Below are 115,343 nucleotides of genomic sequence, written 5' to 3' on the forward strand. Positions count from 1 at the left end.
TGCGGCCGAGGTATAGACGAAGACCGCATCGTCGCGGCCATCGCCATTGACGTCGGCCATGAATTTGTTGCGCCAGCCATTGCCGCTGTAACGCCCCGTGGTGGTCAACGTGTGCGAGACGAGGCTGTCGGCGACATAGGTGGCGCCGCCGATCGTCGTGGTGGGGCGTGCGAGCACGACATGCACCTTCGCGCCGGCGGCGGCACTGGATCCCCACATGAACACGACATCGGTCAGGCCGTCGCCGTTGACGTCGGCGCTGTGCGGCTTGTAGTTGGCGCCGCGGAACGTGCCCGTCGCCGCCACTTTCGCGATCTGCAGCGCGCCGTAGTTGCCGCCGCCCGACGCATGCGCCCAGCGCAGGTTGGCGCCGTCATTGAGCGTGCTGCCGCCGATCAGCAGCAGATCCGAGCGATTGTCGCCGTTGAGGTCCGCGAACACGCGCGTGAGCACCGACTTTCCGTACGAACCGGCCGTCTGCGGATTGGTGTTGACCGCCGTCGTCGGCCCAAGCACTTCGCCCGCCCAGCTGAAGGTGCGCGCAGGCAGCGCGGTGCCGCCCGTGATCTGGCCCCCGGCGTCGAACGCCGCATCGCGCCCGTACTGGCGCACCGAGACGAGTTGCGAGCGCTTCGAATGCAAGGAGGTCGAGTATGCGAGCTGATAGGCACGCAGACGCTGCCAAACGCCCGAGGGCGCCTGCACGTCGATCACGATCGAGCCCAGGCGCCGCACCATCGTGGCGATGCCCTTGCCGGTGGCGCGCTGCATCCGGTGATCGGGTGTGGTCGCCGGGTCCTGATGGTAGAAACGGATGCTGGTCCGGTTGTAACCGATGGAATACGGATACATCCAGTTGTTGGCGGCATCGACCGTGTAGGCGAAGGTCACGGTATTGCCGCGCGTGTCCACGATCCGTTCCAGCCAGTACTGGAACACTTCCCCGCCCACGGTGTGCCTGGCGGAATAGATGTACTGCGTGCCGTTCTGGTCGGTGATCACCCAACGCGCGCCGGACGGGGATGTGGGCTCGAAACGGATGCGCTGGTAGTTTTCGATCCGTGTGGAATGCGTGCCTCTCGACACCACGCTGCCCAACACGCAACTCGGGCTCAGGCTGCCGGTCGCGCAGGGAATCAGCTCCTGGCCGTCGAGCAGCCAGATATCGCCTACGGTCGCGCCATAGCGCGGAGCACCGCGCCCGGGGCTTGCGCGCTCGATCACGCTGAAACCGCTCAACGACCATCCCATGCCGAGATAACCGTTGCGTCCGGACGAGTTGTAGCTCAGGCCGAGCTTGGGCTCGAGCCCACGGAACGCGGGAACTTCGATCGACACGTTCTCGGTGTAGGCGCCATAGAAAGCATCGACTTTGCCTGGATCCAGGGGTTCGATCGCGACGCTGTCGGCCAGATCGACATCCTCGCCTTCCTGCGCGGAAGCGGTGGTGGAGGCGAAGCCGAGACAGGCGATCAAGGCCAGCCATACGGCGAATCCCCGTGCCCGTACCGACCTGCCGTTGCCGTTTGCTTGCGAAGCGTTGGTTCGCGATGCGTTCGCGTGCTGCATATCCATTGCTGTTCCCTTTATGTTTTTTCGTCCGTTGCCGGGATTCCGCACTGCGGATCCACCGTGCCACTGCTGTGCCCGTATCGAGTCGCGCTGCGGACGCGTGTCGCTGCGCAGACCGACGATGCGGCGCTTTCCGATCCGGAAACGACTCAGACAGGCGATCGCGCCCATCGAGCCGGTATCTCCCCTGTGGGACACGGTATTCAATGCGGATGGATGCGCGCCTCATCCTAAAGAATGAATTTGCGTCCTTTCCCGATAATCCGCGTGCGATGCGCGCGGAAAATGTGAAGCGCGTCAACCTGCGGCGGTTTCGCGGTTCTGGCATCTTCGACGCTATCCTGGCGTTCGACGCGGTCGTGACTTTCGATGCGATCGTTACCTTCGGTGTGCCGTGCATGTGCGGCGCGACCGCCGATTTGCCGTGGAATCGGCAACCAGAGCCTGGCCAACCGGAAGGCTGGCCAACAAAAAAGGCCACCCGCTGGGGTGGCCTTGTACATGTCCGCAATGCGCCCGCGACGCGGTCACCCCAGCGAAGCCCTCGGCGTGAACGGTGTCGGCAACGCGAGCGGATCCTTGCCGGGGTCCCGGTTCGCCGGTTTGCGCAGCACCACCCAGAGACACAGCGACACGGCGATGACCTGGCTGATCCCGGAGACCACGAAGCGGTCCAGGCCGTTGTCCAGCGGCGTGCCGCCGAAAGGCACGACCGCCGCCAACGCGACCCACATCAGGACGAACAGCAGCGTGCGTCCACCGCCGGCGACGCTGCCGGCGGCGAGCAGACTCCAGATCCACAGCGGCGCGAACAGGCCGGTGTGGTCGGGCAGGAACGGGCTGCGGAACGAAGCCAGTGCGAGCAGGGCGAGCCAGTTCGCCGCCAGCTCGGTCCGCGACAGCTTCGGCGCGCGGAGCGCCGACAGCACGGTCAGCACCACCACGAGCAGCGTCCATGCCCACGACACCTGCTGTACCAGTGCGCGCGTTTCGACCGGCACATCCAGTGCGTTGAGTTTGTAGACAAGACCGGGAATCGAATCGTTGATCGCTGCCACGAAGCCGAGATCCTTCAATTCGAGGAACGACCACGCCTCGCCGCTCGCCATGCGCGGCAGTTGATAGTCCAGCAGCGCGCGGAACGGCGCATCTCCGATCCACACGAAGGCGATGATGGTGTAGAGCAGCGAGAAACCGAGGGTCCAGCCCAAGGCTTTCCAGCGTCGGGTGGCGATGAGGTAGATGCCCAGGATGCCCGGAAACACCTTGAACACCGCGAAGCCGAACAGCGCGCCGCCGAGCACCGGACGATCGCGCCAGAACAGCGCCATCGCCGCTGCCGACAGCGATACCGCCGTCAGTTGGAAGTTGCCCAACTGCAGCGTCAGCAGCACCGGCGACGCGATCCACACCGCCGGAATCAGCAGCGCGGCGCGGCGGCCGGCCTGACCGCCGATCCAGGCGGTCAGCGCGATCATGCACGCCAGCAGCGTGCCGCCTTCGAGCGTGAACCACAGTCCGCGCAACTCGTGGAAATCGCCGCCGAACGCAACGCCCAGCATCGGCAGCAGCAGGAACTGCGGCAGATACATGAATTCGTCGAAATAGAAGATGCCGATGTGCTTGCCCTGGTATTGCTGCACGTCGTACAGATTCGGGACGCCGTCCAGCGCGAGCTTGGCGGCCTGCCAGTAACCGGAATAACAGCTGTGGCCGGTGTAGAACGCGTCGAAACCGTAGGTCGATGCTGCCACCTGCGAGGGATCGGCCATGAACAGCGCCACGCCGGCGGTACGCAACAGCGTGAGGACCGCCAACAGCAGCCACAGCGTGGACAACACCGGCCGGCGGCGGCGGATACCGTCCCATTCGTGCGGCAGGCGCTTCGCCGCCCACGGCGTGAGCAGCGCGAACACGAGCAGTGCGACGATGGCCGTGACCGCGAGGGGAGCATGCAGTGCGGCGACACTCGTGGCAGCGAGCGTCGCCGAGAGCAGCGACAGCAGGCCGGCGACGATCCAGCGATCGGCGGAAGGAGGCGTGGCGGCGATCATGATGGCTGTACTCCTGTAGCGCAGCCCCGAAGGGCGGTGGTGACGTGGTTCGAGATGTGTGATGGAGCGCGATGCGATGCGGCTCTTCGCGGCTCAGGCCGCGTTGAGCCCTTCGACCTGTCCGGAGAAGAAGAAACGATCCAGCGCCTGGAAGTCGTCGAAGACCACGTCGGCATCGGCCGCGGCGCGCTCCTCGACGGTCGCGCGATCCACCCGCAGCAGCGTGGTCATGCCGAATTCGCGCGCGCCGTCGACATCGCAGCGGCGACTGTCGCCGACCATCCAGATGTTTTCCGGCGGCACGTCGAGTTTGGCGATCGCCAGCCGGAACGGCGCCGGATCGGGTTTGTCCGCACCGGCTTCCTCCGAGGTGACCACGTAATCGAAACAGTCGTCCAGCCCGAAGTAGATGATCTTGCGGAACTGGATCTGCGAGGTGAGGTCGGTGATGATCGCGGTGGCGATATCGCGGTTGCGCAGGTTCACCAGCAGGTCGCGCACGCCCGGAAACAGTTCGCAGTGCGACAGGAACGTGCGCCAGTAGGTCTGCTCCAGATCCAGCGTGATCAGCAGCTGGGTCTTGCGTCCGAGGATCTCGATGCCGCGCTGGAAATACAGCAGGCGGCTGTGCGAACTGGCGGTCGCGCCGAGCTGTTGCTTGACCTCTTCCCGCGCCTGCGCGAACGCGCGACGCACGCTTTCGGGATCGGCGCCGAGCAGGCGCACGGCCTTGGCCTCGGTGGCGGCGGTCGCCTTCGCATGCGGGGCGTCGTAAGCGTAGAGCGTATTGTCGGTGTCGAAGATGATCGCGGCGGGCGCGCGGAACACCTTCTTCGGGTGCGTGACCACCATGTCAGCGGATCCTGTTCTTGAGGGATTCTTCGATCTGCAGCAACACCATCAGCTGCATGATGCCGGTCATGCCATCCTCCCACTGCGGGCGGATGTCGAGCATTTCCTGCAGGTTCGGCGCCAGCGTGCCGGCCGCGAGCGCGATGTCCTCGGACGAGACTTCGCCTTCGATGGTCATCTCGACCTCGTCCGAATCCTCGGCGAGTTCGATGTCCAGGTGCAGGCCGCAGATGCCGATCAGCATCCGCGCCAAACGCTCGTGGTAGGTGCCGTTGCGGATCAGCGCGGTGAGCTTCAGGGCCAGATCCTTCGGCGAACTGACGTTCTCCATCTGGCGCATGTTGACCGGGCGCAGCTTCAGCACCAGGTCGGCCTTCGGCTTCTGCGGATGGATGTAGCGCTGCGCGTCGATCGCGCGGCGTTCGATCGAACGCAGGACGTTCTCCATCGGGTGGCCGCGCTCGCCGACATCGCGGTGGATCTTCCACGCCCGCCGCAGTTCTTCGTCGATATCGAGGAAGACCGAAACGTCGAAGCGCTGGCTGAGCCTCGACATGCGCAGGGCGTGCAGGCCGGAAACGATGATCACATCGTTGCGATGCAGCGTCGCCGGTGCGAGGAATCTCCCGGCGGAGTGATCGTAATGGCGGTTGTCGACCGGTTTGCCGTCCATCAGCGCCAGCGCATCGTTGTTGAAGCGCTGCAGATCGTTGGCGCGCGGATCGAGATGGGTGAGGCCTTTCCACATCGGCGCGTAGCGGTCCCAGACGTGATAGTCGTCGCCGGACAGATGCACGACGGTGTGCTGGCCGAAGATGTCGGTCATCGCCCGCGCGAGCGTGTCCTTGCCCGCGCCGGAGTCCCCGGCGATGCCCAGCGTCACCGGCTTCTGCGCGATCCGGAAGTAATCGTTGCGGCTCACGCGTTCGCGCAGCATCTGCGCGATCAGGACCAGCCCGGTCGAGACCACCATCGTCATCCACAGCGACATGACCCGCGGGTCGATGGTCGCGGCGAGATTCGCGATCGCCGGCTGCGGATGCCAGCCGAATGCGGGGATGCCGGCGCCGGGCGAAATCAGCAGATGCATCGCGATCAACAGCAGCGACAGCAGCCCGGTCAGCAGCATCGCGCTGCGGTCGCCCTGCAGTTGATGCGCGACGAGGAACGGCACCAGCCACAGATACCAGCCGGGCGGCGCCGGCGTGGTCAGCACCACGAGGAAGAACGACAGCCCGGTGACCGCGACCAGCAGATCGAAACTGATCCGGCGTAGTCGCCACACGCCGTAGGCGGCGAGCAGATACAGCGTCGGGGTGAGGTACAGCATCAGCGATTCGCCGAGCGGCAGCGCGAAATCGAAGATGCGCGCGGATTCGTGGGTGCCCAGCACCATCGCGCGGAAGCCGGGCGATGCGAGGCACAGCAATTGCGGCGCGAAGCCGAGAGCCAGGCCGATCGCGAACGGCTGCAGCAGCGTCCGCAGCCGCTTGTTGCGCCACAGATAGATCGCCACGAACGGTATCGCCAGCAGCATGCTGAATTTCGCCGCCAGCGCCAGCCCCAGCGCCACGCCGCTGGGCAGCGCGCGATAGCCCTGCAGCAGCGCCAGCGACAGCAGCAGCAGCGCGACCGGCACGATGTCGGTCTGGCCGGTCCAATAGGTCACGAACAGCAGGATCGGCGACCACCAGTACAGCCACAGCAGTTTGCGCGGCTGCTGCGGGTAGATGCGGAACAGCAGCACCAGGCCGGCGAGATCGGCGAACAGCAGGCTCAGGCGGAAACCGATCGCGGTGAATGCAGCGTGGCCGCTGAGGGTCGCGACCAGCCAGCCCGGCAGCGCGCCGGCCAGATGCACCAGCAGCATCACCGGGCCGTAGGGATACGCGAGCGGATTGCCGCCGTCGCCGAGGAAGTTCGACCACGGGTCGAGCGAGGGTCGCGAGATCGCATGATCGAGGAACGGCACGAACCATTCCGACTGGATCTGCGGCGCCAGCAGCGCGATCAATGCCAGGCGCAGCAGCAACCCGGACTTGAACACCGGGTCGCGCCACAGCGGCCGGGGAACGATGCCCGACACGGCGTTGGCGAAGCTCAGCGCCACAGTGCGGGCTCCTTGCTGCAGACCGCGTCGGCGACGATGCCTTCGCTTGCGAGCAGCGCGCGCAGCGCGGGGATTCCGGTGACGGCATCGCGCCCCTGCAGTTCGGGCGAGACCAGACAGAGCCTGAAACCCGCGCCGTGCAGACGCGCGGCCTGCGCGCCGTCGAGCGGGAAGCGGGTGAAGCAATCGACCCAGATCCACTGCACCTTGCCGGCGAGGGTCATCGCGGTGTCGATCGATTCGAATTCCGACACCCGCACCGCGCAGCGCGATTCACCGAGGCGGGCGGTGCGCACGAGGAAGGGAAACGATTGATCGAGAAAGAACCAGTCCTCGATGCCATGCGCGCGCATCAGCGCGATCAGCCGGTCCTCGAGACCTTCTTCCTTCACGTTGAGGATCAGCAGGCGATGGCGATAACCGTCGAGCCAGGTCTCGAAATCCTCGCCGTCCACGAAGGCATCGTGATGGATGATCAGCCGCTCGCCATGACTGCGGATATCGACCTCCACCCCGAATTCCGGGGCGGTGTCGCGCAGTTGCGCGAGGGTGTTGCGTCGGTGCGAGACGATGATCATGGGCTGCGTGCCAGGTCCTTGCGCAGGCGCAGACTGAAGTCGACGGTCCTGCGGATGAAGCGGGCTTTCGCCTGCCAGTTGACGTTCCAGTGCGATGAGCCATGCGCGCGTTCGCCGAAGCGCACCGGGAACCGGCGCACGCGCAGGCCGCGGTGCAAAGCCTGGTAGTACGCGTACAGATCGAGCGAAAAGTCGTGCGGCGCATCGCGCCATGCGGCGAAGAACGCGCGCGGGAACAGCGTCGGCTGCGCGTTGATGTCCCACATCCGCCGGCGCATGAGCAGGGTCTCGAACACCGACATGCCGACAGTGAACACGATATCGGCCGCGGGCCGGCCATGCCGGCTGCCCTTCACGAACAGCGTTTCCGGCGACGCATCGCTTTCGAACAGCGCGAGCCCGCGCAGCGCGTCGGCGGGGTCGGTCTGCATGTCGGCATGGGTCCAGCCGATGACATCGCCATCGGCGGCGGCAAGCCCGGAAAGAATGCCGAAGCCGTAGCCCTGGTTCTTCTCCACCCGCACCGTGCGGATGCGCGGGCGCTCGCGCAGACGCTCTTCGCGCAGAAGCTCGACGAGGACTGCGGGCGAATCGTCGGTGGAGCCGTTGTCGACCAGGATCGCCTCGACATCGTCGCGCGCGAAGGTTTCGCGCAGGCGCGCGACCAGCAGCGGCAGATTGCGCGCTTCGTTGTAGCAGGGGATGACGAGGCTCAATCGCATGATGCGGTCAATCGCCCCCGATCTTGCGCAGCACCACCGAGCGCCCCATCGCGAACACCGATGGCATCAGCTTGACCAGCGCACCGTCGAGTGCATCGATTGCGCGCAGCGCGAAGCGCGGCAGTTCCAGCGTCTTCGCGCGCACCACCACGCCGCCCGAGGCGAGGAATACGAAGCATTCGTTCAGCGCGTTCTTTTCGATGCGGAAGCCGGGGATGCGGCGCTCGAAAGCGCTCTCGTCGGTGAACAGCAGTTCCGGAATCGCGCAGTTCGCCGACCACGGGTCGCGCGGATCGTTGGCGACGACCTCCGGATCGAACACATCGATGTCGTACGACCAGCCCTCGTGGCGCATCGCGCGCAGCGCGGCCTTCAGCGCGAAGCAGGTGTTGAGTTCCTGGATCAGCACCAGGCCGTTCGGCGCGAGCATGCGATGCACGCTGGCGAAGAATGTCGCCGGGTTGGGAAGGTGATGGATCATGTGGCTGAAGATCGCGACGTCGATCGAGCCGGGAGGAAAGGGCGGGTCCATCGCGTCGGCGACCGCATCGGTCCACGGGCGCGGTTCGACATCGGTGATCTGGAACCCGTCGTGGCGGATGAATTCCTTGCTCAGCCCCGAACCGGCGCCGAATTCGACCACCCGCTGTCCCGGGCGCAGATGCGCGTTCATCCAGTCGTAGCGCTTGAACAGCAGGTATTCCAGGTTGCGCGGACGATGGGTCAGGAAGAACTCGCGCGCACGCGCGACATCGCCTTCGTGCGTGAAGCGGTTTTCCTCGTGGGTCGGGAAATAGGTGCTCGGCAGGAACAACGTGTTGGGGCGGATCTGCGGCCCGGCAGCGCTGCGACCATCTTCTTCCATGCTGCGACGGAGGCGCGGGCGCCTGCGCGCGGTGTCGCGCACGAGCGATGGTGAGCGGTCGCCGCTGCGCGTGGTTCGTGCGGCTTCGCCGATGCTCTCGGCATCCGGTGCGATGGCGACTGCGGGCGCGGCGATCGTTGCGCAGGCGAGACCGAACGACAGCAGAAGAGCGGTGGAGAGCGAAGCCATGCTTGGCGTATTCATGTCGTTTCCCTTTCGGACATACGGGTGGTGGGTGCGCCGGCATGCGTCGCGACGCGGTTGTCGCGTTCCAGGCGGTAGGGGTGCGAGGGCCAGCGGTGGAAACAGCGCTGCCAGTATTCGAAGGTGCGCAGGTCGGTGGGCGTGCCCCAGCACAGATAATGTTCGATCTCGAATACGCGGCAGCGCAATCCAAGCGCGATCGCATCCTGGATGCAACTGTCGACGTAGAACTCGCCGTTCACGCGGCCGTCGCGGGCGATCATCGCTTCGGCGGCCATCGAGAAATCGCGCGCGCGCTTGAAGGTGAAAGTGCCGACGACGATCGGATCGCGCGCCGGGTCGTCCAGCGGCACTTTGACCGATACGCTGCGGATGGCGCCGCCGTCCTCATCGACCCAGCCGTAGTGCGTGGGCCGGCGCAGCGCGCCCGGGTAGCCGCGCGCGACCCAGACCAGCACATCGGTCTGCGCGTCGTCGAGCGCGGCGCGCAGTGCGTCCGCGTCGTAGACCGCACCGTTGTCGCAGGCGCCGATGGTGAGCGGCGCATCGGGCTCCACGGCGTCGAGGCCGAGCAGGCAGGTGCGCGCCTGGCCATCGGTGACTTCCGCCAGTTCGACCGCGATGCTGCCGGGAAACCGCGCCTGCAGGGTTGTTTCGATCTCGCCCAGGCCGGGCAGATCCTTGCGCAGCACGAACACATGGCGCTCGGCCGCAGGCAGATCGAGCGTGGCCTGCACCACCATCGGTTCGCCGGAAACCGGAATCAGCGGCTTCGGCAGGGTGTGGCCTTCCTGCGCGAAGCGCGAGCCGAGACCGGCCATCGGCACCATCGTCGCGCCGCGCTGCGACACCGGCCGGCGCGCGCGCGCCGGATCGACCAGCGCACGGAACGCCGACGACCATGCGCGGTATTCGGCCAGATCGTCCGGGGTGCCCCACTGCATGAAGTGATCGAGTTCGAACACCGCCACGCGACGGCCGTCGTCCAGCAACGGGCGGTAGGCGAGGCTGACGTAATACTCGTCGTTCAAGGCAAGATCCGGCCGCGCCATGCAGCGCTCGAAGCTCTCGCGCATCAGCGCGCCCGAGGCGAAGTAATAGGTGCCGCTGGAGGCGTACTCGCGCATCGGCTGGTCGGTGTAGGGCTTCTTCTCCTGGATCTCCAGCACGCGCTCGCCTTCGGTGCGCACGTACGCATAGTTGGTCGAGCCCATCATGTGCGGGTGGAAGCCGGTGTAGCAGGGAATCGCGCCGTCCCATGCGCCATCGGCGACCATCCGCTTGAACCGCGGGTAGTCCCATACGCAGGTGAAGTCGCAGTAATTGACGATGGTCGGTTTCGCGGGATCGACCAGGTCGATCGCCTGCAGCACCGCGTTCACCGGGCCGAGCTTGTGCGGCGCGATCCCTGCGATCCGTCCGGTGGGGCAGTAGCGCTGCAATTGTTCGGCCATCGCGAACGCGGGATCGTCGAGATGGTCCTGGTTGCAGACGAAGATGAAATCGGTTTCACCGGGGAACAGATCGATCACGTGGGCGATGATCGGTTTGCCATCGACCTCGATCAATGGCTTCGGCACACGGTAGCCGGCGCGACGGAAGCGCTCCCCGAATCCCGACATTGGCACGACGATCTGCATCGTTAGGTCTTCCTTGGAGCAGTGGGTCTCGAAACAAAACGCCCGACTGAAGCGGGCTCAGGATGAGGAGCGTCCGGGGACGGTGTCGCGTGCGCGGCGATAGGCCTCGGCTTCCCATCCCAGCAGTTCGGCGGCATCGCTGTCGTCCAGATAACGCAGCGGCGTGCCCTGGGTGGTCCGCAGTCCCACATCGGCCAGGCAACCGAGCATCGCGCGGCCACCCGCCGAGAGATCGGGCGAGAGCAGAACTCCGGCGCCCGCCACCACGGCATACGGTGGCGGCGCGATACCGGCGCTGCGGGCGTCGGCCAGCGCTTGGCTGAGCGGATGATGTTCGTCGACGATCACTGCTTTTTCCCCGAGAAACACCACGTGATCCGGATACAGCGCGCCGGTGGTGGCGATCTCGCGACAAACCGGATCGGTGCCCACGGCATCCAGCAGCGGCATGTCGCTCGGCAGCCATCCGAGATCGTTGGCGGCCTGCAGTGCGCCGGGATCGCCTGGCGCAGGTGTGCGCACCGGCAGCGCCAGGCGATCTTCCACCGTCTGCAGCAGGGCCTCGGCAGCGGCGCAGTCCGCGCCGCCGACGACCAGGCCGTGGTTGCCGAGCACCAGGATGTCCGGTGGTGCGGCGGCGGCGTCGAGCGTTTCGCGGATCGCGGTGGTCAGCGGCAGCCCCGGCCGGCGGTACGGCACCCAGGCCCAGGCCAGTCCTGCCAGCGCCTCGCCCAGCGCGGCCTGCGCGTCTTCGCGGGCGGCCCAGGCGATGGTGTTCACCGAATGCACGTGCAGTACCGCCGCATGCGGCAGCAGGGCGTGCAGGGAGGTCTCGATCGAGGGGCGCAGCCCCCCGGCGGGGGCAAGCGCGGCGATTCCGGCCTCGATGTCCGGTCCTGACATCGTTTTACGAACTACCGCCAGCGACAGGCGCACGAAGATGTCTCGCGTCTCAGCTTCTGCGAGCCATGTCCCGGATGCTTTCACCCAGAAATCGTCATCACGCTTGAAGGAGGTATTGCCGCCCCCCCCCTGGACCAGATGCGCGTTGGCGCCGATTTTCGCGGATATACGGACGAGTTCCGCGGGCGCCGCAGAGGCGCTGTCCGCCCGAAGGGAATGGTCTGCTGCCGATGCGATCCGCTGAATCATGATGACGTGCGCCTGTCCTTGACATGTATGCGACTCACTCGCGGAAACATTCCGATGTGCGTTGTTGCAGGACGGAATCTGGCGCGATATGGCGGGCATGGGGGAAATGTGAGCATACGGGGAGGAATGCGAATGTGGCCAACAATCACGTTTTGTGATCGCGGCTTGCAGAATAAGCGGGATGTGATACGTTTGGAAGTGATTTTGCGTTTGCGATAAGTCGGTGGATCGCGGCGCGTTGAGTTCTTCGCCGCAAGGAAAAGTCGAGCCCGATGAATGATCTAGAACAGCGCCTCGCCCATCTGTCTCCCGAGCGGCGCGAGCTGTTACGAAGAGCAGCCCGGCAGGATAGAGCAGCACGCGGTCGCATCCGTCCGCAGCCACGTCCCGAACGCATTCCGTTGACCTTCGGGCAGCGTCGGCTCTGGCTGCTCGATCAGTTCGCGCCGGGTCTCGTCGCCTACAACTCGCCGTTGGGGAAATGGCTGCATGGCGAGCTTGATGTCGACGCCATGCGTGCCGCGATCCAGACGCTGGTCGACCGTCACGAAGTCCTCAGGACGGTATATCCGGCCCCGGGCGGCCAGCCCTACCAAAGAATCCTGCCGCGATGCGAGTTGCCATGGCGATCGGCGATCGCCAATGGCGATGGCGTCGACGCGCGTCGTGCCGATGCGCTGCGCATCGCGCGCGAGGAAGTTGTCCGTCCCTTCGCGCTGGCGACCGAGCCGCCGATCCGCGCGGTGTTGATCCGGGTTTCGGACGATTTGCATTTGCTGACGATCGTTTTCCATCACATCGCGATCGACGGCTGGTCGATTTCGACCATGGAACGCGAGTTCGTCGCCGCCTACAACCGTTTGCGCGAGGGCGCAACACTCGATAACGCAGCCCCGGAATTGCAGATCGCCGATGTCGCACTCTGGCAGCAACAGACATTCGGTGGAGAAGGTCTTCAGCAACAGCTCGATTTCTGGAGCCGTCATCTCGCCGATGCACCGGCGGTGCTGGATCTGCCGACCGATCGCGCCCGACCCGCGATGCAGAGCTTCGAGGGCGGCATCTGTTCCGCGCAGATTCCGGCAGCGCTGTACGAGCGCTTGCAGACGTTTGCACGGGATCAGCAGGTGACGCTGTCGATCCTCGTATTCGCCGTTTTCCAGGTGCTGTTGTCCCGCTATTCGGGACAGGACCGGGTGGTCGCGGCCATGGGTGTCGCCGGTCGTGCCCGGCTCGAGCTGGAACCGGTCGTCGGTTTCTTCATCAACATGCTGCCGCTGCAGGCGGACGTCTCCGACGATCCCGAATTCCTCACGTTCCTCTCGCGGATGCGCGGCATCGTGCTCGAAGCGATGGAAAACGCGGACACGCCGCTCGACCGGATACTGGAAACGCTGCGGTTGCCGCGTTCCACCAGCTACACGCCGTTCGCGCAGGTCATGTATTTCTTCCAGAGTTATCCCGAGCATGCGCTGGCGATGTCGGGCCTTCGCCTCGACGACGTGCACATCTCCGAATTGCGGCCACCGACGGCGCAGGGCGATCTGTCGCTGTTCGTCAATCAGTATGGCCCCGGCGATCTGATGTTCGAGTACAGCACCGAGCTGTACGACGAAGCGACGATCGTGCGCATGGCCGGGCACCTGGTGACGCTGCTCGGCGCGATCGTTGCGGCGCCGCGCACTGCGCTTTCGCGGCTGCCGATGCTGTCGGAGGATGAGATCGAACAGCTGGCGCGCTGGAACGACACCCGTCGCGCATTGCCGGAAAATCCCACGATCGCGGCGCTGATCGCCGAGCGGACCGCGCGCGCTCCCGATGCGGTCGCGGTGGTGTTCGCTGGCCGCGAATTGAGTTATCGCGAGCTCGATCGCCGAGCCAACATGGTTGCGCATGCGCTGCGCGCGGAAGGCGTGGAGCCGGGCATGCTGGTCGGCCTTTACGTCGATCGTTCGCTTGAAATGATCATCGGCCTGCTCGGCATTCTCAAGGCCGGCGGCGCCTATGTTCCGCTGGATCCGAGCTATCCGGTCGACCGTCTCGCCTACATGGTCGAATTGTCCGCCTCGCGCGTGATCGTGACCCAGCCCGCGCTGCGCGACACGCTGCCGTCGCCGGTGCCGTCGGTGGTGGTGGTCGATGCCGATTCGCCCTTGGACGCTTCGGCGGATGCGCCGCCGTCAGGGGGCGCCGGGCCCGAGGATCCCGCGTATGTGATTTTCACTTCCGGATCGACCGGCAAGCCGAAAGGTGTCGAGATACGGCAGCGTTCGGCGGTGAATCTGATCCGTTCGATCGCGCGCGAACCGGGTCTCACCGACGCCGACACGATCTGCGCGATCAGTACGCTGTCGTTCGATATCGCGCTGACCGAACTGGTGGTGCCGCTGACGGTGGGCGCCCGGATTCTGCTGGTCGACCGCGACACCGTGCGCGACGGTCTGCGCCTGCGCAAGCTCGTCGACACCGCGCCGCTGACGATCATGCAGGCGACGCCCGCGACCTGGCGCATGCTGCTGGATGTGGGCTGGGGCGGCAGACGCGACATGCGGATCATCTCCACGGGCGAGGCGTTGCCGCGGGAGCTCGCCGACCGCCTGATGCCGATGGCGCGCGAACTGTGGAATCTCTACGGCCCGACCGAAACCACCGTGTACTCGGCGCTGTGCCGCGTACAGCCGGGCGAGGGCCCGATCATCGTCGGCCGGCCGGTCGACAACACCCGGATCCATATCGTCGATCGCCACATGCAGTTGCAGCCGGTGGGCGTTCCGGGCGAATTGCTGATCGGCGGCGACGGGCTTGCGTCCGGCTATCGCGCGCGCCCCGATCTCACCGCCGAGAAGTTCATTCCCGATCCGTTCGCCGCCGATCCGCAGGCGCGTCTCTACCGTACCGGCGATCTCGCGTTCTGGCGCACCGACGGGACCGTGCAGGTCATCGGCCGGATCGACCATCAGGTCAAGTTGCGCGGGTTCCGCATCGAACTGGGCGAGATCGAAACGGTGCTCGCGCAGTATCCGGGCATGACCCAGGTGGTCGTGCATTGCCGGGAGGATCGCCCCGGCGATCAACGGCTCGTCGCCTATTTCACGCAGGACGGCATCCGTGCCTCCGATGCCGAGCTGCGCACGCATCTGAAGCTGGCATTGCCCGATTACATGGTGCCGAGCGCGTTCGTCGGCCTCGACGGTTTCCCGCTCACGCCCAACGGCAAGGTCGATCGGCGTGCGCTGCCTGCGCCGGAAGCGGCAGCCGGCGCGTCGGACGACCTGATCGCGCCGAGGACCCCCGAAGAAGAAGCGTTGGCGGCGCTGTGGGGGGAATTGCTGAATCTGCCGGCGGTGGATGTGCGCGCGAATTTCTTCGATCTGGGCGGACACTCCGTGCTCGGCACCCAGATGCTGTCGCGCATCGAATACGAATACGGCATCGAACTGTCGCTGCGCGTGTTGTTCGAGGCGCCGACGCTGGAGCAGATGGCCGCGCGTGTCGTCGAAGCCTGCGCGATCGCGGATCAGAGCGATATGGATGCGTTGTTGCGGAAGCTCGAACATCTCAGCGACGAAGAAATCTCACAACAGTTGGTTGGTGGTCAGAAGGAACGGAGCGACGTATGAGTGAACTGGATCAACGGCTGGCGACACTGTCGCCGGACAAGCGCGCATTGTTGATGCAACAGTTGGCGCGCAAGGCGGCGGCCACGCCGCAGAACGAGATCGGTCGACGTGCCCGTCCGGAGCGCTTGCCGCTCTCGTCCGCGCAACAGCGGTTGTGGATCCTGGATCAGATCGATCCGGGCAACAGCGTCTACAACGTCACCTCGCTGATGCGATTCCGCGGCCATCTGGACATCGATGCGCTGGAACGCACGCTGTCCGAAATCATGCGTCGGCACGAAAGCCTGCGTACGGTCTTCGTCAAGGACGAGGAAGGGCCACGGCAGGTGATCCTGCCGGCCGAGCCGCTGCGCCTGGTGCAGCATGATGTATCGAACGAGCAGGACGAGGCGCGCGAAAAAGCGGCCATGGCGCTTGCGACCGCGGATGCTTCGGCGCCTTTCGATCTGGCCAAGGGCCCGGTGTTGCGCGCGACCCTGATCCGGGTGGCCGCGGACGAAGCGCTGCTGTTGCTCAGCGCGCATCACATCGCGGTGGACGGCTGGTCGTTCGGCGTCGTCTACGGCGAGCTGACCCAGCTGTATGCGGCGTTTCTCGCCGACCGGCCCTCGCCGTTGCCCGAACTTGCGATCCAGTACGCCGACTACACCCTGTGGCAGCTCGAAGAAGCGCAGGGCGATTCCGCGCAGGCCCAACTCGAATACTGGAAGCAGCGTTTCGCGACGCCGCCGCCGGTGCTGGAGCTTCCCGGCGATCGCCCGCGTCCGCCGATACAGAGCTATCGCGGCAATGTGCTGGGCCATGTGATTCCCACGGCGTTGTACGACGAGGTCAAGCGTTTCAGCAGGCAGGAAGGCGCGACCGCGTTCATGACGTTCCTGGCCGCGTTCCATGCGCTGCTTTCGCGCTATTCCGGACAGGACGACATCGTCGTCGGCGTCGGCAACGCCAACCGCCCTCGCCGGGAAATCGAAGCGCTTGTCGGCTTCTTCATCAACACGCTGCCGCTGCGCGTGGACATGTCCGGCAACCCGACCTTCCGCGAGCTGCTCGCGCAGGTCAAGACATCGACGATCGACAGTTACGCCAACCAGGATGTGCCGGTCGAGCGCCTGATCGAGTCGCTGAACATCGAGCGCAGTCTCAGCCATTCGCCGCTGTTCCAGACGATGGTGTTCTACCAGAACTTCCCCGAGCAGACCGTGGAACTGCCGGGTTTGACGCTGTTGCCGGTGCGGTTGGACAGCGCCCACTCCGGTACAGCGCGCGCGGATATCTCGATCTTCGCCAACGAGAGTCCCGATGGCCTGATGTTGCTGGTCGAATACGCCTCCGATCTGTTCGATCACGATTACATCGAAGCGTTCGCCGGCCACCTCGAACAACTGATGCGCTCGGTCGTGGCGGACCCGGGTCGACGCCTGAGCGAGCTGGAGATCCTGTCGGCGGAGGAACGCAAGCGACTGCGCGTGGATCTGAACGCGACCGCACGGCCGATGCCCGCTGAAGCCACGATCCACGCCATGTTCGAAGCGCAGGTCCTGCGTTCGCCGCAAGCGGTCGCGGTGGTGCAGGGCGGAACGCGGTTGACCTACGCCGAGCTCGATGCACAGGCTGCGGCGGTCGCGGCGCAGCTGCGCGCGCATGGCTGCGGACCGGGCACGATGGTCGGTCTGTTCCTCGACCGCACGCCGCGGATGCTTGCGGCCTTGCTCGGAACCCTGAAATCCGGCGCCGCCTACGTGCCGCTGGATCCGAGCTATCCGGCCGATCGCATCGGTTTCATGCTCGAGGATTCCTCCGCGCCGGTGGTGATCACCGAGGATGCGCTCGCCGGGCAACTGCCCGCCGGTGCGCATGCGCTGCTTCGCATCGAGGATGCGCTCGCCGCGCCGGCGCCGGCCGCACCGATGCCGTCTCCGGCCGGTGCGGAAGACACGGCTTACGTGATCTTCACCTCCGGTTCGACCGGACGTCCGAAAGGCGTGTGCATCCCGCACCGGGCGGCGGTGAATTTCCTCGCGTCGATGGCGCGCGAACCCGGGCTTGCCGCCGACGATACGCTGTGCGCGATCACGACGCTTTCGTTCGACATCGCATTGCTCGAATTGATGCTGCCGCTGACGGTCGGCGCGCGCGTGGCGCTGGCCGACCGCGCCACCGCCAGCGACGGCGAGGCCCTTGCGGCCATGCTGGAAAACGTCGGCGCCAGTGTGATGCAGGCGACGCCTGCGACGTGGCGGATGCTCCTCGACGCCGGTTGGGGCGGGCGCCCGCAGATGCGGATGTTCTGCGGTGGCGAAGCCTTGCCGCGCGAACTCGCCGATCGGCTGTTGGGTTGCGGGCGGGAATTGTGGAATGTCTATGGCCCGACCGAAACCACGGTGTGGTCCACGGTCGAACGGGTACAGCCGGGCCAGGCGGCGATCGCCATCGGTCGACCGATCGACAACACCGAGGTCTACATCGTCGACAAGCATCTGCAACTGGTGCCCGCCGGTATTCCGGGCGAACTGCTGATCGGCGGTCTCGGCGTGGCGAAGGGTTACCTGGACCGTCCCGAACTCACCGCCGAAAAATTCATCGCGGACACGCTGGGGCAGCGCGCCAATGGTCGGCTGTACCGTACCGGCGATCTTGCGCGCTGGCGTCGCGATGGTCGGCTGGAAGCGATCGGGCGCATCGACCACCAGGTCAAATTGCGCGGCTTCCGCATCGAGCTGGGCGAAATCGAATCGGTGCTGGCGGCGCACGATGCTGTCGCGCAGGCGGTCGTGATCTGCCGTGAGGATCGTCCCGGCGACAAGCGGCTGGTCGCGTATCTGATCCCCAGCGAAGGCGACATCGATATCGCCGCGCTGCGTGCCGCCGCCCGCGAACGGTTGCCGGAATACATGATGCCGTCGGCATTCATGACCATGGATCGGCTGCCGCTCACGCCGAACGGCAAAGTCGACCGACGCGCATTGCCTGCGCCGGATGCAGAGGCGTTCACGGTCGCGGAATACACCCCGCCGCGCAATGCAGAAGAGGAGACGCTGACCGCGCTCTGGGCCGAAGTACTGGGCAGGCCGCAGGTCGGCATCCACGATAATTTCTTCGATCTGGGTGGGCATTCGCTGCTCGCCACGCAGTTGGTTACCCGCATGCAGAAAGCGCTCGGCGGAGATATCGGCCTGCGGATGATGTTCGAGGCGCCGACCGTTGCCCAATTCGCCGAGCTGCTGCTGAACAACCGGATGAAGAACATCGACGAGGACGCGCTGACCGCCATGCTGCAACAGCTCGAAGGCCTGTCCGAAGACGACATCCAAGCCATGTTGGCCGGTTGATCCGATCGGTTTTGAACATGGAAGTATCCAGGAGATTTTCCAGCGCATGACATCATCGACAGAAAAGCCCGCAGACGCTGGAGGCTCTTCGCTGGCCGATCGGTTGGCCAAATTGAGTCCGCAACAGCGCGAATTGCTGCTCCGCAATCTCGGCCAGCGTGGCGCCGGGGTCGCGACGGACAGCGAGCCGACCGCGCGCGCGGTCGTCGGGCAGCCGTTGCCGTTGACGCCCGCGCAGCAGCAGATGTGGGTATTCGAACGGCTGCAGCCGGGCACCAGCGCGTACCTGATCTACAACCATCTGCTGCTCGAAGGCCCGCTCGATATCGCGGTACTGGAAGCGGCATGCGCTGTGGTGATCCAACGCCACGACATGTTGCGGACCAGCTATTCCGAGCGTGCCGGCGAGCCCGTGCAGACGGTCGCCGAGCGCGTGGAATTCTCGATCCCGGTCATCGATCTGTCGACTCTGCCGGAAGCGGAGCGCGGCGTCGCCATGCAGCGCGAGGTCGACAGGGAATCGGCGCGGCCGTTCGATCTGTCGCGCGCACCCTTGATGCGGTCGGTGATCCTCCGGTTGGCGCCCGATCGGCATGTCTGGTTGCTGAGTACCCATCACATCATGTCCGACGCATGGTCGGTGGGCATGGTCGAGAACGAAGTCACCCATTGCTACAACGCCATGCTCGCCGGGGAGTCGCCACGATTGGCGCATAAAGCGCTGCAGTTCGCCGACGTGGTCCTTTGGCAGGCCGAACCCGTGCAGCAGCAGCGGATAAGCCGCCAGATCGAATTCTGGAGAGAGGCGCTTTCGGGGACATCGGGCTTGCTGGATCTGCCCACCGACCACCCTCGCGCGGCGGTGCTTTCTCCGCGCGGCGCTCGCCATGAGTTCGCCATGAGCGTCGAATTCCGCGACCGCGTGTCGGGACTCGCGCGCGCCGAAAACACGACCATTTTCGTGGTGTTGCTCTCCGCGTTCCAGGCGCTGCTCGCGCGCTATTCCGGGGATACCGATATCGTGGTGGGCACGCCGGTGGCCAATCGACGGGTGGCTGACCTCGAGCCGTTGGTGGGACTGTTCGTCAACACCACCGCCTTGCGTGGAGATCTCTCCGGAGACCCCTCGTTCCGCGAACTGTTCGCGCGCAACCGCAACCACGTCCTGTCCGCGCTCGAAAATGCCGATGCGCCGCTGGAGCGCGTGCTCGACCACCTCAATATCGAACGCGCGCCGGGCCGGACGCCGTTGTTCCAGACCATGTTCGTACTGCAGAACACGGCGGACAGCGAATCGTTTCCGATGAAAGGCATCAAGAAGACATGGGTCGACAACGCGATCGAAACCGCGCGCTTCGAGCTGACGCTGTCGCTGATGGAGTGCAAGCGTGGGCTGCTGTGCCTGATCGACTACAGCTCCGATCTGTTCCTCGAGTCCACGATCGTGCGCATGGCCGGGCATTTCGAAGCGCTGTTGCGCGGCATGGTCGAGCAGCCCGGGCTGCCGATCTCGCATCCGTCGCTGATCACCGATGACGAGCGTGCCGAACTGCTGTCGCTCGGCGATGGCGGGCCTGCGCTGGCTGGCGAGGGCGACACGCTGCACGACCTGTTCGCGCTGCAGGCCGCGCGCACGCCCGATGCGATCGCGCTGGTGGAACCGGGGCCGGACGGTAGCGTGCGCGAATGGACCTATGCGCAAGCGCTTTCCCGCGTCAACGGCATCGGATCGGCGCTGCAGGCGAAGGGCGTGGGCCCCGGCGAGTTCGTGGCGATCCTGACCGATCGTTCCGCCGAAGCGACACTGGCGGTGCTGGGCGTGTTGGCGTCTGGCGCCGCTTATCTTCCGCTCGATCCGTCGAATCCCGACGAGCGACTGGGTTTCCTGCTCGATGATGCAGGCGCACGCGCGCTGCTGGTGCCGACGCAGCTCCGCGCGCGTGCCGACGAACTGGTTTCGGCGACGCCAGCCTTGCGCGCGCATGTGCTGCACACCGATGAAATCGCTGCCGCGGACGCCGCACCCGTAGTCGAACGCCGCGGCGACGATGTCGCTTACCTGATCTACACCTCGGGTTCCACCGGCATGCCGAAAGGCGTCGTGGTGGAGCATCGCGGCGCGGTGAACCTGGTCCGGGGTTTCCTGGCGCGGCATCGTTTCGAGGGCCAGCGACTGTTGATGATCCCGCCGCTGATTTTCGACGCCTCGGTCGGCGATGTGTTCCCGGTATTGGCCTGCGGTGCTGCGCTGGTGCTGCATCCGTCGCCCACCGAACTCGGGCCGTCGGAACTCGAGCGCTTCTGCCGCGAGTTCCATGTCACCGCCATCGATGCGCCGACGGCGCTGTGGCGGCGTTGGAGCGAAGGCTGGTCGCTGCGCACCCGCAGCGAACCGCCGTTGCCCGGTTTGAACCTGATGATGGTCGGGGGCGAAAGCGTCCCGGTCGAACAGGTGCGCCGCTTCGCCGGGACCACCGGACGCAAGGCGACGCTCTGCAACCATTACGGCCCGACCGAGGCATCGGTGTGCGCGACGCTCTATTCGACGACCGATGGCGCCGAGATCGCATCGCTCGATCTGCCGATCGGACGGCCGCTGCCCGGTGTCCGCATCTACCTGTTGGATTCGCATCGGCAACCGGTGCCTCGCGGTGTGGTCGGCGAGCTTTACATCGGCGGGCATGGGGTGGCGCGCGGTTACCTTGGCGCGCCCGAATTGACGGCGGAACGTTTCGTCGACGACGCGTTCAGCACGGAACAGGGCGCGCGGATGTATCGCACCGGCGATCTCGCGCGCTGGAACAGGGACGGCACGCTGCAGTTCGTCGGTCGACGGGACCACCAGATCAAACTGCGCGGCGTGCGTATCGAGCTGGGCGAGATCGACAACGCGCTCGCGGCGCTTCCCGGTGTACAGACCGCGGTGACGCTGCTGCGCGAGGATCGCCCCGGCGACCGCCGCCTGGTCGCTTATGTCGTGGTCGATCGGCAGGACATCGACGCCGCGGCGCTGCGCGCCGGACTCGCGCGCCGTCTGCCCGAAGCGATGCTGCCGTCGGCGTTCGTGTTCCTGCCGGCGATGCCGTTGACCGCCAATGGCAAGATCGATCGCCGTGCCTTGCCTGCACCGAGCGCGGAGACGCCGGCGGAACGCGCGATACGCGCGCCGCGGACGCCGACCGAGCATGCGGTGCTCGCGGTCTGGCGCGAGGTCATCGGCCGCGAGGACCTGAGCACCGACGACGATTTCTTCGCGAGTGGCGGCGATTCGCTGTCGACCTTGCCGCTGGTGTTCAAGCTGCAGGCGGCGTTGGGCGTGGAAGTGCCGCTGTCTGCGGTGTTCTCGACGCCGACGATCTCCGGCCTGTCGGAGAGCATCGACCGCCTGCTCGGCGGCGGCGAACTCGATCGCATCGACCTCGCTTCGCGGGTGGTATTGCCCGAGGAGATCGATGGTCGTCTTGTCGCGGCGGCGATCGCGCCCCGAGAAACGCCGCGCTCGGTGCTGTTGACCGGCGCGACCGGCTTTCTCGGCGCCTATGTCCTGCGCGATCTGATCGACCTGACGGCTGCCGAAGTGGTATGCCTGGTGCGCGCCGACAACGCGCAGGAAGGCGTGCAGCGGATCCGCAACAACCTCGAACAATACGGACTCTGGCGCGATGGCGACGAAGCGCGTCTGCATCCGTTGGTCGGTGACTTGTCCAGTCCTCGCTTCGGGCTGAGCGAAGAGGCATACGCGGATGCGGCGGATCGCATCGACGCGATCATCCACAACGGCGGCATGGTCAATTTCCTGGCGCCGTACAGTCGGCATGAGGCTGCGAACGTCGGTGGCACGCGCGAAGTCCTGCGCCTGGCGACGACTTCACATTTGAAACCCGTGCAACTGGTCTCGACGCTCGGCGTTTGCCTGACCGAGAGCAATTACGGTCGAACCGTTCGCGAATCCGATCCGCCGCCGCACCACGAAAGCCAGCACGATGGTTACAACCAGAGCAAATGGGTCAGCGAGCAACTGGGCATCGTCGCGCGTTCGCGTGGCGTGCCGGTCGCGATCCACCGGCCGGCGCGAGTCACCGGCGATGCCCGCACCGGCGTGGGAAACCCCGGCGATTATTTCAACGCATGGTTGACCGGCTGCATCCAGATGGGCCTGGGGCCGATCTGGCCCGATGATTACCTGGACATGACCCCGGTCGATTATGTCGCGCGCGCGATCGTGCAGATCATGCTCGGTGCGGGCGATCCCTGCGGCAATTACCACTATTTCAATCCGCACACCCTGTCCACGCACGATGCCGTCCTTGCGATGCGGGAGGCCGGTTTCCCGGTTCGCGAAGTGGAATACACGCAATGGCGAGGTGCGATGTTGACGGCGCTGTCGAACGGCACGGGCAATGCGCTTGAACCCTTCGCCGGACTGTTTCCCGAACTCTGGCCGTCCACGCCGGATCCGACGATCTTCGACTGCAGCGCCACCGAGGCGACGGTCGCTCCGCTCGGTACGTTCTGTCCACCTGCGGACCGGGCCTTGCTGATCCGTTATCTGAGATTCCTGCAACTGCGCGGGTTCCTTCCGGCGACGGCCTCGTCATGAACAAGCCGGACAACATCGTTTCCGAGTTTCGCGATTTCCTGCAGATATGGTTCGGGCAGCTGGTTTCGGGCGTGGGCTCGCAGCTCACCAGTTTCGCGCTGGGTTTGTGGGTCTACCAGACCACCGGTTCGATCACGCGATTCGCGCTGGTGTTCGTGTCGATGGCGGTGCCGACACTGGTGCTGCTGCCTTTCGCCGGCGCACTGGTCGATCGCTGGGATCGACGGCGCACGATGATCGTCTGCGAGAGCGTGTCCGCGATCGTGATCGGTTCGATGGCGCTGCAGGCGGCGATCGGGCAACTGAGCATGTGGCAGATCTACGTCGGTATCGGCATGACCGCGATGTCGAATGCATTGCTGCAGACCGCTTACGCGGCCAGCGTTCCGCTATTGGCGGATCGCGAGCGCCTGACCCGCGTCAACGGCCTGATCCAGACCGGGCAGGGCCTGGCGCTGGTGGGTGGGCCGGCGTTGGCCGGTATCCTGGTGAGCGTCATGGGCATCCCCGGTGTACTGGCGGTGGATGCGTTGACCTTCGTCGTCGGCGCGATCTGCGTCTCATTGGCGCGCATTCCGCGGCCGTTGCGCGATGACACCCAGAAGACCGACCTGCTTCGCGAGGCGCATGAGGGTTGGCGCTATGTCGCCGAGCGTCCGGGCCTGCTCGGCCTGCTCGGTCTCAGTGCCATCGGCAGTTTCCTGTACGCCATCGCCAGCATCACGATCACGCCGCTGGTCTTGATCACGACCCAGCAGGACGAGCGCATGCTCGGGCTGCAGATGTCGTTGAGCTGCAGCGGCCTGCTGGTCGGCGGGTTGCTGATCACGCTTTGGGGCGGGCCGCGACAGAAGATCCATGGCCTGCTCGGCTTCAGCGTGCTCAGCGGGTTCGCGATCGCCATCCATGGCCTGGCGCCGTCGCTGGCCCTGCTGATCGTCGCGGGCTTCATGATGTTCCTCACCATCCCGCCCGCGCAGTCGGCGAGCATGGCGCTGTGGCAGACCAAGGTCCCGTCGCACCTGCTGGGACGCACGATGGCGATACTGCGAATGACCAGCGAGGCGACGCTGCCGATCGGTTTCCTGCTCGCGGGTCCGTTGGCCGAGTTCGTGTTCGAGCCGGTGATGATGCCGGGCGGCGCGCTCGCCGGTACGGTCGGGTCGGTCATCGGCATCGGCCCGGGACGCGGGCTCGCGCTGCTGTTCATCGTGCTGGGCGTGTTGATGATGATCGTGGCTGCTGCAGGCTATGGAATACGTTCAATTCGAAGGATCGAAGTCGAGATTCCCGACGCGCCGCTGCCCGCGATCGCGACTTGAATGCGACAGGATCGAACCACCATGGAGACAACGACGGATATGGAGCGTGACTCGCGGCGATATATCGAGGTGCATTCTCACCCCGCGGGTATGTCGAGCAATGCGGTTGTCCGGGCCGAGGATCCGGTCATGTGGGAAGGACATCGGAACGTGCTGGGCCTCGCGTGCAGGTCGCGCCAAAGACCGCGAGCGATATTCGCGGTTTCCGCGACACATGCGCAACGCAGATCATTCATGGGAAGAATTCAATGAGCGCTAACAATCAGACCACGGCGACCCGGCCCAACCCGGAGGGATCCGCAGTCTCCGCAAGCGGCGACGCTGTGAAACATCCGCTGCAGCTTCGACGCGCGTCGGAAGTGGATGCCGGCAACGACGCCGAATCGCCCCTGGGTGCCACCATCGCCTGGGCCCGCAGGTTCCTGGCACGGCCGCATCCTGACCTTGGACGCGCCGGCCCGGTGTGTCCGTTCACGCCGATGGCGCTGGAGCTCGACACCATCTGGTTGATCGAGATCGCCGAATCGAAGCCGGATCCGCTGTGGATGCAGGAGACCATCGAACAATGCCGGCAGGTGTTCATGGAAACCGAGCCGCGCGAAGGGCCGCTCTCCATCAACAAGGTGATCATGGTGGTGTTCTCCGGCATGAGCGCCGACGACGCTCCGTGGATCGACGCGTTGCAGGCGAAGTTGAAACCCAACTTCGTCGATGTCGGTCTGATGCTCGGCGAGTTCCACTCCAAGAACGACACGCCCGGCCTGCGCAACGAGAACTTCCGCCCGCTGCGCAGTCCCATTCCGATGCTGGTGATCCGGCACATGGTCGAATCCGACCTGCCGTTCCTCAAGCGCGAATGCGATCAGCCGGAGGTGCGCATTTCCTATCTGCGCTCTTACCTGCGCCGTCTCGGCGCGAACATACGCCGGAACTATTTCGACCAGGCCGTCGATGCGCTGGTGGACGCCGAAATCGAACTGCGCGCGAATGCGCGCGCGGGGGGGCTGTCATGAGCGGATCGTCTTCAGGCATGCAACGCGTCGCGATCGTCGGCGGTGGCCTCGCCGGCTCCCTGCTCGCGCTGGCGCTGTCGGAGCGTGGCTACGAAGTCGATGTGTTCGAACGTCGCGGCGACCCCCGCGCCGCCGGTGCCGAAAGCGGTCGTTCGATCAACCTCGGCCTGTCCAAGCGCGGTATCCAGGCATTGACCGAGGTCGGCCTGATCGACATGGTGATGCCGATGACCGTGGTGATGCGCGGTCGCGTGATCCATGCGCCCGACGGCACCACCCGCTTCCAGCCCTACGGCAAGAACGGCGGAGAAGTGCTGTATTCGATCGACCGCAGCGAACTGATCCGGCTGCTGCTCGATCGCGCCGAGCGCCAGCCCGGCGTCAAGCTGCATTTCGAACACCGCTTCGTTTCGGCGGACAAGGAACGCCGCGAACTCGAAATCGAATCCGAAGGCGCGGTCCGCCGTGTCGCCGCCGACTGGGTGATCTGCGCCGACGGCGCGTTCTCGCGCTGTCGCCCTGAGATGCAGCATGGCCTGCGCGCCGATTACCACCGTGAATATCTGGAGTGGGGTTACAAGGAGCTCTCGCTTGCAGCCGGGCCCGATGGGCAGTCGGTGATCGACCTCACCGCGTTGCACGTGTGGCCGCGCGCGCATTGTCTGTTCGTCTCCCATCCCAACCGAGACGGTTCGCATACGCTGACCCTGTTCCTGCCGCACGAAGGACCGGACAGTTTCGAGACGGCGAAAACGCCGGACGACATCCGCACGCTGTTCCAGAAGTATTTCCCGGACCTGCTGCCGATGCTGCCCGGGCTGGTCGAGCAATGGACCAGTCGTCCGACCGGCGCGCTGCTCACCACCAAGACCGCACCGTGGCGTTTCGAGGACTGGATGGTACTGGTCGGCGATTCCGCGCACGCGGTGTATCCGTTCTACGGCCAGGGCATGAACTCGGCGTTCGAGGACTGCTCGGCGCTGCTGTCGGCGCTGAAAACGCACGCCAGCGATCGCAAGCGCGCATTCACCGCCTACGAACAATCGAGGCGCCCGCAGACCGACGTGCTGATGGAGTTGTCGAAAGCCAACTTCGTGGAATTGCGGCAGAAAGTCAGTTCGCCGTGGTTCGTCGCCCGCAAGCGCCTGGATGTCGCCCTCAGCCGGTTGATGCCGAATGTGTGGCTGCCGATCTACACGATGGTCTCGCACACCACCATGCCTTACTCGGATGCACTGGCGCGTGCGCGCAAGCAGGACCGCATCCTCGGCGTGTCCGTGGCCATGTGCGCGCTGGCGATCGGCACGGGCGCCTGGTGGATGCTGGGCCCGCTGAGACCAGGTGGGCGGACAACGATATGTCGCTGTTCCGCCCCTTGCTGCCGGACGACGTCCTGATCGCCGAAATGGCGCCGGCCGATGCCGACCCTTCGGCGCTGCCGTTGCCTGAGCGCGGCCTGATCGAACGCGCCGTGGTGCACCGGCAGCAGGAATTCGCGGCCGGCCGGATCTTGGCGCGCGGTCTGCTGCGTCATGCCGGCGCGGACACCGATGCACTGCTTCGCGACGCCGACCGCGTGCCGACCTGGCCGCAGACGATCGTCGGTTCGATCACCCACTGCCGATCGCTGTGCGCGGTGGCGGTCGTGCCGCGAGCGATCAGCGCCGGGATCGGTATCGATGTCGAGCCGGCCAGGCCGATCGGCGAAGATCTGCACGCGATGATTCTTCGCGACGCAGAGCGCAGCCGCATCGACGCGCTGCCTCCGGCGCTCCGTCCGTTGGGCGCGATCCTGGTGTTTTCGATCAAGGAAGCGGTGTACAAGGCGATCTATCCCGAACGCCGGTACTTCCTCGATTTCCAGCAGGTCGAGATCATGTTCACCGGCGACGATGGCTTCGTCGCCGAGGTGCTGGTGCCGGAGGCGAGCTTTCCGGGGTTGTCGTACATTTCCGGGCGCTACCGCGTCGCCGATGGCCATATCGCCAGTGCGGTGCTGTTGCCGCCGATGACGTGATCGGCGGTCAATCGCCAGGAAACTTTCAGGAAACCGTCATCCGGTATCCGTGCAGGCGCTCGTAGATCGGCCGGCAGATGTCCGCCGTCGCAAGCGCGTCGCCTGTCAGCGTTTCTTCGCGTGGCCGCCATGGTTCGAAGCCGGTCGAGCGCCAGACCGCGTCGTACCAGTAGGGCGCCCACACGCCGTCGCTGTCGCGCGGGCCTGCGGGCCACGACAGCATGCGTGGCGTGAACGCGATGCCGAGCCGGTCGCACAGCGCGCGCAGGTGCGCTTCCGGCGCGCGCAGGAAACCGCCGGCATCGATGACGATGGGCGCTTCGCCGAGCGCATCGCAGAGCAGATCGAACAAGCGGCCCTGCTGCGGCAGGCCGATGTCGTCCGGGGTCACCGTCGCGCGCGATTTGATGTACGAGGCGACGACTTCCGCCGGATCGCGGATCAGCAGCACGTTGCGCAGCTTCAATACCCAGTCGGTCTCCATGTCCGCCAGCAGATGATGGTTCATGTGCTTCTGGTACCAGATCGCCTTTCCGCCCGGCACCGGGCCGAGCAGCGCATCGGCGACACGCCGCCAGTCGGTGTCGCCGGCGGCGATCACCTCGTCGCGGCCCGGGTGGTCGATGCCCGTCGTCGCCAGATAGGCCGCATACAGCGGTTCGTCGCTGACCGCGCAATCCTCGCGGTTTTCCCAGGCGCGCATCATCGCCGTGGAGATGTTGCGCGGGCCGCTCCACATCGCGATGCGCAGTGGATTTCCGGCGATGCTCATGCGAGGCGCACGCCCGCGCGCATCGCGATGTCGCGGGCGATCAGATCGCGATACAGCGCTCGCAGGCGCGTCACCATCGGTCCCGGAAGCGCGGGATCGCCCTCGCCGATGATCCTGCCATCGATGCTGCGCACCGGCGCCAGTCCCGCGAACGTGCCGGTCGTGAACGCTTCGTCTGCGGAGTACACCTGGGTCAGGCTGAAGTTCTTCTCGAAGCACGGGATGCCGGCTTCGCGACACGCGCGCAGCACGTTCGCGCGGGTGATGCCGCCGAGACAGTAATCGCCGGTCGACGTCCAGACTTCGTCGCGACGCACGATGAAGAAATGCGTCGAGTTGCAGGTCGCGACGAAGCCGTGCGGATCCAGCATCAACGCTTCGTCGGCGCCGGCTTCGGTCGCCTGGATGCAGGCGGTGATGCAATTGAGCTTGCTGTGGCTGTTGAGCTTCGGGTCCTGCACGTCGGGATAGCCACGACGCACGTGCACGGTGAACAGGCGCAGTCCCTTCGCGAGCGTTTCGGGCTTCGCGACCTTGAATTCCGGGATGATCACCACCGTCGCCGGGCCCACGGTCACGCGCGGGTCCTGGTAGGGCGTGCGCTTCACGCCGCGCGTCACCATCAGCCGCATGTGCACGCCGTCGCGCATGCCGTTGGCGTCCAGCGTGGCGTAGAGCGCGCGCGTCAGCTGCACGCGATCCAGGCCGATATCGAGCGCGATCGCTTTCGCGCCTTCGAACAAGCGGTCGAGATGTTCGTCGAGAAAGACCGGATGTCCATCGATCACCCGCAGGCCTTCCCACACGCCGTCGCCGAGTACGAAACCGCTGTCGAACACCGAGACCGTGGCCTCCGCGCGCGGTTTCAACGCCCCGTTGATCCAGATCCGGATCTCCGCGTTGCGCGGGTCGTCGTGGAAATCGTGGATGCTCTGCGCCATTGCCGGCCTCGTCTGCCCGTGCTTGCCGGGGGAAGGTCGAGTGTAGAGCCAGTCATGCGCCTGCGGGAGGCGATGGCCGCGATCGGGTTGCGGCACCGCCGGAAAGGCTTGTATTCGTTGACTTTCGGCGGCGTGGAGCCTAACTTTGCCGGATCAGCGATTGAACAAGGTGGCCCCGGGCAACCGGCGCCGAGCGTGCGACATGAGCACTACCACCGACCCCTGATCACGACGCCCAAGGCCCGCGACCACGCGAAGCGCCTTCGGGGCGCTTTTTTCTTGTCTTCCGTTCGCTTCCAGACTTCATTCGATACGACACCCCATGATCGCCATCACGCTCCCCGACGGCAGCCGCCGTGAATTCGAAACCTCGCCCACGGTCGGCGAAGTCGCCGCCTCGATCGGCGCCGGCCTGGCCAAGGCCGCGCTCGCCGGCAAGGTCGACGGCCAACTCGTCGACACCAGCTATCGCATCGAGCGCGATGCCGGGCTCGAAATCGTCACCGACAAGCATCCCGACGCGCTGGACATCCTGCGCCACTCCACCGCGCATCTGCTGGCGCAGGCCGTGCAGCGACTGTTCCCGGGCGCGCAGGTCACCATCGGTCCGGTGATCGACAACGGCTTCTACTACGACTTCGCCTACGAGCGCCCGTTCACGCCGGAAGATCTGCCGGCGATCGAGGCCGAGATGCAGAAGATCGTCAAGGAAGCGCACCCGGTCGCGCGCAGCGTGAAGACGCGCGACGCCGCGGTCGCGTTCTTCAAGGGCATCGGCGAGGCCTACAAGGCCGAGATCATCGAAAGCATCCCGGCCGATCAGGACCTGTCCCTGTATTCGCAGGGCGAGTTCACCGACCTCTGCCGCGGCCCGCACGTGCCCGGCACCGACAAGCTGCGCGCCTTCAAGCTGATGAAGGTCGCGGGCGCCTACTGGCGCGGCGACAGCAACAACCAGATGCTCAGCCGCATCTACGGCACCGCATGGTTGAACGACAAGGATCTGAAGGCGTATCTCACCCAGATCGAGGAAGCCGAGAAGCGCGACCATCGCAAGATCGCCAAGCAGCAGGACCTGTTCCATCTGCAGGAAGAAGGCCCGGGCCTGATCTTCTGGCACCCGAAGGGCTGGGCGATCTGGCAGGTGGTCGAGCAGTACATGCGTCGGGTCTATCGCGACAGCGGCTACCAGGAAGTGCGCTGTCCGCAGATCCTCGACGTGACCCTGTGGCAGAAATCCGGTCACTGGGACAACTACAAGGACAACATGTTCTTCACCGAATCGGAGAAGCGCACCTATGCGCTGAAGCCGATGAACTGCCCGGGCCATGTGCAGGTGTTCAACCAGGGCCTGCACAGCTACCGCGACCTCCCGATCCGCTACGGCGAATTCGGTGCCTGCCACCGCAACGAGCCCTCTGGCGCGCTGCACGGCATTCTCCGCGTGCGCGGCTTCACCCAGGACGACGGCCACGTCTTCTGCACCGAGAGCCAGATCGAGGACGAAGTCCGCGCATTCCATCGGCAGGCGCTGGCGGTCTACAGCCACTTCGGCTTCAGTGAGATCCAGATCAAGATCGCCCTGCGCCCGGAGTCCCGGCTCGGCGACGACGCCACCTGGGACAAGGCCGAAGATGCCCTGCGTTCGGCCCTGCGCTCGGCCGGCGTGGAATGGGAGGAGCTGCCCGGCGAGGGCGCCTTCTACGGCCCGAAGATCGAATACCACCTCAAGGACGCCATCGGCCGGACCTGGCAGCTCGGCACGATGCAGGTCGATTTCATGATGCCCGGCCGCCTCGGCGCCGAATACGTGGACGAGCACAGCCAGCGCCGCCACCCGGTCATGCTGCACCGCGCCATCGTCGGTTCCATGGAGCGTTTCATCGGTATCCTGATCGAGCACCATGCCGGTCAATTCCCGGCCTGGCTGGCCCCGATCCAGGCAGTCGTGATGAATATCACGGATGCGCAGGCCGATTATGTGGATGAAATTCGGAAAACCCTTATGAATCAAGGCTTCCGGATTGCGGCTGATTTGCGGAACGAGAAAATCGGCTATAAGATTCGCGAGCACACGCTGCAGCGGGTGCCGTACCTGCTCGTGGTCGGGGACCGCGAGAAGGAAAACGGGCTTGTCGCAGTGCGCACGCGGGCCGGGGAGGATCTGGGTTCCATGTCCATCGCCGATTTTCTTGCGCACGTCGCCAACGAACACGCTGCCGCTTGATGTGAATGCCGTTCGGCGTATTGCCGGACGGTCCGATACCCCTTGGAGATCCAGATATCAGTACCCCCCAGGATAAGCAGAACCGCAAGAACAACGAGATCCGCGTTCCGCGCGTTCGCGTCATCGGCAGCGACGGCGAAATGGTCGGCGTGCTTTCGCGCGACGAAGCGCTGGCGAAAGCCGAGGAAGAAGGTCTCGATCTTGTCGAAATCCAGCCGAATGCGGACCCGCCGGTTTGTCGCATCATGGACTTCGGCAAGTTCAAGTTCGAAACGCAGAAAAAAGCGGCTGCTGCGAAAAAGAAGCAGAAAGTCGTCGAGATCAAGGAAGTCAAGTTCCGTCCGGTCACGGACGAGGGCGACTACCAGATCAAGCTGCGCAAGATGCGCGAGTTCCTGGAAGAGGGCGACAAGATCAAGGTCAACATCCGGTTCCGTGGGCGCGAAATGAGCCACATGGAACTGGGCCGCGAAATGGCCAACCGGATCGAGACCGACCTCGGCGAGGACATCGTCATCGAATCGCGACCGCGCCTCGAAGGGCGGCAGATGGTCATGATGATCGCTCCGAAAAAGAAGTAGGTCTGCCGGCTTCCAAGGTGGACGAAAGACCGGAGGGCGCCACAAGGCGCCCTTCTTTGCGATCGGTCCTGTCCACCCCTGTATCGGGGTCGGGTGTAGGATCGAATGTGCCGTCGATGCCTTCCGCTTATCACCCCGAGCCGGTTTCGCGCAGGAGTCCCATGCCCAGCACCCGATCCCGTCTATCCGTTGTCCTCGTTTCGCTTATGATTGCCGCTTGTGCGATCTGTTCAGCTTGCGCCAGGGAGAAGCACGCAATGCCAACCGATGCTGTAGATGCCCGTATCGTCTTCGCCGACCCGAATGTGGTCGCGTTGGCCGAAGCGGTTGCCGATGGCGACGCCGCCAGCGTTCGTACCCTGGCCCCCGGAGTGGATCTGTCCACCCGTGGGGACAAGAACGTCACCTTGCTGCAGTGGGCGGTGCTCAACCAGAGCCTTGCTGGAATGAAGGCGCTGCTCGATGCGGGCGCCGATCCGGCCCAGGCCGGCATGGACAACGATACGGTCGTCCATATGGCCGCGATGGCGAACGATACCGCCTACCTGTCCGAACTACTGTCGCGAGGCGTCGATCCGAACGTCCGCAACGCCGAGTCGGGCGCCGGGCCGCTGCGCGCGGCGCTCATGGGCGAACGCGACGAACAGTTCCGCGCCTTGTTGGCTGCTGGCGCCGATCCGGATCTGGCGGATCGCATGGGCAATACGCCGCTGCATGTCGCCGGTCAGATCAACGAGCCGCAACGCGCGCTCGACCTGCTCAATGCGGGCGCGGATCCGATGGCGCGCAACGCCCAGGGCGTGACCTTCCAGCGCTATCTGTTCATGACCCGCGCCGCGTTGCTCAATGAAGAGACTCGACGCAGCCGCGAGGCGGTCGAGGCATGGTTGACGACGCATCATATTTCGCTGGAAAGCGCTCGCTGATTCATCGCCGGCGGGTTGCAATTCGACGATCGGGTCGCCTCCCGATCAATGTTTCCGATATCGGGGAGTGGCAAGGATGAATGCGCAGATCGATCCAAACAGCCCGCAGGGCGGCCGTCAGACCGTCGACCCCCTGACCGGCAATACCTATGTGCGACCGTCCTTCGCCGATGAAGTGCGTGGCCCGGCGCCGAAGGACATCGATCTCACCCTGGCGCAGATGTCGAAGGACGTTTATCGCTCCGACGAGCGCGAACGGGGCGAGATCGCAGGCTGGAAACCGCTGACCGACGAACAGTTCCGCAAGGTCGGTATCGATCCGTCGCTGCGGACCAACGACGCCAGCGGATTCGACGCCGACATCTATACCGATGGACGCGGCCGTTACGCGCTGGCCTTCCGCGGCACCGACGCCGGCAAGGACTGGGCGACCAATCTCGGCCAGGGCATCGGTCTTGAAACCGCGCAGTACAATCAGGCCATCGCGCTGTCCCGGCAGGCCAAGGTTGCGTTCGGCGACGAACTCGTCATCACCGGCCACTCGCTTGGCGGTGGTCTTGCCGCAGTGGGTGCCGCTGCCGCCGATACGCCCGCAGTCACCTTCAACGCCGCAGGCGTGAAGGACAGGACGCTCGAGCGCATCGGTCTGGACGCATCGGCGGTGAAGGACCAGGCCGAGAACGGCCAGATGCGCCGTTATGCGGTCGACAACGAAATCCTGACCGGGCTGCAGGAACGCAACATCGTGACCAAGCACCTGCTACCCGACGCGATCGGCAACAAGGTCTCGCTGCCGGATCCCGATCCGCTCAGCTTCTGGCAGAACCTCAATCCTGTGAAGTCGGTCAAGCACGGCATCGAGATGCACATGATGGACTCGGTGATCCGGGCCCAGGAAAAAGCCTTTGGCCACGGCATCGGCGAGAACGGCCTGATGTCGCATCCCGACCACGCTTTCAATCCCCAGTACCAGCGCGTGTTCGATCAGTTGCAGCCGCAACTGGAGCAGCGGGGCATCGGTATCCGCGAATCGCAGAACGCAGCCGGTGCGCTGGCGCTGGAAGCGCAACGGAACGGTATCGCGCCCGATCGCATCGTGGCCAATGGCGACCGTGTCTTCGCGGTGCAGGGTGCGCAACCCGAGAGCCAGCGCTACGTCCAGGTCGATCTGCAGGCCAGCATGCAGGTTCCGTTGATGGAGAGCAGCAAGATGTCGCTGGGTCTGATCACGGCACAGCAGCAGTCAAACCCGCAGCCGGCCAATACGCAGCAGCAGACCAACGCCCCGCAGACGCCGGATCCTGCCCAGGACCAGCAGGCCGCTCCGATGCGCGCCCGCCTGTAGCGGGCCGGTTTTCCCCGGCGTGAAGACCTGTTGGCGCGCACCGCGCCGCAGGTGCCGCATCTCTTTGGTTTGCAAAGAAAAAGCCTTCTGGGCATAATGGACGGCCCGGTTCGCCGGGGCGCTGTGCGCTTCACCATTGGACCCGCCTCTGATCCGGCATATTTTCTTCCGGATCAAGGGCCTATCACCGGCAGGGCAGGACGGAAAGTGTGGCTCGCGCCACCGCCCAGGCCAGTACTCGAAACGACCCCAAGGACCATCCATGCCCAAGATCAAGACCAATCGGGCGGCGGCCAAGCGCTTCCGGAAGACAGCTTCCGGCAAGTACAAATGCGGCCACGCCAACAAGAGCCACATCCTCACCAAGAAAGCGACCAAGCGGAAGCGCAACCTCCGGCAGACGAACCACGTTCGCGCCGAAGACGCAGGCCGTCTGGACCGCATGCTTCCGTACTTGTGAGGAGATTGAACAATGGCAAGAGTTAAACGTGGTGTCACGGCGCGTCGCCGTCACAAGAAAATCCTGAAGCAGGCCAAGGGCTACTACAACGCCCGCCGCAAAGTCTTCCGCGTCGCCAAACAGGCGGTCACGAAAGCGCTGCAGTACGCCTACATCGGCCGCAAGCAGAAGAAGCGCAATTTCCGCACGCTCTGGATCGCCCGCATCAATGCGGCTGCCCGCAGCAACGGCATCAGCTACAGCCGTTTCATCAACGGCCTGCTGAAAGCCGGTATCACCCTCGACCGCAAGGTGCTGGCCGATATCGCCGTGCACGACGCCAAGGGCTTTACCGCACTGGCCGAAAAGGCGAAGAGCGCGCTCGCGGCATAAGGCACGAGGACTCTTCCGGCACGGTCGCTCTCGAGCGGCTGCAGCGCGCGGAAGATCAGCGAACCATGCATGGGGAAGGGCGCAAGTCCTTCCCCATGTTCGTTTTGGGACAGTACGCACGAGTCGGACATGAGCGATATCGAACAATTTTCGGCGCAGGCCTTGGCTGACATCGCCACCGCCGGTACTCCCGACGCATTGGAAGCGCTGCGCGTCGCGCTGCTCGGCAAAAACGGCAGCGTCACCGCGCAATTGAAGGCGCTGGGTGCATTGCCGGCGGATCAGCGCAAGACGGCCGGTGAAGCGATCAACCGTGTCCGGGACGCCATCGGCGAAGCGCTGTCTACACGCAAGATCGCACTCGACGAGATCGTACTCAACGCGCGCCTCGCCGGCGAAACCATCGACATCACCCTGCCGGGCCGCGACGCTGCGCGCGGCGGGCTGCATCCGGTTTCGCGCACGCTCGAACGCATTACCGAAATCTTCGGCAGGCTCGGCTACGAACTCGCCGACGGCCCGGAGATCGAAGACGACTGGCACAATTTCGAGGCGCTCAATTTCCCGGCGCACCATCCCGCGCGCGCGATGCACGACACCTTTTATTTCGGCGATGGCCGCCTGTTGCGCACGCACACCTCGGGCGTGCAGGTGCGTTACATGAAGGAAGTCGCTCCGCCGCTGCGCATGATCGCCGCCGGGAAGGTCTATCGCAGCGACAGCGACCAGACCCACACGCCGATGTTCCATCAGGTCGAAGGCCTGCTGGTCGACGAACACGCCAGTTTCGCCGACCTCAAGGGCACGCTCGCGGAATTCGTGCGCGCATTCTTCGAGCGCGACTTCGAGATGCGGTTCCGCCCCAGCTACTTTCCTTTCACCGAACCGTCGGCGGAAGTCGACATCGCCTGGCAGCAGCCGGATGGTTCGATGCGCTGGCTCGAAGTGCTGGGCTGCGGCATGGTCCACCCCAACGTCCTGCGCAATGTCGGGATCGATCCGGAGCGCTATACCGGCTTCGCCTTCGGGCTCGGCGTCGAGCGCTTCGCGATGTTGCGCTACGGCGTGAGCGACCTGCGAGATTTTTTCGACAACGATGTGCGTTTCCTCAGGCAATTCGCGTGATTTGACTCGATCTGCGGGAGGGGCTTCAGCCCCGACTTCAGATGCCGGCGTCGGGGCTGAAGCCCCTCCCACAAAGAGCTCGTTGCAACATGAAATTTTCCGAAAACTGGCTGCGCCAACACGTCAAGACCGACGCTTCGCGCGATGAACTCGCGGCGACGCTGACCGCGATCGGTCTGGAAGTCGAAGAGATGGCCGTGCTCGGCGCTTCATTGGATGGCGTCGTCGTCGCACGCATCGTCGAATGCGCCAAGCATCCGGAAGCCGATCGCCTGCAGGTGTGTCAGGTCGATGCGGGGCAGGGCGGACTGCTGCAGATCGTCTGCGGCGCACCGAACGCGCGGCCGGGCCTGCTCGCGCCGCTCGCGACCATCGGCACGACGATCGGCGAACTCACGATCAAGGCCGCGAAACTGCGCAATGTCGAATCCAACGGCATGCTGTGCTCGGCGAAGGAACTCGGCATCGATGCCGATGCGTCCGGTCTGCTCGAACTGCCGGCCGATGCCCCGATCGGGGCACCGCTCGCCGATTATCTCGGCCTGCCCGATGCTTCGATCGAACTGAAGCTCACGCCGAACCGTGCCGACTGCTTCGGTGTGCGTGGCATCGCGTTCGATGTGGCCGCAGCGCTCGGCAGCCATGTCGAATGCCTGGATACCACGCCGGTCCCCGCGCAAAGCGACGCGACGCTTGCGGTCGAGTTGAACGCAGGCGCCGATGCGCCGCGTTATGTCGGACGTGTGATCGAGAACGTGAACACCACCGCCGCGACACCGCTGTGGATGGCCGAACGCCTGCGTCGCAGCGGCGTTCGCCCGATCAGTATTCTGGTCGATGTGACGCAATACGTGATGCTCGAACTCGGCCAGCCGATGCACGCGTTCGACCGCGATCTGTTGAAAGGTCCGGTCGGCGTGCGGCGCGCGCGCGCGGGCGAGGCGGTGAAGTTGCTCGATGGTCGTGATGCAGCGCTCGATGGCGAATTCCTGGCCGTCACCGATGCCGACCGCGTGGTCGCACTGGCCGGCATCATGGGCGGCCACGACACCCGCGTGACCGACACGACTCGCAATGTCTTTCTCGAAGCCGCGCACTTCGCGCCGGACGCGATCATCGGCCGCAGTCGCAGGATCGGCCTGCACACCGACGCCGGACATCGCTTCGAGCGAGGCGTCGATCCGGAACTGCCGCGCATTGCGGTCGAGTACGCAACGAAGCTCATTCTCGATGTTGCCGGCGGTGTGCCGGGTGCGGTGATCGAAGCCGTGCGCGATGCCGATCTGCCCAAACCGCAGATCGTGACGCTGCGCCGCGAACGTCTCGCACGGGTGCTCGGTGTGCGCGTGGCCGATGCTGAAGTCGAGCGCATCCTGCGCGCGCTGGGGTTGGGTGTCGAAGCCACTGCCGACGGCTGGCGCGTGACCGCACCGACGCGCCGCTTCGACATCGCGATCGAAGAAGACCTGATCGAGGAGATCGCCCGCATCCACGGCTACAACGCGATCCCGACCACGCTGCCGGGGGGGGCGGCGCGGGTAGTGTCTCCCAGCGAGACCGTATTGGACGAAGCCACCGTGCGCCGCCAACTGGTGGCCCGCGATTATCTCGAAGCGATCAACTACGCCTTCGTCGATGGCGATCTGCTCGCGAAGTGGCAGGTGAACGACGGCGGTGTGCCGCTCGCCAATCCGCTCAGCGCCGAGCTCAGCACCATGCGCACGATGCTCCTGCCGGGGCTGGTCGCCGCGCTGGGCCGCAATGCGGCGCGTCAGCAGTCGCGGGTGAGGCTGTTCGAGATCGGCAAGGTCTTTGCGGTCCGTACCGGCGATGCGCCCTTGGAAACCCGCCGTCTTGCGGCGGTGGCTTGCGGCGATGCCCAAGCCGAGCAGTGGAGCGATTCGGCCCGCCCTGTCGACTTCCACGATCTCAAGGGCGATCTCGACAGTCTGGCCACCGCCGCTGGCGCTACGCTCGAATACCGTCCGTCCCAAGCCGCCTGGGGCCATCCCGGCCGGTCGGCCGATGTGTATCGGATGGATGAAAGCGGCGATGGCGCGATCATCGGCTGGATCGGTCAGCTTCACCCGCGTCTGCAGCGAGCGCTTGATCTCGATGCCGTCGCAGTGGCCTTCGAGGTCGATCTGGCCGCCCTGCAGCGGCGTCCGCTGGCCCGTTCTGCCGCGCTCAGCCGCTTCCCGTCTGTCCGCCGGGATCTCGCGTTCGTCGTCCCGGACGGGGTGTCCTGGGCGGCCTTGGCGGGCACCGTGAAACGTGCCGCAGGGCCGTCTTTGCAGGACCTCCGGCTGTTCGACCGGTATGTCGGAAAGGGCGTCGAAACCGGATGCAAGAGCCTCGCTATGGGCTTGATTCTCCAAGAAGAATCACGCACTCTCACAGACCGCGATATCGATCAGGTGGTGGCTCAGGTCATCGCCGCGCTGCGCGGGGAACACGGCGCGGAAATCCGGTCGTGAACCAGGGCTTGGCCGGCATTCGTCGGTCCAGCCGTGGAGTGATTTGGGCTCGTTTTGGGGGAAACGGATGGCATTGACGAAGGCTGAAATGGCCGAGCGACTGTTCGACGAAGTCGGACTGAACAAACGCGAGGCGAAGGAATTCGTCGATGCGTTTTTCGACGTGCTTCGCGAAGCGCTGGAGCAGGGCCGCCAGGTCAAGCTGTCCGGGTTCGGCAATTTCGATCTGCGCCGCAAGAACCAGCGACCCGGCCGCAACCCCAAGACCGGCGAAGAGATCCCGATCTCGGCGCGCACCGTGGTGACGTTCCGCCCAGGCCAGAAGCTGAAGGAGCGCGTCGAAGCGTATTCCGGAGGCTTGGCCGATGCTTGACCCCGGCAGCAACCGCGAACTGCCGCCGATCCCGGCGAAGCGTTACTTCACCATCGGTGAAGTCAGCGAGCTGTGCGACGTGAAGCCGCATGTGCTGCGCTATTGGGAGACCGAATTTCCCAGCCTCAAGCCGGTGAAGCGACGCGGCAACCGTCGCTACTACCAGCGCCACGATGTGCTGATGGTCCGCCAGATACGCAGTCTGCTGTACGAACAGGGCTACACCATCGGCGGCGCGCGGCTGCGTCTCGACGGTGACGGCGCGAAGCAGGAGTCAGCGATGAGTTCGCAGATCATCCGCCAGGTGCGGATGGAGCTCGAAGAAGTCCTGCAACTGCTCAAGCGCTGATCGCTGGCCCAGCCCGCGTTCCAGCGGGTACAATGTTCGACCTACCCGGGGTATAGCGCAGCCTGGTAGCGCACCAGTCTGGGGGACTGGTGGTCGTCGGTTCGAATCCGGCTACCCCGACCAAATTAAAGTCCGGCAGTGGCCGGCAACATCCGATAAGCATTTGAAACCCCGGAGAAATCCGGGGTTTTTTCTTGTCTGGCGTCCGTGGATGTACCGTGCGAGCCCTGGATGCGGTGCTGCTCCTGGCGGGCGGTTTGATCTTTGATTCTGTTGATGACGTTCTGTTGACCCCGTGCCGATGTGCCGGACGTTTTCTTGGCATCAGGCGTGATGTATTTCCGAACAATGCAATCTCAAACAGTGATATCGCGTCCTGCCAAAATATAATGGGGTGCGCGGGTTGAAGATCGGTCATCGAGTCGTATTCGTACACTGTTGATCCATGCGAATACACGCGGTTCGAGCATTTAAAAGCAATAACAGGGGGATACCGGGATGAACATGGAACATGGCGACGTGCGCGACATGAACGACACCGTGCGGATGCGATTGGCGGCGGGACTGCTGTTGTTGGTGGTGTCGGTGCTACTGCTGCCGGTCGGCGTGGTATTGCGCGACAGCTTGGCGGGCTCGGCTGCGGCGAATGGTTTCTCGATTGCCCCGGACACGGTGTCGGACAGCGTATCCGCTACGCCAGCTCAGTTCCGTGTGGCCGAGTCCGGCGCCGCGACGTATGCAATTCCCCTGCTCACCGTTCCCGGCACGGCTGGAGTCACGCCGCAGCTGTCGTTGAACTATTCCAGCCAAGGCGGCGATGGTCCCGTCGGCATGGGCTGGTCGATTGGCGGCCTGTCGGCTGTGTCCCGCTGCCGCGCGACCCGCGAGTCGGGCGATTTCATCGTCGGTGGTGTCGTCACGGACGGCAACCCTGCTCCCGTGAACTTTTCCGCGACCGATCGCTATTGTCTGGACGGTCAGCGACTGCTGCCGGCCGACGATAGTGCAGCCTGTGCCGTTGTCTCCGGCATGACCGTGGAGAACCTGCGCACCGAACTGCAATCGTTCCAGCGCGTATGTGCGTACACGTCGGCCGGTGGCACGGCCGGCGTGGCGTTCTTCACCGTCGAGCGCAAGGACGGTTCCATCAGTTGGTACGGTGATCGTGACAACAGTTTCACGGCCAATCGTGCAGATGGCTACGTCAACAGCACGGTGTCGGGCAAGGAAGCGTTTGCGTTGAGTTGGGCGCAGACCCGGTTTCAGGATTCGACCGGCAACTACATCGACTATCTCTACAGCGAAGGCACCGCGCCGGAGAACCCGGGCGAACACCTCATCAGCAAGGTGCGCTATACCGGCAAGACCGTGCTGGCGGGTCAGGCGAGCAGCGCCAAAGCGCCCTATGCCGAAGTCGTCTTCAACTACAACAGCAGTTTCTTCGACAACCGCGCGTATGTCGCGGGCGGCCTGATCCGCAGCCGCAGCCAACTGCAGAGCATCACCTCGTCGGTCGATCACGACGACGATGGCAGCTTCACGCCCGTGCGCCACTACGCTTTGACGTATCTGCGCGGGCGGGCCGCACAGGTGCTGACCAGTCTGCAGGAATGTCGCGATGCGACCCAGCAGGTATGCGCCGCCCCCACAACCTTCGAGTGGAGCGCAGCACGCGCCAACGAAGCGGATACGAACCTGTTCCAGACCTGGGAACCCACCGCCTCCATTCCGAACGGTAGCCTGAGCAAGTTCGAAGGCATGAAGTTCGGCGACATCGACGGCGATGGCCGCCAGGACATGGTGTGGCTCAAGGATGGCTCCTCCGGCGATGCCTGCGTCTCCAAGCAGGTGAACCTGCTGTATTCGCGACTGGACGCCAACGGCAGCCCCACACTGCAGAACGCGGGCATGGTCTTCTGCGCGCCCAACGGGCTGTACTGGAGCCCCCAGGATTACAGCTGGTTCCTGCTCGACTACGACGGCGATGGTCGCGACGACTATTTCCAGCGCACCGATACGGTCTGGATCGGCTACCGCGCCACCGGCAATGCCGCGCAGCCGTTCGACACGAGCATCAATCTGCTCGCTGGACTCGCGCAGCCGATTCCTTCCGGCGCGGACAAGTATTCCGAACCCCAGCAGGCCGACATCAATGGCGACGGCTTGCTGGATCTGGTGTATCCATCCGGTGGCGGGCTCGTGGCGCGGATCATGGAGCGCGGCGGCAGCTACGGGTTCCAGTGGGGCGCACCGCGCGCGGTGTCGCTGATCGGCGATGGCTGCAGCAGTGGCTCCTGCTATACAGTCACCGGGCTGTATCGCAAGAACAACTACCAGCAATTGAATGACTTCAACGCCGACGCGCGTTCCGATCTGATCGTGAACGTGCAGACCACGTGCAGCACGGGCGGCGGCGGACCGGGCGGTGGCGGTGGTCCCGGCGGTGGCGGCAATCAACAGCAGCGTGTGCGTGGCGGTACTGCCACGCGGACAACGACCACGGTGACCGCAACAACGACGATCTGTACCACCGGAATGATGTTCGCCGTCGATGCGCTTTCGTCGAGCACGGTCGTGCTCAAACGCTACTCTGACAATGCGTTCAATCCCGACTGGCCCTACAGCTTCGCGGATATCAATGGCGATGGCCTGACCGATGCGATGTTCATGGGGAACGCCGAGTTCCCGCTGTACTCGGCAAGCCTCAACACCGGCTCGGGTTTTGTGGGAAATGGTCAAACATCGCCCACCATCGTTGGCTATCAGTACGCGCAGCTGACCGATATCAATGGCGACGGGCGTGCCGACTACGTCTATCCCAACAGCGCCGATGGCCAGTTCCTTGCCCTGCGGGGACTGAACTCTGGCGCGTTCGCACCCGCGATTGGGCTGGGCAATGCCCTCAGTGGCTGCACGACAGCGCTGTGTCAGGATGGACGCAGCCATCAATTCATCGATATCGATGGCGACGGCAACGTCGAGTACATGCGGATCAAGTGGGACAACGACGCCAGTTCGCCGGTCGCCTTCTCGCGCGGCAATCCGCAGAACCGCTTCATCCCGCGCGATGCGCTGGTGCGCGTGACCAACGGCTTCGGGGCGAAGACCGAGATCGCCTACGCGCCGCTGACGTTGAAGGATGTCTACCGGCCCGACACCAGCAGTCGCAATACCCAATCGAACTGGGGGCGTGGCTCGCCGGTACAGGATGTGATGGGGCCGATGTATATCGCGCATCGGGTGTCCAGCACCTCGGCGCAAAACGGCGACCCCAACACGCAGTCGACGGTGTACTACCGCTACAACGGCGCAAAACTGCAGGCCGGCGGGCGTGGCTTCCTCGGCTTCCGCGAAGTGGTGACGATCGATCCGAATCAGACCGGGGGCTATGTCACCACTGCCACCCAATACGGACAGAGTTTCCCGCTCCTCGGCCAGCCGCTGCAAACGGCCAAGCGCGCCGCGATCAATCAGGTGTATGTGCCGTCGCCGTGTCTGAACGGAGCGCCGACCGAAGGCTGTTTCGCACCACGCGGACAACCAGGCGCAAGTCTGGTCGGCACTGTCTTCTCGCAGAGCACGCAATCGTGGGAAGCGGTCAACAGCAGTGGTACGGCGTTCAACGCCAGCGCGCAGACACCGATTCAGGTCCGCACCGCCGGTACGGCGGAGGCCGTCGCCGATCCCTTCACCGCAACGCAGACCAGTTGGGTGTCGACCGCGTTCACCTATGGCAGTTACGGCAATGTGCTGCAGACCTCGGTCGATACCTATCCGGGGACCAGCACCACGCCTGCCTCGACGATCACCACCAACAATGCCTACATCGACGACACCGCCGCGTGGCGCTTGGGGCGGCTGTCGGGAAGTACCGTCACCCATAAGCGTCCTGGCATGCCGGATGTGGTCCGCTCGACATGGTTCGGCTATGCGATGACCGGCCCGAAAACCGGGCTGCTCAACGAAGAGCGCATCCAGCCGATGGTCGATGTCTGGCAGGATCTGCGCAAGATATACACGCTGGATGACTACGGCAACCGAGTCGCGAATTTCGTCTGTACGCAGCAGGTCGCGGACTGTCGTTCGACCAATATCGAATTCAGCATGTGGGACTGGTCGCGCATCCACCGCTACAGCCGGCAGAACTACGACGCGCGAGGCCGGTTCCCGGTCAGCACCATCGAACTGTTCCGGCCAAGTACGGCGACGGACATCAACACCGCACCGGTCGAAACGGTCACCTCGGAGGTGCTGGCGCGCGACGTGTTCGGCAACGTGACCGAAGTCGTGGGGCTCAACAACGTCCGCAGCGTCGCCCGGTTCGGCACGTTGGGGCGCGCTTACTACGCTTGGCAGCAGTCCGATGCGAGCGGCACGGTGCCGAATGCGAACGGTACGGTCGGGGTCAACAACCTGACGACGTTCCGCTGGTGCAACACCGGCACCGGGGCGGTCAGCTGTCCCGCGCGTGCCCGCTTCCGCGCCAAGACGACGGCGACAGCCTCGCCGACGCAATGGGTCTATTACGACGCGCTCGGACGTGACGTGTTGAAGGTGTCGCAGAGTTTCAACGCGGATGTCAGCGGCAAGGATGCGAGTGGCGTATGTATCGACTACGACGCCGTGGGCCGCGCATGGCGCACATCGACACCGTTCTTCCTGTCTGGCACGACAGCGGCTGGCGAGCCGGAGGTGACCAATGTCTGCACGGCACCGGAACGCAAGTGGGCCACGACCGAGTTCGATGTGCTGGGCCGGCCGGTCAAGGTGACCGAAGCCAGCGCAGCAGTCAGCATGATGGCCTACAGTGGTTTGACGACGACGGCCACCAATGCGCGAAACTTCACCAAGGTCGAGATCAAGAACGCGCTGGGCGAACTGGTGCAGGCGACCGACGCGGCGGGCTTGAGCACCTTCTATGCCTACGACGCCGCCGGCAACCTTGGCGCGGTGACGCGCAATGCGGGGCGCGGGGCGATCACGACCTCGATGGGCTATGACGCGCTGGGTCGCAAGACGGTGACGATCGATCCGGATGCCGGGGTCCAGCACATCGGCTACAACGCGGCCGGCGAGTTGTTGGTCCAACACGATGGCGCAGGCATCGGCCATCAACAGCGATACGACTTCCGGGGTCGCGTGCAGTGGCGTGGCAGTTGGTACACCAAGGCCGACGGCAACACGCAGTGGGATCACTCTGGATATACGAATTTCGACACCGCACCGAACGGTATTGGCCAGGAACACTGCACCTATACCGATGGCTACAGCTACGAGAGTTGGGCAGGACAAAGCGACAAGACCCAGGTCTGGTCGCGCTGCAACAGCTTCGACAGCATGGGACGGGTGATCGCCAGCGCGACCTATATCGATGGCGTGTCCTATCCATCGGCCGTGAAATTCGATGGACTGGGTCGCCCGCAGCGCGTGCAGGACCCGAGCGGCAAGTGGCTGAAGACCGAGTTCGGCGCACGCGGTCAGGCGTTGCGGCTGTGCGAGTCCAGCACGATCGATGCTACTCCCGGCTGTGTGCCGGGAGTGGCGACGACCTACATCGAGAATCAGGAGACTGATGCCTTCGGCAACACCGTACGCGAGATGCGCGGCGGCAGCACGGCGATGCAGACGTTCCGGCAATACGATCCGCTGACCGGCCGTCTCAATCAGATTTGTGCCGGCAGCAGTGCGACGAACTGCGAAATCATGCGCGACAGCTACGCATGGGACGCAGTGGGCAATCTGTCGTTGAGGGATCGCAAGGACTATGGCGAAGACTTCTGGTACGACAGCGTCGATCGCCTAGACATCGCTCGGGTCAACCGTGTTGGCGGGACGAGTTATGGTTACGGCACCGGGCAAGTCACCGACTGGCAGCGCTACGACAAACTCGGCAACATCTGCGCGCACTTCATGCGCGGCAGCGATGCGACCTGGATGAACTACAACGGCCGCGCAGGATGCGGGCTGAACGTCGAGTCGGGAGCCGTCAACGGCGACATGACCGGCAGCCCGCATCAGGTGCGGCAGGACAATGCCTACAGCAACTTCATCTACGACAGCCACGGTAATCAGACGTTCGCCGACTCCGCGACCAGCGACAGTCTGGATCGCACCATCCGCTACAACGCGCAGGATCAGGCCTACGAGATCTTCAAGGGCACGGTGACCGCACCGAACCGCATGGCGCGGTTCTGGTACGACCCCTCGGGGAACCGCTACAAGCGCGAAGACAACGGGCTCGGCATCGTCGGCACCCGGCGCACGATCTATATCGGCAACATCGAGATCGTCAGCGAGAACGGCACCACCACCTACAAGCGCTACATCGGTGGGGCGTTGGTACAGAACGTGGTGAACGGCATCGCCGCGAACCGCTATCTGTTCACCGATCACATCGGCAGCGTGGTCGCCGCGACCAACGAAACCGGCGCGGTGCTGGAAGGCGGCGGCTTCAACGCCTTCGGCGAGCGCCGGACCAACGGCAGCGCGACGGGCATCACCACGACCGGGCTTGCCAGTACCACACGCGGGTTCACCGGCCACGAAATGGTGGACGGGCTGGACGTGATCCACATGAACGGGCGCATCTACGACCCGACGCTGGGGCGATTCCTGCAGGCCGATCCGGTGATCCAGGCACCGGACAACCCGCAAAACTGGAACGCCTATACCTACGTGTTCAACAACCCGTACCGCTATACCGACCCGACTGGGATGATCGGGCAGGAAGAGCGGCAGTGGCTGGGAGCAGCCGTGGCGATCGCGGTGGGTGTGTTCGCGCCGCAGGTCGGCTACGCGCTCTATGGTCTGACGCCTGCTGCGGCTGCCGTGACCATGGCGATGGTTGCCGCAGGGGGCGCCATCAGTGGCGGAATCACAGGTGGCTCGCAGGGCGCACTGATGGGGGCGTTCACCGCAGTGCTGGGCATGGCCGGAGGTGGTAATGTTTTTGTCAGTGCCTTCGTTGGCGGTGTCAGTTCGGCGTTGCAAGGAGGCAATTTTGGGAGCGGCTTCCTGAGTGCGGGCGTGACGGCCTTGGCCGTGCCGGGGATCAACGCCAGCATAGGAAATCGCGTTGGACGTGTGGTTGCAAGAGCATTGCTCGGTGGAGCCGTCTCACATCTGACAGGCGGGAAGTTTGCTAATGGCGCAGCGATGGCGGCATTTCAAATGACGGTGGCAGAAGCTTTGGGGCAGCTCGCTTCTCCGGCACACAATGGAAGGACAAAGCAAAAAGGAGGGTGGGGGCCGACAGATAAAAGACTTGGTCGGATGGCAGTTGCTGATGCTGAAGCTGGTTTGGTGGCCATACGGAGAAAGCAATATACCGATATCGATCAATTAGCCATGGATGTTGCAGATGTTATGCAGCCGATCACTGACCGCTATCATGTCGAAGTGGGTGCTCGAATTTTCAAAAACGGCGCTTATTTCGAGTTGGGTACGGCTGTAAGTAGCGGAGAGATTTGTCAGCTTGGAGGTGGCTGCAGGACACCTATCTACGACAGCAATAATCTAAATGGTCCTATTGAGTTCGTTGTTGGTTACATTCATATGCATCCAGATAGCGATGGGACTTTCAGCGATGGAGACCTTGCTTTTGCATACGATGAAATCAATTTAAGCATTTCAAAAACAAATCAGACTGCATATGTTTCTCTGCCAAATGGTTCTCTGTATTCATTCAACACAAGCGTTGTCGGAAAAACCCCAGGGAAATATGAGTTTGCTGATTTTATTGAGATGGCTAAGAAAGTGCGATGAATTTTACTTTGGAGAATGCAATGAATAAAGTCTCTCTACTCATCGGTATTGCGTGCTCAGTATTTATCAATGGATGTGCCGAAACATCCAATATTACAGCTGCTTCACAAGATGACATTGGGTCTGTCGGCATAAAGAAGGGGGATAGCTATGATGAAGCTCGGACGAGCCTGCTTAATTTGGGCTGGTCCCCAGTACCAGCAATTTGCACAGAGCAAAATGTGTGCTGGGAATATCCGGAATTGGCTTTAAATTTAGGCAGCAAAAAAAGCTGCGGACTTTTCAAGAAAAGCAGTCATGAAATTATGATTTGTGTTAGGCCCATCCCAGATGGGGCAGACGTAGAAAGCGTAGAAATTCTTGGTTTTAAAAAGAACTGAATAAGGCGTACTGTCCGCTGGCGGCCAAATCTTATGCCTAGGGGTTCAGCCCAGTAGGCCGGGAGCGACAGCAAGCTCCAGGCGACTATTTGCAAAAAATGTGCTTGTATGCCGTTCCTGCAGGGTGCCCATGAACAAGATTCTGCTATCCCTATTTGTAACCATCTGCAGTAGCTGCGCTGCAGAAAAGTCACCAGTATCCGTTGTTGCAGATCACGCCACAGAGCCATGCCCAAAAAGCGGTAGTTGCCAGATTTCTTTAGAAGCTATCTCAAAATAGAAATCTGAAAAAAACTGCTGCAAAATAGCCGCATGGTGAAGATTTCAGATGCGCACTGGGACCGGATCAGGCATCACTTTCCGGAGGAAAACATTCCCGACGAACGGCCGGGGCGCAAGCCCGTGGCGGCACGCCGGGTGCTTGATGCAGTGCTCTGGGTCCTCAAGACCGGGGCGCAATGGCACATGCTCCCGCAGTCATACCCGAACTACAAGACCGTCCATCGGCGGTTTCAGGCGTGGGCACAGCAGGAGATTCTGCGCGGGATTCTGGTCGATCTTGCGAACGATCTGCGTGAGCAAGAGCTACTCGACACATCCGAGTGTTACATCGACGCGACTTTCGCGAACGGACGCGGTGGCGGCCTGGAGATCGGCAACACGAAGTGCGGAAAAGGCGTGAAAATCATGGCGATTGTGGATCGCGTGGGTTTGCCGTTATCGGTGAGCACGCACGCGGCGAATCACCACGAGGTGAAGTTGGTGCAGTTGAGCTTTGACTTCTACATGATCGAAGCCATGCCAGACGTGTTGATAGGCGACCGCGCTTACGACAGCGATGTCTTGGACGATGATCTTCGCGATAAGAGTGTGAAGATGGTGTCGCCACACCGTTAAGAATCGAGTGAAACCGAAGACCCAAGATGGTCGTGAGTTGCGTCGCTACAAGCGGCGATGGATCTTAGAACGATTCTTCGCCTGGATGAAAAACAAGCGCCGGCTATTGAATCGCTGGGAGCTGTATCCGGAGAACTTTCTCGGGTTTGTGCAGATTTCCGCCTTTGTTTTACTGCTCAGGCAATTTTGAGATAGATTCTAGTAAGTGTAATTGCGACACCTAACGAGTTTAATGGCCGTGAAATCCGTTCAATCGGCTATCTTGTGCCGAAAGGAATTGAAACAAGATTGTACTTAGACAGAGAGTCTGCTGAACATCGTATCGATGACCGAGCTGTTCTCTTGGTTTATGACGATAAATATTCAAATACGCAGCGGATGTTCATGGGACCACCGCGCTACGTTTCAGTATTGGGATTGTTTTCAGACGGAGTCAAACGAAAAGGTGGGGTTCACGACAGTTTTGTTGAGGCCGGGACTCTCGTTCCTATATTTCCGCCGACGGCGGTCAATAGTAGTCAGTAACAGATTTTTCAAGAGAGTTATCGTTGTGGTGCCAGCTATCCGCAAGGCCGCTCCCGAGCATCGCGGACAGCTGAGAAAGCCAGATTCCAGCGTCGAAAATGGTTCTTTTGACAATCCGCCGACGCCGAATCGCCGCCGAGATGCCCCTGAAATGGCGATCTTTTCGCCATTCCAGACCATGAGCCCGGGTGAGATCGCAGAACAGTAAGGAGCAGGAAGATATCAACCAGAACCCGCCCGACCCTACAATGACGATGAATGCGTGATCGATGGCCAATGGCTGCGGTGGCGGTGGCGGGCGAGAAATACAGATGCCGGATGAGACCCAATTGCCTAGGCAGGCGAATCCAAATTGGGGCTTGACATGAAAATTCAGCTCGGCACGGACGCCACAGGTCTTCACCCTGTTTGACGCTATGTGATTGATTTGATTTGATAGGAGTTGATGCTTTTTCCCACTCTTTATTGATGCTGAAAATAAATAAAATCAATGCGTTATCTGTTTCTGGCGTCAAGTCTGGGGGACTGGTGGTCGTTGGTTCGAATCCGGCTACCCCGACCGATTCCAATGCATGCCTTCAAGCGCAAGCTTGTCAAGCCCACGCTTGGCTGAATGCGAACATCGAGGCCCGGCACTGCCGGGCTTTTTTGTTGGACACTCCGCAGCGTTTTCCCCCCACAGGATGTCCACATGCGTCGTTCAGTTGCAGGAGTTTTTCTTTCGATCACCCTCGCCTCGGCGACGCTTATTGCCGCATTGCCCAATCATGCCTTCGCACAGATGGCACCTGCCGTGACCACTGCACCGGTCGAACCGCCCAATGTACAGACCGCGAGTGGCCCCGATCTCGAAACCGTGGTGATTTCCGGGCGCTATCCGGGCCCGGGTTTGTGGAAAATACGCAAAGGCGATCACGTGCTGTGGATTCTCGGTTCCCAGTCGCCATTGCCGAAGCGCATGGACTGGGATTCGGCCAACGTCGAGCGCATCATCGCCGGTTCGCAGGAAGTGCTGATGCCGCCGGCCGTGGAGATGGACGCGGATGTCGGCTTCTTCCGTGGACTGACGCTGCTGCCGTCGCTGTTCAACGCGCTCAAGAATCCGGACGGCAAGACCCTCGGCGAGGTATTGCCGGCGGCGCAATACGCGCGTTGGCAGGTGCTGAAGCAACGCTACATCGGCAGCAACCGCGGAATCGAGGAACGACGGCCGATTTTCGCCGCAGTGGAACTGTACGAAAAAGCGATTGCGCACTCCGGAATGACCGATAAGGACCTGGCATCAGATGTGGTGAGCCGGACCGCCAAGAAGCACCGGATTCATGTCACCACGCCGAAGGTCACCATCAGGATCAAGGAGCCGAAGTCCGCACTCAAGGCGTTTGCGAACGAGACCATCAATGATCAGGAGTGCTTCAGCAAGACGCTCGATCGCATCGAAAGCGATCTTGGCACGATGATCCTGCGCGCCAACGCCTGGGCGGAAGGCGATATCGAAACCCTTCGCGCGCTGCCTTACTCGAATCAATTCGATGCCTGTTTCGCAGCGTTCAGCAGCAGTGCGGTCGCGCGCAAAGAGGGCATGCTGGATGTCGAAAAACGCCTGACGAGCCTCTGGTTCGATGCCGCCGAAGCGGCATTGGCCAAGAACGCATCGTCGTTTGCCGTATTGCCGGTCAAGGAACTGTTGCAGGCGGGCGGCTACTTCGAGGCGATGACGGCGAAAGGCTATGTGATCGAGGAGCCGTGAGTCCGGCTTGAATGCGATCGTCGTGCTCAGCCCGCCGCGCGTGCGGCAGGTTGAGCGTTGACCGCAGGCCAGCGTTCGAGCACTGCGCTGCGAATGCCGTCGATATCGAGTCCGGCTTCGGCGAGCAGATCTTCGCGACTGGCGTGATGCTGGAATGCGTCCGGCAGACCGAGGTGCAGGATCGGCATCGTGACGTTCGCGTCGGCCAGCAGCTCGGCCACACCGGAGCCTGCGCCGCCCGCGACAACGTTGTCTTCCAGCGTGACGAAGCCATCATGGGTCTTCGCCAGTTCGAGAATGAGCGCGCGGTCGAGAGGGCGCACGAAGCGCATGTTGACCACGGTGAGGCCAAGCGCTTCGCCGACCTTTTCGGCTGCGGGCACGATTGCGCCGAATGCGAGCAGGGCGATGCGCGCGCCGGTACGGCGGACGTCGGCTTTGCCGATCGGAAGCGTGTCCAGCGTCGGCTGGATCGCGACGCCGGGGCCGGTGCCACGCGGGTAACGCACGGCGGCCGGACCCGCGTATTGATGCCCGGTGCTGAGCATCTGACGGCATTCGTTTTCGTCTGCCGGCGTCATCACCACCATGTTCGGCACGCAGCGCAGGAAGCTCAGATCGAGATTGCCGGCGTGTGTCGCGCCGTCGGGCCCGACCACGCCGCCACGGTCGATCGCGAACAGCACGTCGAGATTCTGGATCGCGATGTCGTGCACCAGCTGATCGTAGCCGCGCTGCAGGAAGGTCGAATAGATCGCGACCACCGGTTTCGCGCCTTCGCAGGCCATGCCGGCGGCCAGCGTCACCGCGTGCTGCTCGGCGATGGCCACGTCGAAATAGCGATCGGGATATTCCTTGCTGAAACGCACCAGCCCCGAACCTTCGCGCATCGCCGGCGTGATGCCGAGCAGCGTGTCGTCAGCGGCGGCCATGTCGCACAGCCAGTCGCTGAAGATGTCGGTGTAGGTCGGTTTCTTGGCGCCCGTTTTCGCGACGAGCCCCTTCTCGGGATCGAAGGGCGCGACTGCGTGATAGCCGATCTGATCGCCTTCGGCGAGATCGTAGCCTTTGCCTTTCGTGGTCATGACATGCAGCAACTGCGGACCCTTCATGGTCTTCAGTGTCTTCAACGCCGCGACCAGCGATTTGATGTCGTGGCCGTCGATCGGACCGGTGTAATGGAAGCCCATTTCCTCGAACAGCGTGGATGGCACGAACATGCCTTTCCAGTGTTCTTCCCAGCGGCGCACGAAGCGCGCGGTGCTGCTGGTGCGCTTGTCGCCGAGCAGCTTCTTGCCGCTTTCGCGCAGCGCGTTGAGCGTGCGGCTGCCGGTCATGCGGCCGAGCATCTTGGTGAGTCCGCCGACGTTCTCGCTGATCGACATCTGGTTGTCGTTGAGGATCACCAGCAGACTGGGTTCGGAATCCATGCCGCCCGCATGATTCAAGGCCTCGTAGGCCATGCCGGCGGTCATTGCACCATCGCCGATCACTGCGACCATGCGCCGGTCGCTGCCGGTGCGCGCGGCGGCGATGGCCATGCCCAGCGCGGCGGAGATCGATGTCGACGAATGGCCGACGCCGAAGGTGTCGTACTCGCTTTCCTCGCGCTTCGGAAACGGCGCCACGCCATCCTTCTGCTTGACCGTGTGGATGCTGTCGCGGCGGCCGGTGAGGATCTTGTGCGGATAGGTCTGATGACCGACGTCCCAGACGATGCGGTCGTTCGGCGTGTCGTAGAGATAGTGCAGGGCGACGGTGAGTTCGATCACGCCCAGACCGGCGCCGAAATGGCCGCCGCTCTTGCCGACCGATTCGATCAGATAGGCGCGCAGCTCATCGGCGATGGCGGGCAGCTCATCTTCGCCGAACTGGCGCAGGTCGGCCGGAAACTGGATGCGGGAGAGGCGCGGATACCGCGCGCCGTCGATGGGAGAGTGGGAGGTTGAGACGACCATCCCGGTATTGTCCTCCGTTCCGCCGCAGTGCGGCAAGAACGCCGCTCGCTGCGGTTCAGCGCCCGCGCAGTCGATCCAGCAGACCGCCGGATTTCCCCGTTTCCGGCGGCGCTGTGCCGTCTCCCGCTTGCTCGGCGAAGCCCGTAGCGAGGTTGGCGTTGATGAAATCGACCACATCCGCAGCGGGCACGTTGCTGGACGCGGCGATTTCGGCGACGGTCGATGGCCCTTTCATCATCGCGGTGGCGATGCGGAAATGGCGCGGATACTCGCGCTCCGTTTCCGGCCACTTGCTGAGCACGAAGCGCCCTTCCGGGTTGTAGCCGGGCAGGAATCGGCCTTCACCGGCGAGCAGGCCGCCGAGCCACTGCAGGCGCGACAGCGGCAGCGGCGCACCCAGGGCGACGATGGCGGTCTGCCAGCTTTGATCGTCGAGCTGCTCGAAATCGCGCAGGTCGACGTTGGCGACGAAGTACTCGGCCAGCGGCTTGAGCGTGGACGGGCCGTGATACTGGCGCTGGGTGAAGTCGATGAATACTTCAGGCCCCTTTCCGCCCTGATAGCGTGCACGGCCGGTCAATGCACCCGGACGCAACCAGTGCGCGAATGCGGTATTGCGCATGGTCTGGGCAGCGGGCTCGTCAGCAAACGAAGCGGGTTCGGCGATGGCTGCCGCTGCGGCGGGCGCCATTGCGGGTGTGGATGCAACGCTCGGTTGCTGCACAACAGGTGGCGGGATGTGGGGTGCTTCGGGTGCGGCGGCTGCGGGCAGCGGAACGACAACCGGCACAGCCGCCTGGGCTGGCGGCGGTTCCGGTGCAGGTGCAGGCGGGCTTGCGGCCAGCGGCGGCGGTGCGGGTCTGGCGGGCGGTGCGGAAGAAGGCGTTACCACGGGCGTGCCATCGATCTCGCCAAGCACGGTGGTCAATTCATGCGCATTGAACGGGCGCTGCAGCAGAAAGTCGGCCTGGGTGCGCGGCGACGAGGTCAGGCCGATCACCCGTTTGCCGGCGGCATGCAGCCGCAGCCAGCTCATCGGGCCGTACATGCTGTCCATGTCGACGATCACGTAGTCGGCGTCGCCTTCACCCACCATTTTCCAGCGGCCGAAGCGTTCGTTGACTTCGCTGAAAGCCGCTTTCAAAGCGGCCTCGGTAGCTTGATCCATCCCTGTCAGGCCCAGTGTGAGCGACATGTTTTCAGCCCGTTATCGTGAACCATGCAGTGTCACCAAGTGGTTTTTCCCCGTCAACGCGCGTGATACGGCTATTTCTAACCTTCTGCGTCAGTTTGCGGCGGCGATAGAGATCGAAGTCCGCAAGGAATGCGACGCCGACCGCGAAACCAGGCATCGATGAATTTCGCGAATTCTTCGGCCGAAGCGTTTCCGGTCATGCCATCCAGTTTGTGGTTTGGGTCTCCGCGCTTCGCGAGCACTGCTCGCGGCGGGGGCGACCGCCCGGTCATGGAAGGCCGGGCAGGGTTTGATGAAGCGAAAAAAGCCCCGTCATGGATGGCGACGATCAAACGAGGAGCGAAGTGCCGCGGGGGTTCTTCGGCAAATGCGTTTTCAGGAACGCCATCTGGTCCGCGAGGATGTTGCGATTGCTCAGGATCAGATGCTCGATCCAGCTCGGGCGATACGGCACCGCCAGCAACGGCATCGATGCCTGTTGCGGCGTCCGGCCGCCTTTGCGCGAATTGCAGTGGAAACAGGCCGACACCACGTTTTCCCATGTGTCCCGGCCGCCGCGCGAGAGCGGCATCACATGGTCGCGGGTCAACAGCTGGCGGCTGAAGTGCTTGCCGCAGTACAGGCACAAGTGTTGATCGCGCGCGAACAATGCCGGGTTGCTCAACGCTGGGGTCGGGGCGAGCGCATGCGCGCGCGCATGGCCGCGCGCAGCGACGATGGGATGCAGTTCGAGCACGCTGCGCTCGCCGCTGGCGCGGCTGATGCCGCCATGCACGCTGAGGCAGGGCTCGCCGAGCGTCCAGGCGACCGCGCCACGGGCATAAAGACAGGCGGCGTCCTGCCAGCTGATCCAGTTCAGAATGCGGCCGTGGGCATCCAGCGAGAGCAGGCGGATGGCGTCGAGTCGGGCGGGTGTCGCGCTGGCCGCGCTTCCGGAGAGAGAGGGCTCGACCCGTGTTGCGTCGGAGACGATGAAAGCCGGGTCGCGATCGGCAACCCGGTGGAGGATCCTGTTCGGGGATGACCCCTCGAGGATCAGGCGCAAGGCTGGTGTGTCGGCCTCCATATGGACACCGAGCATACCCGCTTTGAACGACATTTGCCGCCACCACCGGCAGTGCCGGTGGCGGGGTGCGGTCAGTCGCCGAAGCCTTCGGCGGACAGGCTCATCAGCGAACCCGCCCCGCTGGCGATCGATTCCACGTGGGTGCGCGTGCGCGGCAGCACGCGGGCGAAATAGAAGCGGGCGGTTTCGCGCTTCGCATCCTTGAACGCCTGCGGGCGCGAGGACGCATCCGCAGCGGCCACGCTGCGCGCCCACCAGTAGGCCAGCGTCACGTAACCCGAATAAAACAGGTAGTCCCACGCAGCGGCGCCGATTTCGTCGGGGTTGCCGGCGGCGCGGCGACCGATCATCTGCGTCACCTCCTGCCATTCCTGCGCCCGCGCGCGCAGCGGTGCGATGAACTCGTCGAGCGCTTCGTTGCCGGCCTGTTCCGCGCAGAACGCTTCGATCATGCCGAGGAACACTTTCAGGCCTTCGCCCTTGAGCTGCATCACTTTGCGGCCCATCAGATCCAGCGCCTGGATGCCGGTGGTGCCTTCGTACATCGTGGTGATGCGCGCGTCGCGCGCAAGCTGCTCCATGCCCCATTCCTGGATGTAGCCGTGGCCGCCGAAGCATTGCTGCGCGTGATAGGTGCATTCGATCGCCCATTCGGTCAGACAGGCTTTGACGATCGGCGTAAGGAAACCCAGCAGTGCGTCGGCCTGCGCGCGTTCGGCCTCGTCCTTGCCGTGATCGACGATATCCAGCAGCAGGCCGGCCTGGAATCCGAGCAGGCGACCGCCTTCGATCAGCGCCTTCTGGGTCAGCAGCATGCGCCGCACGTCCGGATGGACGATGATCGGATCGGCGGGTTTTTCCGGAAACTTCGCACCCGACAGCGCGCGCATCTGCAGGCGTTCGCGGGCATAGCGCAATGCATTCTGATAAGCGCGTTCCGACAGGCCGAGGCCCTGCAGGCCGACCGACAGGCGCGCGCCATTCATCATGGTGAACATCGCCATCAGGCCTTTGTGCGGCTGACCGATCAACGTGCCCGCAGCGCCATCGAAATTCATCACGCAGGTGGCCGAACCGTGGATGCCCATCTTGTGTTCGATCGCGCCGCAGCGCACGGCGTTGGGTTCGCCCAGCGAGCCGTCCGGATTCACCTTGAACTTGGGCACGATGAACATCGAGATGCCCTTGCTGCCGGCGGGCGCGTCCGGCAGGCGCGCAAGCACCAGATGCACGATGTTTTCGGTGAGGTCGTGGTCGCCGGCGGTGATGAAGATCTTGGTGCCGGTGATGGTGTAGGAGCCGTCCGGATGCGGTTCGGCGCGGGTCTTGAGCAGGCCGAGGTCACTGCCGCAATGGGGTTCGGTCAGGCACATGGTGCCGGTCCAGCGGCCTTCCACCATCGGCGCGAGGAACGCCTGCTTTTGCCAGTCTTCGCCATGATGCAGCAGGGCCTCGGTGGCGCCGTGCGAGAGCAGCGGGAAATTGCCCCAGGCCAGGTTCGCGGCGTGGATCATTTCCTTCATCGCGGTGCCGAGGGTGTGCGGCATGCCCTGGCCGCCGTATTCGACCGGCGATTCCAGGCCGGTCCAGCCCCCTTCCGCGAACTGCGCATAGGCCTCCTTGAAGCCGGGCGGCGTGGTCACCTTGCCGGTTGCCTTGTCGTAGGTCGCGCCATGGGTATCGCCGATGCGATTGAGCGGCGCGACCACGGTTTCGGCGAAGCGCGCGCTTTCTTCCAGCACCGCATCGATCAATTCACGGTTGGCGTCCGCGAAACCGAGGCTCGAGAAGGTGCGCTCACTGTCGAGCACGTCGAACAGCGCGAAACGGATATCGGCGAGAGGGGCTTTGTAGGTGCTCATAGGGTTCGGAAGAGGGATTCGAAGAGGAAGATGGGAAATACAGGCCGAAAGCGTGCCGTATGCAGAGGGGGTGTCGCCGACTCGGTCGAGCGTTCCGTGATGCTCAGCGCATCACGCCGGGAAGCCCGGGTACCGGACTGAGCGCACTGTTGCGTTTGACTTTGTAGTCGCGCGCCTTGTGGTCCTCGGCTGCGGCGCTGATCTTGCCTTCGAGGCTGTAATCCAGGCTGCGGCGGTCGGCGAGGGCGTCGGCGATGACGATGCGCGCCGCTGCGCTGGGCGCGAGCGTGACGTCGACGACATCGGCCGATTCCGGGCCTATCGTCAGCGCGGGCGCGGCCTGCAATTCGCCGGCGACTTCGGTGCCTGCGCGGAGCGTCATCGCGATGCGTTCGAAGCGCATCGGCACGTTGCTGAAATTCTGCAGCCGCAGCGCGACGGTCCATTGTCCGTCGGTGCCGACGCTCAGTTGCTGGATGCTGGCAGTGGGCTCGGACACGCGCCGCACCGGGCCGGTGACACAGCCGGACAATGCCAGGAGGCATGCCGCTGCCGTGATCGCCGCACTCAATCGCATTGCCCATCGTTGCCGCATCGCGCGCTCCAGAGACATTCGGGACCGCAATACTAGCGCGCCTCCATGCGCGACCGTACGTCCGGGCGGATCGCGGCCGGTCGACGGGTCATCGGGCGTTGCGGCGCAATCAGCGCAGCGGTGCGCTGACGATGAGGGTGTCGAGTTCATAGCCCATCGCGGTCGCACGGGCCTTCAGTTCATCGAACTGCGCCTTGGACATGTCGGGGGTGCGCGACAGGATCCAGAGGTATTCGCGCCCCGGCTCGCCGACGATGGCCCACTGGTAGTCGGGGTCGAGCGCGATCACCCAGTAGTCGGCCCAGGTCAGCGGCAGCCAGGACAGCCAGTCCGGCGCGAACCGCACCTCCAGCCGGCCGGGATGGTCCGGGTCGCGCCGCGCGACGCCATCGACCTCGTCGATATCGCCGTCTTTGTTCTTGCATCGATTCTTGACGCCGACCAGGTCGTCGTCGCGCAGGGTGTACTGGGCGGAGGTCTCCGCGGCGCATTTGCGCTGGAAGAACATCGGCAGCCGGGCGATTTCGTGCCATTGGCCCGCGTAACGGGTGATGTCGAGTTCGCTCACCGAGGTCACCTCAGCGGCACGGGCAGGCATGGCCAGTGCGGCGGACATCAACAGGACGGACAGTGCCGATACGGCCAAAGTCCGTGCCGATGGGACCTGCCTGGATGGAATCTTGGCTAACCGACGCATGCGACCCCCTGCGATACGCAACCCGATTCGGGCGGGCCGATCTTAGCGCGGTTGGCGTAAAGCGGCCGTTGCGCCCGGTGACGCGCCATCCGGCATCCGCGTCGGCGGCGGCAGGCGCGCGAGCTGTTCCCTGAGTTCCCGTATCTTCGGATGCTCCGGGTCGCCGTGGATCGTCGTGCCGAACGCGATCGCCTCGGTCAGCAGTCCGCGCGCGTCGGCCGACGCGTTCTGGCGTTGATGGATGCCCGCACGCATGTACATCGCGCCGAAACGGGCGAGCTTGATCGTCTTCGAATCGCCGGGCTTTGCGGCGGTGATGCGCAGGATATCTTCCAGCGGCGCGATCGCCTCGCCATCCGCGCCGGCGTCGATGGCCATTTTCGCCGACAGCAGCTCATTGAAGACGAGGTAGGGATGGTCCGCGCCGAGGTAGCGCCGGATCTCGGTATTCGCACGCTGGATGATCCGCTTGGCATCCGCTGTCCTTCCTGCATCGTTGAGGGCGCGGGCGTAGATCGACAGCACGTGGGGAATCGGCAGTTTCCGTCTTTCGGTTTCCCGGGCGATGTCCTCGTAGAGCGCGAGCGATTCGTCCAGCAATGTCCTGTCGTCGAGATCGATGCTGAATTCGGACAGGATATTGGCCAGCGTGATCTTGGCCGAAATCGTCTGCTCCAGCGTTGCGCCACGGGATGACGCCAGCAGCGCCACGCTTTGCCTCGCCTGCGCAATGATGTCTTCCGGCCGTCCATCGCTGAGCAATGCGCGTGCGGAAGCGGTGTATTTCAGCGATTCGGTGTAATAAGGATGCTGTCGCCCGAGACTTTGTCCGAGGACATCCATCGCCCGTTTCGAATAGGCGAGCGCCTGCCGCACCTGCGCTTCATCGATGGCGACCGCATGCAGTGTCGCTTCGCTGCAGGCAAGCAGCGCGCGGCCGGTTTCCGGATGCCGCATGCCGTAGGTCTTTTCGAACGCGGCCAGCGTCTCGATGGCGAGGGATCTCGCCTCCGGCTGCCGGTTCATCCGCAGCAGTGTCCGCACCAGCGCCAGGCGCGCGTTGTTGGCGACTTGCGGATAACGTTCGCCGCCGAGACGGATGGCCTGGTCCAGCTCCGCCTCCGCTGTCGTGGTGTCGTAGATATCGGTGTGCCATTGCGCGCGCAGGGTCAGCAGTTCCGGCAGCATGCGCGAGGCGTCTCCGCGCAAGTAGCGCGACGCTTCCAGCGCCTCGTCGAGCAGAGTCAACGCTTCGTCGTGCCGGCCCTGGTGCCAGCGCGCGCGCGCCAGTTCCGTGGTCAGGCCGATCCGGGTCGGACGATCCTCGAACGCACGGTCGAGAAACCCCGTGTTTTCCTGCAGCGCGCGCCTGCAGATCGTTTCCGCCTCGACATGGCGCGCCTGCTGGTTCAGCGCGATCGCGCGCGTGGCGTCGGCGCGCGCCTGGATCGTGGGATTGTCCTCGCCGAGCGTTCTGGCTTCTTCGCCGAGTTCCAATGCATGCGCATAGTCGCCGATGGTGATGTAGTTGCGCGAAAGCGTGAGCAGGCCATAGGCCATGGTGTTGTCGTTGTGGTCGTTTCGGGACTCGCGCAGCTTCGATTCCGTGCGGCCGAGCAGTACGCGCGGGTTCAATCCGGCTTCGCCCAGCCCCGACATGGCCGCGGAACCCAGGGATTCCTCGAAGACGAGGCTGAGCGCGGCCATATCGCGTTCGTTCTGCCGGTGCTTCAACCATTGCCCACCCAATGTGGCGGTCAATCCCAGCGACAGGCATGCGATGGCCGCGGCGGCGAAACGATGGCGGCGCACCAGCTTTCCCAGGCGATAGCCGGGGCGACCCGCCACGGCCGAGACCGGCCTCGCCTGCAGCCAACCTTTCAGGTCTGCGGCCAGATCCGCAGCGGTCGCGTAACGTTGCTCCGGCACGGGCTGCAGACACTTGCGCAGGATCGCGTCGAGATCCGAGTGAAGCAGGCGCGCGAGCGATCTTCTGGAAGACAATCCCCGTGCCCGCAGTGCAGCTGGCGTCGCGCCGTCGATCAGCGCTTCCGTATCGAATGCGTCCTCGGAGAGCAGATTGCACAGCAGCGGGATCGGACTTGCCGTCGGCGGCGTGTCGAACACCAGTTCGCACAGCACCGCGCCGAGCGAGTAGATGTCGCTGGCGAAACCGGGCGATTCCTGTGCGATCCTTTCCGGCGCCGCATAGGCTGCGGTCATGCCCAGCCGCACCGTTCCGTCGCTTTCGCCGTCGCTCAGCAACGATGCGACCCCGAAATCCAGCAGCCTCACCAAGCCATCGTCGTCCACCAACAGATTCGCGGGCTTGATATCGCCGTGCACCACGCCGTGCTTGTGCGCGTACTGCACGGCATCGCAGACCTGCAGCAAAAGCGTCACGCGCTCGACTATCGTGCGACGACGATGGTCGCACCAGCGGTCGATGGGCGCGCCGTCGATCAGTTCCATCGCCAGCCACGGACGGTCTCCGGCGTCCAGTCCGCCGTCGATCAGCCGACTGATTCCCGGGTGCGAGAGCTTCGCGAGGATTTCCCTTTCGCGCAGGAATGCGTCCGTCGGCGGGCGCGATGCCGCTTCGATCCGGATGCGTTTGATCGCCACGCTCTGGCGATAGGCGCCGTCGTCGCGATGCGCCAGATGGACGCATCCCATGCCGCCCTGCCCGAGCAGGGAATCGATCCGCCACGGACCGAGTCGGTCGCCGGGCGTGAGATCGACATCCGCATGCGAAGGTGCGCTCGTCCGCGGCAGCGACGATTGCGGCGTGCGGTCAAGCAGTGAGTTGTCGTTCCGGTGTTCGGCCTGCAGCAGCAGCGCAAGACGATCCGCCATCGCGGGCTTGCGCCAGTGCAGCCACCACAGGTGCGGCGCGCGCAGCGGTCCCGGCAGCGCCAGATGGCGCTGCAGGCTGCGCAAAATGCCTGCGGTGTCCTCAGCGCCCATCGATGGTTGCGGTTGCGTATTCGTCGTCCATGCGTTGAAGCAGGAAGAGTTTCGCGGCTTGCCAGTCGCGTCGGACGGTACGCACGTGCACATCGAGGACGGAGGAAATTTCGCTCTCGGACATTCCGCCGAAATAGCGCCATTCGACGACCTGGGCCAGTCGCGGCGCGTGCTTGTGGAGTTCGTCCAGTGCCGCATCGAGCGCCAGCATTTCGTCGGGCTCGCCGTGTTCCGCAGCGATCGACACGCTTTCCAGCGAAATGGACGCCACACCGCCGCCGCGCTTTTCGGCGCGTCGGCGCCGGATCTCATCGAGGATCGCCATCCGCATCGCGCTCACCACCAGGCCGACGAGCTGCCTCCGGTTTTCGGCGCGGACATTGTCCTTGCGCATCAGGCGAAGCCACGTTTCGTTGATGAGCGATGTCGGGGTCAGCGTATGTCCGGATGAGTGCCACAACTGCGCGCGCGCGAGCCGGTAGAGATCGCGATACAGCAACGAGTAGATCTCGTTCCAGACGAGCGGCTGTCCATGTCTGGCGCGGTCGATCAGTGCAGTGATCGATTCCGGAACATGGGAAGCGGGGTTGATGTGCGGGTCGGACGGCATCGTGGCGAGCACTATGAGCGATTTCTTTTCGACGCAGACAATCCCATTGTATTCAATGAAACCGATTGGTTTATAAGGAAATTGTCGGCCTCTCGAAGCGGCTGTCGATATCGATTGAAGTGTGATGCCCGGCACATAACGGGAAAATATTTCCTGACGAACGCAGCCCGGATGTCCTGTCTCGGGTCCGGCCCGCGGCTTGAATAGACAGCGTTGTCAGCCAAGCGAACCCGGTGCGATGGACCAGACACGGTTTTTCGGTGCGCCGGTTCTCCGGTTTTGCATGCCAACGCACAGTCTTGTCGTCCGTCATCGATCCTGGAGAACTGCATATGAAACGAACGGATGCTTCGCGTGGAAGAACGATACTGTCATGCACGCTTGCGGCCGTGGCACCAGCCCTCTGTACGCTCGGCATGTTGGCCGGCGATGTCTACGCGGCATTGCCGACACTCGTGTCCAACCCGTTATCCATTGCCGTGCCGGATGGCGGTGCCATCGCCGATCCCGAGGTCATCAAGTTCCGGGGAACGTATTACCTTTACGGCACGATGGGCCCTTCCGGTATCCGGGTCTGGTCGTCGCGGAATCTGGTGAACTGGCAGGATCGCGGCATCGCCGCGACCGCCGCGAATGCCTGGTACGGCTGGGCGCCGGATGTGCTGTATCACAACGGCCAGTTCTACATGGTGACCAGCGGCGATACCGGTTCGTACAGCGACCATGTCGTGATGCGCAGCGACAGTCCGCTCGGACCGTTCGTCCGCATCGCGGACACGTTGCCGAACAGTATCGACGGCAATATGTTCCAGGACGACGACGGCAAGCTGTATTTCTTCTGGGCCGCCGCCGGTGGTGTCCGCTATCGGCCGATGACGGCGCCGAACACGCTCGATACCGGACAGCCGGAGCGACAGCTCACCGCCTGCGTCGTCAACATCATCAACAACTGGACCGAAGCGCCGATGGTCTGGAAGCGCAACGGGACCTATTACCTGTCCTACACGGGCAATGACTGGACCCGCGACGACTATCAGGTGCATGTCTGCAAGGGTGCCACGCTTTCCGGAATGGTGCCGCAAGCCAACAAGGTGATCACCCTCGACACCGTCGGGACGTGGCGCGGGGCGGGGCACAGCACGATGGTTGTCGGGCCTGATCTGACGAACGTCTACAACGTCTATCACGAGCGCCAGTACGGCGGAACTCACCGGAATCTCGGGCTCAGTGAAGCGTGGATCGCTTCGGATGGGCAACTGCGCGCGGATTCGCCCGAGAATGGCGTCAACATTCCCGCACAGCCATTGTTCCGCGACGATTTCGAGCGCGACGCGATCGGCGCCGGGTGGCAGCAATTCGGCAACGCGCCGTGGGGCACCTGGAATCGCGAATTGCTGTGGCACGACAGTCGCGGCTACAGCGGATGGAATCTGCAGGTGACCAGCAGCCAGGTTTCGCCACCGGATTACGTTTACGAAGGCAGCGCCAAGCAATGGGAGTGGGGACCGCTCACCACTTCGCTGTATCCCAAGTACGGTCTTGTCTCCAGCGTTGCCAAGGATGCGGCCGGCAATGTGACCAGCGCGTTCTTCTACGGCGTCGATGCGCGCAACAACCTGCTGGTGTCCTGGGCGTTGGTCAATGGCGTCGACCAGGGATGGCAGAACACCGCGATGCCCGCAGGCTGGAATCACAACGCCTGGCACGCGCTGCGGATCGAGAAGCGCGGCAACACATTCAAATTGTTTTACGACGACATGCTCAAGCAGACCCGGAGCGTCGCGCTGGGCGGCGGCGGCTTCGGTGCCGGCGCGGACAACACCCACGTCGATTTTTCGTCGCTGGCGATGAATCACAACGTCAACGGCTGGTATCGCATCACGCCGCGCAACGCGCCTGACAAGGCAGTGGAAGCCGGCGGCTGGAGCACCGTGGACGGTGGCAACGTCATCCAGTGGTCATTCGGCAGCAACCAGGCCAACCAGCTCTGGTGGGCGCAGCCGCGCGGTGGTACCGGCGGCGTGTCGTTCGCGAACAAGCACAGCGGCAAGATGCTCGACGTCGCAGGTTATTCGCCTTACAGCGGCGCGAACGTGCACCAATGGAACGATGTGCGCGGCACCAACCAGACCTGGTTGCCCGGTGCAGCAGGCGGCGCGTGGTGGAATTTCCGCCCCAACCACGCGCAGGACCAGTGCCTGGATGTCAGCAGCGGCAGCCCCAACAACGGCGCGAATGTCCAGCAGTGGCAGTGCAACGGCGGTACGCCGCAGCATTTTTCGTTGGCGCCGTATTGATCCTTGTCGTCGATCCCTCGTGGGTAGGCGCTGATTCAGCACGGCCATCGGATCGGATTTCGATTCCATGGGCCGCTGCTCGCTGCAAGAGGGCTGCCGAACGATCGCGCGGCAGTCCTGTGGTCGGTTTCCGTTTGCCTTGCGCGTGCCGGCGATTGCAGAGGTGCAAGGTTCGATTTTCATATCGGTATGTGCGTTTTTTCATTCACATTTTTCTCATGTCAAAGGAATTTCCATGAAACTGAAAAATAAAGCGTTGGTCACGCTGCTTGCTTTTGGCGCGTTGGGCGGAATCGCTGCGGATGCTTCAGCTGCAGAAGGTTTCGTATGGGTTGGATACAGCACGAACACTACGGGATACGCGTTCTCCGTCTACGAATATCGTTACGACACCGCGCAGCAGAAAAGTCTGAAGTGCGCCAGCACGCTGTGGAATTCGGCGCCGATCGTGGTGTCGTTCGGTGGTGCCAGCGGCACTTTTTCCGACATGCTGGACAGCACTCTTGGAAGAAAGCTGAGCAACGCCTGCGTGCGCCTGGTGGGAATCAAGGGCGCAAATGACTACATGACAGGTGCGCCTCCGGTGAATGTATCCAACCATAAAATGGCATGGGATCGCGTGAGCGTCGCCGGTCAGAACATGGGTTTCGCGGTCAATGCTGTCATCAGTTGGGCGTATTACAGCGGTGCTTCGCACGTCACTGTCAAAGGAGGCAGTGCGAGCGGAATTTTTGGCGCGAAAGTGCTCGATCAGCGCTTTGCGTCGTTCGGCGTGGCGCCGTGGAATAAAGTCCGCCGCTTCGTTTTCGGTGGGCCGCCGGCGGCGGATCTTGCCCAGGCCTGCAGATACACGGCTGACGGCACCAACATATTGCAAGGGGTGACGACCGGTTTCACGGGTTACGGGACCTGCAAGTTGTATCTGGCGAGTCGCAGCTATGCAGCGGACAAACTGGTTAACACCTTCACGCCAACGCAGCTCTCCCAACTGTATTCGATGGGAATGAAGGTCAATACCTTCGTCGGCGATAAGGACGAGATTTTCGGTTATGGGATCCCAGGGGCGAATTGCGCCACCGCGACAAACGCTTCGTGCTGGAAGGGCCCGGAAGGTGTCGATGACTATCTGGCTGTCTCCGGTCTGCGCAACATCCCGGGCGGCGTGTGGAAGGCCTCTGTGTCCAATCCGTGGGCGGCTAAATTCGCGTCCGCGAGCGCCGCGACGACCTTCACCACCGTCCCGGGCGCGACGCACAGTTCCGGGCCGGATATCACTTCCGGCATCTGCGACGTGATCGCCGAAGGCCGCGCAAACACCAACCCGGCCGCCTGTTACGACCCGGGTGCGGTTGTCGGCGTAATCGACTACGTACAGAGCAATACGGTCTACGGTTGGGCCTGCGCTAGCAGAAGTCCGTATCCGATCGTCGTGCATCTGTACGTAGGCGGGTCTGCGGGCGCGGGGACTGTGATTGGTGGCTATACGGCGAACGTGGCGAGCGAGCTGGCAGTGGCGAGCGTATGCGGATCGTTCGGCAGGGCTTACCGGTTCCAGATTCCTCTGTCGCTGGCGACACGTCAGGCGCATGTGGGCAAGAAAATCTATATCCACGCGATTCAGCCGACGGGCACCTCGCCGAACAATCTGATCAACAACTCTGGCGTCTTCTCGGTTCCCGCACCCTGATCCACGAGGTTCCCGCGCCGCGCACATGAAACGCGGCGCGGGAACTCGCGTTTTGTTCCCGGACAAACCGGAATGCGGTCATGTGTATCGTGATGCCGATGGCCGTGTCCGCCGGAACTCGCTTGTCTGTTCCGGACGCGGTACCAGCCGCGAACCGATCGGTACCCCCTGATGCTGCGCCGTACACCGGTACGCATCGAAATTCCGGACAACAAAAAACCCGCATCGCTGCGGGTTTTTCTTCGCTCGTTCGACGATGTCGTGGTGGCCGGGGAGGGAATCGAACCCCCGACACGGGGATTTTCAATCCCCTGCTCTACCAACTGAGCTACCCGGCCACGGGCGAGCGCGGAATGATACGGGGACGGCGGGCGAAGGGCAAGCCGGCCGTGCGCTGAATGCCGGGGTGGCGGGGCTTGCGCCTGCCGGCCGTAGGCGGATCATCCTGATCATCCGTTCTTCATGACCATCGACCCCGAGGCTCCCATGAAACGCTCGACTCTGTCCCTTTCGGCCCTGCTGGTGGCGTCCGCAGCGAGCGGCTGCGCGAGCGGTGGCGGTTTGCGCGACGCCGAACGGCTCACGCTGTATCGCACGCATGCCGGTGAGCCCGTCGACAGCATCCAGTACACCGGCCACTACAACGGCTGGACGCCGCTCAGCGATGGCGTCTTCGCGCTGTGGACGCGGCCGAGCCAGGCCTGGTTGGTGGAGTTGTACTCCCCCTGCAGCGAGATCGACTACGCCGACACCATCGGTTTCCGCGACACCAACGGCCGGTTGAGCGCACGTTTCGATCAGGTCTACGTGGGCAGCCACAGCCTCATTCCGATCTCGTGCACGATCAAGGAAATCCGTCCGCTGGACGTGAAAGCGATCCGCATCGCCGAAAAAGACGCGCGCGGCAGGCGTCAGGTCGAAGAGTCCCCCGTCGAGCCGGCTCCGGAAGCGCCTGCTTCGGGCACGTAACCGGCCGGTTTCTCCGCGCCGCCCGAGAAGAGGAATTTCTCCATTTCGCCCTGCAGCATCTTCCGGTGATCGGGATTCATCGGCGACAACCGGTTTTCGTTGATCAGCATGGTCTGGTGCGCCAGCCACTTGGCCCAGGCGCCCTTGCCGATGCGCGCGAGGACGCGCTGGCCGAGTTCGCCCGGCCATGGTGCGAAGTCCAGGCCTTCGGTCTCGCGTTGTTCGTATTCGCAGAACACGGTGCGGGGCATGGTCGGGATCCGGGTATGAGTGAAGGGGGTCAGGCGGATGCGGCGTGCAGCAGGCTGCGGATCGGAGCGGGGATGCCGAGCGTCGCGAGCGCGTCGCGCGCGACCCAGCGCAGCGCCTCATTGTCGTGGATCCGGGCGTGCAGCGCGAGGTCGCGCCACGCCAGTGGGTGCATCAACAAGCGATAGTGGGTGAAACCGTGGTGGATCTCGTCGAGCGCCGATCCATTGTCGTAATCGCCATCGATGTGATGCTCGAACCAGGCGCGCGCGCTGTCGTGGTCGGCAGCCTCGGGCAACGACCACAGCGACGCCCATATTCCGGCAGGTGGCCGCCGCTGCAGCAGCACGCGGCCTGCATCGTCCCGGATCAGCAACACGACCGCCTTGCGCTCCGGCAGCGGTTTTCCGGGCTTCGGCGTGGGCAGTTCGGCGACGCGACCGTCGCGCAGCGCGATGCAATCGTTCTGCAGCGGGCAGAGGATGCAGGCGGGGTCGTGACGGGTGCACAGGGTCGCGCCGAAATCCATCTGCGCCTGGGTGTAATCGGCGAGGCGTTCGGCTGGCAACAGCGATTCTGCGATCGCCCACAGCGTTTTTTCGTTCGCGGGCGTGCCCGGCCAGCCTTCGATACCGAACATCCGCGCGAGCACGCGTTTGACGTTGCCATCGAGGATCGCGTGCGGATCGCCACAGGCCTGCGACAGGATCGCGCCGGCCGTGCTGCGGCCGATCCCGGGGAGTGCGATCAACGCATCGATATCGCGCGGCAGCTCGCCGTGATGCCGTTCGACACAGCGCTTCGCCGCGGCGTGCAGGTTGCGGGCCCGGGCGTAGTAACCGAGGCCCGACCATAGCGCCATCACATCGTCCTGCGGCGCTGCGGCCAGCGCGCGCAGATCGGGCAGGGCGGCGACGAAACGTTCGAAGTACGGAATCACCACCCGTACCTGGGTCTGCTGCAGCATGATTTCCGACAGCCAGACCCGGTAGGGCGTGCGCGGATGCTGCCACGGCAGATCGTGACGCCCGGAAACATCGAACCATGCGAGCAGCGCGGGTGCGTAGCGGGCGGTATCGATCACGGTGCCGGCACGTCCTCGTCGTCGAGAACGACATCCACGCCTTCCAGCGTTGCGCCCGAGATTTCCAGCTGCGGCGAGCGCAGGTGGCCATCGAGCGGCGGCAGCGGCGAGCCGCCTGATTGATCGATCCAGCCGAGCACCTCGTAAAGGCGGAAACGACCGTCGAACGCGGTGGCGTCGCGTTTCACCTGCAAACCGGCGACGCCCGAGAGATCCGGCTGTCCGGTATAGCGCAGCGCGAACGGCAGCGGAGACGTGGAATCCGACACGGGTGCGGGCAATGATGGCCAGGCATCCGGCCACTGCGGCAACGCGCCATCGAGTTCGACCACCAGGCGCCGGCCCAGCGCGAGCGCGCCGTGGGCGTCGAAGTCCGGCATCGGCGATTCGCCTCGCAGCGCCACGCCGACCGGCGCCAGTACCCATGTGGCTTCGTCGAAACGCAGTGGGCCGTGCAGCCCGAGCGAGAACGGCAATCGCGTATCGCCGGATTCGTAACGCGCGAAGACGCCGAGTTTCGCAGGTACCACCGTCAATTCGTCTTCGCCCAGATGCAGCGGGCCGGAGAGCTGGATCGTCGCCGGCAGTCGCCAGTCGCCGCGTTCGATGGTCAGCGGACCGAACACGGCGATGCCGGCGTCGTTCGCGGGTCTGCTCAGTGCGACCGCGAGATCGAAAGGAATCGCGGTCGGCGAATCGATATAACGTCCCTGGATGCGCGCTTCGACCGGTTTCCGCGGATGCAGCGATGGCAGCGTCACTGCGACGCCTTCGATCCGCCAGTCGTCGTTGTCGATGCGGCCATCGACGACGCGCAGACCGTCGGTCAGCGTCGGGATCTTCGTTTCCTCGCCGGATGGACGTTTCGCCAGCCAGGCCTGCAGCGCGGGCACGTCCAGCACCGGCGCATCCAGTTCGATCCGCTTGATCACCGCGTCCTTGCCGCCGTTGCGCAGCGTCGACCACGGCAATGCCAGCAGCACGCGTTCGGCGCGCAGGATCGCGGTTTTCGCGCCGGGTTCGCGCGCAACGAGCCTGCGCACGATCAGCTGCGGTTCGCCGCGCAGTCGTGCCTCGGCGTTGCCATCGGCGGTGATCTCCAGCCCCAGACTCTTGCCGGCGCGATCGAGGATCAGCGGCACCAGCTGCTTCGGCTGCAGCAGCCAGGTCGCCAGCAGCGACAAGAGCAACAGGACGATGCCGAGCGCGATCAGTCTCCGCAGCCAACGGCGCCTGCGCCGCGTCGGCTTGGCGTCGTTGTCGGTGGTCGCCCGGGACATGTCTCGCGTGTCGACGCTCAAGCGCCGAGGGCTTCGGGCAGCAGCGCGTCGACGAAGGCTTCGGCGTCGAATACGCGCAGATCCTCGGAGCGTTCGCCGATGCCGGCGAAGCGGATCGGAATGCCGAACTCGCGCGCCAATGCGAACACCACGCCGCCCTTGGCGGTGCCGTCGAGCTTGGTCACGACCAGGCCGGTGACGCCCGCCGATGCATGGAACTGGCGCAGTTGCGACAGCGCGTTCTGGCCGGTGGTGCCGTCGATCACCATCAACACTTCGTGCGGCGCGGTCTCATCGATCTTGCCGAGCACGCGTTTGATCTTGCCCAGTTCGGCCATCAATCCCTGCTGCGTGTGCAGGCGGCCGGCGGTATCGGCGATCAGTACCTCGGTGCCGCGCGCCTTGGCGGCCTGCAGCGCGTCGAACGCGACCGATGCGGCATCGGCGTTCTGGCCCTGCGCGATCACGGTGACGCCATTGCGTTCGCCCCAGGACTGCAATTGCGCGACCGCGGCGGCGCGGAAGGTATCGCCGGCGGCCAGCATCAGCGTGCGGCCTTCGGCCTTGAAGCGGTGCGCGAGCTTGCCGATGGTGGTGGTCTTGCCGACGCCGTTGACGCCGACGGTGAGGATCACGAAGGGTTTGGCGTTGCGATCGATCGCCAGCGGCTTCGCCACCGGCATGAGCATCGCGATCAGGTCCGCCCTCAGCGCGGCCAGCAGCGCCTGCGCGTCGGCGAACTCGCGCGACTTCATCCGCTTGCGCAGCGATTCGATCAGCTGCGTGGTCGCGGTGACACCGACATCGGCGGTGAGCAGGGCGGTTTCGATCTCGTCGAGCAGATCGTCATCGAGCTTCGGATTGCGCGAGAACAGACCACCGAAGCTGCGCGCGAAGGCACTGTTGCGCAGACGATCGCGCCAACCGGGTTTGCCGGGCGCGGCGGCGCCGGTTTCCGCCGATGCCGAGGCCGGCGCGTACATCGCCGTTTCGATGGCCGTGGCTTCGACAACGGTATCCGCTTGCGCTTCGACGAGCGGGTCTGCGGATTGGTCTGCGGACGGCGCATCGTCGATGGCGGTGTCGGCCTGCGATGCTTCGGCCGTGGGCGTCGTATCGGGGGCGGCAGGCGGTTTCTTTCGGCGGAAGAAAGGAATCATCGAGAGTCGGGGAGTAGGCGATGCGAATCGCGGAGATGGGCGGCACAATGCGTGGCATGTTATCACTCATGCTTTTATCGCCTCGGCGCCGGCACTCCCGATGAACCGCCGCATTAAGAAACCGGCATTGACCGGTGCGCCGGGTGTCGTCCGCATCATCGGCGGCGATTGGCGCGGTACCCGGCTGCCGGTGGCCGACCGCGAGGGACTGCGCCCCACCGCCGATCGTGTCCGTGAAACCCTGTTCAATTGGCTGCAGCCGGTGCTGCCCGGTGCCCGCGTGCTCGACCTCTTCGCGGGGACCGGCGCGCTTGGACTGGAGGCGGTCTCGCGCGGCGCCCGCGAAGCGGTCCTGGTCGAGCGCGACCCGCTGCTTGCCGATGGTCTGCGCCAGCTCGCGGCGAAGCTGCCGGGCGGCGAGCGGGTGCAGGTGGTCTGCGCCGATGCCCTGGCCTGGCTGCGGACCGCACCGGGCGGATTCGATCTGGCTTTCGTCGATCCACCGTTCGCTGGCGACCTCTGGGGTCCTGCGCTGGCGGCGTTGGACAGCCGGATGCCTGAAGAAGCCTGGCTGTATGTCGAATCGCCGGTGGGAGTCTCCCCTTTGCCGGCACCCGACTGGCGTCCGCACCGCGAGGGCCAGACGCGCGAAGTCCGTTATGCCCTGTACCGGCGCGGCAAGGGTTGAGCCGCTGCTACACTGGCGGCCATCTTCGCCAGCACTGATTCCCACGACGCCATGACGACGGCCGCCTCCCGAATTCCTGCTGCCAGAACAGCGGTCTATCCCGGCACTTTCGACCCGATCACCAACGGTCACCTCGATCTGGTCGAACGCGCCGCGCCGCTGTTCGAGCGATTGATCGTCGGCGTCGCCGAGAGCCCCGGCAAGCGGCCGGCGCTGCCGCTGGCGCTGCGGGTGGAGCTGGCCCGCGATTCGCTGGCGCGATACCCCAACGTCGAAGTCCGCGGTTTCGACTCGCTGCTAGCGCATTTCGTCAGCGAGGTCGGCGGCGGCGTGCTGCTGCGCGGCCTGCGCGCGGTGTCGGACTTCGAATACGAATTCCAGCTGGCCAGCATGAACCGCCACCTGATTCCCGATGTGGAAACGCTGTTCCTGACGCCGGCCGAACAATACGGTTTCATTTCCTCCTCGCTGGTTCGCGAAGTCTCCCGCCTCGGCGGGGATGTCTCGGGCTTCGTGCCATCGGCGGTCAATGCGGCGCTGCTGGCCGAATGGCGGCACAAGCCCGATTGACCGTACCGTCCTTCCGTTTCGTGCTCACACTTTGGGGTTATCGACTTATGAACATCATCGTCCGCCTGCTGTTGATCGCCGCTCTCACCGTGCCGTTCGCGGCCTGCAAGAAAGAAGACGATGCGCCAAAGGCTGCCGCAAAGGCACCGTTGGCCGCGCCCACCAACGAAGATTCCGCCGCATGGAAGGCGTATGTGATCGATGTCGTCGGCCGCAACATGGAAGGCGTCACCAACCAGCCTTTCCTCTATCTGTTGCCCGCCGAAAGCTCCGCGGATTTCCAGGGCAGCTACGACCGTCTGCTCGACAAGGCCAAGTCCGACATCTCGCGCGGCATTCTCGCCGGCAACCTGTTGGCGTATTCCTCGGCCTCGCTGTCCTCGGCCAAGGCCGCGGACATGGTGGTGGCGGCGTTCGATGGCATCAAGCCGGGCAAGCTGAAAGGCGTGAAACTGCTGTTCATCGGCAAGCCCGAAGACAGCGATCGGGTGGAGGCTGCGGTCGCGCCGTCCGGCGTGAACTACGTCTTCGTCGAGACGAAGTGATCCGCAACAGTCCGCTTCTTCAGTCGTACGCCATTCGTCTTCGCAGCGCCCGCGTTGCGAAGACGGCTTGAGCCGCGCATGTCGCTCAGGATCAACGCGCTGTGCGTCAACTGCGATGTCTGCGAACCCGCGTGCCCGAATCAGGCGATTTCGCAGGGCGAAACGATTTATGTGATCGATCCGGCGCGCTGCACCGAGTGCGTCGGCCATTTCGACGAGCCGCAGTGCGTGGTGGTCTGTCCGGTCGAATGCATCGACCCGGATCCCGCGCACCCGGAGTCGCACGACGCGCTGCTGGCGAAACTCGCACGGCTGCAGGAGCAAGACGCATGACGTTCGGAACATCCTTCGCCACCGGCCTGATCTTCGCCCTGCTGTTCGCGGCGCCCGCGTGGTCGGCCGAGACGGCGCCTGTCGCGCAAACACCCGCGATGCATCCTCCCGGTGCGGCCGTCGCCAGCGCGCATGCGCTCGCGAGCCAGGCCGGCATCGACATGCTGCGCCAGGGCGGCAACGCCTTCGACGCTGCGGTCGCGGTGTCGGCGGTGCTGTCGGTGGTCGAGCCGATTTCCTCGGGGCTCGGCGGCGGCGGTTTCTTCCTGTTGCACGATGCGAAAACCGGCAAGGATATTTTCATCGACGCGCGCGAAACCGCGCCGGCCGCCGCGACGCCGGCCGCCTTCCTCGATGACAAAGGCGAATTCAATCGCGACCGCGCCGAGAACGGGCCGTGGTCGGCGGGGATCCCGGGTTTGCCGGCCGGTCTGGTGCATCTTTCGACGCACTACGGACGGTTGCCGCTGAAGACGACGCTGGCGCCTGCGATCCGCATCGCCCGCGAAGGGTTTCCGGTCTACGGGCGTCTGGTGAAAGGTTATGCCAATCGGCGCGAGGTGATGGAGCGCTACAAGGGCACGCGAGCGGTGTTCCTCGCCGATGGCGATACGGTGGAAGATGGCGAGCTGCTGATCCAGCCCGATCTGGCGCGCACGCTCGAACTGCTTGCCGAGAAGGGTTTCGACGGCTTCTATCGCGGCACCATCGCGAAGAAGCTGCTGGCTGGCGTGAAGGCGGAAGGCGGGCAGTGGACCGCCGACGAGCTCGCCGGCTACCGCGTCCGCGAACGCGAACCGCTGCGCTTCGAGTACGACGGCTGGGAAGTGGTGACCGCTCCGCCGCCGTCGTCCGGCGGCGTGGCGCTGGCGCAGATGCTGCAGATGCTGGAGCCGTGGGATCTCGCGACGCTGCCGCAGGCCGAACGCGTGCATCTCACCGTCGAAGCGATGCGCCGCGCGTTCCGCGACCGCACGTTCTATCTCGGTGACCCCGATTTCGTGAAGGTGCCGGTGCGCACGCTCACCAGCGCCGATTACGCCGCCGGGCAGCGTTCGACGATCAACCCGGCCAAGGCCACGCCCAGCGATATGCTCTCCGGCGCGCAGACGCCGATGGAAGACGACGAAACCACGCATTTCTCGATCATCGATGCCGAAGGCAACCTGGTCGCCGCGACCCAGACGGTGAATCTGCTGTTCGGTTCCGGTCTGATCCCGCCCGGTACCGGCCTGCTGCTCAACAACGAGATGGACGATTTCGCGCTCAAGCCCGGCACGCCGAATGCATTCGGGGTGATGGGTTACGACGCCAACGCGCCGAAGCCGGGCAAGCGCATGCTCAGCTCGATGACCCCGACCTTCATGAGTTCGCCCGACCGCGTCGCCGTGCTCGGCACGCCGGGCGGCAGCCGCATCATCACCATGGTGCTGCTGGGCGCGCTGGGCTATGCCGATGGACTCGATGCGCAGGCGGTCGCCGCGCTGCCGCGCTATCACCACCAGTGGATGCCCGATGGCATCGGTGCCGAACGCGACGCACTGCCGGACGATGTCGTCGCCGCACTGCGCGCGATGGGCCACACCGTGATCACGCCGAAGGACAGCACCGACGGCCGCCGCTCCAGCGATACCTGGGGCAATCTGCAGACGGTGGAATGGGACAAACGCGCCAACGTGCTGCACGGCGGCAGCGATCCGCGCAACCCGGTGGGCAAGGCGATGGTGTTGCCGGAAGCGGAAACGTCGGCGCCGTGAACGTGGCCTCGTGCCTGCCTGTGTGCATGGGCGGCGTGCGTCTGCGCGCGTTGCGTGAAGAGGACGATCTTGCGGTCTTCCTCGGCTATCGCAGCGACCCGTTGGTCGCGCGCTACCAGGGTTGGTGGCCGATGGATGAGGCCAGGGCCCGCGCGTTCCTGCGCGAGCATGGCGCGAAGGCCGATCTCGATTCCGCCGGTCACTGGCTGCAGCTCGCGATCGCGGATGCCGCCAACGATGCATTGCTGGGCGATCTCGGCGTGTGGCTGTCGCATGATCGCGCCGAGGCAGAACTCGGAATCACCGTCGCACCGGCAGCGCAGGGCCGCGGTACCGGTCGCATGGCGATGCGCGCGGCATGCGCCATGCTGTTCGCCGACCCCGCAGTGACCCGTATCCACGCCAATGCGGATGCGCGCAACACGCCCTGCAGGCGCATGCTGGTGGCGGCCGGATTCCGGGAAACCGGTACCGCCGATGTGTTCGTGAAGGAAGAAGCCTGCGTCGAACATCAGTACATCGTCGAGCGCGGCCGGGCCGCGCCGGCATCGGAAGGAGACATCCCATGAAACTCTGGTCCATCCTCGGCAATTCGCAGAAACTCGATGGCGGCGCGATGTTCGGCAACGCACCGCGCGCGGTGTGGGCGAAGTGGCTGCCGCCCGACGAACAGAACCGCGTGCCGCTGGCCTGCCGCGCACTGCTCGCCAGCCCGCTGAACGGCAAGACCGTATTGTTCGAGACCGGCATCGGCGCGTTCTTCGACCCGGCGATGCGCGAGCGTTACGGTGTGGTCGAAGACCGTCACGTGCTGCTCGATTCGCTCGCCGCCGCCGGTTTCGCGCATGAAGAGATCGATGTCGTGGTGCTGTCGCATCTGCATTTCGATCATGCCGGCGGCCTGTTGGCGCCGTGGCGCGAAGGCCATGCGCCGCAGTTGCTGTTTCCGAATGCGACGTTCCTGGTCAGTGCGGCGTGCTGGGACCGCGCGCGCAACCCGCACTCCCGGGACCGCGCCAGTTTCATCCCGGAATTGCCGGCGCTGCTCGAAGCCAGCGGCCGTCTGGAGATCGTCGACAGCACGCATTCGCGCGCACTGGGCACCACGGTGCGCTTCCACTTCAGCGATGGTCACACGCCGGGCCTGATGCTGGCCGAGATCGTCGGTTCGAAACATGCCGGCGCTGTGCATGCCGGTGCTGGACATGCCCACGGCAACGATCACAGCGACGATCATGGCGGCGTGGTCTTCTGCGCCGATCTCATCCCCGGCCGGCCATGGGTGCATGTGCCGATCACGATGGGCTACGACCGCAACCCCGAACTGCTGATCGACGAGAAGCGCGAATTCCTCGAAGACAAGCTCGCCCGCAACGTGCATCTGTTCTTCACCCACGACCCCGGCTGCGCATTGGCGCAGGTGGTGCGCGACGACAAGGGCAGATTCTCCACGACGCACGAGATGCCCGCGCTGCAGGCACGCCCGCTGGCGGCATGACGGACGCAATCGACACTCCATTCCACGGAAGCATTTCATGACCCCGAAGATCACACTGTTGTTCGCTGCTCTGCATGTGCTGTTGATGTTGGCGCTGGCCGCCCGCGTCGCGTTTCATCGCCATTCGCAGAAGGTCGGACTCGGCGATGGCGGCGACAGGAAATTGATGCGGAAGATCCGCGTGCATGCGAATTTCGTCGAGTACGTGCCGGTCGCGCTGCTGTTGCTGGCGTTGCTGGAACTGTCGGGCCTGTCCGCGATCTGGCTGTGGTCGTTGGGCGGCGCACTGTTGTTCGCACGGGTGTTGCATGTGATCGGGCTGTCGCTGCATTCCGGCTATTCGTTCGGCCGGTTCTGGGGCACGTTGTTGACGTGGGGCGTGCTGGTGGCGATGGCGGTTGCAGGGGTATGGCTGGCGCTCTCCGTGCCCTGATCCGCTTTTGTAGGAGCGGTTTCAGCCGCGAAGCCGATCTTCCATCCGATCAGGTCCGATTCGATCTGCGATGACCGCAGTTCACGCGACACGAGCTTCGCGGCTGAAGTCGCTCCTACAGGAGCGGTCGATTCAGGCGGGCGTGCCGAAGATCCGGTCGCCGGCGTCGCCGAGGCCGGGCAGGATGTAGCCGCGAGCGTCGAGATGCGAGTCGATGGCGGCGGCGAACACTTCGGTGTCCGGATGCGCGGCTTCCAGCGCGCGCAGGCCTTCGGGCGCCGCGACCAGGAAGATCGCCTTGATCCGCGTGCAGCCGGCGGCCTTCAATGCATCGATGGCGGCGATCGCGCTGCCGCCGGTGGCCAGCATCGGGTCGATCAGCAGCGCGGTGCGGCCGGCGATGTCGTGCACCAGCCGCTGGTAATAAGCCTGCGGCTGCAGGGTTTCTTCATCGCGACGCAGCCCGATCACGCTCACCGGCGCCGACGGCAGCAACACCTGGACGCCCGGCAGGAAGCCCAGGCCCGCGCGCAGGATCGGCACCAGCGTGATCCGCGCCTGATCGCAGCGGCCGACGGTCAGCGGTCCCGCCCAGGTATCGATGTCCTCGTCGATCAATGCGAGATCGGCGGTGGCTTCGTAGGCGAGCAGGGTGGCGACTTCGCCCACCACCTGCCGGAACAGCGCCGGGCCGGTGGCGGCATCGCGCAGGATGCCGAGCTTGTGGCGGACGAGCGGGTGGCGGACTTCGACGGTTTTCATGGGCATAAGACTAACCGAGCCGTGCGCCGTGGGGCAGCGGTCAATGCGCAAGTCTGGCCGCGAAACGCGCGATCTCGGCGGCGCAGCGGTCGGCGTGGGTCTGCAGCAGCAGATGCGGACCGTCGAGTGCGGCCGGGCTTGCATCGGCGATGGCATCAATGAGTTGTCGGCCGGCGCCGGCATGCAGCAGACGATCGTGATTCGCCTTCAACGACAGGGTCGGCACCGCGATGTGGGCAAGACGATCCGATACATCGACGCGCATCGCGGCGGCGGCGCGGGCGCGCAGCACGCCTGGCGCGACTTCGCCCAGCGCGCTTCTCAGTTCGCGCCGCAATTCCGACGTGCTCCAGCGACCCAGCAGCACGGCGGACAGGATTGCTGTCGGCACCATGCGCACCGGCGCGAGTCGGGTCAACGCCGCGAACGGCATCAGCAATGGCACCGGCGCGCGCGCGAAGCTCGTCGACAGCACCAGGCCGATGAGGTTCGGCGGCGGATCCGCTGCGATCGAGATCGCGATCGGGCCGGAAAAGGATTCGCCGAGCAATACGAACGGCGAACGCGGCAGCGCGTCGCGCACCAGAACTTCGAGATCGCGATAGTCGAGAGCGACATCGGTCGGATAAGCGATGGCCGCCACCGACGCGAACGATGGCTGCACGGCGGCCATGAAGTGCCGCAGCATTCGGGTCGTGCCGTCGAGTCCGGGCAGGATGCACAGATCGGTCATGGGCGTGCGCGGGAAATGCCGGGTCAAAAAGAAAGGGTCAAAAAGAAAGCCGGACAGCGCCGGCTTTCTTCATCTCTTGCATCCCGATACGGCTCAGGCTGCGGCTTGCTGCCGCTGGCGCGGGCCTTCGAGCAGCGCACGCTTGACCATCGCGATCAGCAGGTCGAGCTCCTCGGAGGTCACCGCGAACGTCGGGGTGAAACGCAGCGAGTTTTCGCCGCCGTGGATCACGCCGATGCCGCGCTCGCGCATCCATTCCTCGGTCGAGTCGGTGCCGTAGCCCTTGAATTCCGGAGACAGCTCGCACGAGAACAACAGGCCGGTGCCCTGGACCTTGGTGATCAGGCCCGGAAGTTCGGTTTTCAGCGTTTCGAGCTTGACGATCGCTTCCTTGCCACGCTCGCGGATATTCGCGCGCAGTTCGGACGTGAGCAGCCCCAGCACGGTGCTGGCGACATCCAGTGCGCGCGGATTGGTGGTCATGGTGTTGCCGTAGGTGCCCTTGCGATACAGGCCGGAGGCGCGCTCGTTCACGGCCAGCACCGACAACGGATACTGCGCCGCGTTGAGCGCCTTCGAGTAGGTTTCCATGTCCGGCGGGTCGATGCCTTCGAAGCCCGGGTAATCGACGATCGACAGCACGCCGTGGGCGCGCAGGCCGGCCTGGATCGAATCGATCAGCAGGATCGAGCCGTGCGCCTGGGTCAGTTCGCGCGCGACGTCGTAGAACGCGCGCGGCACCGCGCGGCCCGGGTCGCCTTCGCCCATGACCGGCTCGAGGAACATGGCTTCGACGAACCAGCCGTTCGCGTCGGCATCATCGAACACCTTGCGCAGCGCGTCGATGTCGTAGGGCTCGACCGTGATCACGCTGTCCTCGCCACGGAAGCTGGCGAGATGCTGCACGTAATTCTTGCGGCTGGAATCGGAGTAGAGCGCCGGGCGTTCGGTGCGGCCGTGGAAACTGCCCTTGACCACGACGCGCTTGATGGCGCGGCCGGCATACGCTGCGCCCGGGTCGGTCATCAGCTTGGCGTTGACATCGACGATGCGGCAGGCCAGCGACATCGATTCGGAACCGGAGTTCAGGCACAGGAACCTGTCGAACGGACAGCCGCCGCGGGTGTGGCCGATTTCCTTGCGGATGGCGCGGTCGAAGCGCAGCTGCGACAGGCTCGGGGTCATGATGTTGGCCATCACCTGCGGTCGCGACATCGTTTCCAGCACCGCCTTCGGGGTGTGGCCGAAACCGAGCATGCCGTAACCGCCGGAGTCGTGCAGCACCGCGCCCTTCAGGGTGACGACCCACGGCCCGCGCGCGGCGAGCGCGACGTACGGGTTCACGGTGTCGTTGGAATAGAAATTGACGAAGCCGGCCTGCACGGCCAGCGCCTGCGCGCCTTCGTCCATGTCCAGCAGATCGACGAACTCGTCGCGGATGCGCGCGTATCCGGCGGCGGCGGCCTGGATCGCTTCGACCAGATCGGGGTGCGATGCGGCGAAACGCAGGACCGTGGCGTCGTCCAGACCGTGGGTGCGGCGTTTGCCATCGAGGGCGCGGAGCGGGGCGAGAATGTCGAGCAAAGCCATGGCGGCCTCCGATAGATGGCGTCTAAACGACCATTATCGCGATAAATCCGCCGGTTTACAGTTGCGATCTGCCCGGCTTTCGATGATATTCCGTCGAATCGACGAAACGAATCGACGAAACCGGCGACGTGATGAAGCTTACCGACACCGATCAGCAGCTGCTCTCGCTATTGCGTGAGAATGCCCGTGCGTCCACGGCCGAGATCGCCCGCCGGCTGGGCCTGTCGCGGACCACGGTGCAGAGCCGCATCGAGCGTTTGGAGCGCGATGGGGTGATCAACGGCTACACCGTCCGCGTTCACGACGAATACGAGCGCGGACTGGTGCGCGCCCACATCATGATCGCTGTGCAGCCCAAACAGATGACGTCGGTGGTCACGGCGCTGCGGGCGATGCCGGAGCTGCGGTCCCTGCATTCGGTCAGCGGCGGCTCCGACCTGATCGCCATCGGCGCGGTGTCGGCGGTCGGCGACATGGATGTGCTGACCGACCGGATCGGCGCGATCGACGGTGTGGCGCGCACCACCTCGTCGATTGTCCTGTCCACCAAGTTCGAGCGCTGAGCAGGCCTGCCGTGCGGACGGGCGCACTTCCGGTCATCGACATCGCGCCATTGCTGGGCGGGGCGACCGCCGACCGTGCGCATGCGGCGGCGGTCGCTGCCCGGATAGGCGACGCCTGCCGCGCCCAGGGGTTCTTCTATATCGAAGGCCACGGCATCGCTGCGGCGCTGCAGGCGGAAATGCGCGAAGCGAGCCGTGCGTTTTTCGCCCTGCCGGCAGCGGAAAAGATGCGGATCGGCATGTCGCGAGGCGGACGCGCCTGGCGCGGCTATTTCCCGGTCGGCGGCGAACTGACCAGCGGCCGGCCCGATCTCAAGGAAGGTCTTTATCTGGGCACCGAGCTTCCGCTGGACGACCCACGGGTGCTGGCCGGATGGCCCCTGCACGGCGCGAACCTGTGGCCGGACGGTACGGAAGGCCCGAATCGGTCGTCTGCCATGCGCCACGTCGTGACCGAATACATGGCCGCCGCCTGCCGTGCCGCGCAGGCGGTCCTCGGCGGTATCGCCCTGAGCCTGCGGCTGGAGGCGGACTGGTTCCGCCACCACTACACCGCGGACCCGACCGTGCTGTTCCGGATCTTCCGCTATCCCGCGCAGCCGGCGGGGGACGAGGGCTGGGGCGTGGGCGAGCACACCGATTACGGCCTGCTGACCCTGCTGCTGCAGGACGATGTTCCGGGCCTGCAGGTGCATACGCCGGCCGGATGGGTCGACGCGCCGCCGCTGCCGGGCACGCTGGTCTGCAACCTCGGCGACATGCTCGACCGCCTGACCGGCGGCCATTACCGCTCCACGCCGCATCGCGTGCGCAACAGCAGCGGGCGAGAGCGCTTTTCGTTTCCGCTGTTCTTCGACCCGGATTTCACCGCCCGGGTCACGCCGCTGCCGCAGCACGCCCGCATCCGCATGGACCGGATCGAGGCCGACCGCGCCCGGCGCTGGGACGGGGCCAGCGTGCTGGCGCCGTTCGAGGGCACGTACGGCGACTACCTGCTGGGCAAAGTGGGCAAAGTCTTCCCGCAGTTGCTCGGGCAGGTCCTCTGAGCGCAGGGGCGGAGGACGCGCGCGTCTACAATGCCCCGCCCACACCCTCGCCTGCGATGAAGAAATCCGACTTCCATTTCGATCTGCCCACGGACCTGATCGCGCAGGCACCGCTGCCCGAGCGTTCCTCCAGCCGCTTGCTGCTGGTACCGCCCGCGCCGACGGCGTTCGAGGATCGCGCCGTGCGCGATCTGCCGACCCTGCTGCAGCCTGGCGATCTGCTGGTGTTCAACGACACCCGGGTGATCCCGGCGCGGTTGTTCGGGCAGAAGGCGACCGGTGGCCGCGTCGAGATCCTGATCGAGCGACTGTTGCCGGACAACGAGGCGCGGGCGCAGGTCGGCGCCAGCAAATCCCCGAAGCCGGGCAGTCGCATCGCGCTGGATGCCGGTGGCGAGGCCGAAGTGCTGGGCCGCGATGGCGAGTTCTACCGCCTGCGTTTCCACGTGGGCGAAGGTCTCGAAAGCTGGCTGCTGCACGCGGGCCGTTTGCCGCTGCCGCCGTACATCCGGCGCGAGCCCGGGCAGGACGATCTGGAGCGCTACCAGACGGTGTTCGCGAAGGAAGTCGGTGCGGTCGCCGCGCCCACCGCAGGCCTGCATTTCGATGAAGCGCTGCTCGATGCGCTGCGCGCGCGCGGCGTCGAATTCGGCCACGTGACCCTGCATGTCGGCGCCGGGACGTTCCAGCCGATGCGCGCCGATGATCTGCACGATCACCGCATGCACAGCGAGTGGTTGAACGTCGGCGCCGAGCTGGTGGCGCGGATACGGCATACCCGCGAGCGCGGCGGCCGGGTCGTCGCGGTCGGTACGACCGTCGTGCGCGCGCTCGAAAGCGCGATGCGCGACGGCGACCTGCAGCCTTTTTCCGGCGAGACGCAGATCTTCATTTTTCCCGGTTACCGCATCCGCAGCGTCGACGCGATGCTCACCAATTTCCATCTGCCGGAAAGCACGCTGTTGATGCTGGTGTCCGCATTCGCCGGCAAGGACCGGGTGTTCGAGGCCTACGCGCATGCGGTGCGCGAGGGCTACCGCTTCTTCAGCTACGGCGACGCGATGCTGCTGTGGCCCGCTCCCCTGTAGGAGCGGCGCGAGCCGCGATGAGCGGTCTGCGCGCCGTCCGCAGGTCATTGCAAGAAGACAATATCGTTTTTCTGGAAGTTCATCAGCGCGTTGTCGCGGCTCGCGCCACACCTGCAAAATGCACATAAAAGTAGACAACACACAATGAGTCGAATGCGTTTTGAACTGCTTGGCACCGACGGTGTCGCCCGCCGTGGCCGCCTCACCTTCCCGCGCGGTACCGTCGAAACCCCGGCCTTCATGCCGGTGGGGACCTATGGTTCGGTCAAGGGCGTGTTGCCCGAACAGGTCCGTGCGCTTGGCGCCGAGATCATTCTGGGCAACACCTTTCATTTGTATCTGCGTCCGGGGCTGGATGTGATCGCCGATCACGGCGGCCTGCACGGCTTCACCCGTTGGGACGGCCCGATCCTCACCGACTCCGGCGGTTTCCAGGTGTTCTCGCTGGCGCACAAGCGCAAGATCACCGAGGCGGGCGTGACCTTCGCCGCGCCCACCGACGGCAGCAAGGTGTTCCTCGGCCCCGAGGAGAGCATGCGCATCCAGAAAGTGCTGGATTCGGACATCGTGATGATCTTCGACGAATGCACCCCCTATCCGGCGACCGAGGAGGTGGCGCGCAAGTCGATGGAGCTGTCGCTGCGCTGGGCCGAGCGCTCGAAGAAAGCCCATGAGGGCAACGATGCGGCGCTGTTCGGCATCGTCCAGGGCGGGGTGCACCACGACCTCCGCACCCGGTCGGCCGGAACGCTGAAGCAGATCGGGTTCGACGGGTATGCCGTCGGCGGCCTGGCGGTGGGCGAACCCGAGCACGAGCGCAACCTGATGCTCGAACACACCTGTCCGCAATTGCCGGCCGACCGGCCGCGCTATCTGATGGGCGTCGGCCGGCCGGAGGATCTGGTGGAGTCGGTGGCGCGCGGGATCGACATGTTCGACTGCGTCATGCCCACCCGCAACGCGCGGAATGGGCACTATTTCACGAGTTTCGGCACGGTCCGCATCCGCAACAGCCGCTACGAGCGCGATCTGCGCCCGATCGAGGAGGGCTGCGGCTGCTATTCCTGCAGTCACGGCTACAGCCGGTCGTACCTGCGCCACCTCGACCGCTGCAACGAGATGCTGGCGCCGATCCTCGGCACCCTGCACAACCTCTGGTACTACCAGACGCTCATGGCCGGCATGCGCGCTGCGATCGAGGCCGGCCGCTTCGCCGATTTCAGGGCCGGCTTCCATGCCGCCCGCGAGGCCGCACCGGCCGAGGCAGGCTGAACTTTCAGACGTTTGCCCGGTCCTCAGAAGGGTCGAGCAGGGTCGGGTCACGGTTGGAAAGCCAGCCGGCCGGCCCGCATGGCATAATCCCCAGCTATTTTGCGACACGGAACCGCGATGAACCTGTTCGACCTGCTGATCTCCCCCGCCTACGCTCAGGCCGCAGCCCCCGCCGCTCCCGGCGCCGGTGGTCTGATGTCGACGCTTCTGTTCCCGATCCTGCTGCTCGTGGTCATGTACTTCATCATGATCCGGCCGCAGATGAAGCGCACCAAAGAGCACCGCGCCATGCTCGACAAGCTGTCCAAGGGCGACGAAGTGATCACCAGCAGCGGGATCGCCGGTGTCGTCCGCGAAATCGGCGACGACTTCGTCAGTCTTGAAGTCGCCAGCAATGTCACCCTGCGCGTGCAGCGCGGCGCCATCGGTCATGTGCTGCCCAAGGGCACGCTCAAGTCGCTGTGATGACTGCCGACGCAATGATGCCTGTCGCAATGATTCTCCTCTGAATTTCCGATCCACCTCGAATGCGGCCGGTCGGATGATCGGACGCGGTGCTCGTCATGCTTGAATATCCCCGTTGGAAATATGCCGTCATCCTGATCGTGATGCTGCTCAGCGCGCTGTATGCGCTGCCCAACATCTTCCCGCAGGATCCCTCCGTGCAGATCACCGCCAATCGCGGCGCGAAGATCGACGACGCGCTCGAGCAGCGCGTATCGCAGACCTTGACCCAGGCGGGCGTCAAGCCGAAATCGGTCGAGAAGCAGGGCAAGAACCTGTTGGTCCGCGCGTCCGATCCCGATACGCAGACCAAGGCCTACGATGCGCTGCGCGAGTCGTTGGGCAGCAACGGCAATTACGTGGTGGCCCTGAATCTCGCCTCGAACGTGCCCTCATGGCTGAGCGCCATCGGCGCCAAGCCGATGTCGCTGGGTCTCGATCTGCAGGGCGGCGTGCATTTCCTGATGGAAGTGGACAAGAAGGCTGCGATCGACAAGCGTTTCGAGGTCTATCTGTCCGATATCCGCAGTTCGCTGCGTGACCAGGGCATCGGCTACCAGTCGGTCGAACGCGACGGCAACGCGCTGGTGGTCACGCTCACCCAGGCGACCGATCTCAACAAAGCGCAGGGGCTGATCCAGAAGAATCTCAGCGCGAATGCGCTCGATGCCGGTGCGGTCGCGTCGGCCAACGCGTTCACCTACGACGCGGCGGGCAACATCCTGCGGATCGGCGTGTCCGACGAGATGGTGCGCCAGATGACCCTCAATGCGGTCGAGCAGAATCTGGGCACGCTGCGCAATCGCGTCAACTCCCTCGGTGTGGCGGAACCGGTGATGCAGCGCCAGGGCGCCGATCGCGTCGTCGTGCAGTTGCCGGGCGTGCAGGACACCGCAGCCGCCAAGCGTACGCTGGGCGCCACCGCGACGCTCGAATACCGCAGCGTGTATGAAGGCAACGCCATCGACGCGCGCGAGACCGGCAACGTGCCGCCGGGCGCACGGCTCTACGCCAGCCGCAATATGGGTGCCGATGGCAAACCCGTTCCGGTGCTGCTCAACAAGCGCATCATCGTCGCCGGCGAAGACATGGTCGATGCGCGCACTTCGCTCGACAACAACGGCCTGCCGGCGGTGCTGGTCACGCTCAACAGCGCCGGCGGCCAGCGCATGCTGCAGTTCACCACCGAAAACGTGAACAAGCCGATGGCGGTGGTCTACATCGAGCGGGTGCCGCAGGTGCGGATCGTCGATGGCAAGGAAGTGAAGAGCTTCCAGGTGAAGGAAGAGGTCATTTCCGTCGCCAACGTCAACGAACCCTTCGGCAAGACTTTCCAGACCACCGGCCTGGAGCGTACGGAAGCGGAGGATCTGTCCAAGTTGCTCAAAGCCGGTGCGCTGGCCGCGCCGATGGACTTCGTGGAAGAACGTACCGTCGGCCCGAGCCTCGGCAAGCAGAACGTCGAGCGCGGCCTGAAAGCCGTGGCCTTCTCCTTCATCTTCGCGCTGGTGTTCTTCCTGTTCTACTACCGCATGTTCGGCGTGGTCACTTGCATCGCGCTGCTGCTCAACCTGTTGATGGTGTTCGCGTTGATGTCGGTGTTCGGGGCGACGATGAGTCTGCCCGGCCTGGCCGGCATCGCGTTGACGGTCGGCATGTCGGTGGATGCCAACGTGCTCATCAATGAACGTATCCGCGAAGAACTGCGCGCCGGATTGCCGCCCCAGAAGGCGATCTCCGAAGGCTATGACCGCGCCTCGGGGACCATTCTCGACGCCAACATCACTGCGTTCCTCGCCGGTCTGGCGATGTTCGCGTTCGGCACCGGCCCGCTCAAGGGCTTCGGCGTCACCACCATGCTCGGTATCGCAACGTCGGCCTACACCGCCGTGTCCGTGTCGCGCGGCATCGCCACGCTGATCTACGGCCGCCGTCGCAAGCTGCAATCCGTCGCGATCTAAGGGAGCGCAATCATGAAGCCTTTCAACGTGTTCCCTTACGACAGCAACATCGATTTCATGCGCCTGCGCATGATCTCGCTGGCGGTGGCTGCCCTCATCATGTTCGTCGGTATCGGCGCGATGTTCTCCAAGGGGTTCAACTTCGCCCTGGATTTCACCGGCGGCGTCGGCATCGAGCTGGCCTACGACAAGCCGGTGGACGTGGACAACGTGCGCAAGCGCCTGGAAGCCGCCGGATACGAAAGCGCCCAGGTGCAGACGTTCGGCACCGGCAAGGAGCTGCTGGTCCGCCTGCGCGACGATTCCAAGAAGATCGCCGGCGACGACCCGACGGCCAGCATCGCCGAAAGCGTGCGCGTGGCCGCCTCCGAGCCGGGCAATCCGGCGAAGAAGCTGCGCAGCGCGGAAATCAGCCCGCAGGTCGGCCGTGAACTGGCCGAGAACGGACTGTATGCGGTGCTGTTCGTGGTCATCGGATTCCTCGCCTACATTTCGTTCCGCTTCGAGTGGAAATTCGCGGTCGCCGCGATCGTGACCACCCTGCATGACGTGTTGGTGGTGGCGGGCTGGTTCGCGTTGAGCGGGCACGAGTTCGACCTCACGGTGCTCGCGGGTGTGTTGTCGGTGATGGGGTATTCGATCAACGACACCATCGTGGTCTTCGACCGCGTCCGCGAAAATTTCCGCGGCATGCGCGTGTCTCCGGGCGAGGTATTGAACAAGTCGATCAACCAGACGCTGTCGCGCACGGTGATCACGTCGTTCGTGGCGTTCCTGACCGTCTTCGCGCTGTATCTCTACGGTGGCGGTTCGCTGCGCGGCATGGCCGAATCGCAGATGCTGGGCATCATCATCGGTACGCTGTCCTCGATCTTCGTCGCCTGCCCGCTGTTGCTGTGGCTCGGCGTGAACAAGCAGGATCTGATGCCGAAAGCCCGCGACGAGGCAGCGCTGGCGCGCCGACCCTGATCGCAGGGTTCGCTCCACGCAAAAGGCCGCGCAACAGCGCGGCCTTTTGCGTTCTGGCGAGACACCGGGTTTGTAGGGCGGGCCTCGGCCCGCCGATGCGATATCTCCGCGACAGGGCAAATGATCGAAGCGGTTTCGCTCGTCGGTTTGAAGCGATCGGAAAAGCCGCAATTGATCGGCAGTCGCCGTTCTTTCACCCGTGGTTCCCGCGAACGCGGGAACCCAGTGTCTTTGCGCTGCGCGGAACCTTGAAAGTCGCTGGATCCCCGCGTTCGCGGGGACGACGACGTTTTTTCGAAATGCTCGAAAAAGTGGGGATACCCCAAGCCAGGGCCCGCCCTGCGGGCCTGTATCAATCGAAGGTCTTGGCGTATCCGGTGTTGACCAGGGTTTTCTGCAGCGGTTCGATGATGCGGACATTGGCGGCGACGACCTGTCGCGAGCCGGTGTCGATGTGCATCGGGCCCAGCGCCGCACCGCGGAAATCGCAGACCCGGCCGCCGGCCTCGCGGACGAGCAGAACGCCTGCGGCGAGATCCCATGCTTTCAGGCCGGCCTCGAAATAGCCGTCGTAGCGGCTCGCCGCCACGTAGGCCAGATCCAGCGCCGCCGAACCGCAGCGGCGGATGTCCTCGGCGTGCACGAGCAGCGATTTGACGCAATCGAGCTGAGCCTCGGCGCGTTTGCGCTCGCGCGGCGCGAAGCCGGTCGCGAGCATCGCGCCTTCGAGTTCCTTGCGCTCGGAGACGCGGATGCGGTGCCCATTGAGCTGGGCGCCGCCGCCGCGGCTGGCGGTGAACAGTTCGTTGCGCAGCGGATCGAAGATCACCGCATGCACGGGTTCCGCGGCCTCGCACAAAGCGATGGACACGCACCAGTGCGGGATGCCGTGGAGATAGTTGCTGGTGCCGTCGAGCGGGTCGATGACCCAGGTGAAGCGGCTTGCGCCGCGATTGCCCTTCTGCTGTCCGCCTTCCTCGCCCAGAACGGTGTAATCCGGATGCGCGCGGCGCAGTTCCTTGATGATCGCGACCTCCGCCAGAGTGTCGATTTCGCTGGCGTAGTCCATCCGGTCCTTCTCGACCACTTCGATCGCTTCGAGCCGGGCCAGATGCCGCAGCAGGATGTTGCCGCCGGCGCGAGCCGCTTTGACCATGACGTTGACAGCAGGCTGATGCATCGCGAACGACTCCGGGCGCGGCCCTTGCGGGCGCGTGAAAAAACGGTGACAGGGCAGGGAAAAAGAGCAGTGCGGTTCTGGACCGCGCGACAGTTTAACATTGCGGCCATGTCCTCCGCCTCCGCGTCCCCGCCCGTCGAACGTCTCCGGATCGTGCTGGTCGGCACCCAGCATCCCGGCAATATCGGTTCCGCTGCGCGGGCGATGAAGACCATGGGCTTCTCGCGCCTGGTGTTGGTGGCGCCGATGCAGTTTCCGCACCCCGAGGCCTACGCGCTGGCGGCCGGCGCGAACGATGTGCTGGAGGCTGCCGTGCGGGTCGATACCCTGGCCGAGGCCGTCGCCGATTGCCGGCTGGTGCTCGGTTGTACCGCCCGCAGCCGCCGGATCGCGCTCGAAGCCTTGCATCCGCGCCAGGCTGCCGAGCGCGGACGGGTCGCGGTCGAAGCCGGCGACGAGGTGGCGCTCGTATTCGGCCGCGAGCGGACCGGATTGGACAACGACGAGCTCCAGCTCTGCCACGCGGCCGTGCATATTCCCGCGAACCCCGATTACAGCTCCTTGAATCTGGCTGCCGCCGTCCAGGTCTTGGCATACGAATTGCGTGTAGGTTGGTCCATGGATGAGTCGTTGCCCCCGATCGCGCCAGCTGGCGCGGCCCGGGCGCACGAGGTTCGGAGCGAACCGCCCGCGACCCATGCCCAGCTCGAGGGCTTCTTTTCGCAATTGGCAGACACCCTGGATGCAATCGATTTTCACAAAGGCCGGACAGCGGCGACCGCGATGCGCAAGTTCAGGCGACTGTTCCTGCGCGCGGACCTCGATGCCCGCGATGTCCGGCTTTTGCGGGGTTTGCTCGCCGATGCCAAGCGTATGGCCGACATCGCCGAAGGCCGTCTTCCGCCGCCGCGGGTGCCCTGACAGCGTTCCGGCATCCTGCCGCGGATCGCACCTGCGGGGGATGCTCCCGAGCCATTCCGCAGCGACCATCGGTGCCAGCGCCGGGCAGTCGGAGCGTTGATCTTGGCCCGTCTGCTCGCGTTGCTGGTGGTCCTGTCGACCCTCGCCGGTGTGGTGCCGGGTGCGGCAGCGGCTGACGATTCGCGTCACATTCTGGTCCTGGGGCGCATCAGCGACGACCCCAAGACCCACTATGAACAGCTGAAGCCGCTGCTCGATTACGTGGTGCCGCGGATGGCCGATGTCGGTATCCGCGAGGGGCGGGTGCTGATGGCGCGCGATGCGCAACAGATGGCCAGCTATCTCCGGCGCGGTCAGGTCGACTGGGTCACCGAGACCGCAGGCACCGCGATGCTGTTGGAACAGAAGGGCAACGCACAACCCCTGTTGCTGACCGAGCGGGATGGCGTCAGTCGTTATCGCACCGTCTTTTTCGTCCGCCACGACAGTGGCCTGAAAGACCTGGAAGACCTGCGCGGGCGCAGCGTCGCGTTCCAGAACAACGCATCGACCAGCGCTTATTTCCTGCCTGCCATCGAGCTGCTGCACCGGAAGCTGTCGTTGAGCCTGCTGCTGTCGCCGATGGACAAACCGACCGACAAGACGGTCGGATACGTGTTCGCGCGCTCGGAGTTGAACATCGGCGCCTGGGTGCACAAGCGACTGGTCGATGCCGGCACGATGAACGATATCGACTGGAACAATCCGGCACGGGTGCCGCCGTCCTTCCGCAAGGATCTGGAAGTCATCCATATCACCGAGCCGGTGCCGCGTGCGCTGGAGATGGTCCGCCGCGACCTCGACCCGAAGGTCCAGGCGCGACTGCGCGAAGTGCTGATCGACGCCGCCGGCGACCCGCGCGCCCGCGAAGCGCTGCAGTATTTTTTCCGCACCACCCGGTTCATGCCGATCGACGGCGAAACCCGACGCGTGCTCGATCGCATTCGCGCCGGTGTCGCGCAAGTGCGGGCGGATGTCGAATGAGGTCGCTCGGATGAGGGTGTTCGAAGGTCTCCACGCCAAGTTCATGTCGGTGATCGGTCTGACGCTGCTGGTGATGCTCGCGGTCGTCGCGTTGATCTGGCAGCGCCAGACCACGACGCAGGAGGAAGTGCTGCGCCTGAGCCGGGACGCGACCCGGACCCTGGTGTTCGACCGCCTGCGCCAACGCGGTGAGGCGCAGGTGGGGCAGGCGGCGGATCTGCTGGTCAACCCGACCTATTACTTCGACCTCGATGCCGTCGGTGCCACCACCCGCAGCATCCTGCACCAGTCCGACGTCAGCTATGTGCTGGTCTACGACGCGAAAGGCAGCATCATCCACGACGGCTCCGGCGACATTCCGACCTTCGGCCAGCAGATGCGCGACGCGCTTGCGCAGCAGATCGTTTCCGCCGACGCGCTGCTGGTGCTGAGCACCGACGAGGTGATGGATGTCTCCACGCCGATCCGGATCGGCGACCAGCGTCTGGGCGGGATACGCGTCGGCTATTCGCTGGTCAAGATCCGCGCCGAAGAGGCGCATGTGAACCGCGAGATCGGCGATCGCCTGCGCGAGATCGGCAATCGCCATCTGGCCTGGATCGGCCTGCTGCTGCTGATGCTGGTCTCGCTGGCGGTGCTGGTCGGGATCGTGCTGCAGCGGGCGCTGGTGCGCCCGATCCGCCAACTTTCCGATGCCGCCCGCGCGATCGAAGCGGGCAATTTCTCCACCTCGCTGCCGGTCAACGCCCGCAAGGACGAGGTCGGTACGCTGGTGCGCGCGTTCGCGCGGATGGCCGACAGCATCGCGCGTCACGATCGCGACATGCGTCGCATGGCGTACACCGATTCGCTGACCGGTCTGGCCAACCGCCTGGCGTTCCGCGAAACCCTCGATCACCGTTTGATGCAGCTGCGCGGCGTCGGCCGACAGCTCGCGCTGTTGTTCGCGGACATCGACGACTTCAAGCGGGTCAACGATACCCTCGGCCACGACGTCGGCGACGAAGTGCTGATCCAGTTCGCCAACCGCATCCGCGAAGCGGTGGAGCGAGCCGGTGGCCATGCCAGCGAACTCGCGCGCTTCGGCGGCGACGAGTTCGTGATCCTGCTGCACGACGAAGGCGATCACGCCGACGTACGCAGCAGCGCGGCGCATCTCGCCGAGACGCTGGTGTCGGAGCTCAGTCGGCCGATCGTGGTGCAGGATCGGCAGGTGTTCCTCGGGACGTCGATCGGCGTGACGCTGTTCCCGGAAGACGCCTCGGGCGCGACGATGCTGATGAAGAACGGCGATATCGCGATGTACCAGGCGAAGGTCGCCGGCAAGAACTGCTACCGCTTCTACAACCGTGCGATGGATCAGGCGGTGACCCGCCGGGTCCGCATCGAGCAGGATCTGCGCGGTGCCTGGGAGCGCGGCGAACTGACGCTGGCGTACCAGCCGATCTATCGCGTTTCCGACAAGACCCTGATCGGCGCCGAAGCGCTGTTGCGTTGGCAGCATCCGGTCCACGGGCATATGGCGCCGTCGGTGTTCATCGATGTCGCCGAACAGAGCGGCTTGATCGACACCATCGGCCCGGCGGTGATCCGTACCGCGTGCCGGGACGCGATGCGCTGGCGTCGCGAATCCGCAGGCGCCCACGAATTGTTCGTCTCGGTCAATGTCTCGGCGCGACAGCTGCGCGGCGGCGATTTCCACGAACAGGTGATGGAATCGCTTGCCGAAAGCGGCCTGCCGCCGCAGTTGATGCATCTCGAACTGACCGAGACGGCCGTGCTGAACGACGAGGATCAGGCGCGCCGGATCCTGTCGGGTCTGCGCGAGCATGGGATCAAGGTCTGGCTGGACGATTTCGGTACCGGGTTCTCCGGGCTCAGCCATCTGCGCCGGGTGCCGGTGGATGGCGTGAAGATCGACCGCAGTTTCATCGCCGACATGCTGCGCGACCCGGACGACCTCGCATTGACCACCGCGATCATCGCGATGGCGCATTCGCTGGGGATGATCGTGGTCGCCGAAGGCGTAGAGAAGGAAGGGTTGTACGATCTGCTGCGCACGCGGGGCTGCGATCTCGCCCAAGGCTATTGGCTCGGGCATCCGATCAACATGCAGGATTTCGTGCGCCTTCTGGATTGATTCTCGGGCATCGGCCCGGCCGGCTCAGCCCAGGCCGGCGACCCAGGCCCAGAGCATCGCCGCGAGATTGCCGGACACCGCACCGAAGACGTAGATCGCCGCGATGCCTGCGGCCCATGCGATCAACATCAGCGCACCATCGCGCTCCAGCAGCGCCAGCGCATACAGCAGCAGCAGGCCGCCGAACAGGAAATTGGTGAACGGGATCGGCAGCGCCAACAGCACACCCAGCAGTATCAGCTGCAGGCCGGAGAAGATCGTCGCCAGCGGGTGATCGATGACTGCGGTCAGTCGCGGCTTCACCAGTTTTTCCAGCCATCGCAGCCAGCGGTCGCCGACGCGGTCGAACCGGATCAGGGTGCTGCGCTGCGGACCGCGGCGTGCGACAAAGCCCGGCAGCCAGGGTTTGCGCAGCAGCATCAGCAGGTGCATGCCGGTCAGCACCACCAGCGGTCCGCTGAGCGCGCCGGCCACGCCGGGGATCGGAATGAACGCGGGAATGGTCGCGATGAACAGCATGACGCCGAAGGTGCTGCGGCCGAGTCCGCCGACCAGATCGCTCAGCGCCAGGTGATCGTTCGGGTCGCCATCGCACAGCGTATCGAGCACTGCGCGCATGCCGTGCGGAACGATGTGCTCGTCGTCGCTTTCCGGCTCAGGCGTCATCCGCGACATCCATGCTGTCGATGCGGGTCAGCAACAATTTGTCGATCCTGGGGCCGTCGAGATCGACCACTTCGATCCGCCAGCCCGACCAGTCGAAAAACTCGCCGGTGTTGGGAATGCGCCCGAAGTGCGCGATCGCCATGCCCGCAGCGGTGTGGTAGTCGTGGTCGTCGAGATGCGGCAGGCGCTGGCCGATGAGCTCGCGCAGTTCGTCCACCGGCAGCGAGCCGTCGACCAGCAGCGAACCATCCGCACGTTCGATCACCAGCGCTTCGGAATCCGGGGTTTCGCCGGACTGCAGCCGGCCGAGCACCGCGCCCATCAGGTCGTTCACGGTGACCATGCCGGTGATTTCGCCGTATTCGTCCACCACCAGCGCCAGCGACTGCTGCTCTTCGCGGAAGATCTCCAGCAGCTTCAGTGCGTGGGTGGATTCGGAAACGAACAGCGCAGGGCGCAGGGTGGTGAACAGATCCGGCTCACGCTCCTGCAGCCGGTCGAGCAGCGACTTCACCTCGAGCAAGCCCAGCACTTCGGCATCGCTGTCGCGATAGACCGGATAGCGCGAATACGGCGTTTCCCGCATTTCCGCCAGATTGTCCAGGAACGGTGCGTTGGCATCCAGCCAGACGATGCGGGTGCGCGGGGTCATGATGCTTTCCACCGTGCGATCGCCCAGACGCATCACCCGCTGCATCATGTTGCGCTCGTCGTCGTCGATCACGCCCTGCTCGTGGCCTTCGCTCACCAGCAGTTGGATCTCCTCTTCGGTGATCGCATTGCGGGCGTCGTCGCGGATGCCCAGCATGCGCAGCACGCTGCGGTTGATCGCGCCCAGGGTCAGCACCACTGGCTTGGAGATGCGCGCCAGCAGGTCCAGCGGGATCGCCACCTTGCTGGCGATGACCTCCGCATTGGTCAGCGCCAGGCGTTTGGGGATCAATTCGCCGAAGATCACGGTGCCGACGGTGATCAGGGTCGCGGCGGTGGCCAGCCCGATCGTGGTGGCGTATTCCCGGGCGCCAGGCGCCGATTCGCCCAGCCAGTCGGCGATCTGCTGGCCGATGGCGTCGCCGCCGAGCATGCCGTTGAGCACGCCGATCAAGGTGATGCCGACCTGCACGGTCGACAGCAGGTTGTCGGGGTGTTCCGCCAGCGCCAAGGCCTTGCGCGCGCCCCGGCTGTGTTCCCCCATCTGCTTCAGGCGCATCTTGCGCGAGGTCATCAGCGCCATTTCCGACAGCGCGAAAAAGCCGTTCAGCAGGATCAGCGCAACGACGATCGACAGCTCAAGCACGGGAGCGGGTCCCCGGCTGGCGGGGCGGCATGCCGTCGTGGAACCGAACCGCAGAGGGTTTTCGACGGCTTGCGGGGGCTCCGGCGTCGGGCGGGGCATCGGGGGCGGGTCACAGGGGCTGGCGTCAGGGGGTGCGGCGATCATAGCAGGCGGTCATGACCATCCCCGCGGGTCATTTCGACCCGCGGGGCCCGGGGGTGGGCACAGGCCGCCATGACGATTGGATGTCGATGGGATGACATCGGCGGCCGAAATGTCATCTCCAAGTCACAATTCGGACTTACGCTATTCACATCACTGTCATCGAGACGTCAGCCCATGTTCTCCCTGCAAACGATCTTCGGTTCCGGCCAGCAGTTCTACGACCTGCTCGACGAGGCCGCCGCCGCCGCGCACGCCAGCGCGACCGCGCTGCACACGATGATGAAAGCCACCGATCGCCAGCCGGCGCTCGACGCCTTCAAATTGGCCCGACAGCGCGAGCGGGCTGCGTCCGAGAAGATCGGCAAGGCGCTGGTCGACAGTTTCATCACCCCGATCGAGCGCGAGGACATCGAGGCGTTGGGTTCGGCGCTGTACAAGATCCCCAAGCAGATCGAGAAGTTCGCCGACCGCTATTCGCTGGCGGTGCACCACCTGGAAGATATCGATTTCGCGCCGCGCGCCGCGATGCTCGAACAGGCCGCCAGCGTGGTGGTCGACATGGTGAAGGAGCTGCGCCACCTCAACATCGATCGCATGACCGCGCTCAACGAGAAGCTGCGGGCGATCGAGAACGAAGCCGACCGGCTGATGCTCGAGCTGTACCGCGACATCTATTCCGGCAAGCTCGACAGCCTGCAGATGTTCCTGCTCAAGGAATTCTTCGAGATCCTGGAGAAAGCGATCGACCGCTGCCGCGAGGCCGGCGTGGTCGCTTATCAGATCGTCCTGAAGAACAGCTGAGACGACCGCCATGCTCACTCTCGTGCTGCTGGTCATCCTGGCCGCGCTCGTCTTCGAGTTCATCAACGGGTTTCACGACACCGCGAACTCCATCGCCACCGTGGTCGCCACCAAAGTGCTCTCGCCCGGCAAGGCGGTGATCCTGGCGGCGGTCATGAATCTGATCGGTGCGTTCTACGGTACGGCAGTCGCCAAGACCATCGCATCGGGCCTGATCGACACCGATGTCGTGATGGTGACCTCGCAGGTGATCCTCTGCGCACTGGCCGGCGGCATCACCTGGAACCTGATCACGTGGTGGAAGGGTCTGCCGTCGTCGTCTTCGCACGCGCTGATCGGCGGTCTCTGCGGCGCGGCGCTGGCCGCCGCACACAACGATTGGGCCGCGCTGATCTGGTCGAAGATCGGCGATGAGGGTTGGGCCAGCAACAAGGGCCTGCTGTGGAAGGTCGTCGTGCCGATGGTCAGCTCGCCGATCGCGGGTTTCACGCTCGGCGTGCTGATCCTCGGCGCCATCTATGCATTGATCTGGGGCTTTTCGAAGGCCGGCGGATCGCTGGCGCGCATGGTCCGCCCCCGCTGGGTGAATGCGATCTTCGGCAAGGCGCAGTTGGCGTCCGCCGCGTACATGGGATTCGCGCACGGCAGCAACGATGCGCAGAAGACCATGGGCATCATCGCGCTGTCGATCTTCGGTGCGCAGGCGACGGGCACGCTCGATCACCTGCCGGCGTGGGCCCAGTTCCTGCATCCGGACGGCGGCGAGAAGGATATCGACAGCTGGATCGTCTTCACCTGCGCGCTGGTCATGGCCGCCGGCACTGCTGCTGGTGGCTGGAAGATCATCAAGACGCTCGGCCACAAGATGGTGAAACTGCAGCCGATCGATGGCTTCGCTGCGGAGACCGCCTCGGCGACGATCCTGGTCACGGCCGCGCATTTCGGCATGCCGGTTTCGACGACGCACAGCATTTCCACCGCGATCATGGGCGTGGGCTTCGGCAAGAACCCGCGTGCGCTCAAGATCACGGTGATCGAGCGGATCATCTGGGCCTGGATACTCACCATTCCAGCCGCTGGCGGTGTGGCATACGGTCTTTTCAGATTGATCGAGGCGCTGGGTTGGGCGTGAGGCTTGCGCTTGCCCCGGACGAACGAAAAAGGCCCGCGAAAGCGGGCCTTTTTTGGTTGCGTGCGACGGTCGTGGTTCAGAGCAGGTCGCCACCGGCGGACAATGCCCGCTCGAGCTGGTCGCCCATGCCGCCGATCTCGAGAATCAGGCGGTCCACTTCGCCCGGACTGAGGTTGTCGTACGGACGGTTCTCGCACAGCTGCAGATACGGCACGCGATCGAGTTCGCCGATGGCCAGGTAGCCGACGTGGCTTTCCCAGTTGAAGGCCAGGGCGCGACGGCAGTCGATCCCGGTGGTCGGCGCGATCACCGTGCTGACCCGCAGATAGGTGCGGCCGTCGTCGTCCTCCAGTTCGGAGAGGAAGATCGCCTGATGGCGGCGGCCCTGTTCGAGCGACAGTTCGACGCAAAGCACGTAAGGCTCCTGCATCGTGATCCGGAAGTCGCCGGAAGCGAGGTGGCTGCGGACTTGTTCGAAGTTTTGCATGTGGGACTCTGGGAAAATCGTTGCATTATGCTAACCCTCCATGGACGCACTGTCTGCTGCCGAACGCATCCTTGCCGCGATCCGTGCGATTCCGCGCGGCGAAACCGCTGCGTACGGGGTTGTCGCCCAGCGCGCGGGGTTGCCCGGGCGGGCACGCATGGTCGCGCGACTGCTGTCGCGGAACGAAGACCCCACGCTGCCGTGGCATCGCGTGCTGCGCTCCGACGGGCGCAGCGCCTTTCCACCGGGTTCGCAGGATTGCAAAGAGCAGTTGAAGCGCCTGCGTCGGGAAGGCGTGCGCGTGGACGATCGCGGGCGCGTGCGTCCGGCGAAACGCGCGAAGTCGCTCGACGAGGAGGTCTGGGGCTGAGCATCGCAAGTCGGGGCTTCAGGCCCGACACGACTCATGCGGATACGCGCGGCGTCCTTCGGAACCATGCTGCGATGCTCAAGCGCTCACGCCGCGCCGGCAGCACTTCATGCTCCAGTTCGCTGAGGAAACAGAGACTGCCGCCGAGCGGAGACACATCGATCGACACCAGGTCGTTGGACGTCAGGTCGGCCGACACCCCATCGGCATCTGCGCTTCCGGGATGAAGCCGCAGCTCGCCGGCATCTTCTTCCGACCAGTCTGCGTTGAGATAAGTCACCCACGTCACCACCCGCGCGTCGCTGTCTCGAAAACGGTCGCGATGGCGCGCGTAACCGCCGCCGGGCGGGTACGCCGCGTAGTGGGCCTCGCAATCGGTCAAGCCGAGGAACAGCGTACGGTTGAGTATCGTGCGCAGCGCATCGAGTCGTTCGAGCAATGTGCGCGCCGGATCGCCGCAGCGCGGGTCGTCGAGCCAGCAGGTGGCGTCGGCACGGATGTCGTTGCGCAACGCGCGACCCTCGCGGCGGCCGACCGCTGCGGGTGAAAGGCCGCCGGTCGATTGAAGCCTGCGCAGGTCGTCGCGCAGCGCATCGCGCAAGGCGGCATCGGGCCAATCGGTGATCCAGCAGGCGCCCCGGTCGCGCAACGCATCGGCGAGCAGAGCGGGCTCGCGCGAAAAATCGTCGGCATCGAGAGTGGGAAGGGCGGTCATCCCGGTATCATAGCCGCCGCATCGAACGGTCGATGATTCGACAACACCCAACCGTTTCCTCTCCCCCAAGGATCACGGATGTTCTCCAGATTGCCCGCAGCCACCAAGGCGCTGTTGATCGTCAATATCGTGATCTATGTACTGCAGCTTCTGCTGCCGGACTGGATCTTCGCGCCGCTGCGGCTGTGGCCTGTGGCGATCGACGGCGACCCGTTTTCGCCGACGACATCGTTCATGCCGTGGCAGCTGATCACGCATGCGTTCATGCATGGGAATCTGCTGCATATCGTGATGAATATGCTTGGCATCCTGATGTTCGGTGCGCCGCTGGAAGCGCACTGGGGAAGCCGTCGTTTCCTGGCGTTCTACACGTTCTGCACGCTCGGCGCCGGGCTGTGCCAGCTTCTGGTGGCCACGCTGATGCTGTCCCAGACCGGATGGACCTACACCACGCTGGGCGCGTCCGGCGGTGTGTTCGGCCTGCTGGCGGGTTACGGCATGCTGTTCCCCAACCATCATATCGGCCTGTTGTTCCTGCCGGTGATGATCAAGGCGCGGACTCTGGTGATCGTTTTCGCGATCGCGCAACTCGCGCTGGCCTTCAGCGGATTGAACACTGGCGAGGCCCACTTCGCGCATCTCGGCGGAATGCTGTTCGGGTGGCTGCTGATCCGGCACTGGCGCCGCCCGCGCCCGCCGCAGGCACCGCCGCCGCGCCGTCGGCCCTCGCATTTGCGCGTGGTCAAATGACCCCCGGATCGGCAAGGCCCGCGGTACCGAGTGCGGGCCAATGGCACCGACCCGGCGCGGCGGTTGTGGTATGTTCCGATCCGGCGCACGGAGTCCGAGGTCATAGAGCGGTGGAACAAGAATGAAGTGGGACCCCTTCCTCGTCCTGGAGCAGCTACTGATCCTGCTGGTGATCGCCAGCCAGATCTGGATCTCGATCAAGGTGATCATGTCCGCGGTCGGCGCCGAACAGTACGTTCGGATCATGTCGTTCTCGACCGGTTTCCTCGCGTTCCTCATCACCCGTGCCTTGGGTGTCACCTTTGCGGACATGATGCTGGCGACCCATTCCACCGATAGTTCGGTTGGCATCATCGTGATCGGTGCGGTCTTTCCTTTCCTCGTCGGGGTCCTGATCTCCGAGGGCACGATCATCGCACTCAAGCTGGGTACGCCCGTCCCGATCCGGATGTTGTTGCTGATCGCGGCGTTCACCTTGTCGCAGGCGGCGTATACCAACTATGTCGCGCTGTACTCCAGGGTCACATCTCTGGACAAAGCCTTCATTCCCAATCTCTCGTATTCGGTCGCGGTCGGTCTTTGGTTGACCTTCCGCTATCGGGACAAACATACGCCGACCGGTCCCGTGTAAAGCGATCATGTCGAAACGGCGACCTGTCCGGTCGCCGTTTGTTCATCGGCATGTCGCGAATCGCGTTGCGGCCGGGGCGATCACCACCAGCCCCACCACGGCCACGGGCCCGGGCGGGCAATCACATCGACGCGTTCGCGTACCGGCCACAGATAGACGACATCGGCGGCGAGCCGGGGGAAGCGGTAATCGTATTCGCCGATCTTGCGGTTTTCGTAGCCATCGACGCGGCCGGTGAAGGTGACTTCACGGGTATCGGTGAACAGCGCGGGGTCGTAGAAACCGCTGCGGCAGGCGATGAAGCGACCGCGGGTATCGTCGGCGGCCCAGTACGGCCGGCCGGAGGCGTCGAGACGGGTCGAGAGCACCTCGAAACAGGTGCGGTCGGTGAGCGGTTCGGTGCGAACGATGCGACCGCCCCAACGCACGACGGCACCGGTGCTGTCCTGTTCGATCGCATCGTGCGGCGACACGTCGGCGAACTCGCCGCGCAGGGGTTTGGTCTGGGTGACGCAGCCGGCGAGGGCGACGGCCAACGCGGCGATGACGAAGGTGCGTGCGTGCATGAATGTCTCCGGAAAATTCATATCGGTGCAGTCGAGATAGATGCCATCAAGAGCGGTGTCGTCGAATTCTGGGGCGTCAGGGCCGATGCTTTCGCAGGTCGCGGATCAACCCCTCCGCACCAGCGATGCCGCCATGATCGCGAGCGTACCGCCAATCGACGAAACGTGCGCTGAGCCGGCGCAAGGATTCCGCCTGCGGTCGCGCCGCGATGACCCGTTCCACCCAGATCGCGGCCGGTTCATGCGAAGCGCGAGCGAGCCCGAGCCGGCGGTAGCGTCGTTCCAGACGGTGCCAGGCGCGCAGCACCGGGTCGCGTTCGCGCTCCTGCCGGGTGGTCAGCCAGAGCATGCCCACCATCGCCAGCACGGTCGCGAGCACGAACAGTTGAATCAATCTGGCCGAATCGAGGTCCGGCACGCCGAAGGATTCCAGCAGCCGGCGCTGGCGCGCGGCGTTGTAGCCGAGCACGAAATCGTTCCAACTGCGACGCATCCAATCGCCGACGTTGAACACGGGCGTCAGTCCGACGAAACCGCCGAGGGCACCCGGCCTGCGGTCGGCGATGGTGTCGTAGATGCGCTCCGGTGCGACCGCCGCCGTCGGGTCCACGCGCACCCAGCCGCGGCCGTCCAGCCAGACTTCGGCCCAGGCATGGGCGTCGGAGCGGCGCACGAGCCAATAATCGCCGACCGGGTTTCGATAGCCGCCGACATAACCGGTGACCACCCGCGCCGGGATGCCGGCCGAGCGCATCAGCACCACGAATGCGCCGCTGTAGTGCTCGCAGAACCCGGCTTTTTCGTCGAAGAGGAATTCGTCGACGGTGTTGCGACCGAGCAGCGGGGTATCGAGGGTGTAGGCGAACTCGGTGCGGATCCATGCGAGTGCGCGTTTGACGATGGCGTTGTCGCTGGCCGCCGTGGAGGGTCCGGCTTCGCGGCGCCAGGCGTCGGCCAGGGCACGGGTGCGCGGGTTGTAGCCTGGCGGCAGGCGCAGGGCGAGTCGCCGCAGCGCGGGATGCAGACCGGTTCGAGTGGGATCGGTTGCCAATGCCGCCCGTGGCGCCGAGCGCATCCGCCAGCGGGTGATGCCATTCAGCGGCTCGTCGCTGCGCAGGCTGAAATCCTTGCCGAGCTGCGATCCGGACGGTGCGGCGAGCGGCAGTTCCAGCGCGACCAATTGGTTGCGTTCGGTCGGTTCGATCTCCAGCACGTACTCGTAGCGTTTCGGTCCCGGTGCGGTGTCCGTGCGCCCCATCGATCGCGACCATTCCACCGCCGTCCAACTGCGGCCGTCGAAATCCCACAGCACCGGTCCGCGCCAGTACATCTGCGATGGCGGCGGCGCTGCGCCGATGAAGGTCGCCCGCAGCGCGGGCGTGTCGTCGGCGACCAGATCGATCCAATCGCCCGGCGTCATCCGGTCCGACAGCCCCGGGCGGGACAGCGCGCGCTCGGGCACGCCCCACATCGGCACGCTGAAGCGCGGAAACAGCCAGAACACCACCAGCGCCAGCGGCAGTCCGATGGCGATCATCCGCGCGACGGTGGCGAACCGTCGCCAGGGTTTGTCCGTCGATGACAGCTCGCCGACTTCGATATCGGTGAGTTTCAACAGTGCCGCCAGCACGGTCACCGCCGCGATCAACCCGAGCGTCAACGGCAGCGGCCCCTGATCCAGCAGGAAGGTCGCGAACGGCGCGAACAGCGCGAAACCCAGCAGGCTGCGGGCATCGCGCAGACTGCGCATTTCCACCGGTTTCAGCGCGAGCATGGTCGCCAGCAGCGCGCAGCCGGTGTCGCGCCCGAAGCGGAATTCGTAGCGGGTCATCACCGTGCCCATCAGGGCCACGATCAGCAGGAGTCGCAGCCAGCCGGGTGCGCGGCCGTCGCGCACGAGCAACGGAATGGCGACCGCGACGGCGCCGATGCCCACCCCCAGCAATGGCGGCACCTGCAGCAGCAACGGCAGCAGGCAGGCGGCTGCCGCAGCGAGTGTCCAGCGTCGGGCGATGGGGTCGAGTGGCGGCGCGCTCCGATCAGCCACGGCCCACAGCCTCCGGCATCAGCGCCAACGCCTTCAGGCACGCATGCCGATGCGCATTGCCCTGCGCCGGCCCCAGCGGCGGCTGCCCCGGCAACACCAGCCGATAGCGACGACCATCGCGTTCGGCTTCGTCGACCCAGCGGGCAAGGCGGCGGATGCGCGCTTCGTAAGGCAGCGCATTCAATTCACGCCAATCCAGATCGATATCGGCGCCGAGCGGTTGTTCGTATTCGCGCACCAGCAATTCATCGCGCCGCGCCGAGGGTTTCCAAGCGATCGCGCGACGCGAATCGCCGCGACGGTACGTGCGCAGGTGATGCACATCGTCGCCGCTGGGATGCATGCGCGCGATGGCTTGATCGCCACCGCCTTCCGGCAGGGGCGGGCCGTGCGCTTCGGGTGCCGGATACACCAGCAGCGGCGCTTCCGGCCATACGTAGCTCCAGGCCACCACCACGCCCAGTGGACGCGTCGTGGAGATGCGCAGGCGCCCGGGTTCCAGCCAGCCGCGACGCTCGGTGGGTAGTTCGATCACCGCTTCGCCCGCGCCTTGCCGCAGCGACAGGAATGCGGCATGCCCGCCCGAAGCGATGCGCAGCCCGCGACGCTCGCGCCCGGGTTCGGCGCGCGCATGCACGCGCAGTTGCAGCGGCTTGCCTGCGCCGACCGGCTCGGCGCCGATCGCGACGATGCTCAATCCCGATAATTGCAGATGCGCGGCGAACAGACCGGTGTGGGCGGCGCCACCCAGCAGCAGCGCCAGCATCAGTGCGGGATTGTTGTTGTAGTTCAGCGCGCCCAGCAGCATCGCCACCAGCAATGCACTGAAAAACAGCCCGAAACCGGTCGGCAACACGTAGACGCGTCGACGGTCGAAACGCACCGGCAGCGATTCGGGCGCGCGCGGTGTGATCCATTTCGCCGCGCGGCGTTCGATCCAGGCGCGCAGACCCGCGTTGGTCATGCGTGCCCCTCACCCTCGCTCGCGCCACCCTCTCCCTGTATCGCGGGGAGAGGGTGGCCGGAGGCCGGGTGTGGGGCAGGGGGCCCCATCAATCCACCGCCACCGCATGCAGGATCGACTTCGCCAGCGTCGCACCGTCGCCACTGTCGGCATCCGCGACCAGGCGATGCGCGGCCACCGAAATGAACAACGTCTGCACGTCTTCGGGCAGCGCGTGCGCGCGTCCGAGCAGCAGTGCGTGCGCGCGCGCGGCGCGCAGCAGCGCCAGACCGGCACGCGGCGACAGCCCCACGCGAACGCCGGGGTGGTGACGGCTGCGTGTCATCAATTTCTGCACATACGCGATCAGGGCTTCGCTGGCATGCACTTCGCTCACCGCGCGGCGCAGTGCACGCACGTCGTCGGCGCTCAGCACCGCTTCGCTGCGTGCGATCAGATCGCGGCGGTCGCTTCCGGAGAGCAGCGCGCGTTCGGCATCTTCCGGCGGATAGCCCAGATGCAGGCGCAGCAGGAAGCGGTCGAGCTGCGAGTCGGGCAGGGGATAGGTGCCGGCGAGATCGACCGGATTCTGGGTCGCGATCACGAAGAACGGGTCGGGCAACGGATGGGTGATGCCATCGACCGTGACCTGATGCTCCGCCATCGCTTCCAGCAGCGCGCTCTGGGTGCGCGGCGGCGCGCGGTTGATTTCGTCCGCCAGCAGCACCTGCGCGAACACCGGGCCGGGATGGAACTGGAAACTGCGCGCCTGGGCGTCGAACACCGACACACCGACGATGTCCGAGGGCAGTAGGTCGGAAGTGAACTGCACGCGCTGGAAGCCGAGGCCCAGACTCGCCGCCAGCGCATGCGCCAGCGTGGTCTTGCCCAGGCCCGGCAGGTCTTCGATCAGGACATGGCCATCGGACAGCAACGCGACGAAGGCCAGACGCACTTCCTGCGGTTTGCCCAGCACCAGTTGGTTGACCTGTGCCTGGGCGCGTTTGAGGGCATCGAGCAGCGCGTCGTTTAGCATGTACGGGGTTCGAAGACTGGCGTCACGGGATTCTCCGGGGTGTTGCGGACATTTTTCGGCAGTGTAACGAGACTACGCATTGAAACAGCAGGTGGATTCGACGAAGCGGACATTCATCGCGCTCTGGGCGGTTGCGACGCTCTGCAAGTGCGCGCTTGCCGCGTATCTGCCGCTGTTCGTGGATGAGGCGTTCTACTGGCAGGAAGGCCGTCATCCGGCCTGGGCATATTCGGACCTGCCCGGACTCAGCGCTTGGCTGACGCGAGCGGGCATCGAGCTGGGCGGCCACAATCTGCTCGGGTTGCGTTGGCCATTCCTCCTGATCGCAGCGCTGCTGCCGTGGTGGGTCGTGGCGATCGCGCGCCGCGAAACCGACACCGGATACGCCTGGCGAGCGGGCATGCTGGCGGTGCTGCTGCCGCTGCTCGGCACGCTGGGCGTGCTTGCGTTGCCGGATGTGCCGCTGGCGTTCGCGACGGTGCTGTGCCTCGACGCGGGCAGCCGGTTGATGCGCGGCGTGAGCTGGGTTGCGATTGCGCTGCTCGCCGCCGGCCTCGCGATCGGCGGGCTCACGCATTACCGCTTCGTCTCGGTGATCGGCGTCGGTTTCATCGTCATGCTGATGCTGCCCGAAGGGCGCCGCGCGCTGCGCGATGTGCGGGTGTGGCTGGCGGTCTCGGTCGGCGCGCTCGCGTGGCTGCCGCTGCTGCTGTGGAATCTCGACAACGCCGATGCCGGGCTGCGCTTCCAACTCGTCGATCGCCATCCATGGGCGTTCCATCCCGATGGCCTGCTGTTCGTCGCGGTGCAGACCTTGCTGGTGACGCCGCTGCTGCTGTTCGCGATGCTGCGCGCGGGATTCGCGCAAGGCGGGGCGACGCAGCCGGCCGGCGTGCGTTATCTCGCGTGGTCCGGGCTGCTGGTGTTGTCCGGTTTTTTCGCGCTGGGTTTTTTCGCCGACAGCGAACGGGTGAGTTTCCACTGGCCGCTGCCGGCGTATCTCGCGCTGTTGCCGCTGGCGCCGTTGACCCTGTCGCGCTGGTCCGGATCGATGCAACGGGCGACATGGACGTTGGCGCTGCTGGGTCTGATCGGAGGGCTCGGCTACTACGCAGCGGTGTCGTCGCCCGCGCTGCGCGAACGCGCGGCGGGCACCAAAGCGTATCCGTCGAATTTCGCCGGCTGGGACGTGTTGGCGCGCGACGTCGAAGCGATGCGCGCGCGGATGCCGGCGGGTACGCGGATCGTCGCCGACAACTTCAAGATCGGCGCCGAACTCGGGTTCGCGCTGGACGATGCAGACATCCCGGTACTCGATCATCCGCTCAACCGGCACCACGGCCGCGCGCCGCAGTTGATGCTGTGGGGATTGCAGTACGACCGCCGCGCGGGCCGCAACGATGTACCGGTCCTGCTGGTCGTGGGTGCCACCGATGTGAGTTATCGCGAGCAGTTGCAGCGTTATCACGACCTGTGCGCGATGGTCGGCCCGCTGCCGCCGCCGACGGTGCTCAATATCGATCGCGGCCGTCAGCGTTTTCTGCTGTTCGCGCTGCCATCCGTGCGCCCGGAAGGCGGCTGCACCGCGCCGGCGATGGCGTGGGTCGACACACCGGTGGCCGGTAACGCCGTTTCGCGCCGTTTCGCGCTGCAGGGCTGGGCATTCAAGGACGGCGTTGGGCTTGCGCGGATCGAGGTGTTGATCGATGGCCGGCCCGTTGCCGACGCCGAATACGGTATCGAGCGACCCGAAGTCGTCGGTTTCTGGCGGAAGTGGCGGGATGGGGGCTCCACCGATCCGCAGCAGCCGAAGGTGGGCTTCCGCGCGGACATCGATCTCGGCGCGCGCGCGCCGGGGACTTATTGGCTGCAGTTGCGCTTGCACGGCCGCGACGGCAGCGTCGAAGACTGGCCGCAGCAGGCGGTCGTGCTCGGCAGGTAGAGCGGCCTTCAGGCCGCCGCTTGTTTTCCCAAGGCAAGCAGTCGCCTGAAGGCCGTTCTACCTTTCATGGCACGACAAATCCCGCCTCGCGCAGCAATCGGGCGGTCGCGATCAACGGCAGGCCGACCAACGCGGTCGGATCGCGATTCTCGATCTCGTCGAACAGGGCGATCCCAAGGCCTTCGCATTTGAAACTGCCGGCGCAGTCCAGCGGCCGTTCGCGGACCACATAACGCTCGATTTCGTCGTCGTCCAGCGCGCGGAAGCGCACGGTCGTGATGTCGAGCGCCTGCAGCCTGTGCCCACCAGGGCCGGCGAGGCACAGCGCAGTCAGGAAGCGCACCTCACGGCCGGACATCGATTGGAGCTGTGCGACGGCGCCGGCATGGCTGCCGGGTTTGCCCAGCGGCCGGCCATCGAGCTCCGCGACCTGATCGGAGCCGATCACCCAGGTGTCGCGCGCCACGCTGGCGAGCACGGCTTCGGCCTTCGCCAGCGCCAGCCGCTCAGCCAGCGCCTGCGGAGATTCGCTGGTGCGGGGTGTCTCATCGACCTCGGGCCGGGCGATAGTGAAGGGAAGCCCGAAACGTCCCAGCAGAGCGCGACGGTAGATCGATGTCGAGGCGAGTACCAGGCTTGGCACGGGTGCCGGCTCAGGGGTGCGCGGTTCGGGCGCGTTCGACCAGCACCAGTTGCTGGTCGATCCGGATCCGCGCCTGCTCGATCGAGGTGCGGATCTCGTCGAGTGTCTGGACCGAGGCGGTCTCGCCGTGCTGCTGGAGCCACAGGCGCTGGCGCAGCATCTCCTGCAGCGCGCTGCGCACGGTGTCGTCCTCGTCGCCGGTGATGGCTTCGATCTCGGCTTTTGCGGTGCGCAGCCGGGCTTCGAGAGCGTCGGCGGCGTCCAGCAGTCGGGTCATGGCACGCTGGCGCGGAGTATCCCGGCGGAAGAAGCGCCAAGCGAATACCGAAGCGATAATGGCCACCGCGATCGAGGTGATGGTAACGGCAGGAACAGAGAAGGCGGTCACACGGCGGGCCCGGACGTGGGTGGACAGTCTGACGCGGCTCGCTCCGGCGGGCAAATCGCCGGTCGCGCCGGGTCGAAGCAAGCCGGACTCGCACCGCTTCCGGGTTTGACAGTGCGGGGCCCGCCCCCTACCATTCCGCGCTTATGTCCGCTGAAGTGCCCGAAACCTTGGACGCTTGGCGCATGGTGGCAGCCCGGCGCAGCTTCGATGGCCGGCTTCCGCTGGCCGCGATGGCCCGCCTCCGCGATCTGTTGGCCGATACCGAGGGCGAAGCGCGCTTCTCTCTGGAGTTCGACCAGGATGTACTGCAGATTCCGTACGCGGAACTGCGGGTCGATGCCGAGTTGCCGTTGATCTGCCAGCGCAGTCTGCAGCGTTTCTTGCAGCCGGTGTCGCTGGTCCAGCGGTTCGGGTTGGTACGCGGGGGCGATGGCGGTACCGAAGCGGAGGATGTCGAGGCTTCGCTGCTGCCGGACTATGAAGTACTGCAACTGGCCGAGGATGGTCTGTTGCGGCCGGCGGAGCTGGTCGAGGACGAGTTGATCCTCGCCGTACCGCTGGTGCCGGTGCAGCCTGGCAGCGAGTCGGTCGAGCGCGACTGGCCGGTGACGGCAGAAGAAGAAGTGCGTACCAATCCGTTCGCGGCGTTGGCGGCACTGAAAAAAACCTGAGAAACATCATTCAAAGAAAGGCGCCAACAGCCGATCCCCACGGAATCGGACACCAACGACTTTCGCGACATTCACGTTATTGAGGCTGGAGCAATCCCATGGCAGTGCAGAAATCCCGAGTCACTCCTTCCCGTCGTGGCCAGCGTCGTTCGCACGACGCCCTGACCGCCAAGCAACTGGCCACCGACCCGACCTCGGGCGAAGTCCATCTGCGGCATCACATCACCAAGGACGGCTACTATCGCGGTCGCCAGGTGATCGCGCCGAAGGCAAAGATTGCCGACGAAGAATGATGATTGCGGCGTGCATGCGCCGGAATCGTTCCCGTCGTCGATGAGGCAGATGCCGCATCACGCCGAATCAGCGCAGCCGGCATCGCTGGCTTGCGGAATCGACGCGGCCGTCTCGGCCGCGTTGTTTCGACAGGGGCAACAGCTGGCATGAGCAAGCAGATCTACGCGCGTATCGCAGGTACCGGCAGCTATCTGCCCGAAAAAATCCTGACCAACGACGATCTCGCCAAATTCGTCGACACCAGCGACGAGTGGATCACGTCGCGCAGCGGCATCCGCCAGCGCCACGTCGCTGCGGAGGGCGAAACCACCTCCGATCTCGGCTATTTCGCCGCCTTGCGCGCGATGGAAGCCGCGGGCGTCACTCCCGAAGAACTCGATCTGATCATCGTCGGCACCACCACGCCCGACGTGATTTTCCCCTCGACCGCTTGCCTGATCCAGCACCGGCTCGGTGCCGATGGTTGCGCTGCGTTCGACGTCAACGCCGCCTGTTCCGGCTTCATCTATGCGTTCACCGTCGCCGACAAGTTCATCCGCTCCGGCGCGTCGAAAACGGTGCTGGTGATCGGCGCGGAAACGCTGACCCGGATGATCGACTGGTCCGATCGCACCACCTGCGTGCTGTTCGGCGACGGTGCCGGTGCGGTCGTGCTCAAGGCCGACGAAGAGACCGGTATCCTCAGTACCCATCTGCACGCCGATGGCGGCAAGAAGGAACTGCTGTGGAACCCGGTCGGCGTCTCGGTCGGCTTCAAGCCGGAAGAACACAACGTCGGCGTGCGCATCAAGATGGCCGGCAGCGAAGTGTTCAAGCACGCGGTCAAGGCGATGGATTCGGTGGCCGAGGAAACGCTCGAAGCCAATGGCATCGACTGTCACGACATCGATTGGCTGATTCCGCACCAGGCCAATCTGCGGATCATCGAATCCACCGCAAAACGTCTCGACATGCCCATGGAACGCGTCATCGTGACCGTCGACAAGCATGGCAACACCTCTTCCGGTTCGGTGCCGCTGGCGCTGGACGAAGCGGTGCGCTCGGGCCGGATCCAGCGGGGCCAGCTGGTGCTGCTCGAAGCGTTCGGCGGCGGGTTCACGTGGGGATCGGCGCTGCTGCGTTACTGAGGCCGCCCGGCCTTTCCGGGGAAGCCGTCGCGACCGCGAGGACGCGGCGGCTTTCTGCTGTCGGGGTCGCGCTGATGCCGCGTTTCGCGGCATGTCCTACATACGCCGTCGTACAGACAGACAGCGGGGTTCGCCCGTATCATCGCCTTCCGCATTCGAGCTGGAACACTGCGTGAGCGAACCCCAAGCGGCCGATCCGACCCTGGCCTTCGTGTTTCCCGGACAGGGCTCGCAGTCCATCGGCATGCTCGCCGAGTTGTCCGAGCGCTATTCCTCGATCCACGAGAGCTTCGCGGAAGCCTCCGATGGCGCCGGTGTCGATCTCTGGGCGCTGTCGCAGGGCGGCCCGGAAGAACAGCTCAACCGCACCGAATTCACCCAGCCTGCCCTGCTCGCTGCCGGCGTCGCCGTGTGGCGACTGTGGCGGTCGCAGGGCGGGGCGATGCCGACTTTGCTCGCCGGCCACAGTCTCGGCGAATACAGCGCACTGGTCGCTGCCGGTGCGCTGTCGCTGCGCGAAGCCGCGCATCTGGTGCGCATCCGCGGGCAACTGATGCAGGACGCCGCGCCTGCCGGCAGCGGTGCGATGGCCGCGGTGATCGGCGCCGAAGACGATGTGGTCCGCGAAGCCTGCGCCGAGGCGTCGGGCAGCGAAGTCGTGGTGGCCGCCAATTTCAACGCGCCCGGGCAGGTCGTGATCGGCGGTCACGCTGCAGCGGTCGAGCGCGCCAGCGCGCTGCTGACTGGACGCGGTGCGCGCAAGATCGCGCGGCTCGCGGTCAGCGTGCCGTCGCATACGCCGCTGATGCGCGATGCGGCCAATCGCCTCGGCGAAGCGATGCACGGCGTCGATTGGCGCGAACCCACGCTGCAGGTGATCCAGAACGTCGATGCCGAAGTGCACGACGGCATCCAGGCGATCCGCGATGCGCTGGTGCGCCAGCTGTATCTGCCGGTGCAGTGGACCGCCTGCGTCGAAGCGCTGTCCGCGCGTGGCGTCGCGCGCGCCGCCGAATGCGGCCCGGGCAGAGTGCTCGGCGGGTTGATCAAGCGCATCGACAAGTCGATCGAGCACCGCGCGCTCGGCGCGCTGGACGATTTCGAGGCCACGTTGGAAGCCTGGCGTTGACCGCCCGTTTTCCGCGCGGCATCCAACTCATTTCCGAGACATGCATCCCATGACCAACGACACCACGCAGTACCGCCCGTTGAAAGGCGAGATCGCCCTCGTGACCGGTGCGAGCCGCGGCATCGGTGCCGCCATCGCCGACCTGCTTGCCGCGCAGGGCGCGACCGTGATCGGCACCGCCACTTCGGACAGCGGTGCGCAGGCGATCGGCGAGCGTCTCGCGCCGCTCGGCGGCCATGGCCGCAGGCTCGACGTGGTCGACGGCGCTGCGGTCGAGGCGTTGATCGACGGCATCTCAAAAGAGTTCGGACCGGTGTCCATCCTGGTCAACAACGCAGGCATCACCCGCGACAATCTGTTGATGCGGATGAAGGACGAGGAATGGCAGTCGATCCTCGACACCAATCTCACCAGCGTGTTCCGCACCAGCAAAGCGGTCATGCGCGGCATGATGAAGGCGCGCAAAGGCCGCATCGTCAATATCGCATCGGTCATCGGCGTGACCGGCAACGCGGGTCAGACCAACTACGCCGCCGCGAAGGCCGGCATCATCGCTTTCAGCAAATCGCTCGCGAAGGAGATCGGCTCGCGCGGTATCACCGTGAATGTGGTCGCGCCTGGTTTCATCGATACCGACATGACCCGTGCCATGCCCGAGGCGGCGAAGGAAGGCCTGATCGGCCAGATCGCCCTCGGTCGTCTCGGCGATGCCAACGACATCGCCCATGCGGTCGCGTTCCTGGCCGGCCCTGCGGCCGGCTACATCACCGGCGAGACGCTGCATGTCAATGGCGGGATGTACATGCCCTGATCCGCAGGCTCCGTTCCGCCGTCCGGCCCGCGTTCAGGACGCGTGTGCGGCGCTCTTGTCGATCGATGGTCGCCAAGTCATTGAATTGAAAAGGCACGTCCGGGCCTTTCCCGGACCCTGGTTTCCCTTACACTATCCACCGCAACATTTACCTCCCCGGAGCACAACCCATGAGCAGCATCGAAGAACGCGTCAAGAAAATCGTGATCGAACAACTTGGCGTCAAGGACGATGAAGTCACCAACAGCGCATCCTTCGTCGACGATCTCGGCGCGGACTCGCTCGATACCGTCGAACTGGTGATGGCCCTCGAAGAAGAGTTCGAATGCGAGATTCCGGACGAAGAGGCCGAGAAGATCACGTCGGTGCAGCAGGCCATCGACTACATCAAGTCTCACGTCAAGCCGTAAGCGTGCTTTGATCCTGCGCCCGGTCGATGGATCGGGCGACCGCCGGGGCCGCATCGCGGCCCTGCGCGTTTTGAGGGCGCGGAGCGATTCCGCGCGTCGCGACGCCTCCATCGCGTCGCGGGAATGTGTCGTCAAGTCCCTGCAGCGTTCGGGAGTAGAACAATGTCGAAGCGTCGCGTAGTGGTCACCGGTCTGGGCATCGTCTCGCCGTTGGGCAACGATCTGGCCAGTAGTTGGGATGGCATCGTCAACGGACGTTCCGGTATCTCCGATATCACCCATTTCGACGCCTCCGCGATGTCGACCCGGATCGCCGGCGAGGTCAAGGGCTTCGATCCCCTGGCGTGGATCGCGCCGAAGGACGTCAAGAAGATGGATGCCTTCATCCACTACGGCGTGGCCGCAAGCCTCATGGCGATGCGCGATTCCGGGCTCGAGGTGAACGAAGGCAACGCCGAGCGCATCGGTGCGATGATCGGTTCCGGCATCGGCGGCATCCTCGGTATCGAGGAGCAGACCATCAAGTACCACGAAGGCGGCCCACGCAAGATCTCGCCGTTCTACATTCCCAGCACCATCATCAACATGCTGCCGGGCCAGATCAGTCTGATGACCGGTATCCAGGGCCCGAATTTCTCTGCGGTATCGGCCTGCGCCAGCTCCAACCATTCCATCGGCATGGCGATGCGCACCATCCAGTACGGCGATGCGGACGTGATGATCGCCGGTGGCGCCGAGCGCGGTTCCAGTCCGACGTCGATCGGCGGGTTCTGCGCGATGAAAGCCATGTCGACCCGCAACGACGAACCCGCCCGCGCGTCCCGTCCCTGGGACAGGGACCGCGATGGTTTCGTGATGGGCGACGGTGCCGGTATCCTCGTCATCGAGGAATACGAACACGCCAAAGCGCGCGGCGCGCGGATCTATTGCGAACTGCTCGGCTTCGGCGCCGGTGCCGATGCGTTCCACATGACCGCGCCCAGCGAGAACGGCGATGGCCCGGCGCGCTGCATGGTCGCTGCGCTCAAGGATGCCGGCGTCCGTCCCGAGCAGGTCGGATATCTCAACGCCCATGGCACATCGACCGCGCTTGGCGATCTTGCGGAAACGCTTGCCATCAAACGCGCGCTCGGCGACTACGCTTTCAAGACCATGGTGTCGTCGACGAAATCGATGACCGGACATCTGCTTGGCGCTGCCGGCGGCGTGGAAGCGGTGTTCTCGGTGATGGCGCTGCGCACCGGCATCATTCCGCCGACGATCAATCTCGACGTGCCCGGCGAAGGCTGCGATCTGGATTACGTACCGAACGTCGCGCGCGAAAAGAAGATCGACATCGCGGTGTCGAACGGCTTCGGCTTCGGCGGCACCAACGGCACGCTGGTCTTCGGTCGACTGTAATTCCCTTCGAGATGTTGTCCGCATGATCGTCACCCGCGCGTTGCCTGCGGACTGCGATCTGTTGCGCTTGCATCGTCAGGCGCCCGAGCGCTATCCGCTGCTGCTGCAATCCACTTCCTCGTCCCTGCAGGCCGGGGATGCCCAGCATCGTTCGAGCACGCTTCGTTCAAGCCTGCTTCGTTCAAGCTTGTGTCGATGGGATCTGCTGCTGGTCGCCGACGGCGAAGCGCTGCGGCTCGATCGCGACGGTGAAGTCCGCGATCAGGACGATGTTGCGGTATCGGATCGAAGCGGAGGGAGCGATTTCCTCGCGCTGCTCGACGATCGCTGGCGCGCGCTGCGCACGCCGCGCGAAGAGCCGCGCTGGCCGTTCCGCGGCGGTTGGGCGCTGTTCCTGGCCTACGAACTCGCCGCGCAGGTCGAGCCGGTGCTGCGCCTGCCGCAGGCCGAAGGCGCATTGCCCGTCGCGCTTGCGCTGCGCTGTCCGGCGGCGGTGCTGCGCGATCACGCCACCGGCGAATGTTTCGCGATCGCGGAGCAGGATTCTGCGGCGATGCTGGATCGCATCCTCGCCGATGTCGATGCCGCCGATCCCGAACCGCTGCCGACGTGGCAAGCGCCACCGCCGCTGCACGACGATGCGCCCGATGCCTTCACCGCGGGCGTGTCGCGGATTCTCGATTACCTCGCTGCGGGCGATGTGTTCCAGGTCAATCTGTCGCGTGCGTGGCGCGCGCGCTTCGCGCTGGCGCTCGATCCCGCAGCGCTGTACGCGCGTTTGCGCACCGCCAGTCCGGCACCGTTCGCGGGACTGTTCGTGGGCGGCACGGCCGACGCGCCGTGGGCGGTGGTGAGCTCTTCGCCGGAACGACTGGTCTCGGTGCGTGGCGACGTGGTCGAAACCCGGCCGATCGCCGGCACCCGTCCGCGTTTCGAGGGCGACGACGACACCGCGCGCATCCGCGAACTCGTCGGTCATCCGAAAGAGCGCGCCGAGCACGTGATGCTGATCGATCTCGAACGCAACGACCTCGGTCGCGTCTGCGTGCCCGGCAGCGTCGAAGTCGATGAATTGATGACGGTCGAAAGCTATTCGCACGTGCACCACATCGTCAGCAACGTGCGCGGGCGGCTGCGCGAGGACGCTTCCCCCGGCGCGACGATCCGCGCGGTGTTTCCCGGCGGCACGATCACCGGCTGCCCGAAAGTGCGCTGCATGCAGATCATCGCCGAACTGGAAAACACCGGACGCGGCGCCTACACCGGAGCGTTCGGCTGGCTCAATCGCGATGGCGATCTGGATCTGAACATCCTGATCCGCAGCGCCGAAGTGGAGCGCGATGCGACGGGTGGCAGCACGCTGCGCTTCCGCACCGGCGCCGGCATCGTCGCCGACTCCGATCCGCAGCGCGAGCTCGACGAGACCCGCGCCAAGGCGCGCGGCCTGCTCAAAGCACTTGGGACCGAAGCGTGAGTGCGCGGCTGTTCGTCGGCGAAGCGCGCATCGAAGACGGGACCGATGCGGTGCTGGCTGAAGGTCGGGGTGTCGCTTACGGCGATGGCATCTTCGAAACCATGCGTGCGTGCGGCGGTTCGATTCCATGGTGGTCGGCGCATCGCACGCGGCTCGCGATGGGCGCGGCACGGCTGCGCATTCCGCTGCCGTCGACCGCCCGTCTCGACAGCGAGCTGCACGATTGGCTGTCGCTGCATCGCGACGCGGTGATCAAGCTCATCGTCACCCGTGGCAGCGGCGGGCGCGGCTATATGCCGATGCTGCAGGCGTCGCCGGCGTGGATGCTGATCGCCTCGGCGTTGCCGCCGCCGCCGCGCCCGGGCGGTCTGGTGTTGCGCTGGTGCGATACCCGCCTGTCGCGGCAGCCGCTGCTGGCCGGCATCAAACACTGCAACCGGCTCGAACAGATCCTGGCTCGCGCCGAGTGGAGCGACACCGGCATCGACGATGGCCTGATGCGCGACACCGAAGGCGAGGTCGTCGCCGCCACCGCCGCCAATCTGTTCGTGCTGCGCGAGGGCCGCTGGTGGACGCCGCCGCTGGACCACTGCGGCATCGCAGGGGTCTGTCGCGGCTGGGCGCTGCAGGCGCTGGCAGCGGGTGAGCGACGGCTTGGCATGGAGGACGTCGAAACCGCCGACGCGGTGGTCCTGTGCAACGCGGTGCGCGGTATCCTGCCGGTAGCGCGCCTCGGCGACCGCGTCTGGCCGCCGCATCCTGCGGTCGACGACATCCGTCGCCGTCTCGCCGCCGGGCATCCTGCCTTCGCTTGTCCGGCTTTCAACAACGCATCGAACGAGGACGCTCCGTGAGTGCAGCCCGCAAGAAGAAATCCCGCCTCGGCGTGCTCGCGCTGCTGTTCCTGGCGTTGATCGCGGTCGCGGTGGGCGCGTTCGGTTTCCTGGCCTACCAGCGCTATCTCGGTTTCGCCGATGCGCCGATGGCCGGCATCGACGACGGCGAGACGCTGATCGTCGCGTCCGGGGATTCGCTGCCGAAGGTGCTGCGCAAACTGCGCGCACTGGGCATCGAGACCCACGACTTCGAGTGGCGCGCATTGGCCAAGCAGATGGGCACCGCCGGCAGGATCCAGATCGGCGAGTACGCGCTGGAACCGGGCATGAGCCCGCGCGAATTGCTCGCGCACATGCGCGACGGCAAGGTCGTCAGCTACAGATTCACCATCGTCGAAGGCTGGAACATCCGCGACCTGCGCGCGGCGCTGGCCAAGGCGACGCCATTGAAGCAGGAAGGCGC

Annotated in this window: 95 protein-coding genes, 2 tRNA genes and 1 pseudogene (2 of these 98 only partly in view); 60 read left to right on the forward strand and 38 right to left on the reverse strand. The window is 64.8% G+C overall.

The genetic code is table 11. From position 1 onward, the window contains the following. The 10 genes from HOP03_13880 to HOP03_13925 all read right to left on the reverse strand — a co-directional run. On the reverse strand, window positions 1-1,575 hold the beginning of the coding sequence (locus HOP03_13880; protein NOT89252.1) for a hypothetical protein. 4,878 nt of this gene lie to the left of the window's left edge; 1,575 of the gene's 6,453 nt are visible here — the first part of the coding sequence; the start codon lies at window positions 1,573-1,575; the stop codon falls past the left edge of the window. Window positions 1,576-1,802: 227 nt separating this feature from the next. After that, window positions 1,803-2,075, reverse strand: a complete 273-nt coding sequence (locus HOP03_13885; GenBank protein NOT89253.1) for a hypothetical protein — start codon at window positions 2,073-2,075, stop codon at window positions 1,803-1,805. A 24-nt stretch (window positions 2,076-2,099) separates the two neighbouring features. Continuing rightward, a complete protein-coding gene (locus HOP03_13890) occupies window positions 2,100-3,626 on the reverse strand; it encodes a DUF2029 domain-containing protein (protein NOT89254.1) in 1,527 nt (508 codons plus the stop codon). A gap of 93 nt (window positions 3,627-3,719) precedes the next feature. Further along, complete coding sequence (locus HOP03_13895) at window positions 3,720-4,478, reverse strand: HAD family hydrolase (protein NOT89255.1); 759 nt, start codon at window positions 4,476-4,478, stop codon at window positions 3,720-3,722. Between the two features lies 1 nt (window position 4,479). Beyond that, entirely contained in the window at window positions 4,480-6,588 is a 2,109-nt protein-coding gene (locus HOP03_13900) for a phosphoribulokinase/uridine kinase (GenBank protein ID NOT89256.1), read from the reverse strand. After that, window positions 6,579-7,166, reverse strand: a complete 588-nt coding sequence (locus tag HOP03_13905; GenBank protein ID NOT89257.1) for a hypothetical protein — start codon at window positions 7,164-7,166, stop codon at window positions 6,579-6,581. Before HOP03_13905 ends, HOP03_13900 begins: the two co-directional genes overlap by 10 nt. Then, window positions 7,163-7,888, reverse strand: coding sequence for a glycosyltransferase family 2 protein (locus HOP03_13910; GenBank protein NOT89258.1), 726 nt, complete (start codon window positions 7,886-7,888; stop codon window positions 7,163-7,165). Before HOP03_13910 ends, HOP03_13905 begins: the two co-directional genes overlap by 4 nt. Window positions 7,889-7,895: 7 nt before the next feature. Beyond that, on the reverse strand, window positions 7,896-8,753 hold the full coding sequence (locus tag HOP03_13915; protein ID NOT89259.1) for a class I SAM-dependent methyltransferase: 858 nt from the start codon (window positions 8,751-8,753) through the stop codon (window positions 7,896-7,898). A 200-nt stretch (window positions 8,754-8,953) separates the two neighbouring features. Next, a complete protein-coding gene (locus tag HOP03_13920) occupies window positions 8,954-10,597 on the reverse strand; it encodes an NTP transferase domain-containing protein (GenBank protein ID NOT89260.1) in 1,644 nt (547 codons plus the stop codon). A 57-nt stretch (window positions 10,598-10,654) separates the two neighbouring features. Beyond that, the gene (locus HOP03_13925; protein ID NOT89261.1) at window positions 10,655-11,749 is read right to left on the reverse strand and encodes a class II aldolase; all 1,095 of its coding nucleotides are present in this window, start codon (window positions 11,747-11,749) and stop codon (window positions 10,655-10,657) included. A gap of 272 nt (window positions 11,750-12,021) precedes the next feature. On the opposite strand from HOP03_13925, the gene HOP03_13930 reads away from it, so the two are divergent. From HOP03_13930 to HOP03_13960, 7 genes are all read left to right on the forward strand, one after another. Beyond that, the gene (locus tag HOP03_13930) at window positions 12,022-15,369 is read left to right on the forward strand and encodes an amino acid adenylation domain-containing protein (GenBank protein ID NOT89262.1); all 3,348 of its coding nucleotides are present in this window, start codon (window positions 12,022-12,024) and stop codon (window positions 15,367-15,369) included. After that, window positions 15,366-18,701, forward strand: coding sequence for an amino acid adenylation domain-containing protein (locus HOP03_13935; protein NOT89263.1), 3,336 nt, complete (start codon window positions 15,366-15,368; stop codon window positions 18,699-18,701). Before HOP03_13930 ends, HOP03_13935 begins: the two co-directional genes overlap by 4 nt. A gap of 46 nt (window positions 18,702-18,747) precedes the next feature. Further along, window positions 18,748-23,301, forward strand: coding sequence for an amino acid adenylation domain-containing protein (locus tag HOP03_13940; GenBank protein NOT89264.1), 4,554 nt, complete (start codon window positions 18,748-18,750; stop codon window positions 23,299-23,301). Then, a complete protein-coding gene (locus tag HOP03_13945; GenBank protein NOT89265.1) occupies window positions 23,298-24,623 on the forward strand; it encodes an MFS transporter in 1,326 nt (441 codons plus the stop codon). The genes HOP03_13940 and HOP03_13945 overlap by 4 nt, the downstream gene beginning before the upstream one ends. 248 nt (window positions 24,624-24,871) lie before the next feature. After that, window positions 24,872-25,636 (forward strand): hypothetical protein, encoded by a 765-nt coding sequence (locus tag HOP03_13950; protein NOT89266.1) that lies wholly within the window; start codon window positions 24,872-24,874, stop codon window positions 25,634-25,636. 17 nt (window positions 25,637-25,653) lie between these two features. Further along, window positions 25,654-27,033, forward strand: a complete 1,380-nt coding sequence (locus HOP03_13955) for an FAD-dependent monooxygenase (protein NOT89267.1) — start codon at window positions 25,654-25,656, stop codon at window positions 27,031-27,033. Continuing rightward, on the forward strand, window positions 26,994-27,653 hold the full coding sequence (locus HOP03_13960) for a 4'-phosphopantetheinyl transferase superfamily protein (protein ID NOT89268.1): 660 nt from the start codon (window positions 26,994-26,996) through the stop codon (window positions 27,651-27,653). The genes HOP03_13955 and HOP03_13960 overlap by 40 nt, the downstream gene beginning before the upstream one ends. A gap of 25 nt (window positions 27,654-27,678) precedes the next feature. Here the strand turns inward: HOP03_13960 and HOP03_13965 are convergent, their stop codons facing one another. Both HOP03_13965 and HOP03_13970 read right to left on the reverse strand, forming a co-directional pair. After that, window positions 27,679-28,425 carry an HAD family hydrolase gene (locus HOP03_13965; protein ID NOT89269.1) on the reverse strand — a complete coding sequence of 249 codons (747 nt, stop codon included), beginning with the start codon at window positions 28,423-28,425 and terminating at the stop codon, window positions 27,679-27,681. After that, the gene (locus HOP03_13970) at window positions 28,422-29,366 is read right to left on the reverse strand and encodes an aminotransferase class IV (GenBank protein ID NOT89270.1); all 945 of its coding nucleotides are present in this window, start codon (window positions 29,364-29,366) and stop codon (window positions 28,422-28,424) included. Before HOP03_13970 ends, HOP03_13965 begins: the two co-directional genes overlap by 4 nt. Before the next feature lie 322 nt (window positions 29,367-29,688). Between HOP03_13970 and thrS the strand changes: the two genes are divergently transcribed. From thrS to HOP03_14045, 15 genes and pseudogenes are all read left to right on the forward strand, one after another. Beyond that, complete coding sequence (thrS, locus tag HOP03_13975) at window positions 29,689-31,593, forward strand: threonine--tRNA ligase (GenBank protein ID NOT89271.1); 1,905 nt, start codon at window positions 29,689-29,691, stop codon at window positions 31,591-31,593. A 5-nt stretch (window positions 31,594-31,598) separates the two neighbouring features. Beyond that, on the forward strand, window positions 31,599-32,174 hold the full coding sequence (gene infC / locus HOP03_13980) for a translation initiation factor IF-3 (GenBank protein NOT89272.1): 576 nt from the start codon (window positions 31,599-31,601) through the stop codon (window positions 32,172-32,174). Between the two features lie 257 nt (window positions 32,175-32,431). Then, window positions 32,432-33,100, forward strand: coding sequence for a hypothetical protein (locus HOP03_13985; GenBank protein ID NOT89273.1), 669 nt, complete (start codon window positions 32,432-32,434; stop codon window positions 33,098-33,100). Between the two features lie 76 nt (window positions 33,101-33,176). Further along, window positions 33,177-34,445 (forward strand): DUF2974 domain-containing protein, encoded by a 1,269-nt coding sequence (locus tag HOP03_13990; protein ID NOT89274.1) that lies wholly within the window; start codon window positions 33,177-33,179, stop codon window positions 34,443-34,445. Window positions 34,446-34,707: 262 nt separating this feature from the next. After that, the gene (gene rpmI / locus HOP03_13995; protein ID NOT89275.1) at window positions 34,708-34,905 is read left to right on the forward strand and encodes a 50S ribosomal protein L35; all 198 of its coding nucleotides are present in this window, start codon (window positions 34,708-34,710) and stop codon (window positions 34,903-34,905) included. A gap of 12 nt (window positions 34,906-34,917) precedes the next feature. Then, on the forward strand, window positions 34,918-35,277 hold the full coding sequence (gene rplT / locus HOP03_14000; GenBank protein NOT89276.1) for a 50S ribosomal protein L20: 360 nt from the start codon (window positions 34,918-34,920) through the stop codon (window positions 35,275-35,277). Between the two features lie 129 nt (window positions 35,278-35,406). Continuing rightward, entirely contained in the window at window positions 35,407-36,402 is a 996-nt protein-coding gene (pheS, locus tag HOP03_14005; protein NOT89277.1) for a phenylalanine--tRNA ligase subunit alpha, read from the forward strand. A gap of 89 nt (window positions 36,403-36,491) precedes the next feature. Next, complete coding sequence (locus HOP03_14010; protein ID NOT89278.1) at window positions 36,492-38,879, forward strand: phenylalanine--tRNA ligase subunit beta; 2,388 nt, start codon at window positions 36,492-36,494, stop codon at window positions 38,877-38,879. 67 nt (window positions 38,880-38,946) lie between these two features. Beyond that, window positions 38,947-39,252 (forward strand): integration host factor subunit alpha, encoded by a 306-nt coding sequence (locus tag HOP03_14015; GenBank protein NOT89279.1) that lies wholly within the window; start codon window positions 38,947-38,949, stop codon window positions 39,250-39,252. Continuing rightward, window positions 39,245-39,601: a MerR family transcriptional regulator gene (locus HOP03_14020; protein ID NOT89280.1), complete on the forward strand. Its 357-nt coding sequence runs from the start codon at window positions 39,245-39,247 to the stop codon at window positions 39,599-39,601. Before HOP03_14015 ends, HOP03_14020 begins: the two co-directional genes overlap by 8 nt. 46 nt (window positions 39,602-39,647) lie before the next feature. After that, a tRNA-Pro gene (locus tag HOP03_14025) sits at window positions 39,648-39,724 on the forward strand. A 375-nt stretch (window positions 39,725-40,099) separates the two neighbouring features. Then, window positions 40,100-47,365 carry a hypothetical protein gene (locus HOP03_14030; protein ID NOT89281.1) on the forward strand — a complete coding sequence of 2,422 codons (7,266 nt, stop codon included), beginning with the start codon at window positions 40,100-40,102 and terminating at the stop codon, window positions 47,363-47,365. Between the two features lie 20 nt (window positions 47,366-47,385). Further along, entirely contained in the window at window positions 47,386-47,745 is a 360-nt protein-coding gene (locus tag HOP03_14035) for a hypothetical protein (GenBank protein ID NOT89282.1), read from the forward strand. Window positions 47,746-48,057: 312 nt separating this feature from the next. After that, window positions 48,058-48,832 (forward strand): annotated as a pseudogene (locus HOP03_14040) (IS5 family transposase). A 1,026-nt stretch (window positions 48,833-49,858) separates the two neighbouring features. Beyond that, window positions 49,859-50,917 carry a TraB/GumN family protein gene (locus HOP03_14045; GenBank protein NOT89283.1) on the forward strand — a complete coding sequence of 353 codons (1,059 nt, stop codon included), beginning with the start codon at window positions 49,859-49,861 and terminating at the stop codon, window positions 50,915-50,917. A 26-nt stretch (window positions 50,918-50,943) separates the two neighbouring features. Here HOP03_14045 and dxs read toward each other — a convergent pair whose 3' ends face one another. Together dxs and HOP03_14055 are read right to left on the reverse strand one after the other, a co-directional pair. After that, window positions 50,944-52,875 carry a 1-deoxy-D-xylulose-5-phosphate synthase gene (gene dxs / locus HOP03_14050; GenBank protein NOT89284.1) on the reverse strand — a complete coding sequence of 644 codons (1,932 nt, stop codon included), beginning with the start codon at window positions 52,873-52,875 and terminating at the stop codon, window positions 50,944-50,946. Between the two features lie 55 nt (window positions 52,876-52,930). After that, window positions 52,931-54,070, reverse strand: a complete 1,140-nt coding sequence (locus HOP03_14055; GenBank protein NOT89285.1) for a hypothetical protein — start codon at window positions 54,068-54,070, stop codon at window positions 52,931-52,933. Here HOP03_14055 and HOP03_14060 point away from each other — a divergent pair. Next, window positions 54,069-54,233 carry a hypothetical protein gene (locus tag HOP03_14060; protein NOT89286.1) on the forward strand — a complete coding sequence of 55 codons (165 nt, stop codon included), beginning with the start codon at window positions 54,069-54,071 and terminating at the stop codon, window positions 54,231-54,233. The two genes, HOP03_14055 and HOP03_14060, sit on opposite strands and share 2 nt — an antisense overlap. A 165-nt stretch (window positions 54,234-54,398) precedes the next feature. Here the strand turns inward: HOP03_14060 and HOP03_14065 are convergent, their stop codons facing one another. From HOP03_14065 to HOP03_14090, 6 genes are all read right to left on the reverse strand, one after another. Then, complete coding sequence (locus HOP03_14065; GenBank protein NOT89287.1) at window positions 54,399-55,136, reverse strand: HNH endonuclease; 738 nt, start codon at window positions 55,134-55,136, stop codon at window positions 54,399-54,401. 71 nt (window positions 55,137-55,207) lie between these two features. Next, window positions 55,208-56,998 carry an acyl-CoA dehydrogenase gene (locus HOP03_14070; GenBank protein NOT89288.1) on the reverse strand — a complete coding sequence of 597 codons (1,791 nt, stop codon included), beginning with the start codon at window positions 56,996-56,998 and terminating at the stop codon, window positions 55,208-55,210. A gap of 103 nt (window positions 56,999-57,101) precedes the next feature. Next, window positions 57,102-57,593 (reverse strand): LEA type 2 family protein, encoded by a 492-nt coding sequence (locus tag HOP03_14075; protein ID NOT89289.1) that lies wholly within the window; start codon window positions 57,591-57,593, stop codon window positions 57,102-57,104. A gap of 109 nt (window positions 57,594-57,702) precedes the next feature. Continuing rightward, the gene (locus tag HOP03_14080; GenBank protein ID NOT89290.1) at window positions 57,703-58,290 is read right to left on the reverse strand and encodes a lipocalin family protein; all 588 of its coding nucleotides are present in this window, start codon (window positions 58,288-58,290) and stop codon (window positions 57,703-57,705) included. Between the two features lie 42 nt (window positions 58,291-58,332). Then, window positions 58,333-61,257, reverse strand: a complete 2,925-nt coding sequence (locus tag HOP03_14085; protein NOT89291.1) for a serine/threonine protein kinase — start codon at window positions 61,255-61,257, stop codon at window positions 58,333-58,335. After that, complete coding sequence (locus tag HOP03_14090) at window positions 61,247-62,002, reverse strand: sigma-70 family RNA polymerase sigma factor (protein ID NOT89292.1); 756 nt, start codon at window positions 62,000-62,002, stop codon at window positions 61,247-61,249. The genes HOP03_14085 and HOP03_14090 overlap by 11 nt, the downstream gene beginning before the upstream one ends. Before the next feature lie 254 nt (window positions 62,003-62,256). On the opposite strand from HOP03_14090, the gene HOP03_14095 reads away from it, so the two are divergent. Both HOP03_14095 and HOP03_14100 read left to right on the forward strand, forming a co-directional pair. Beyond that, window positions 62,257-64,164 carry a family 43 glycosylhydrolase gene (locus HOP03_14095; GenBank protein ID NOT89293.1) on the forward strand — a complete coding sequence of 636 codons (1,908 nt, stop codon included), beginning with the start codon at window positions 62,257-62,259 and terminating at the stop codon, window positions 64,162-64,164. A 67-nt stretch (window positions 64,165-64,231) separates the two neighbouring features. Further along, window positions 64,232-65,851 (forward strand): hypothetical protein, encoded by a 1,620-nt coding sequence (locus HOP03_14100; protein NOT89294.1) that lies wholly within the window; start codon window positions 64,232-64,234, stop codon window positions 65,849-65,851. Window positions 65,852-66,113: 262 nt separating this feature from the next. Here the strand turns inward: HOP03_14100 and HOP03_14105 are convergent. Beyond that, window positions 66,114-66,189 (reverse strand) — tRNA-Phe (locus tag HOP03_14105). Window positions 66,190-66,337: 148 nt separating this feature from the next. On the opposite strand from HOP03_14105, the gene HOP03_14110 reads away from it, so the two are divergent. Continuing rightward, window positions 66,338-66,820: a hypothetical protein gene (locus HOP03_14110; GenBank protein NOT89295.1), complete on the forward strand. Its 483-nt coding sequence runs from the start codon at window positions 66,338-66,340 to the stop codon at window positions 66,818-66,820. Here HOP03_14110 and HOP03_14115 read toward each other — a convergent pair. From HOP03_14115 to ftsY, 3 genes are all read right to left on the reverse strand, one after another. Next, complete coding sequence (locus HOP03_14115; protein NOT89296.1) at window positions 66,763-67,071, reverse strand: oxidative damage protection protein; 309 nt, start codon at window positions 67,069-67,071, stop codon at window positions 66,763-66,765. The genes HOP03_14110 and HOP03_14115 overlap by 58 nt on opposite strands. 29 nt (window positions 67,072-67,100) lie before the next feature. Continuing rightward, window positions 67,101-68,579, reverse strand: coding sequence for an A/G-specific adenine glycosylase (mutY, locus tag HOP03_14120; GenBank protein ID NOT89297.1), 1,479 nt, complete (start codon window positions 68,577-68,579; stop codon window positions 67,101-67,103). 871 nt (window positions 68,580-69,450) lie between these two features. Further along, window positions 69,451-70,593: a signal recognition particle-docking protein FtsY gene (gene ftsY / locus HOP03_14125; GenBank protein ID NOT89298.1), complete on the reverse strand. Its 1,143-nt coding sequence runs from the start codon at window positions 70,591-70,593 to the stop codon at window positions 69,451-69,453. Window positions 70,594-70,693: 100 nt separating this feature from the next. On the opposite strand from ftsY, the gene rsmD reads away from it, so the two are divergent. The 8 genes from rsmD to HOP03_14165 all read left to right on the forward strand — a co-directional run bounded on the left by rsmD (window position 70,694) and on the right by HOP03_14165 (window position 76,417). Beyond that, window positions 70,694-71,281: a 16S rRNA (guanine(966)-N(2))-methyltransferase RsmD gene (gene rsmD, locus HOP03_14130; protein ID NOT89299.1), complete on the forward strand. Its 588-nt coding sequence runs from the start codon at window positions 70,694-70,696 to the stop codon at window positions 71,279-71,281. Window positions 71,282-71,332: 51 nt separating this feature from the next. After that, the gene (gene coaD, locus HOP03_14135) at window positions 71,333-71,851 is read left to right on the forward strand and encodes a pantetheine-phosphate adenylyltransferase (GenBank protein NOT89300.1); all 519 of its coding nucleotides are present in this window, start codon (window positions 71,333-71,335) and stop codon (window positions 71,849-71,851) included. Window positions 71,852-71,898: 47 nt separating this feature from the next. After that, window positions 71,899-72,396 carry a hypothetical protein gene (locus tag HOP03_14140; protein NOT89301.1) on the forward strand — a complete coding sequence of 166 codons (498 nt, stop codon included), beginning with the start codon at window positions 71,899-71,901 and terminating at the stop codon, window positions 72,394-72,396. Between the two features lie 78 nt (window positions 72,397-72,474). Further along, window positions 72,475-72,729, forward strand: coding sequence for a YfhL family 4Fe-4S dicluster ferredoxin (locus HOP03_14145; protein ID NOT89302.1), 255 nt, complete (start codon window positions 72,475-72,477; stop codon window positions 72,727-72,729). Beyond that, entirely contained in the window at window positions 72,726-74,486 is a 1,761-nt protein-coding gene (gene ggt / locus HOP03_14150) for a gamma-glutamyltransferase (GenBank protein ID NOT89303.1), read from the forward strand. The genes HOP03_14145 and ggt overlap by 4 nt, the downstream gene beginning before the upstream one ends. Next, window positions 74,483-75,055: a GNAT family N-acetyltransferase gene (locus HOP03_14155; protein NOT89304.1), complete on the forward strand. Its 573-nt coding sequence runs from the start codon at window positions 74,483-74,485 to the stop codon at window positions 75,053-75,055. Before ggt ends, HOP03_14155 begins: the two co-directional genes overlap by 4 nt. Then, window positions 75,052-75,984, forward strand: a complete 933-nt coding sequence (locus tag HOP03_14160; GenBank protein NOT89305.1) for an MBL fold metallo-hydrolase — start codon at window positions 75,052-75,054, stop codon at window positions 75,982-75,984. Before HOP03_14155 ends, HOP03_14160 begins: the two co-directional genes overlap by 4 nt. 37 nt (window positions 75,985-76,021) lie before the next feature. Then, window positions 76,022-76,417, forward strand: a complete 396-nt coding sequence (locus HOP03_14165) for an MAPEG family protein (GenBank protein ID NOT89306.1) — start codon at window positions 76,022-76,024, stop codon at window positions 76,415-76,417. 132 nt (window positions 76,418-76,549) lie between these two features. Here the strand turns inward: HOP03_14165 and upp are convergent, their stop codons facing one another. The 3 genes from upp to HOP03_14180 form a co-directional block, all read right to left on the reverse strand. Then, window positions 76,550-77,179, reverse strand: coding sequence for a uracil phosphoribosyltransferase (gene upp, locus HOP03_14170; GenBank protein ID NOT89307.1), 630 nt, complete (start codon window positions 77,177-77,179; stop codon window positions 76,550-76,552). 40 nt (window positions 77,180-77,219) lie between these two features. Next, a complete protein-coding gene (locus HOP03_14175; GenBank protein ID NOT89308.1) occupies window positions 77,220-77,912 on the reverse strand; it encodes an alpha/beta hydrolase in 693 nt (230 codons plus the stop codon). A gap of 93 nt (window positions 77,913-78,005) precedes the next feature. Continuing rightward, complete coding sequence (locus HOP03_14180) at window positions 78,006-79,502, reverse strand: aminotransferase class III-fold pyridoxal phosphate-dependent enzyme (protein ID NOT89309.1); 1,497 nt, start codon at window positions 79,500-79,502, stop codon at window positions 78,006-78,008. 131 nt (window positions 79,503-79,633) lie between these two features. Between HOP03_14180 and HOP03_14185 the strand changes: the two genes are divergently transcribed. The 7 genes from HOP03_14185 to secF all read left to right on the forward strand — a co-directional run bounded on the left by HOP03_14185 (window position 79,634) and on the right by secF (window position 86,905). Further along, window positions 79,634-80,065: an Lrp/AsnC family transcriptional regulator gene (locus HOP03_14185; protein NOT89310.1), complete on the forward strand. Its 432-nt coding sequence runs from the start codon at window positions 79,634-79,636 to the stop codon at window positions 80,063-80,065. A gap of 11 nt (window positions 80,066-80,076) precedes the next feature. Next, window positions 80,077-81,111, forward strand: coding sequence for an isopenicillin N synthase family oxygenase (locus tag HOP03_14190; protein ID NOT89311.1), 1,035 nt, complete (start codon window positions 80,077-80,079; stop codon window positions 81,109-81,111). A gap of 56 nt (window positions 81,112-81,167) precedes the next feature. Beyond that, window positions 81,168-82,199, forward strand: coding sequence for a tRNA preQ1(34) S-adenosylmethionine ribosyltransferase-isomerase QueA (queA, locus tag HOP03_14195; GenBank protein NOT89312.1), 1,032 nt, complete (start codon window positions 81,168-81,170; stop codon window positions 82,197-82,199). 144 nt (window positions 82,200-82,343) lie between these two features. Further along, complete coding sequence (gene tgt, locus HOP03_14200) at window positions 82,344-83,471, forward strand: tRNA guanosine(34) transglycosylase Tgt (protein ID NOT89313.1); 1,128 nt, start codon at window positions 82,344-82,346, stop codon at window positions 83,469-83,471. A 117-nt stretch (window positions 83,472-83,588) separates the two neighbouring features. Next, window positions 83,589-83,936: a preprotein translocase subunit YajC gene (gene yajC / locus HOP03_14205; protein ID NOT89314.1), complete on the forward strand. Its 348-nt coding sequence runs from the start codon at window positions 83,589-83,591 to the stop codon at window positions 83,934-83,936. 98 nt (window positions 83,937-84,034) lie between these two features. After that, window positions 84,035-85,936: a protein translocase subunit SecD gene (secD, locus tag HOP03_14210; protein NOT89315.1), complete on the forward strand. Its 1,902-nt coding sequence runs from the start codon at window positions 84,035-84,037 to the stop codon at window positions 85,934-85,936. A 12-nt stretch (window positions 85,937-85,948) separates the two neighbouring features. Then, entirely contained in the window at window positions 85,949-86,905 is a 957-nt protein-coding gene (gene secF / locus HOP03_14215) for a protein translocase subunit SecF (protein NOT89316.1), read from the forward strand. Between the two features lie 352 nt (window positions 86,906-87,257). On the opposite strand, the gene HOP03_14220 is transcribed toward secF, so the two are convergent. Beyond that, complete coding sequence (locus HOP03_14220) at window positions 87,258-88,085, reverse strand: inositol monophosphatase (protein NOT89317.1); 828 nt, start codon at window positions 88,083-88,085, stop codon at window positions 87,258-87,260. Window positions 88,086-88,193: 108 nt separating this feature from the next. Here HOP03_14220 and HOP03_14225 point away from each other — a divergent pair, with 108 nt between their 5' ends. The 3 genes from HOP03_14225 (at window position 88,194) to HOP03_14235 (ending at window position 92,169) form a co-directional block, all read left to right on the forward strand. Then, a complete protein-coding gene (locus tag HOP03_14225) occupies window positions 88,194-89,006 on the forward strand; it encodes an RNA methyltransferase (protein ID NOT89318.1) in 813 nt (270 codons plus the stop codon). A 132-nt stretch (window positions 89,007-89,138) separates the two neighbouring features. Then, a complete protein-coding gene (locus HOP03_14230; GenBank protein ID NOT89319.1) occupies window positions 89,139-90,029 on the forward strand; it encodes a phosphate/phosphite/phosphonate ABC transporter substrate-binding protein in 891 nt (296 codons plus the stop codon). Window positions 90,030-90,039: 10 nt separating this feature from the next. Beyond that, window positions 90,040-92,169, forward strand: coding sequence for an EAL domain-containing protein (locus HOP03_14235; GenBank protein ID NOT89320.1), 2,130 nt, complete (start codon window positions 90,040-90,042; stop codon window positions 92,167-92,169). 24 nt (window positions 92,170-92,193) lie between these two features. Here HOP03_14235 and HOP03_14240 read toward each other — a convergent pair whose 3' ends face one another. Beyond that, a complete protein-coding gene (locus HOP03_14240; GenBank protein ID NOT89321.1) occupies window positions 92,194-92,766 on the reverse strand; it encodes an exopolysaccharide biosynthesis protein in 573 nt (190 codons plus the stop codon). Between the two features lie 58 nt (window positions 92,767-92,824). Further along, complete coding sequence (locus HOP03_14245) at window positions 92,825-94,132, reverse strand: HlyC/CorC family transporter (GenBank protein ID NOT89322.1); 1,308 nt, start codon at window positions 94,130-94,132, stop codon at window positions 92,825-92,827. A 318-nt stretch (window positions 94,133-94,450) separates the two neighbouring features. Here HOP03_14245 and HOP03_14250 point away from each other — a divergent pair, with 318 nt between their 5' ends. Both HOP03_14250 and HOP03_14255 read left to right on the forward strand, forming a co-directional pair. Further along, window positions 94,451-95,077: a DUF47 family protein gene (locus tag HOP03_14250; GenBank protein ID NOT89323.1), complete on the forward strand. Its 627-nt coding sequence runs from the start codon at window positions 94,451-94,453 to the stop codon at window positions 95,075-95,077. Window positions 95,078-95,087: 10 nt separating this feature from the next. Then, window positions 95,088-96,209 (forward strand): inorganic phosphate transporter, encoded by a 1,122-nt coding sequence (locus HOP03_14255; protein NOT89324.1) that lies wholly within the window; start codon window positions 95,088-95,090, stop codon window positions 96,207-96,209. Between the two features lie 76 nt (window positions 96,210-96,285). On the opposite strand, the gene HOP03_14260 is transcribed toward HOP03_14255, so the two are convergent. After that, window positions 96,286-96,696 (reverse strand): hypothetical protein, encoded by a 411-nt coding sequence (locus HOP03_14260; protein ID NOT89325.1) that lies wholly within the window; start codon window positions 96,694-96,696, stop codon window positions 96,286-96,288. Between the two features lie 40 nt (window positions 96,697-96,736). Here HOP03_14260 and HOP03_14265 point away from each other — a divergent pair, with 40 nt between their 5' ends. Continuing rightward, complete coding sequence (locus tag HOP03_14265) at window positions 96,737-97,066, forward strand: methylated-DNA--protein-cysteine methyltransferase (GenBank protein NOT89326.1); 330 nt, start codon at window positions 96,737-96,739, stop codon at window positions 97,064-97,066. A 34-nt stretch (window positions 97,067-97,100) separates the two neighbouring features. On the opposite strand, the gene HOP03_14270 is transcribed toward HOP03_14265, so the two are convergent. After that, a complete protein-coding gene (locus HOP03_14270) occupies window positions 97,101-97,781 on the reverse strand; it encodes a 2OG-Fe(II) oxygenase (protein NOT89327.1) in 681 nt (226 codons plus the stop codon). A gap of 78 nt (window positions 97,782-97,859) precedes the next feature. Here HOP03_14270 and HOP03_14275 point away from each other — a divergent pair, with 78 nt between their 5' ends. Together HOP03_14275 and HOP03_14280 are read left to right on the forward strand one after the other, a co-directional pair. Next, window positions 97,860-98,531, forward strand: a complete 672-nt coding sequence (locus HOP03_14275; protein ID NOT89328.1) for a rhomboid family intramembrane serine protease — start codon at window positions 97,860-97,862, stop codon at window positions 98,529-98,531. A 121-nt stretch (window positions 98,532-98,652) separates the two neighbouring features. Next, window positions 98,653-99,162, forward strand: a complete 510-nt coding sequence (locus tag HOP03_14280) for a hypothetical protein (protein ID NOT89329.1) — start codon at window positions 98,653-98,655, stop codon at window positions 99,160-99,162. A gap of 80 nt (window positions 99,163-99,242) precedes the next feature. Here HOP03_14280 and HOP03_14285 read toward each other — a convergent pair whose 3' ends face one another. From HOP03_14285 to HOP03_14300, 4 genes are all read right to left on the reverse strand, one after another. Continuing rightward, window positions 99,243-99,728, reverse strand: coding sequence for a hypothetical protein (locus HOP03_14285; GenBank protein NOT89330.1), 486 nt, complete (start codon window positions 99,726-99,728; stop codon window positions 99,243-99,245). A gap of 76 nt (window positions 99,729-99,804) precedes the next feature. Further along, window positions 99,805-101,775 carry a DUF3488 domain-containing transglutaminase family protein gene (locus HOP03_14290; protein ID NOT89331.1) on the reverse strand — a complete coding sequence of 657 codons (1,971 nt, stop codon included), beginning with the start codon at window positions 101,773-101,775 and terminating at the stop codon, window positions 99,805-99,807. Then, a complete protein-coding gene (locus tag HOP03_14295; GenBank protein NOT89332.1) occupies window positions 101,768-102,739 on the reverse strand; it encodes a DUF58 domain-containing protein in 972 nt (323 codons plus the stop codon). Before HOP03_14295 ends, HOP03_14290 begins: the two co-directional genes overlap by 8 nt. Before the next feature lie 88 nt (window positions 102,740-102,827). Continuing rightward, complete coding sequence (locus tag HOP03_14300; GenBank protein ID NOT89333.1) at window positions 102,828-103,754, reverse strand: AAA family ATPase; 927 nt, start codon at window positions 103,752-103,754, stop codon at window positions 102,828-102,830. Window positions 103,755-103,845: 91 nt separating this feature from the next. Here HOP03_14300 and HOP03_14305 point away from each other — a divergent pair, with 91 nt between their 5' ends. Beyond that, window positions 103,846-105,696 (forward strand): glycosyltransferase family 39 protein, encoded by a 1,851-nt coding sequence (locus HOP03_14305; GenBank protein ID NOT89334.1) that lies wholly within the window; start codon window positions 103,846-103,848, stop codon window positions 105,694-105,696. Between the two features lie 64 nt (window positions 105,697-105,760). Here the strand turns inward: HOP03_14305 and maf are convergent, their stop codons facing one another. Continuing rightward, complete coding sequence (gene maf / locus HOP03_14310; GenBank protein ID NOT89335.1) at window positions 105,761-106,339, reverse strand: septum formation inhibitor Maf; 579 nt, start codon at window positions 106,337-106,339, stop codon at window positions 105,761-105,763. Between the two features lie 10 nt (window positions 106,340-106,349). Beyond that, window positions 106,350-106,727, reverse strand: a complete 378-nt coding sequence (locus tag HOP03_14315) for a hypothetical protein (protein ID NOT89336.1) — start codon at window positions 106,725-106,727, stop codon at window positions 106,350-106,352. Window positions 106,728-106,870: 143 nt separating this feature from the next. On the opposite strand from HOP03_14315, the gene HOP03_14320 reads away from it, so the two are divergent. The 10 genes from HOP03_14320 to mltG all read left to right on the forward strand — a co-directional run. Then, window positions 106,871-107,398 carry a DUF177 domain-containing protein gene (locus tag HOP03_14320; protein NOT89337.1) on the forward strand — a complete coding sequence of 176 codons (528 nt, stop codon included), beginning with the start codon at window positions 106,871-106,873 and terminating at the stop codon, window positions 107,396-107,398. 98 nt (window positions 107,399-107,496) lie between these two features. Continuing rightward, window positions 107,497-107,691, forward strand: coding sequence for a 50S ribosomal protein L32 (gene rpmF / locus HOP03_14325; protein NOT89338.1), 195 nt, complete (start codon window positions 107,497-107,499; stop codon window positions 107,689-107,691). Between the two features lie 147 nt (window positions 107,692-107,838). Next, entirely contained in the window at window positions 107,839-108,819 is a 981-nt protein-coding gene (locus HOP03_14330) for a ketoacyl-ACP synthase III (protein ID NOT89339.1), read from the forward strand. A 91-nt stretch (window positions 108,820-108,910) separates the two neighbouring features. Then, entirely contained in the window at window positions 108,911-109,948 is a 1,038-nt protein-coding gene (fabD, locus tag HOP03_14335) for an ACP S-malonyltransferase (protein NOT89340.1), read from the forward strand. A gap of 49 nt (window positions 109,949-109,997) precedes the next feature. Continuing rightward, window positions 109,998-110,759 carry a 3-oxoacyl-ACP reductase FabG gene (gene fabG, locus HOP03_14340; GenBank protein NOT89341.1) on the forward strand — a complete coding sequence of 254 codons (762 nt, stop codon included), beginning with the start codon at window positions 109,998-110,000 and terminating at the stop codon, window positions 110,757-110,759. A gap of 170 nt (window positions 110,760-110,929) precedes the next feature. Beyond that, window positions 110,930-111,169, forward strand: a complete 240-nt coding sequence (gene acpP, locus HOP03_14345) for an acyl carrier protein (protein ID NOT89342.1) — start codon at window positions 110,930-110,932, stop codon at window positions 111,167-111,169. Between the two features lie 162 nt (window positions 111,170-111,331). After that, window positions 111,332-112,570, forward strand: a complete 1,239-nt coding sequence (fabF, locus tag HOP03_14350) for a beta-ketoacyl-ACP synthase II (GenBank protein NOT89343.1) — start codon at window positions 111,332-111,334, stop codon at window positions 112,568-112,570. 22 nt (window positions 112,571-112,592) lie between these two features. Beyond that, the gene (locus tag HOP03_14355) at window positions 112,593-114,044 is read left to right on the forward strand and encodes an aminodeoxychorismate synthase component I (protein ID NOT89344.1); all 1,452 of its coding nucleotides are present in this window, start codon (window positions 112,593-112,595) and stop codon (window positions 114,042-114,044) included. Then, window positions 114,041-114,898: an aminodeoxychorismate lyase gene (gene pabC, locus HOP03_14360; protein ID NOT89345.1), complete on the forward strand. Its 858-nt coding sequence runs from the start codon at window positions 114,041-114,043 to the stop codon at window positions 114,896-114,898. Before HOP03_14355 ends, pabC begins: the two co-directional genes overlap by 4 nt. A 41-nt stretch (window positions 114,899-114,939) precedes the next feature. Further along, window positions 114,940-115,343: the 5' portion of an endolytic transglycosylase MltG gene (gene mltG, locus HOP03_14365; protein NOT89346.1), read on the forward strand. It continues 649 nt past the right edge of the window; the window shows 404 of its 1,053 coding nt (coding positions 1-404); the start codon lies at window positions 114,940-114,942; the stop codon falls past the right edge of the window.

Origin of the sequence: Lysobacter sp., from assembly GCA_013141175.1 — a bacterium.
GTDB lineage: Bacteria > Pseudomonadota > Gammaproteobacteria > Xanthomonadales > Xanthomonadaceae > Lysobacter_I.

Bases quoted from the DNA above. Each gene is read 5' to 3' on its own strand.
- HOP03_13985 (NOT89273.1), top strand. From the start codon at position 32,432: ATGCCAACCGATGCTGTAGATGCCCGTATCGTCTTCGCCGACCCGAAT.
- fabD (NOT89340.1), top strand. From the start codon at position 108,911: ATGTCCTACATACGCCGTCGTACAGACAGACAGCGGGGTTCGCCCGTA.
- yajC (NOT89314.1), top strand. From the start codon at position 83,589: ATGAACCTGTTCGACCTGCTGATCTCCCCCGCCTACGCTCAGGCCGCA.
- HOP03_13965 (NOT89269.1), bottom strand. From the start codon at position 28,425: ATGAGCATCGCCGGAAATCCACTGCGCATCGCGATGTGGAGCGGCCCG.
- HOP03_14070 (NOT89288.1), bottom strand. From the start codon at position 56,998: ATGAGCACCTACAAAGCCCCTCTCGCCGATATCCGTTTCGCGCTGTTC.
- HOP03_13950 (NOT89266.1), top strand. From the start codon at position 24,872: ATGAGCGCTAACAATCAGACCACGGCGACCCGGCCCAACCCGGAGGGA.
- HOP03_14115 (NOT89296.1), bottom strand. From the start codon at position 67,071: ATGCCCCGCACCGTGTTCTGCGAATACGAACAACGCGAGACCGAAGGC.
- HOP03_14300 (NOT89333.1), bottom strand. From the start codon at position 103,754: ATGCTAAACGACGCGCTGCTCGATGCCCTCAAACGCGCCCAGGCACAG.
- HOP03_14010 (NOT89278.1), top strand. From the start codon at position 36,492: ATGAAATTTTCCGAAAACTGGCTGCGCCAACACGTCAAGACCGACGCT.
- thrS (NOT89271.1), top strand. From the start codon at position 29,689: ATGATCGCCATCACGCTCCCCGACGGCAGCCGCCGTGAATTCGAAACC.
- HOP03_14015 (NOT89279.1), top strand. From the start codon at position 38,947: ATGGCATTGACGAAGGCTGAAATGGCCGAGCGACTGTTCGACGAAGTC.
- HOP03_14035 (NOT89282.1), top strand. From the start codon at position 47,386: ATGAATAAAGTCTCTCTACTCATCGGTATTGCGTGCTCAGTATTTATC.
- HOP03_14225 (NOT89318.1), top strand. From the start codon at position 88,194: ATGTCCTCCGCCTCCGCGTCCCCGCCCGTCGAACGTCTCCGGATCGTG.
- HOP03_13935 (NOT89263.1), top strand. From the start codon at position 15,366: ATGAGTGAACTGGATCAACGGCTGGCGACACTGTCGCCGGACAAGCGC.
- HOP03_13920 (NOT89260.1), bottom strand. From the start codon at position 10,597: ATGCAGATCGTCGTGCCAATGTCGGGATTCGGGGAGCGCTTCCGTCGC.
- HOP03_13990 (NOT89274.1), top strand. From the start codon at position 33,177: ATGAATGCGCAGATCGATCCAAACAGCCCGCAGGGCGGCCGTCAGACC.
- ggt (NOT89303.1), top strand. From the start codon at position 72,726: ATGACGTTCGGAACATCCTTCGCCACCGGCCTGATCTTCGCCCTGCTG.
- pheS (NOT89277.1), top strand. From the start codon at position 35,407: ATGAGCGATATCGAACAATTTTCGGCGCAGGCCTTGGCTGACATCGCC.
- HOP03_14355 (NOT89344.1), top strand. From the start codon at position 112,593: ATGATCGTCACCCGCGCGTTGCCTGCGGACTGCGATCTGTTGCGCTTG.
- HOP03_14165 (NOT89306.1), top strand. From the start codon at position 76,022: ATGACCCCGAAGATCACACTGTTGTTCGCTGCTCTGCATGTGCTGTTG.
- HOP03_14045 (NOT89283.1), top strand. From the start codon at position 49,859: ATGCGTCGTTCAGTTGCAGGAGTTTTTCTTTCGATCACCCTCGCCTCG.
- HOP03_14250 (NOT89323.1), top strand. From the start codon at position 94,451: ATGTTCTCCCTGCAAACGATCTTCGGTTCCGGCCAGCAGTTCTACGAC.
- dxs (NOT89284.1), bottom strand. From the start codon at position 52,875: ATGGTCGTCTCAACCTCCCACTCTCCCATCGACGGCGCGCGGTATCCG.
- secD (NOT89315.1), top strand. From the start codon at position 84,035: ATGCTTGAATATCCCCGTTGGAAATATGCCGTCATCCTGATCGTGATG.
- HOP03_14065 (NOT89287.1), bottom strand. From the start codon at position 55,136: ATGGAGGCCGACACACCAGCCTTGCGCCTGATCCTCGAGGGGTCATCC.
- fabG (NOT89341.1), top strand. From the start codon at position 109,998: ATGACCAACGACACCACGCAGTACCGCCCGTTGAAAGGCGAGATCGCC.
- HOP03_14060 (NOT89286.1), top strand. From the start codon at position 54,069: ATGTTTTCAGCCCGTTATCGTGAACCATGCAGTGTCACCAAGTGGTTT.
- HOP03_14080 (NOT89290.1), bottom strand. From the start codon at position 58,290: ATGCGTCGGTTAGCCAAGATTCCATCCAGGCAGGTCCCATCGGCACGG.
- HOP03_13930 (NOT89262.1), top strand. From the start codon at position 12,022: ATGAATGATCTAGAACAGCGCCTCGCCCATCTGTCTCCCGAGCGGCGC.
- HOP03_13925 (NOT89261.1), bottom strand. From the start codon at position 11,749: ATGATTCAGCGGATCGCATCGGCAGCAGACCATTCCCTTCGGGCGGAC.
- HOP03_14295 (NOT89332.1), bottom strand. From the start codon at position 102,739: ATGACCAACGCGGGTCTGCGCGCCTGGATCGAACGCCGCGCGGCGAAA.
- rplT (NOT89276.1), top strand. From the start codon at position 34,918: ATGGCAAGAGTTAAACGTGGTGTCACGGCGCGTCGCCGTCACAAGAAA.
- HOP03_14055 (NOT89285.1), bottom strand. From the start codon at position 54,070: ATGTCGCTCACACTGGGCCTGACAGGGATGGATCAAGCTACCGAGGCC.
- HOP03_14160 (NOT89305.1), top strand. From the start codon at position 75,052: ATGAAACTCTGGTCCATCCTCGGCAATTCGCAGAAACTCGATGGCGGC.
- HOP03_14175 (NOT89308.1), bottom strand. From the start codon at position 77,912: ATGACCGATCTGTGCATCCTGCCCGGACTCGACGGCACGACCCGAATG.
- HOP03_13955 (NOT89267.1), top strand. From the start codon at position 25,654: ATGCAACGCGTCGCGATCGTCGGCGGTGGCCTCGCCGGCTCCCTGCTC.
- rpmF (NOT89338.1), top strand. From the start codon at position 107,497: ATGGCAGTGCAGAAATCCCGAGTCACTCCTTCCCGTCGTGGCCAGCGT.
- rpmI (NOT89275.1), top strand. From the start codon at position 34,708: ATGCCCAAGATCAAGACCAATCGGGCGGCGGCCAAGCGCTTCCGGAAG.
- HOP03_13905 (NOT89257.1), bottom strand. From the start codon at position 7,166: ATGATCATCGTCTCGCACCGACGCAACACCCTCGCGCAACTGCGCGAC.
- HOP03_14285 (NOT89330.1), bottom strand. From the start codon at position 99,728: ATGCACGCACGCACCTTCGTCATCGCCGCGTTGGCCGTCGCCCTCGCC.
- HOP03_13915 (NOT89259.1), bottom strand. From the start codon at position 8,753: ATGGAAGAAGATGGTCGCAGCGCTGCCGGGCCGCAGATCCGCCCCAAC.
- acpP (NOT89342.1), top strand. From the start codon at position 110,930: ATGAGCAGCATCGAAGAACGCGTCAAGAAAATCGTGATCGAACAACTT.
- HOP03_13885 (NOT89253.1), bottom strand. From the start codon at position 2,075: ATGTACAAGGCCACCCCAGCGGGTGGCCTTTTTTGTTGGCCAGCCTTC.
- HOP03_14140 (NOT89301.1), top strand. From the start codon at position 71,899: ATGAACATCATCGTCCGCCTGCTGTTGATCGCCGCTCTCACCGTGCCG.
- HOP03_14275 (NOT89328.1), top strand. From the start codon at position 97,860: ATGTTCTCCAGATTGCCCGCAGCCACCAAGGCGCTGTTGATCGTCAAT.
- coaD (NOT89300.1), top strand. From the start codon at position 71,333: ATGACGACGGCCGCCTCCCGAATTCCTGCTGCCAGAACAGCGGTCTAT.
- secF (NOT89316.1), top strand. From the start codon at position 85,949: ATGAAGCCTTTCAACGTGTTCCCTTACGACAGCAACATCGATTTCATG.
- fabF (NOT89343.1), top strand. From the start codon at position 111,332: ATGTCGAAGCGTCGCGTAGTGGTCACCGGTCTGGGCATCGTCTCGCCG.
- HOP03_13895 (NOT89255.1), bottom strand. From the start codon at position 4,478: ATGGTGGTCACGCACCCGAAGAAGGTGTTCCGCGCGCCCGCCGCGATC.
- tgt (NOT89313.1), top strand. From the start codon at position 82,344: ATGAGTCGAATGCGTTTTGAACTGCTTGGCACCGACGGTGTCGCCCGC.
- HOP03_14270 (NOT89327.1), bottom strand. From the start codon at position 97,781: ATGACCGCCCTTCCCACTCTCGATGCCGACGATTTTTCGCGCGAGCCC.
- HOP03_14265 (NOT89326.1), top strand. From the start codon at position 96,737: ATGGACGCACTGTCTGCTGCCGAACGCATCCTTGCCGCGATCCGTGCG.
- rsmD (NOT89299.1), top strand. From the start codon at position 70,694: ATGAACCGCCGCATTAAGAAACCGGCATTGACCGGTGCGCCGGGTGTC.
- HOP03_14255 (NOT89324.1), top strand. From the start codon at position 95,088: ATGCTCACTCTCGTGCTGCTGGTCATCCTGGCCGCGCTCGTCTTCGAG.
- HOP03_14145 (NOT89302.1), top strand. From the start codon at position 72,475: ATGTCGCTCAGGATCAACGCGCTGTGCGTCAACTGCGATGTCTGCGAA.
- ftsY (NOT89298.1), bottom strand. From the start codon at position 70,593: ATGATTCCTTTCTTCCGCCGAAAGAAACCGCCTGCCGCCCCCGATACG.
- HOP03_14100 (NOT89294.1), top strand. From the start codon at position 64,232: ATGGGCCGCTGCTCGCTGCAAGAGGGCTGCCGAACGATCGCGCGGCAG.
- HOP03_14260 (NOT89325.1), bottom strand. From the start codon at position 96,696: ATGCAAAACTTCGAACAAGTCCGCAGCCACCTCGCTTCCGGCGACTTC.
- HOP03_14075 (NOT89289.1), bottom strand. From the start codon at position 57,593: ATGCGGCAACGATGGGCAATGCGATTGAGTGCGGCGATCACGGCAGCG.
- HOP03_14030 (NOT89281.1), top strand. From the start codon at position 40,100: ATGAACATGGAACATGGCGACGTGCGCGACATGAACGACACCGTGCGG.
- HOP03_14220 (NOT89317.1), bottom strand. From the start codon at position 88,085: ATGCATCAGCCTGCTGTCAACGTCATGGTCAAAGCGGCTCGCGCCGGC.
- upp (NOT89307.1), bottom strand. From the start codon at position 77,179: ATGAAAACCGTCGAAGTCCGCCACCCGCTCGTCCGCCACAAGCTCGGC.
- HOP03_14320 (NOT89337.1), top strand. From the start codon at position 106,871: ATGTCCGCTGAAGTGCCCGAAACCTTGGACGCTTGGCGCATGGTGGCA.
- mutY (NOT89297.1), bottom strand. From the start codon at position 68,579: ATGGGTACTGGCGCCGGTCGGCGTGGCGCTGCGAGGCGAATCGCCGAT.
- HOP03_14185 (NOT89310.1), top strand. From the start codon at position 79,634: ATGAAGCTTACCGACACCGATCAGCAGCTGCTCTCGCTATTGCGTGAG.
- HOP03_14330 (NOT89339.1), top strand. From the start codon at position 107,839: ATGAGCAAGCAGATCTACGCGCGTATCGCAGGTACCGGCAGCTATCTG.
- HOP03_13910 (NOT89258.1), bottom strand. From the start codon at position 7,888: ATGCGATTGAGCCTCGTCATCCCCTGCTACAACGAAGCGCGCAATCTG.
- infC (NOT89272.1), top strand. From the start codon at position 31,599: ATGCCGTTCGGCGTATTGCCGGACGGTCCGATACCCCTTGGAGATCCA.
- HOP03_14020 (NOT89280.1), top strand. From the start codon at position 39,245: ATGCTTGACCCCGGCAGCAACCGCGAACTGCCGCCGATCCCGGCGAAG.
- HOP03_14110 (NOT89295.1), top strand. From the start codon at position 66,338: ATGAAACGCTCGACTCTGTCCCTTTCGGCCCTGCTGGTGGCGTCCGCA.
- HOP03_14280 (NOT89329.1), top strand. From the start codon at position 98,653: ATGAAGTGGGACCCCTTCCTCGTCCTGGAGCAGCTACTGATCCTGCTG.
- HOP03_13960 (NOT89268.1), top strand. From the start codon at position 26,994: ATGTCGCTGTTCCGCCCCTTGCTGCCGGACGACGTCCTGATCGCCGAA.
- HOP03_13890 (NOT89254.1), bottom strand. From the start codon at position 3,626: ATGATCGCCGCCACGCCTCCTTCCGCCGATCGCTGGATCGTCGCCGGC.
- queA (NOT89312.1), top strand. From the start codon at position 81,168: ATGAAGAAATCCGACTTCCATTTCGATCTGCCCACGGACCTGATCGCG.
- HOP03_13970 (NOT89270.1), bottom strand. From the start codon at position 29,366: ATGGCGCAGAGCATCCACGATTTCCACGACGACCCGCGCAACGCGGAG.
- HOP03_14085 (NOT89291.1), bottom strand. From the start codon at position 61,257: ATGGGCGCTGAGGACACCGCAGGCATTTTGCGCAGCCTGCAGCGCCAT.
- HOP03_13940 (NOT89264.1), top strand. From the start codon at position 18,748: ATGACATCATCGACAGAAAAGCCCGCAGACGCTGGAGGCTCTTCGCTG.
- HOP03_14235 (NOT89320.1), top strand. From the start codon at position 90,040: ATGAGGGTGTTCGAAGGTCTCCACGCCAAGTTCATGTCGGTGATCGGT.
- HOP03_13945 (NOT89265.1), top strand. From the start codon at position 23,298: ATGAACAAGCCGGACAACATCGTTTCCGAGTTTCGCGATTTCCTGCAG.
- HOP03_14180 (NOT89309.1), bottom strand. From the start codon at position 79,502: ATGGCTTTGCTCGACATTCTCGCCCCGCTCCGCGCCCTCGATGGCAAA.